This is a genomic window from Stutzerimonas marianensis (genome assembly GCF_022810315.1).
In the GTDB taxonomy this organism is placed as follows: Bacteria; Pseudomonadota; Gammaproteobacteria; order Pseudomonadales; family Pseudomonadaceae; genus Stutzerimonas; species Stutzerimonas marianensis.
This window is the reverse complement of the sequence record NZ_JALGRD010000013.1, coordinates 1-87,797: the sequence shown is the minus strand read 5'-3', so window position 1 is coordinate 87,797 and position 87,797 is coordinate 1. Positions and strand designations below refer to the sequence as shown.

The window sequence follows — 87,797 nt, the reverse complement described above, 5'->3', positions numbered from 1 at the left end:
CCAATCAACCAAAAAATCCGGATACCCATTTAAAGGAGCTATATGACACCGCTGTCTGCCTTGCTCCGGCAGATCAAGAGTGACCAGGCATGGTAAGGATGAAACTTTATTTTCACTATTTTCGGCGTTTCCAAAGGCTGGCCGAAAATTGGGATGATACTTTAGCGTCTTTGGTCTCTCTCCCTGCAAAGGTTGGCTGATGCAACTGGTCACGGATTTTTTCACGCAATCCATTGAATTATAAGGTTTTTTTGAGGCTTTGATGGCTCAGCCGCCTCCTCACTAATGTTTGCATTAGGATGAAGCTTTATTTTCATCCCACAGCGGCTGGCGCGCCGAACGCCTGGCCCGTCTTGATACGGCCCAGGCGATTCTTGGAGGTCTGATGGCGGCGCTCTCTCAAGGGCAAGGCCAACGCGCGCATGCATGATCGATTCCGCGATGCTCACGCTTCGCTCTGTGTCATGCGCCAACGAACCGGTCGGGCGAGACGGCACCGGGCAGGGGACGCTGCGCAGTGCCGAAAGCGGCGAATAAGGTGTCAGCCGAGCTTCGCGGCGGTGACGAACAGGTCGAAGCAATCCCTTGCGCCGGCCAGCAATTGGTCCCATGGCTGTTGCTTGGCGCCCTGCTCGAACTGTTCGAGGAACCCGGGCCACGAGGGCGTGGTGTCGCTGTGAGCGAGATAATGCAGGGGCGCCCCGGGATTGGCGGCGGCGACGCGTCGGGCAAGCAGGCGGCCACCCAGACGCGACCCTTCCAGCACATAACAGGCGCCCAGGCACCAGCCCGGCGTAGGCTGGATGGCCAGCGGCTCGGTCACGGGCCCGGCGGTGCCGAGCGCTTCGAGATCGGCCAGCAGAGCGTGCCTGCGTTGGCGTGCCGGCCAGTCGGTGATCAGCGCAGCGATGCCGGACTTTTCCAGCGCAACCTCCACTGGCTGGACGACGCGCAGGTGCGCCAGCAGAAAGGCCCGATAACCCGCCTGGTCTTCCAGGTTGTACGAGGAAAAGGCGGCGTCCACGCGCTCGTGCTGCGCGGCGGTGGCGGCCCTTAATCGGAGGCGGATGGAGTCTTGCATCAGGCCGGCGCGTGTTCCTTGAGGACGATGCTGAGCTTGCGCGCCAGCTGCTCTTCGCGGAAGGGTTTCTGGATGATGGTCGTGCTGCCCATGCCCAACTCGCCCAGTTCGGCATAGCCGGTGATGAAGACCACGGGCAGCTTCGGAAAGCGCGACAACACGGCACGGGCCAGCTCGCCGCCATTCATGCCCGGCATGGCGAAGTCGGCGAGCAGCAGGTCCGGGTTGGTCCCCTGTTCCAGCAGTTCCAGAACCTTGCGGCCGCTGTCTGCCTCGATCACCGCATAGCCCAGGTTGCGCAGCATCTGTGCGGTCACCTCGCGCACGCTGTGATCGTCATCGACCAGCAGGACGGTGGTGGACGCATCGGCCAGCAGCAACCCCTGATCATCCTCCGGCGGACGGTTCGCCTGGGCCGGCTTCGTGACTCGCGGCAGGTAGACCTTGACCGTGGTACCTACGCCCAGCTCGGTCTCGATGCGTGCACCGCCACCGGACTGCTTGGCGAAGCCGAAGACCTGGGCCAACCCCAGGCCCGATCCCTTGCCCACCTCCTTGGTGGTGAAGAAGGGCTCGAAGGCTTTCTGCAGCACCTCGTCACTCATTCCGGTGCCGGTATCGCGCACCGCCAGCTCGACATATTCGCCAGGGCCCGGCTCTTCGGCCCGCTCGGGCGCGCAGGTGATGACCGCGTTGTTTGTACTCAACGTGAGGCAGCCGCCCGAGCCCATGGCGTCACGTGCATTGATCGCCAGATTGAGGATGATCATTTCGATCTGGGTCGGATCGACCAGGGCGTGCCAGAGGCCGGCGCAGGTATCCGTCTCGATGGTCACCGAGCCCCCCAGCGTGCTGTGCAGCAGGCTGAGCAGGCCGACCAGGGTGTCGTTGAGGTCCACGGCCTTGGGTGCGAGCTGCTGGCGCCGGGCGAAAGCCAGCAACTGACCGGTGAGCGTGGCGCCGCGTTCGCCCGATTCCTGGATGTATTGCAGGCGGCTCAGCGCCTTTTCCAGTGGCGCGCCTCGTTCCAGGTCATTACGCAGGAAGCTGGCGCTGGTCAGGATGACGGTCAGCAGGTTGTTGAAGTCGTGCGCGACCCCCGCGGTGAGCTGGCCGACGGCTTCCAGACGCTGCATCTGCTGCAGGGTGGCCTCGATCCGCTCGCGCTCCTTGATCTGCTCGACCAATTCGCGGTTGGCCGCGGCCAGGCGGTCGACGGCGGCGATCTCGCTGGTGATGTCGCGCCCGGCAGCATAGATCATTCCGGCGTCGGGCACGGCGGTCCAGGATAGCCAGCGGTAGGAGCCGTCGCGGTGCTGCATGCGATTGACGAAGCGGTCGGTGAACTGGCCTTCGCGGATACGCGCGGTCTCCGCACTCGTGGCGCGTTGGTCGTCCGGGTGGACCAGCGACCAGAGCGTGGTGCCGAGCAGGTCCTCGCGGGGCCAGCCGAGGGTGTCTTCCCAGACCGGGTTCAGGGCGACGACCGAGGTATCGAAACGCGTGACGGCGAGCAGGTCGCGCGACAGTTCCCAGGTCCGATCACGCTCGCGCGTGCGCGCCTCGACGCGCTCGCCAAGCGTCTCGTTCAGCCGCTGGAGGGCCTCGGTGGCCAGCTTTTGCTCGGTGATATCCATCACCACGCCGATGAAGCGCTTGCACGCGCCGTTCTCGAAAAAACCTTGGCCACGTGTTTCGATCCAGCGGATCTGGCCGTCATCGAGCAGGATGCGGCAGTCGACCGTGAATTCCCGGTCGCCCTGCGGATCCGTGGCCTGGCGGACCCGTTTACGCATGGCACCGACGTCGTCCGGATGGCAGATCGCTGCCAGCGTGGCCAGGTCCACCGGTGCATCGAGGGCGATCCCGAGCATGGCGCGACAGCGATGGTCGAGGATCAACCGGCCAGTGCCAGGCTCGTAATCCCACATGCCGAGCCCGGCGGCATCGATCGCCAGCCGCGCGCGTACCTCGACCTCACGCAGCGTCTCCTCGGCACGCAGGCGACCCAGCCGCTCCTGAACCTCGCTGAGGGCTCGCTCGACCGCCTTGGGCAGGAATTTGAGATTTTGCTTGAGGACGTAGTCGATCGCGCCGGACCGCATCATGTCGACCGCGTGTTCCTCGCCGAACACCCCGGACAGAAAGATGAACGGCGTCTGCGGTGCCAGCCGACGTGCTTCCTGAAGGGCCAGGCTGCCGGAATAGCCGGGCAGGATGAAATCCGAAAGGATCAGGTCAAAGCGGCGGCGCTGCAGTGCCTCGACGACCCCGGAATGGTCGAAAACGATTTCGGCATCGATGACGTAGCCGCTGCGCTCGAGGGTCACGAGCGCGAGCTCGGCATCGTGCGGACTGTCTTCCACGAACAGGACGCTGATTTGTTTTGTCGCCGGCATAACCATCCTGTCTTTGGAACCGCACTGCTAGAGAGGAGTCGTGTAGAGCGCCTGGCTGTCAGCTCGGCTCGTCTTCGGACTTGCGTTCGCGCCGATGGCGTCGCAGGCGCAACGAGCCGGGCGGTGGCTCGTTGAGCACGGCCCAAAACACGCCCAGGTCGGAGATGGCGGCGACGAAATCGCGAAATTCGACCGGCTTGACCACGTAAGCGTTCACCCCGAGTTCATAGGCTCTCACCAGATCGGGCTCTTCGCGTGAGGAGGTCAGCATTACCACCGGAATGGAGCGCAGCTCGGTGGTCTCGCGTACCGTCTTGAGCACCTCCAGCCCGTCCACCTTGGGCAGCTTGAGGTCCAGCAGCAATACGGCAGGATTGCCATCGGCGCGGCCGCTGTGGTCGTTGCGGCGCAGCAGGTAGTCGAGCGCTTCGGCCCCGTCGCGCATCACGATCACTTCATTGGCCAGCTGGCTGCGTTCGAGCGCCACAAGGGTCAGCTCGAGGTCATGAGGATTGTCTTCTACCAGCAGAATGGGTTTGAGCATGAGCGGATCCCGTTTTTAAATGGGTGATGCGTAAGTGAGCCTGGGAAGTGAAAAGAAGAAGGTCGCGCCCTGATTCACCTGGCCGTCTGCCCAGACCTGACCATCGTGTCGTTCGATGATCCGGCGCACGCTCGCCAACCCGATTCCGGTGCCCTCGAATTCTTCCATCCGGTGCAGCCGCTGGAAGACGCCGAAGAGCTTGTTGGCGTATTGCATGTTGAAACCGACGCCGTTGTCGCGCACGTAAACGATGACCTCTTCGGCGCGCTCCTCGGCTCCGATTTCGATGACCGCCTGCTCGCGCTTGCGGCTGTATTTGATGGCGTTGGATATGAGATTGCGCAGCGCCATATGGATGAAGGCGGCATCGGCAATCACGACCGGCATCGGATGAACCCGCCATTCTATCTGGCGACCTTCGCAATCGGGGGCCATTTCCTGACGGATGGATTCGACCAGAGCGGTCAGGTTGACGTCCGACAGGCGCAGCGCCGCGCGGCCCATCTGCGAGAAGCTCAGCAGATTGTCGACCAGCGTGCCGGCGAAACGGGCGGCATCGCCGATGTTGTCGAGAAAGCGCAGGCCGCGTTCGGTCAGCTTGTCACCTTCGAGCTCGCCCAGCAGTTCGGCGTAACCGGCGATGTGCCGCAGCGGCGCGCGCAGGTCGTGGGACACGCTGTAGGAGAAGGACTCCAGTTCCTTGTTGCTTTCGCGCAATTCCCCGGCCAGTTGCGCCATCTCCTCGGCCTTGCGCAGGACGATGCCCAGCACGGCGGTGCGCAGCTCCAGCGCGCCTTCCACCACCACCGGCTGCCAGGGCTCGGCGAAACCGCGCAGGGTTTCCTGCCAGACCTCGAAGCTGTTGCGTGGCGACAGGCTACCGCGTTCGAGATCGATGCGTTTTTCCGGCTGGCCTGCCCAGCTAACCGTCTTGACCTGTTCACGACGGAACCAGATGAGGTAGTGGGGATGCAGGCGGGAGATCGGGATCGCCAGAACGCCGGCGCAGTGCTCGGCCAGTTCCGGAATCGCGGGCACGTCGCGCCCGACGTTATGCGTGCTGAACACCGCCATCTCGCTCTGATGTGCCAGCCATTGCGTCAGGCGCGCCAGCAGCGCGGTGGGCGGTGTATCGCCGACGGTTTCGTAGCGCTCGCCGGAAACGATGGCCCCGCCGCAGGCTTCGGCGAATTCGAGCACCACCTGCGGTTGGCTGAGGAACCCTTCCACCACGCTGTCGCGGTCGGCCATGCACGACAGCAGTTCGACGATCTGCCGACGCAGTTCCAGCTTGCGCTGGGCGAGCGCCGCCGCCTCCTTGGCTTCGATCTGCAGCGACAGGATACGGGCGAGTAGTTCGCAAGCCGTGCGCGTCTGGTAGGAGACCGCACGGGGCTGGGCGTCGTGGCAGGAAATCAGACCCCAGAGCTTGCCCTGGATGACGATGGACACCGACATCGACGCGAGGGTGCCCATGTTGCGCATGTACTGCAGGTGCACCGGCGAGACGCTGCGCAGCGAAGCGAAGCTCAGGTCCAGCGGTTGGCCGTCGGGATTGAGGGTCGGCACGATGGCAGACGGCTGGTAATTCGCGTCCTGGATCACCCGGACCAGATTGTTGCAGTACAGCTGACGCGCCTGGGGCGGAATGTCCGAGGCCGGGAAGCACAGGCCCAGATAGCGGGGATAGCCTTCATCCGCCTCTTCGGCCAGCACCAGGCCGTTGCCCTGTTCATCGAATCGGTACGCCTTGACCCGCCCGAAGCCGGTGATGCGCTTGACCTCGCGCACCGCCAGCTCGCAGATGTAGTTCAGCTCCTGGGCTTCCTGAAGCTGCACGACAAAGGTCCGCATCAGCGGGTAGAGCGCGTCGTAGGCGGCACCCGAGCTCCCGGTGTCCTCGAATTCGACGATCAACTGGCCCTTGAAACGATGCGCCATCAGGGCCAGCGGCCGGTGCGCGGCCTGACCCTCGATGCGAAAGCTGATATCGCTCAGGTGAAAGGGGTTGTGGTCGTCGCCGGCCAGTGTCGCCAGCCGTTCGGAAAAGCCGCAGTCGCCGATCAGATCCGGCAGCCGGCGCCCCAGCAGCGCTACGGCCGGTACGCCAATCCAATGCTCTACGTTCTCGCTGGCATGAACGACGGTCAGGTCGGGTTCGCTGAGCGCCAGCAGGAAACCATGGGGCTGGATGCTGCCGGGAATATGGATGGGCTCATCACCGCATTGGGCGATGGCGTCGGCGAGCGGGTCGCGGTCTTCGATGGATGCCACAGTATCTCCTGTCGTGCCCGAGCGGGCAGAATGCGGCGAGCGGGCACCGAGGGCGGTCGCTGTGCCCAGGCATTCCGGCGCGCTGGCCAATAGTTGGCGCGGCGATGTTGCCGTTTTTCGGGCGACGGCCACTTTAGCGCGACTGGGGCTGGCTCGCCAATGCAAGGGCTTGTATAAACGGCGCATTCCTGGCGACTGTCGAAGGGGGACTGTCATGGAAGAAGTGATCGAGCAACTGCGCGAACTCAACGAGCCGGTTCCTGTGCCGTTGGAGCTGCCAGACGATGACCGACTGGTCGAGGTCGAAGAGGAGTTGCTGATCAACCTGCCGTACGGTTTGCGCGAGTTCCTGCTGCTGGTCAGCGACGTCGTCTACGGTCGACTGGAACCGGTGACGGCTGTCGATCCGCAATCGCATACCTACCTGCCGGAGGTGGCGGCCAATGCCTGGGACGCTGGCGTGCCGCGTGATCTGCTGCCGATATGCCAGGACGGCCCGGACTACTATGTGGTCGATCTGGAAGGCGAGGTCATGTTGTTCGACGGCGACGAGCACGAGCTGACCGACCAGAGCTGGGAATCGGTATGGCATTGGGCGCGCGACGTCTGGCTGGAGAGCTGAGGCGCATGCCCATCGCTCCCTGTTCCGTGGGCCCGGCATGATCACCCTGGGCAACCTTTTCCTGTTCCTGCTGCTGATGTCGGCCGCGGCCTGGCTATGGCATTCGCATGGCATACGAGAGCGCGCGCTGGCGGCGGTCCGGCGGCATTGTCAGACGCAGGACATCGAGTTGCTCGATGGCAATGTCGCCTTCCGGCGGATCGGGCTGGTGCGCGACGCGCGCCGACAGCGGCGGCTGGCGCGGATCTACGGTTTCGAGTTCACCGTGACCGGGGAGCAGCGTCATCAAGGCAGTATCGTGATGTTCGGCGCCCGCCCGGGGCCGATCGAACTGGAAGCGCATCCCTTCCACCCACGCGCCGATCAGGGCCAGGTCATCCAGCTCGACGAATGGCGCCGCCGGGGTGATTGATCCCGGCGCTAGCGGCGGCAGGCAGCGAGGGCTGCGCTCAGGGCCGCCTCGTCCTGAGGCTGGCTGAAGATCAGTTCGACGCGCGAGTCCCTGCGCCATGCGCTGCGCTCGAATCGAAGGGGCTGGCCGTCGAGGGCGTTGGCGGAGTAGCCACCGTCGTCGTCCTGGAGGATCAATTTGGCACGCCGCCACGGCAGGGTGGCGAGCCATGCCTCGACCCGTTGCTGACTGAACCGTTGGCCGGGGTGCCAACGCCAGCCGATGCTCCAGCCATCCGCGTTGCCCTGGGCCTGGCAAAGGGGCCGGGACGGATCCAGCCAGAGACTGCCCGGCGCGGTAGGGCCGATAGGCAAGGGTAGGGGGATTCCAGAGGTTCCGGCCTGCTGATCGATACCCGGCAATGCGGCCAGGTCAAGATGACCCTGCACCGTCCAGCGAATCGGGCGGGCTGGCAGGGAGGCCGCCAGCTGCTGGCGTTGCCTGGCGTCCAGGTGCTCGCTCTTGTTCATGATCAGTAGCCCGCAGTGCGGCAGCGCCTGCGTCTGGCTTTCGGGTAGCGGCGAGCCGTTGAGCAGCGCCGGCGCGTCGAGTACGGCCACGGGTGGTTGCAGCCTCAGCACTGTCTGCCACGGGGGCATGGCCAGCTGCTTCAGCAGGTCCGCCGGGTGACCGAGCCCGGACGGCTCGAGCAGCAGGCGATGCGGCCTGGCCTGGCGCAGCAGGCGAGTGAGGCCGACCTGGAAAGGCGCGCCGTTGACGCAACATAGGCAGCCCCCGGCGATCTCGGCCAGACTGATCCCGGCCGTGTCCGTGGTCAACAGCGCGGAATCCAGACCGATCTGGCCGAACTCGTTGATCAGCACCGCCCAGCGCTCGTCTGCCGGTTTCTGCTGGAGCAGCGAGCGAATCAGGCTGGTCTTGCCGGCACCCAGCGGGCCGGTGATCAAATGGGTCGGAATTTGCTGAAGCATGGGCGTTGGTAGCACGATCAGATGTGGTCGAAAGCGGCAGGCGAGTCGCGCATGCTAGAGTCGCACGTCCAGAGAGGGGGATGAAGGTGCTGCGTTCCGTATGTTTGTTCGTGGGGTTGGCCGTGGCGGGGCAGGCGCTGGCCGAAGGCTGCATCGTGCACAGCCAGGACGACCGGATCGAGGTCAAGGTGTGCCAGGAGAACCGTACGATTCCAGCCGAACTCTTCCGTTCCGGTTTTTGCCAGCCGGACCTGAAAGGGCAGGAGGTCGAGGTCCGTTTCGTCGAACAGTGCCCTGAGGGGGCTTTTGGCGTGTGTCGTGACGCCCAGGTGTCGAATATGCCGTATCGACAGGATATTCATTACTACGGTGTTGCCAGCGACGCACGTTTCCTCGCGCCGGCTTGCGAACAGAACAGCGCGGGGAAGTGGGAAGGCGACGTGCCCTGAGTTCCACGTGGAACTCAGGAGCGGGGCTCGAGCTCGCCGCAATCCGTTCCTAGCCAGCGCCCATGGGAAGCCATGCGGCTGGTGCCTTGCTGATCGCCGACGCGGTACTCGGATTCTATGGTGCTGCGAACCTCTCGGTCGCTGACGAGTCGGGTTTCGCCGCTGCCCTTGGCGTCGGGGCACTCGAACCTGAACCGCCAGCGGTCGTCCGTCTGCTCGGTAATCTCCTGCGTACAGCCGGGCTCGTCCTGAAACGGTAGCTCTCGCGCCGCGATCTGGGCCTGACTCAGGCACATGCGGACTCCGGTTTCGCTCATCTGCAAGCCTTGTTCGGCCAGCATTTCCTTCATCATCGCCTGCTGTTCCGGCGGCAGCGCCTGCATTTGCTCGAGCATTTCCGCCATGCCGGGCATCTGCATGCCATCGACCTCCATATCCTCACTGGAAAATTCCCAGAGCCCGGGCAGCATCTCGGCGGCCTGAACGGGCAGAGCCAGGGCGGCCAGGAGGGCGACGGTCAGCGCGGTTCTCATGTTTGGCTCCTTTGTGATGGACCTCCCCAGCCTAGTCGATAAATCGGCTTCGTCACCCAAGTGTCCGCGCCGCAGCGTTATGTTGAGGGTCGTTGGCGTCGCTGCGCGGACGGGGCCTTTCATGGAACACCTGCGCGTCCATCCTCCACGCGGTTCGACATCATGCTCGGCTATGACTGTCGCGTGTCGGCCTGGGCGGCGTCGGCGGGCGTCTGAATCTGAACAAGCTGGCCGACGATGGCTGTCGCCATCGCTATCAGTGCTACTGCAGGGACCTAATGTACGACTGCTGAACCTGCGCCAGGCCTGGCGGGTGACGGTCGTGACGAGGAAAGGTGATGCGGGCGCATGTGCCCCGTGGGGCCATGCGTCGCATCAGGTAGAGCCAGCGGAGCAGCTCCAGAGTTCCAGCGCGGGCCGGTCCGCTTGTGGCGGGCCGAGCCATTCGCTCAGGGCGTGGCAACGCTGGTCGAAACACAGTTGGTAATCCCCTGCCTCGGGGGTTCGCCCCACACGCAGGGGTTGCAACGGCGGCATCTGGCGCTGGTAGTGCCAGGCCCCGTTACGCAGTTCGGCGTCATCCGGGATTTCCATCCCGGCACCAGAACCCCGGACCCGCGCCTCGCCGAGCAGTAGCCCGTCCGGCGTGACACGGTAATCCTCTTCCCAGCGGATCTTCTCGATCGTGTGGTTCCAGGCCAGGGTGAAGTCATCGGTGGGCACCTGCGCCCACACCACCCCGGCCAGTCCCAGACAGAGTCCGATCACGCCGTCGCTGGCTCAGCCCGGCGGGCCCGCCAGTAGTGCTGGATCAGGAAGATCGCGCCCAGACCGAAGCCAATTTCATCGCTGATGGGCACCGAGGCGATCATTGCGGCACCGGCAGCAAACGCCAGGATGCGCTCCCACCAGCTCATCGAGCGCTGCAGGTAGCCGGTGAAGACAGCGCCCCACAGACCGATCGCGAACGCCGCCTTGAACACCATGTAGAGCGTCGTCAGATAACTGTCGCCCTGCATCATCAATGCCGGCTCATAGACCGCCATGAATGGCATCACGAAGCCGGCAACTGCGATCCGCACCGCCCAGAAGCTGATCTTCAAGCCGCTCTCCTTGGCGATTGGCGCAGCTGCAAAACAGGCCAGCGCCACTGGCGGGGTAAGGTCAGCCATGATGCCGAAGTAGAAGACGAACATGTGCGAGACGATCAGCGGCACGCCCAGATCCAGCAAGGCCGGCGCGGCAATCGAACTGGTGATGATGTAGTTGGGGATGGTGGGAATACCCATGCCCAATACCAGACAGGTCAGCATCGTCAGGACCAGTGACAGGAACAGATTGTTCTCGCCAACGGCCAGGATGTAGCCGGCAAAGGTCGACGCCACGCCGGTCAGCGACACCACGCCGATGATCACACCCACCAGGGCGCAGGCGATACCGACCGGTACGGCGTGCCGAGCACCTTCGACCAGCGCGTGCAGGCAGATCACCAGCGTGTCGCGGCCCCCCTTGATGAACCAGCAAACGGCCACCAGTGCGGCGATGACACCGAAGATCACGCCGATGCCGAGCTGGAAGAAGCCAGCGCACAACAGCCCCAGTGCGATCCAGAATGCGATCCGCAGGCCGAAGGATGAGACCTTGAGGATGATCGCCGAGCCGAGGATCACGATTGCCGTGAGGGCCAGGCCAATGGTTCCGGCAAACATCGGCGTGCGGCCCGAAAACAGCAGGTAGACCAGCACAGCCAGCGGAATCAGCAGGTACCAGCGTTCTTTCACCGCCGCCATGGCGCTCGGGCATTGGTCTTTCGGCAGGCCGCGCAGGTTGGCGCGCTTGGCTTCAAGGTGGACCATCCAGAAGGTCGAGCCGAAATACAGCAATGCCGGGATCAGCGCCGCCTTGGCGATTTCGACGAAGGGTACGTTGATGGTTTCGGCCATGATGAAGGCCACGGCGCCCATCACCGGCGGCATGATCTGGCTACCCATCGACGAGGTGGCTTCTACGCCACCGGCGAAGGCCGGGCGATAGCCGAAGCGCTTCATCAGCGGGATGGTGAACTGGCCCGTGGTGACCACGTTGGCCACACCGGAGCCGGTGATGGTGCCCATCAGTGCAGAAGAGACCACCGATACCTTGGCCGGACCGCCGAGCTTGTGGCCGAACAGGCCCATGGCGAAATCGGTGAACAGTTTGATCATGCCCGCCTGTTCGAGAAACGCGCCAAACAGAATGAACAGGAAGATGTAGGTCGCCGAAACGTAGGTTGGCGTGCCGTAGAGGCCTTCGGTGCCGAACGCCAGTTGGTTCACCAGCTGATCCAGGCCGTAGCCGCGGTGAGCAAGATCCCCCGGCAGATATTGGCCAAGCAGGCCATAGGCCAGGAACAACCCGCAGATGATCGGCAGGGCGATGCCCATGACCCGGCGGGCGGCCTCGAACACCAGCGCGATCAGCACGACGCCGACAACGAAGTCGAAGGTGGTCAGGTCGCCCGAGCGTTGAATCAGGTCGCCTTCGAAGTACCACTGGTAGAGAGCGGTCCCCATGCCGACCAGCGCCAGTACCCAGGCCAGCGGTTGCCAGGGGCGCCCGTTGCCTTTGGCAGGGAAGCTGAGAAAGACCAGCATCAGCAAAAAGCCGACGTGCCCGGCGCGCAGTACCTGACTCGATACCGGATGGAACGCCGCCATGATGATCTGGTAGACGGAAAACAGCAGGGCGACGTAGAACAGTGTCTTCGGCCAGTCGGCTGCGCTACCTGCCAGGCCTTCCTCTTGTTGTAGTTCGCTCATGAAATGCCTCGAGCTGATAAAGCGTGGTCGCGTAGAGCCGCTAACAAAACCTGCCGTGTGTTCACGCTGGTTTTGCTAGCGTCTCTTTGGGTTCGGATCTGTGAAACCATGGACGCTGAGCGTCCATGGCCCTAAAAAGGGGGCAGCAGGCATGCTGCCCCTGGCGTGCTCAGAGCGCGCCGACTTCCTTGTAGTAACGCTCGGCGCCCGGATGCAGCGGGATCGGCAGCGCCTTGGTGGCATTTTCCAGCTTGATGTCCTTGGCCGCCGAATGCGCATTGCCCAGCTGGTCAAGGTTTTCGAACAGCAGCTTGGCCATCTGGTAGGCGACGTCATCCGACACGCCCTCGTGTGTCACCAGGATGTTGGTGATGGCCACGGTCGGAACGTCCGCTTCCTGGCCGTCATAGGTGCCGGCCGGGATCTTCGCGGCCTGATAGGCAGCGTTGTTGATCTTGGTGACCACGTCTTCAGGAATCTCGACGTAGTTCAGCGGCATGGTGGCCGCCAGGTCGCGAATAGCGGCCATGCCCAGGCCGGCCGACTGCAGGGTGGCGTCCAGCTGGCGGTTCTTGATCAGCTCGACCGACTCGGCGAACGGCAGGTACTCGACCTTGCCCATGTCCTCGTAGCTCAGGCCTGCGGCCTTGAGGATGGCGCGGGCGTTGAGCTCGGTGCCGGACTTCGGCGCGCCGACGGAGATCGACTTGCCCTTGAGGTCGGCCAGCGTCTTGATGCCCGATTCCTGACTGGCAACGATCTGGATGTAGTTCGGGTAGGCGCCGCCGATGGCGCGCAGCTTCTTCAGCGGTGCCTTGAAGCCGGCTTCTTCCACGCCGTTCCAGCCGTCAGCGACCGAGTCACCCAGGGCAAAACCCAGCTCGCCGCGGCCGGCTTGCAGGAGATTGAGGTTCTCGACCGAGGCTTTGGTGGCCTGCACGGAGGTCTTCGAGCCTTCGATGCCCTTGCTGTACAGCTGGGAGATCGCCACGCCGATCGGGTAGTACACGCCGCTGGTGCCGCCGGTGAGGATGTTGATGAAAGTCGGTGCGGCCACGGCGGCAGTGCTGGCGGTGAAGGCCGCTGCGGCAGCGAACAGGCTGAAGCGTTTGCTCAATCTCATGGTGTCTCTCCATTCGTTTTTATTGGTTTGCAGAACTGACGATAGATGACCTGCACAGTCATGCTGCAGGCGGACAAGAAAAGAGAGACGGCGGCGGGAACGCTTTCCAGGGGAAAGCAAAAGGGCGCTGTGCGGCTTTTCTTGTCGTAGTCATCGCATCGGGCAGATTAGCAGTAGCACGAGCCGTGCCATCATGGCTGACGGCTCTGCGTCGGGCAGTTTAACGGTATGCGAGGCCATTAGTGGCAAGAACTCGCTTATGCCTTTCGTCGCATAGGCGGTTTCTTGCCGATGACCGGTTGGCGCCGATGCGAACCCGAGTCACGTCGAGGCGTCGCAACTGGGAAGCAAGCCCTTCCGGAGCACGTATGACTCGTGAGATCAGCGCGAACGAACTCGGTATCGATGTCAGCCGGGGTGAAGGTGAGTTGTTCAAGTGGTTTCTCGCCAGCTTCCTGTTCGGCAAGCGAATCCAGCAGGACATTGCCGCCGAGGCCTATCGTGTCATCGTCGACAAGCACAAGCGCGATACCCCCAGGAAGCTCTGCAATTGCAGCTGGCAGGAGCTGGTGGACATGCTCGGCGAGGGGCATTACGTCCGGTATGACGAATCCACCGCCGACCGGCTGCTCAAGCTGTGTGCCAAGCTCAACGAGGAATATGGCGGGAAACTCGGCACCCTTCGCGAGCAGAGCCAGGACCGCAAGGAGCTGGAGAGGCGGCTGGGCGAGTTCGACGGTGTTGGCCCCAAGACCGTCGAGATCTTCATGCGCGAGGCAGAGAAGGTCTGGTACTGATCTGGGCTTGAACGGTCTCCCACCCGGGGCCAGCTTCGCTTGTTGAGCCGCCGCGCATGCAGGAGCCAGCGAGTTGGCATCTGGCGCACCAAGCCATCCCGACCAGTCACGCTTGCGTGATGAAAGGATGCGGCTAGAGTGGTGCGACTTTTATCTGAAGCCCGAACCATGCGTGCCGCCTTCCTCGCGATCAGCCTGTCCTTGCCCCTGTTAGCCTCCGCCGCCCCGGCGCCGTATTACCAATGGCAGAGCAAGGCCGATGGCACGGTTATCTGCCGGCAGACCCCGCCGGGTCATGGCTGGGAGTTGCTCAGCGGCCAGCCCTTCCGCGACCTGAATTGCACTCAGCCAGCCGGGCGGGTCGACCGCCCCAGTGGCGTGCCGGGATTTCGTCCGCAGCCGGGGCGTTAACCTTCGATGATGTCCAGCAGCGCCTGGACCGTGGTCCGGAGCTCGCCGGAATTGTCCAGTGAAACGACCCCGTCCAGCGTGTCGTCGAAGCGGGCATTGCGCGCCAGGCGCCCTTCGATCTGCTCCGGTGATTCGCGGTTGCGCGTGAGCAGACGCTGGCGCAGCACCTCCGGCTGCACATGCAGCAGCACCGCGAGCAGCCCTGGATAGCGCTGGCGGGCCTGTTCGAGATAGCCGCGCGAGCCGTTGACCAGCACATCGTCACCGGCCGCCAGCCATTGGTCGATCTGTGCCGGGATGCCATAGGCCAGCTCGTTGGCGCGCCAGCTCAGCGCAAAGGCGCCATTGGCTTCCAGGCGATCGAATTCGTCGTGGCTGACGGCTTCGGCGGATTCTCCCACGGCCTCGGCCGAACGCGTGATGACGCGCCGTGCAATGCGTACCCCGCGCGCCTGCAGCGCTTCGCGTGCGGCCTCGAGAACGCTGTCCTTGCCCGAACCGGAGGGGCCGATGAGGTAGATCAACCTGCCTTTCATCCCAATCCTCTGCTACCGTCGTGACGCCGTATCCGGCGCCGCGCCATTCTCGTCGCCTGCGGCGCAGATGCCAAACCTCCGCGACCTGACCATCCCGATTCCATGTTCGAGTTTTCCGCCTACCTGGGCCTGTTCGGCGCCGCCTTTGCCGCGGCCACGCTACTGCCGGCGCAATCCGAGGCGGTGCTGGTCGGGCTGCTGTTGCACGGAGCGCAGCCGGCCGCAGCGCTGCTGCTGGTCGCCACCCTGGGTAACGTGCTCGGATCGCTGGTGAACTGGCTGCTGGGGCGCTCGATCGAGCGGTTGCGCCACAAACGCTGGTTCCCGGTCAGCGACGGGCAGCTCGAACGGGCGCAGCGAAGGTACCACCGTTACGGGCGCTGGTCGCTGCTGCTGAGCTGGGTGCCGATCATCGGCGACCCGATCACCGTCATTGCCGGAACCCTGCGCGAACCGCTGTGGAGTTTCCTCCTGCTGGTGACTCTGGCCAAAGGCGGGCGCTATCTGCTGCTCGCGGCGATCACGCTCGGCTGGTTGTAGGGCCCGTTCTTGCCGCATCGTTAACCTCAGCGTAACGAAGCGCGGCGCAGCTTGATTGATGACCCCTCGGTCACCTCCCTACTGTGCGCTCCACAAAGCGGAAAACCTGTGGAGTCGCCATGACAACAACAATCTCCCCACCGCCGCAGTGGTCGCGTCGTCGCGCTGAAAAAGCCCGTCGTCTCGATCAGGTGCAGAGCCTCGCCGATGGCGTGGTACTGCCCAGCGAGCGGATCGTCGAGGCCCTGGAACTGCTGATCGCCCCTGGCGACCGGGTGGTGCTCGAGGGCAACAACCAGAAGCAGGCGGACTTCCTCTCCCGCTCCCTGGCCAAGGCCGACCCCGGCAAGCTGCACGACCTGCACATGATCATGCCGAGCGTCAGCCGCGCCGAGCATCTGGATCTGTTCGAGCGGCAGATCGCGCGCAAGCTCGACTTCTCCTTCGCCGGCCCGCAGAGCCTGCGCATCAGCCAGCTGCTCGAGGACGGCCTGCTGGAAGTCGGCGCCATCCACACCTACATCGAACTCTACTCGCGCCTCTTGGTGGACCTGATCCCCAACGTCGCGCTGGTGGCCGGCTTCCAGGCCGACCGCCACGGCAACATCTACACCGGCCCCAGCACCGAAGACACCCCGGCGCTGGTCGAGCCGACCGCCTTCAGCGACGGCATCGTCATCGTCCAGGTCAACGAGATCGTCGACGAGCTGCCGCGCGTGGACATCCCGGCGAGCTGGGTCGATTTCGTCGTGGTGGCGGACAAGCCCTTCTACATCGAGCCGCTGTTTACCCGCGACCCGCGCCACATCAAGCCGGTGCACGTGCTGATGGCGATGATGGCGATCCGCGGCATCTACGAAAAACACAACGTGCAGTCGCTCAACCACGGCATCGGCTTCAACACCGCCGCCATCGAGCTGATCCTGCCCACCTACGGCGAATCCCTCGGCCTGAAAGGCAAGATCTGCCGCAACTGGACGCTCAACCCGCACCCGACGCTGATCCCGGCGATCGAGACTGGCTGGGTCGAAAGCGTGCATTGCTTCGGCACAGAGCTGGGCATGGAGAACTACATCGCCCAGCGCCCGGACGTGTTCTTCACCGGCCGCGACGGCTCGATGCGCTCCAACCGCATGATGTGCCAGCTGGCCGGGCAATACGCCGTGGACCTGTTCATCGGCGCCACCCTGCAGGTCGATGGTGATGGGCATTCCTCCACCGTCACCCGCGGCCGCCTGGCCGGTTTCGGCGGTGCGCCGAACATGGGCCACGACCCGCGCGGTCGCCGCCATCCGACTCCGGCCTGGCTGGACATGGCCATGCCCGGCGGCGAGGCCCCGGTGACCATGCTCGAGCGCGGCAAGAAGCTCGTGGTGCAGATGGTCGAGACCTTCCAGGAAGGCGGCAAACCCACCTTCGTCGAGCAGCTCGACGCGGTGGAGGTGGCGAAGAAGAGCGGCATGCCGCTGGCGCCGATCATGATCTACGGCGACGACGTCACCCATTTGCTCACCGAGGAAGGCATCGCCTACCTGTACAAGGCCCGCTCGCTGGAAGAACGCCAGGCGATGATCGCCGCGGTGGCCGGTGTTACCAGCATCGGTTTGCGGCACAACCCGAAGGACACCGAGCGCATGCGCCGCGAGGGGCTGATCGCCCTGCCGGAAGACCTCGGCATCCGCCGTAACGACGCCACCCGCGAACTGCTCGCCGCCAAGAGCATTGCCGAGCTGGTGGAGTGGTCCGGCGGCCTCTACAACCCGCCTGCCAAGTTCAGGAGCTGGTGATGAGCGCACTCATTGCACGACAGGCGCCGTCCGCGGCCGAGCGCCTGGCCGATCTGGCGGTGCAGGCGCTGGTCGACGAGGCCGATCTGTCGCCCAAGCCGGGGCTGGTCGACCGACGCGGCAGTGGCGCGCACAGCGATCTGCACCTGGGGCTGATGCACGCCTCGGCGCAGTCGCTGTGGCCGGCGTTCGCCGCCATGGCCGATGCCGCGCGGAGCGAAGGTCGGGTCAGCCAGGCGCTGCGTGAAACCCTCGGCCAGCTGGGCCGCGACGGCGAAGCGGAGATGCTGCGCGTCACCGCCGGGGTCAACACCCATCGCGGCGCGATCTGGGCGCTGGGGCTGCTCAGCGCGGCGGCCATGCTGGAAAGCGGCGCTTCGGCCGGCGGGATCGCCGCCAGCGCGGCCGCCCTGGCGCGGCTGGACGACCCGGCCGCGCCGCACAACCCGGACAGCCATGGCGCGCGGGTCTGCCGTCGCTACGGCGTGCTCGGCGCCCGCGAACAGGCGCAGCACGGCTTTCCCGCGGTCATCGAGCACGGCTTGCCGCAGCTCCTGGCCAGTCGCCGCGCCGGCGCCGGCGAGCAGAACGCCAGGCTCGATGCACTGCTGGCGATCATGAGCAGCCTGACCGACACCTGCGTGCTGCATCGCGCCGGTCTGGAAGGGCTGACCCGCATGCAGGCCGGTGCCCGCGCCGTGCTCGAGGCCGGTGGTGCCGCCAGCCTCGCCGGTCGTCGCCAGCTGCGCCTGCTCGATCGCGACATGCTCGCCCTCAACGCCTCGCCGGGGGGCGCCGCCGACCTCCTGGCCGCCACCCTTTTCCTCGACCGTCTGGCGCCGCATGCGCCGGCGCCGACTGGGAGCAACTGAACATGGAAACCCTGTCTTTCGAATTCGCCGCCGGGCAACCCGCCCGCGGCAAGGCCCTGGTCGGCGTGGTCGGCTCGGGCGATCTGGAAGTGCTGCTGGAACCCGGCCAGGCCGGCAAGCTGGCGATCCAGGTAGTCACCTCGGTCAATGGTGCCGAGCAACGCTGGAAGAGCCTGTTCGAGCGGATGTTCCGCGAGCAGACGCCACCGGCATTGAACATCGATATTCACGATTTTGGGGCCACGCCCGGCGTAGTGCGTCTGCGCCTGGAGCAGGGACTTGAGGAGGTCGGCCATGACTGATGTGTCCGCTAACACCGTGGCCCGTTTACTCGAGTCGCGCAGCTTCGTCGAACTCGGTGCCCGCCAGCGTGCCCGCGCACTGCTGGACGAGGGCAGCTTCCGCGAACTGCTCGATCCGTTCGATCGCGTCACCTCGCCCTGGCTGCCGAAGCAGGGCATCGTCACCCAGGCCGACGACGGCGTGGTGGTCGCCAAGGGCACCATTGACGGCCAGCCGGCGGTGATCGCCGCCATCGAAGGCGCCTTCCAGGGCGGCAGCATGGGGGAAGTCGGCGGCGCGAAGATCGCCGGCTTGCTGGAACTGGCTGCCGAAGACAACCGCAACGGCATCCCGACCCGCGCCGTGCTCCTGCTGGAAACTGGCGGCGTACGTCTGCAGGAGGCCAACCTGGGCCTGGCTGCCATCGCCGAAATCCAGGCGGCCATCGTCGAGCTGCGCGACTACCAGCCGGTGATCGGCGTGGTCGCCGGTTCCGTCGGCTGCTTCGGTGGCATGTCCATTGCCGCCGGGCTGTGCAGCTACCTGGTCGTCACCCGCGAAGCCCGCGTCGGCCTCAATGGCCCGCAGGTGATCGAGCAGGAAGCCGGGCTCGACGAGTACGACTCGCGCGACCGCCCCTTCATCTGGAGCCTGACCGGCGGTGAGCAACGCTACGCCTCGGGTCTGGTGGATGCCTACATGGCCGACGACACCGACGCCATCCGCGCGCAGCTGCACGAGCTGTTCGCCCTCGGCAAACCCGTTCAACCGCGCAGCCGACGCCACGCCTGGTTCCTCCAGCGCCTGGCCGACGTCGACACCCGCACGCAGCTCGATGCCGCCGCCGTGCGTGCCCTCTACGAAGGAGATGCCCAATGAGCCGTGGACTGAACTGGTTGCAAGCCCTGGCCGGCGGCCAGGCACTAGCGGGCTATCCGGCCTCGGTGAAGGTGGTCGACGGCACCCTCGGTGAGCGCACCGCCCGCTATATCGCTGTGGTGCCGGACGCCGAGAATCCCTTCCCGCGCGCGCGCAATGGCGAGGTCGGTCTACTCGAAGGCTGGGCCCTGGGCCAGGCGCTGGACGAGGTGATCGCCGCCGATCGCGACAAGGCGGACAAGCGTGTGGTGGTCGCCGTGGTCGACGTGCCGAGCCAGGCCTATGGCCGCCGCGAGGAGGCGCTGGGCATTCACCAGGCGCTGGCCGGTGCGGTGGACGGCTATGCCCGCGCACGGCTGGCCGGGCACCCGGTGATCGCGCTGCTGGTGGGCAAGGCCATGTCCGGTGCCTTTCTCGCTCATGGCTATCAGGCCCAGCGGATCATCGCCCTGCGCGATCCGGGCGTGATGGTGCATGCCATGGGCAAGGCCGCCGCGGCGCGCATCACCCTGCGCAGCGTCGAGGAGCTGGAAGCCCTGGCCGAATCGGTGCCGCCGATGGCCTACGACATCGACAACTACGCGACCCTCGGCCTGCTCTGGGAAACCCTCGCCGTGGACAGCATCGAGCAGCCTTCGGCGGACGACCTGGCGCGGGTGCGTGATTGCCTGAACAAGGCTGTGGCGGACACCGGTGGCAGCAGCGATCTGCGTGGTCGTCTCGGCGCGCCGAATCGCGAGGCGTCGTCGCGGGTGCGCGAGCTGCTGCGCGCGCAGTGGTAGCGAACACCTGAGCGGCCGTATCGCCGAACCCGTCAGCGACTCGACAACAACAATCACGAGGAGGCTGTAGATGCACGACACACCGCGTCCCCACGACCTGCTCTGGGGCATGACCCCGGCGCAGCTGCCGGCCGACGCGCCGGATTGGGCGCGTCGGGTGCTCGCTGCCGGCCAGCCGGTGGTGGTGCGTCGGGCGCGGGTGGCGCTCGGCGAGGTCGCGGTGGGAGTGCGTGGTGCCAGCCGGGAGCAGCGCTACGCCACCTCGATGGCGCTCGGCCGCATGCTGCGTTGCGTCAGCCCTGAACAGCTGGTGCAGCGGCTGCCAACCGCCGGGCTTCCGGCCCTGCATGCGCTGGAGCTGGTCAAGCCGATGCTCGACGCCCTGGGCTACGGCTGGGGCGTGACCGGCTCGGTGGGCTACCAGCTCGCCACGGGGCTGCCGACGGTGACCACCGACAGTGACCTGGACCTGCTGTTGCGTGTGCCTGAGCCGCTGTCACGCGACGCGGCCGTCGAACTGCTGGCGCTGTTCGACGGCGCACCCAGCCGCATCGACATGCAGCTCGAAACTCCCAACGGCGCCATCGCCCTGCGTGAGTGGGCCGGCCAGACGGCTCGCGTGCTGCTCAAGTGCGCCACGGGTGCACGCCTGGTGGCCGACCCTTGGCGGCTGGCATCGGACGGCACGGAGCGGGTCGCATGAGCAGCCTGTTCGCCTTTCCCGGCCAGGGCGCGCAGAAGCCCGGCATGCTGCAGCGCCTGCCCGAGGCGTCGGAAGTCGCCGCAACCCTGGCCGAGGCCAGTGCTGTGCTCGGCGAGGATGCGCGGCTGCTCGATTCGGCCGAGGCGCTGCGATCGACCCGCGCGGTGCAGCTCTGCCTGCTGATCGCCGGGGTCGCCGGGGCGCGGCTGCTGATGCGCGATGGCCAGCGGCCGGACTACGTGGCCGGGCTGTCCATCGGTGCCTATGCCGCGGCGGTTGTCGCCGAGTCGCTAGCGTTCGCCGACGCCCTGCGCCTGGTCGCCCTGCGCGGCGAGCTGATGCAGCAGGCCTACCCCGAGGGCTACGGCATGACCGCCATCCTCGGCCTGTCGCTGGGCACGGTCGAGACGTTGCTGGCCGAAGCCGAGGGCCCGGTTCACCTGGGCAACATCAACGCCGACAACCAGATCGTCATCGCCGGCAGCGATGCCGCCATGGCCACGGTCGCCGCGCGGGCCAAGGCGCTGGGCGCTTCCAGTGCGCGACGCCTGGCGATGAGCGTGCCGTCGCATTGCGCGCTGCTCGAGCAGCCGGCACAGCGACTGGCGGATGCCTTCGCCAAGGTCGAGGTGCGCGCACCGCAGATTCGCTACCTCAGCGGCTCCTCGGCGCGCCCGTTGTTCGACGCCGAGCGCCTGCGCGACGACCTGACCTTCAACATGTGCCGCGTCGTCGACTGGCACGGCACCCTGCGCACCGCCTACGAGCGCGGCGTGCGGCTGCACATCGAACTGCCGCCAGGCCAGGTGCTGACCGGGCTGGCGCGGCGGGTTTTTGAACAGGGTACGCTGGCCGCCTTCGACGGCGCCCGGCTGGACACACTGGACGCCTTGCTGCGTCAGGAGGGCAGCCAGAGCCGATAGACCGCGAGCAGCACCCGGGCGAGCCTTCGCCCAGATCGATGGATAACAACAACGACCTCGACAACACGCGCCAAGCCCTCTGCAGGCGGCGCAACCAAAAAGGACAAGAACAATGATCATCTTTGGTGTGGCCTTCCTGGCCTTGTGTACCCTCACCGGCATCTTCGTCGGCGAGTTGCTCGGCAAGCTCCTCGGCGTTCCGGCCAACGTCGGCGGCGTGGGTATCGCCATGGTGCTGCTGATCCTGCTCGGCAGCTATTTGAAGAAGCGCGGCCTGTTCAACATGGAAACCGAGCAGGGCGTGAAATTCTGGAGCGCCGTCTACATCCCCATCGTGGTCGCCATGGCCGCCCAGCAGAACGTCTACGGCGCCCTTTCCGGCGGCCCGATGGCGATCCTTGCCGGTATCGCCGCAGTGGTCGTGGCGTTCGCCCTGGTACCGGTGCTCGATCGGATCGGCCGCAAGCCTGAAACCGATGTCACCAAACCGCTGACCACCGAGGGCTGAAGCCATGTACGAATCTCTGATGAAAGTGATCACCGGCTACGGTCTGATCAGCGGCTTCGCCATCATCGGCGCGACCATGTGGTTCTCCTACTGGCTGTCCGACAAGCTCACCAAGGGCCGTCTGCATGGCTCGGCGGTGGCCATCCTCATCGGCCTCTTGCTGTCGTACATCGGCGGCGTGGTCACCGGCGGGCAGAAGGGCCTGGTCGACATCGCCATGTTCTCCGGCATCGGCCTGCTCGGTGGCGCCATGCTGCGCGACTTCGCCATCGTCGCCACCGGCTTCGGCGTCAGCGTCGAGGAGCTCAAGCGGGCCGGGTTGGTGGGTGTGCTGGCGCTGTTCGTCGGCGTGTTCTCCTCATTTATCGCCGGTGTGGCGGTGGCCATGGCCTTCGGCTACACCGATGCGGTCAGCCTGACCACCATCGGCACGGGCGCGGTGACCTACATCGTCGGTCCGATCACCGGCGCGGCGATCGGCGCCAGCTCCGACGTCATGGCGCTGTCCATTGCCGCGGGCCTGGTCAAGGCGATTCTGGTAATGGTCGCGACGCCCTTCGTGGCGCCGATGATCGGCCTGAACAACCCGCGTTCGGCGGTGATCTTCGGCGGCCTGATCGGCACCTCCAGCGGCGTCGCCGGCGGCCTGGCAGCCACCGATCCGAAGCTGGTGCCCTACGGTTGCCTGACCGCGGCGTTCTATACCGCGCTGGGCTGTCTGCTCGGCCCGTCGCTGCTGTACTTCATCATGCGCGGCCTGCTGGGCTGATCGTCCCAATGCGCAAGGGCGCGCCCGGCGCGACGGAGGGGGTCGCACTGGGTGAGCCGCGCCCGGTTTGTGGGACGAATGCATTTGCCCAGGCGGTGCGGCGAGGTCTGATGGGCGAACAAGTTCGCCCCTACAGGTTGCTTTAGCGCGGCTTGTAGGGGCGAATTCATTCGCCCAGGTGGCGCGGCGAGGCTTATGGGCGAACAAGTTCGCCCCTACAGGTTGCTTTAGCGCGGCTTGTAGGGGCGAATTCATTCGCCCAGGTGGCGCGGCGAGGCTTATGGGCGAACAAGTTCGCCCCTACAGGTTGCTTTAGCGCGGCTTGTAGGGGCGAATTCATTCGCCCAGGTGGCGCGGCGAGGCTTATGGGCGAACAAGTTCGCCCCTACAGGTTGCTTTAGCGCGGCTTGTAGGGGCGAATTCATTCGCCCGGACAACCTCACCGATCGCACGATCAGCTCGGGTGCTTGAGGCTGTACATCCGGCATTCGGCCAGGAAGGCGAGCAGGTTGGGATCGCGCTCCTTGGCCTTGAGGAACACCACGCCGATATGCTGCTGCAGGTGGTAGCGCGCCTGCAGCGGCACCAGCCTGACCCGCGATTCGTACACCATCCCCACGCGACCAGGCAGCAGTGCATACCCCACGCCTGAGTTGACCATGCTCAGCAAGGTGAAGATGTCGTTCACCTGCATCGCCACCTTCGGTTCGAACCCCGCCTGCTGGAACACCCGGTTGCCGTCCTGATGCGTGGCGAAACCCTGCGTGAGGGTGATGAAGGTGGCGTCGCGCAGCTCGCTCAGGTCCACCTCGGTTTGTTGGGCGAAGGGCGAGTCCGCCGGTGCCGCGAGAAAGATGTCATCGGCAAACAGCGGTAGCTGCGCGCAGTCCGGGTCGTGGCTGACGCTTTCGTTGAGCGACACCAGGATGGCGTCCAGCTCCATGTTCTTGAGCTTGTAGAACAGGTCGACGTTCGAACCCAGGATCAGGTCGATATTGAGCTCGCTGCGGCGCAGCTTCAGTCCCATGATCAACTGCGGCACCGTCTTGACGGTCAGCGAGTAGAGCGCCCCGAGCTTGAAGCGCTCGGCCGAGAAGCCCGCGGCTTCGCGCGTCTGCCGTACGGTCTCCAGCACGTCCTGGATCAGCCGTTGCGCGCGCTCCTCAAGCACATAGGCACTTTCCAGCGGAATCAGGTTGCGCCCTTCGTGCTTGAACAGGGGGCAGCGCAGCGCGTTTTCCAATGAATGGATGGCGCGGTGAACGCTGACGTTGCTCGTGTTCAGCTCCGTGGCCGCCTTGCCAAGATTGCCGCTGCGCATGAAGGCCAGAAAGACCTCCAGCTTTTTCAGGGTGAGTTCTTCATCGATCTGCATCTGCGTTCGCCTGCCCTCTCTCGCGGCCGCTGCCGTTCGCCGATTGTGCGCGATCGCCGTCGGTTCTGCTTGGCGAATGGCGGACGTCTCGGCCGCATGCATGCAGATTGCAACGTAACCCGATGGTGACAATGCAATGTGCAAGGCGCAGGTCGGCTTAATTCTCTCGTAAGTCATTGATATATAAGCGTAAAGAAAACGAAGCCGGCTGGCATGGTCGATGCTCCGGTTGTGCCTGCTTAGCCTGAAACAACTAAAAATGATTCGACGTATCGCTGGAACGCGCTCCGGCTTCGAGAGGTCTGCAAGATGGACAACAAGCTGAACGGGACCCAGATCTGGGCTGACGGATATTCCTTCATGGAAGTCAGCGAGACATTCATTACCGCCTTGGGATTGCACAAGGGCGAAGCGGCAACGCCCAAACCCGAGGCGGAGCTTCACGACGTGGCGACCGAGCCGAATTTCGTTGCGCACGGCGAGCCCGCCGGCAGCTGGTGATCCCAGCTTTGCGCGCCCACTGTCTGGTCGGCGCGCCGCGCACCAACGGCGGCCCGGTGCATTGATCTAGCCGCAAGCGCGCCCTCGGTGCGGCGCGCGCCGTTGCACTCAATCCTCGATAAAAAGCTCTCCCGGGTTCGGTCAGGAACCATGCGCTTCTGCGCTGTCGCCAATCAGGTAGCCCAGGCCGGGCACCAGGGGAGGGAAGCGACGGTCGGCGGCGAGCTCGGTGCTGTTCGCCGTCCAGGCACAGCAGAATGCGGCCCTTGATGCACCTGTCATCGGCCAGGTCGCCAGATGTGTACGTGACCATGCGCAGGCGGACCGGTCTCGCCTCTGTTTCGGTTGGCTCCATCTCAACGCATCGGTGGTGCCGAAAGGAACGTCACTGCCGGTCATGAGAGCCTTTGGCGGGCTGGCTCGACGTCATGCGCGAGCGGCAAAGCCCGGTTATTTCGAGAACACAAAAAAGCTGCTGGCCGGCGTGACCGGGCAGCAGCTCGCTGTGCTGACGTGTTTTTACTGCCGTGCGGCGCGCACGCCGGCGCTCAGCTTGTTGCACAGGCCGAGCACGCCGTCGACGGCCTCGGCGCCGGACTTGGCCGCCGCGATCTGGTCGATCAGTGCCGAGCCCACCACGACCCCATCGGCCAGGCGTGCAACGGAAGCGGCCTGCTCGGGCGTACGGATGCCAAAACCGATGGCGACGGGCAGGTCGGTGTGGCGCTTGAGGCGCGCCACGGCTTCCTCGACATGCTCGAGCGTCGCCGAACCGGCACCGGTCACGCCGGCCACCGAGACGTAATAGACGAAGCCGGAGCTGCCGTTCAGTACCACGGGCAGGCGCTTGTCGTCGGTGGTCGGAGTGGTCAGGCGGATGAAGTCGATGCCCGCGGCCTGGGCCGGGTCGCAGAGGTCTTCGTTGTGCTCCGGCGGCAGGTCGACCACGATCAGGCCGTCGACGCCGGCTTCCACCGCCTCGGCGATAAAGCGCTCCACGCCCATCTTGTGGATGGGGTTGAAGTAGCCCATCAGCACGATCGGGGTGGTCTGGTCGTCCTGGCGGAATTCACGAACCATCTGCAGCGTCTTGGCCAGGTCCTGCTTGGCGGCCAGGGCGCGGATGTTGGCCAGCTGGATCGCCGGGCCGTCGGCCATCGGGTCGGTGAAGGGCATGCCCAGTTCGATGATGTCGGCACCCGCGGCCGGCAGGCCCTTGAGGATCTGCAGCGAGGTGGCGTAGTCCGGATCGCCAGCGGTGATGAAGGTCACCAGCGCGGCGCGGTTCTGTTGTTTCAGCTCGTCGAAGCGCGTCTGCAGGCGGCTCATATGTGTTCTTCCTGTTCGTCGTAGTGGTGCATGACGGTCTGCATGTCCTTGTCGCCGCGGCCGGAGAGGTTGACCACCATCAGGTGATCCTTCGGCAGGCCAGGCGCGCGCTTGAAGACTTCAGCCAGCGCGTGGGAGGACTCCAGCGCCGGGATGATGCCTTCCAGGCGGCAGCAGGTGTGGAAAGCCTTGAGCGCTTCCTTGTCGGTGATCGAGGTGTACTCGACGCGGCCGATGTCGTGCAGCCAGGCGTGTTCCGGGCCGATGCCGGGGTAGTCCAGGCCGGCGGAGATCGAGTGGGCATCGATGATCTGGCCGTCCTCGTTCTGCAAGAGGAAGGTGCGGTTGCCGTGCAGGACGCCGGGTACGCCGCCGTTGAGGCTCGCCGCGTGCTGGCCGGTCTCGATGCCGTGACCGGCCGCCTCGACGCCGATGATCTTCACGCTCTGGTCATCGAGGAAGGGGTGGAACAGGCCCATGGCATTGGAGCCGCCGCCGATGCAGGCGACCAGCGAGTCGGGCAGGCGGCCTTCCTGGGCCTGGAGCTGGTCGCGGGTTTCCTTGCCGATCACGGCCTGGAAGTCGCGGACCATGGCCGGGTAGGGGTGCGGCCCGGCAACGGTGCCGATCAGGTAGAAGGTGTTGTGGACGTTGGTCACCCAGTCGCGCAGGGCTTCGTTCATCGCGTCCTTCAGGGTGCCGGTGCCGGCGGTGACCGGAATCACCTCGGCGCCGAGCAGCTTCATGCGGAAGACGTTGGCCTGCTGACGATCGATGTCGGTGGTGCCCATGTAGATCACGCATTGCATGCCGAAGCGCGCGGCCACGGTGGCGGTGGCCACGCCGTGCATGCCGGCGCCGGTCTCGGCGATGATGCGCTGCTTGCCCATGCGCTTGGCCAGCAGGATCTGGCCGATGCAGTTGTTGATCTTGTGCGCGCCGGTGTGGTTGAGCTCTTCGCGCTTGAGGTAGATCTTCGCGCCGCCGCAGTGCTCAGTCAGGCGCTCGGCGAAGTACAGCGGCGAGGGGCGGCCGACGTAGTCGCGCTGAAAGTAAGCGAGCTCCTTGGCGAATTCGGGATCGGCCTTGGCTTTCTCGTATTCGGCGGCCAGCTCGTGGATCAGTGGCATCAGGGTTTCGGCGACGTACTGGCCGCCGAAGTGGCCGAACAGGCCCTTGGCGTCAGGGCCGTTGCGGAATGAGGTCATGGGTCATCTCCTCCAGGAAATCGGTGATCCGCCGCGCGGATGCGATGGGGTGGAAAGTAAACGAGTCTGCCCCGGATAAAAAGCGATAAGATCGCCGCAACCTGTCAGGAAATCTCACCGATGACCCACACCTTACCGCCCCTCAATGCGCTGCGGGCCTTCGAAGCGGCAGCACGCCTGCAGAGCGTAAGCCAGGCCGCAGCGGAGCTAAGCGTGACGCACGGCGCTGTCAGTCGGCAGATACGCCTGCTTGAAGACGACCTTGGGCTGGCCCTGTTCGTCAAGGAGGGGCGCGGCGTAAAACTCACCGATGCCGGCCTGCGCCTGCGCGATGCAGCGGGCGAGGCCTTCGAGCGGCTGCGTGAGGTCTGTGCCGAGTTACGCCAGCAGACCGCCGATGCGCCCTTCGTGCTCGGCTGCCCGGGCAGCCTGCTGGCGCGCTGGTTCATCCCGCGTCTGGACAGGCTCAACCGCGACCTGCCCGAACTGCGCCTGCAGTTATCGGCCAGCGAAGGCGAGCTGGACCCGCGCCGGCCAGGCCTCGATGCCACGCTCTGGTATGCCGAGCCGCCCTGGCCGGCGGACATGCAGGTGTTCGAGCTGGCGACCGAGTGCATCGGCCCGGTGCTCAGCCCGCACCACCCGCGTGCCGAGGCGATGCGTCGGGCCCCGGCGGCGGCGCTGCTCGAAGAAAGCCTCCTGCACACCGCGTCGCGCCCGCAGGCTTGGCCAGCCTGGGCCCGCGCAAATGGCATCGAGCCTGGCCGGTTGCAGATGGGGCAGGGCTTCGAGCATCTCTATTACCTGCTGGAGGCGGCGCTGGCCGGCCTGGGCGTGGCCATCGCCCCCCAGCAGCTGGTTGCCGACGACTTGCGCCAGGGCCGGCTGCTGGCGCCCTGGGGGTTCGTCGAGGCCCGCGCGCGGCTCGCGCTCTGGGTGCCGGCGCGACGCCTGGACCGACGCGCCGAGCGATTGGCCGACTGGTTGCGGCACGAACTGGCGGAGAGTTAGGCCACCAGGGCGTAATCGGACCGACCAACGGTATCGCCATTCATCTGGCGCCACTAAAGCGACACCATAGGCGCCGATACAGTTCGAACAGTCGTGACAGCCGCTCGCCGCTTAGCTGGTGGCTATCTGTAGTCGTTCGGGAGAACTGAGATGGTCATCAAGAAACGTGTCGGGCTCTGCCTGTTTGCCCTGCTTGCGACTGGCGCCGAGCAGGTGGCGGCGAAGCCCAATCCAGCGGTAGAGGCCTCGCTCAAGGCAGGCAGGCCCTTCGTTCAAGGTGAGCTGCTGGTGCAGTTCAAAGCCGGTGCTTCCGAGTCCGCGAAGGCGGCTGCCTTGAGCAGGCGAGGGGCCAAGTCCGCCCAGAAACTGCTGGATCGGGCCGCGCGCGGCGACACGAAAGGGGATCTGGTGCGGGCCGCTCTAGGCAAGGGCAAGAGGGTGAATGCCACGCTCATCGCGCAACTGGCCGCTGACCCGGCGGTCGAGTACGTCGAGCCCAACTGGATCTACAAACCGCAGCTGGCCAACCCGAGGGACTCCGGCCTCAACCTGCTGTGGGGGATGCAAGGCGCGTCCACATCGCCTACCGCACCGTACGGCAGCGGCGCGCTGGCCGCCTGGAACGCCGGCAAGGCCTGCTCGAACAAGATCCACGTCGGCATCATCGACGAGGGCGTCATGGTGAGCCACGGTGACCTGCGGGCCAACGTATGGGTCAACCCGGGCGAGGGCTCCCGTGCTGACCGCAAGGACAACGACCGCAACGGGTTCATCGATGACATCAATGGCTGGGACTTTGCGGCCCACAACGCCAGCGTCTACGACGGCCCGGCCGATGACCACGGCACCCATGTTGCCGGCACCGTGGCTGCCGTGGCGAACAATGGCGTGGGTGTATTTGGCGTATGCCCCAGCGCGAGGCTCATCACCGCCAAGTTTCTCGGCGTCAATGGCGGCACCACGGCAAGCGCAGTGAAGGCGATCAACTACCTGACGCAGCTGAAGCGGGCAAAGAAGATCAACCTGGTCGCAACCAACAATTCATGGGGTGGCGGCGGGTATTCCCAGGCGCTTCATGACGCGATAAAGGCCGCCGGCAACGCCAACATCCTCTTCGTCGCTGCGGCCGGCAACAGCGCCACCAACATCGACAAGGTCCCCAGCTACCCGGCGAGCTACAAGCTGCCCAACGTCATTTCGGTGGCTGCGATCGACAAGAATGGGCGCCGTGCGAGTTTCTCGAATTATGGCGTCACCAGCGTCCACATCGCGGCACCTGGCGTGGGGATCCTGTCCACCGTGCCGACGAAGTCGAACGGCTCCGGCTACGCCTACATGAGCGGTACCTCGATGGCCGCGCCGCACGTGGCGGGTGCCGCGGCGCTCTACGCGTCGCTCAACCCCTGCGCATCAGCTGCCCAGATCCGAGATGCGCTGTTGCGTCTTGCCGTGCGCGACCCGCAGCTGACGGGAGCGGTGCAGCTCAATCGCCGGCTGGACGTATCGAAAATTCGCCGCGAGCTGGCCTGTTCATCCTGAGTCCCTCTCAGGCCATTGCACCGCACTGGCCGAGGGGACGAGCGAGGAGACGCTGGAAGCCTTGTTTGGCACGCAACACGCATCTCGTGTAGCCCATGCCATGGAGGCTTCGACCATGAACAAGCTGGATAACGCACTGCTTAACATCCTGATCAAGGATTCCCGTACGTCCTTTGCCGACATTGCCCGTCAGTTGAACATCTCCCGCGCGCATGCCCGTACGCGGGTGCAGGCGCTTGTCGACAGCGGGGTGATCGAGAAATTTACCGCTGTGGTCAATCCGGAAAAGCTCGGCAAGGGCATATCCACCTTCATCGACCTGACCGTGGCGCCAGTAGCCATCGAGTCCGTGGCCGAGCGCCTGGCATCGACCGTAGAAGTGGTCAGCCTGTACATCATGAGCGATCTGCGGAGCCTGCATATTCACACGCTGACCGACAGTTACGAGACCTTCGACGCGTTCGTCCGCGAACACATCTTCAATCATCCCGACATTATTGCGGTGGACTGCAAGGCACTGCTGACGCGGGTCAAGCATCGCCGGGGCGGCGCACGACTGTAAGGTCGCTGGCGCTTTGTAACGGGGCGCGCCGCTTCGTCATGGGGCGCATCTGACATTCGTCACCGACAGGGGCACGGGGGCTACCGTTCGGTTTCAGATGGCTTGGCCGAGCTTACAAATGTATCGATTTCGCCGGTAACGCTGTCGTTTCGTCCGGGCCAATCCAATCGATATGCTTGTTTTTTGTGCAGGCGCCAGGTTGGCGGCTTGTTCCGATTGCGGAATAACGTCCGATTAATCAATGGCTTAGAGCAAATATTCACTGGCACGGCTGTTGCTCAGGCCTTTTGCGCGACTTTACATCCGATCGGCAATCCGCCGATTGGATTCCGGACTGTGCAAAAGGAGATCTGCCATGAGCCTTGACCGTCGTAAGTTCCTCAGTGCCGGAGCCATTGCTGCAGGTGCCAGCCTGGCGATGGGTGCCCCCGCCATCGCGACCGCCGCCAGCGACAAGACCTTCAATTGGAAGATGACGAACGCCTATCCGCCGGGCTCGCCTTTCTACGTCCAGGGGCCGGGCAGCCCGACGGACTTCTGCAAGCGGGTCGAGGCCATGTCGAATGGCCGTCTGAAAATCCAGCACTTCGCCGCTGGGGAATTGATCCCGGCTTTGGAAGGCTTCGACGCTGTCTCCAGTGGCCTGGTCGAGATGAACGCCGCGAACGCTTATTTCTGGGCTGGCAAGATTCCTGCCGCTCAGTATTTCACTACCGTGCCCTTCGGCATGAATACGCAGGGTATGAACGCCTGGCTGTACAACGGCGGTGCACTAAAGCTGTGGGAGGAGCTTTACGAGCCCCATGGCCTGGTGCCGATGCCGATGGGCAATACCGGCACCCAGATGACCGGCTGGTTCCGCGAGCCGCTGGATGGGATCAAGAGCCTTGACGGCTTGAAGATGCGCATCCCAGGCCTGGCCGGCAAGGTTTATAGCGAACTGGGCGTAGCCGTGCGACTGCTGCCCGGCGGCGAGATATTCCCGGCGCTGGAGCGCGGAGTGATCGATGCCGCCGAGTTCGTCGGGCCCTACCAGGACCGACGCATGGGGCTGCACAAGGCGGCCAAGAACTACTACACCACGGGCTGGCACGAGCCGACAAACGTCACTGAGCTGATCATCAACAAGAAGGCCTGGGACAGCCTGCCGGCCGACCTTCAGGCAATCGTGCGGCTCTGTGCGCAGGCTTGCAATGCCGAGAGCCTGGCCTGGTCGGACGCGGTCAATGCCGAGGCGCTGGAAGATCTGGTGAAGAACGAAGGCGTCAATGCGCAGCCGTTGCCGGATGACATCATCGCGCGGCTGCGCGAGGTCACCGCGGACACCCTGGCGAGCATGGCCGCCGCCGACGCGCCGACGCGCAAGGTGCATGACCATTTCATGGCGTTCCGCGAGAAGTACCGATACTGGTCGGGGATTGGCGAGAAGGGTTTCATGAACCTGGAGAGCTGATCGATGTGGGCCGTGATCAACCGCCTTGAACAGCTGATCGAGACCCTCGGCAGTCTGGCTCGCGCATGCCTGTTGCTGCTGGTGCTGCTGGTGTCGGCCAACGTGCTGATCCGCTATGGCTTCGATATAAGCCCGGTGGCCTTGCAGGAGCTGGAATGGTTCCTGATCTCGCCGATCGCCATGCTGGGCATTTCGTACGTCCTCAAGCACCGGGCCGACGTACGCGTGGATTTTATCTACGAGCGCTTCCAGGCGCGTACCCGCGCCGCCGTGGATCTGTTCAGCGCGTTGGCCACCTGCCTCATCGGGGCTTTCCTGGCCTGGGCCTGTTGGCACTACATGATGCAGTCCTACCGGATCGGTGAAGGCTCGCCTGATCCGGGCGGGTTGCCCCATCGTTACCTGATCAAGGCTTTTCTGCCGCTGGGTTTCGCGCTTTTCGGACTGCAAGGCATCGCCGATAGCCTGCGTGCGCTGCGTGCACTGGTTATGACTTCGCCGAACCCTGTGGAGACGCAATCTTGAGCCTCAATGAATGGCTGGCAATCATTATGGTTCTGGCCTTCTTCTTCATGATGATGGTCGGCGTACCGGTCGCCATTTCCCTGGCGATCTCGGGCTTCGCCGCAGGCCTGATCGGCTTCGGTCCGATGCTGTTCAGCCTGTTGCCTGCACGGATGTTCGGCGTGGTCAGCAACTACACGCTGCTGGCGATCCCGTTGTTTACCTTCATGGGCGTGATGCTCGAGAAATCGAGAGTCGCCGAAGACATGCTGGAAACCGTGGGCCAGGCCATGGGCGGCCTGAACGGCGGGATGGGGCTGGCCATCGTGCTGGTTGGCGTGCTGCTCGGCGCTTCCACCGGTATCGTCGGCGCCACGGTGGTGACCATCGGCCTGCTTACGCTGCCGGTGCTGCTGCGCCGGGGCTACAAGCCCAGCGTGGCCTGCGGCACCATCTGCGCGTCCGGCACCCTGGGGCAGATCATTCCGCCCAGTCTGGTATTGATCCTGCTGGCCGACATTCTCGGTGAATCGGTGGGCTCGATATTTGCCGCCGCGTTCTTGCCCAGCCTGATGCTGGCGGGCGTCTACGTCGTCTACCTGCTGCTGCTTGGTCGCTTGCGCCCGGACTGGGTGCCGGCGATTCCTGCCCAGGAGCGCGCCCTGCTCAGCCGTCGGCAACTATGGAAGAACATCGCCCGATCGGTATTGCCACCGCTGCTACTAGTGGTCTGCGTGCTGGGTTCGATCATTGGCGGGCTGGCCGCCCCCACCGAGGCGGCATCCATCGGTGCGCTGGGCGCGCTGGTGATTGCGGCCTGCGCCCGCCGCCTGAACCGCGACACGCTGAAGCAGACCCTGCACGGGACGCTGAGCATCAGCGCCATGATCTTCCTCATCCTGCTCTGCTCGCAGCCGTTTTCCCTGGCGTTTCGCGGCCTGGGGGGCGAGGCACTGGTGCATGACCTGTTCAGTCTGCTGCCAGGTGGCGAGCTGGGCGCCATTCTGTTCCTCATGGCGTTGCTGTTCGTGCTTGGTTTCTTCCTGGAGTGGATCGAGATCTCCTATATCGCCCTGCCAATGTTCCTGCCGGTATTCATGGGCTATGGCACGGACATGGTCTGGCTGGCGATTCTGGTTGCGATGAACCTGCAGATGTCCTTCCTCACGCCACCCTTTGGCTGGGCGCTGTTCTTCCTGAAAGGGGTCGCGCCACCGGGCGTCAGCACCCGGGACATCTATGTCGGCGCCTTGCCCTTCGTCGGGTTGCAGATGCTCGCCGTCGCCCTGGTGTTCTTCTTCCCAACGCTCGCCACCTGGCTGCCCAAGGCCATCGGCTGGTAACAGGATGAACATGATCATGGATTTCTTCGCGGCCTATAGCCCCCTGTGGCTGGCCGGCCTGGTCGGCGCTCTGCTGCTGACCGGTGCGGTAGCCGGGGTGCTCGCCGGCCTGCTTGGCGTCGGGGGCGGTATCGTCATCGTGCCGGTGCTGTATCACCTGTTCTCCCTGCTCGGCGTTGACCCCGAGGTGCGCATGCATGTCGCGGTCGGCACCTCGCTGGCGGCCATCGTGCCAACCTCCATCATTTCGGCCCGGGCTCACTACCGACGTGGCGGCCTCAAGCCGGAGCTGCTCAAGCCATTGATCCCGGGGACGCTGATCGGCGTGCTGATCGGTGCGCTGCTCAGCGGCTACCTGAGCGGAGAAATGCTGGCCGCGCTGTTCGCGCTGATCGCGTTGCTGGTGGCGCTGAACATGGCGTTGGATCACAGCGTGAGCCTGCGCGACGGATTGCCCGGAACGTTCGGGACCGGAGTCCTGGGTCTGTTCATCGGCAGCCTGTCGACCCTGATGGGTATTGGTGGCGGCACCTTGAGCGTGCCGATTCTCAACGCCTGCCGCACACCCATGCACGTCGCCGTCGGCACGGGTGCGGCGCTCGGCGTGGTGATCAGTCTGCCGGGTGCTCTGGCCTATCTGATCAACGGCTTGGGCTCGGCAGACTTGCCACCGGCCACCCTGGGCTACGTCAATCTGCTCGGCCTGGCCTTGATCGTTCCCGTGACGATGCTGACTGCGCCCTGGGGCGCCCGCATCGCCCATGCCGTCAATGCACGTCTGCTACGGCGTCTGTTTGCTCTTTTTCTAGCGCTGACAGCGGCTCGCATGCTGCTTGGTGCCTTTGCCATCTGAGGATCGACCATGCTGAAAAGCACCCACGCCACCCGCGGAATCTTCGTTGCCCCCCACCACCTGGCCGCCCAGGCCGGACGCGACGTCCTCAAGGCCGGCGGAAATGCCGTCGAAGCCATGGTCGCCGCAGCGGCCAGCATCGCCGTTGTCTACCCTCACATGAATGCGATCGGCGGTGACGGCTTCTGGCTGATCCACGAGCCGGGCAAGGCACCCGTCGCCATCGACGCTTGCGGCAGCAGCGCAGCGCTGGCCAGCCGCGAGTTCTATGCCGGCTTCGAGCAGATTCCCAGTCGCGGCCCAAAGGCCGCTTTAACCGTTGCCGGTACGGTTGGCGGCTGGGCCAAGGCGCTGGAGGTCGCTGCCGGCTGGGGTGCGGCAATGCCTTTGCGCGACCTGCTCGGCGAAGCCATCGGCCAGGCCCGTAACGGCATCGTGGTCAGCCGCAGCCAGGCACACCTGACGCGGACCAAGTTCGACGAACTCAACGGCGTGCCCGGCTTCGCCGACGTCTATCTGGTCGACGGCCAGGCGCCGACCGAGGGCAGCCTGATGAAGCAGAGCGCCCTGGCCGGCACTCTGCAGCGCCTGGCCGACGCTGGCCTGGACGACTTTTATCGCGGCGAGCTGGCCGCAAGCATGGCGGGCGAACTGGAGCAGCTGGGCAGCCCGCTGCGGCTGGACGATCTACAGGCCTACCAGGCGCAGGAAGTCACCCCGCTGCAGGTGCGCCTGGGCGATGCCACCCTGTACAACATGCCGCCGCCGACGCAGGGGCTGGCCTCGTTGCTGATCCTCGGCATATTCGAGCGACTGAAAGTTAGCGAGGCCGAAGGTTTCGATCATATCCACGGCCTGGTCGAGTCGACCAAGCAGGCGTTCATGATTCGCGACCGGGTGGTTACCGACCCGCGCCGGTTGCCGGCCGATCCGCAGCGTTTCCTGACAGCCGAGCAGCTGGATGCGCTCGCCAGCGCTGTCGATACCGACACCGCACTGCCGTGGCCGCGCCCCGCTGCGCCGGGCGATACCATCTGGATGGGTTGCATCGACGGCGAAGGGCGAGCGGTAAGCTTCATTCAGAGCGTGTACTGGGAGTTCGGCTCCGGTGTGGTGCTGCCATCGACCGGGGTCGCTTGGCAAAATCGCGGCATCAGCTTTTCGCTCGACGCCAACGCGCTGCAAGCGCTGGAGCCGGGCCGCAAACCCTTCCATACGCTGAATCCGGCACTGGCGCTGTTCGATGATGGGCGGGTGCTGAGTTACGGCACCATGGGTGGTGAAGGGCAGCCACAAACACAGGCTGCCGTGTTCAGCCGTTACCGGCTGGGCAGTGATCTACAGGCCGCGATCACAGCGCCACGTTGGCTGCTCGGTCGCACCTGGGGCGATGTGAGCACCAGTCTCAAACTGGAGAGCCGCTTTGCGCCGGAACTGGTGACCCGGTTGCAAGCGGCCGGGCATGTTGTCGAGGTGCTCGACGAGCCCTTCAGCGACACCATGGGACATGCCGGTGCGTTGTTGCGGCACCCCGACGGCGTGCTGGAAGGGGCCGCCGACCCGCGCAGCGACGGCAGCGTCTGCGGCCTCTAGCCGCATTCGCGCGCCGGCTGACGATCGGCTGGCCTCAGCTGGCCAGCGCGGTTGCGGCGTTGGCGGTCTGGCTGGCTGCGACCTTGTCGGCGGCGTAGCCCTTGGGGTTGCGGCTCTGCCAGCGCCAGGCATCGGCCAGCATGGTCAGCAGGTCCTTTTCCGCTGCCCAGCCGAGCTCCTCGCGCGCCTTGGTCGGGTCGGACCAGCACTGCGCGATGTCGCCGGGACGGCGCGCCTTGTACACATGCGGCAAGGGCCGGCCGATCACCTCCTCGAAGGCGGTGATCATCTGGCGCACCGAGTAACCGCGCCCGGTGCCCAGGTTCCATACCGAAACGCCCCGAACCTGTTCCAGGCGCTCTAGTGCCTTGAGATGCCCCTTGGCGAGATCGACGACGTGGATGTAGTCGCGCACACCGGTGCCGTCCGGCGTCGGGTAGTCGGCGCCGTAGACGCTGAGCTGTTTGCGTCGGCCGACGGCAACCTGAAGCATGTAGGGCAGCAGGTTGTTGGGGATGCCGTTGGGATCTTCGCCGATCAGGCCGGATTCGTGCGCACCGATGGGGTTGAAGTAACGCAGCAGGCCGATCGACCAGCGCGGGTCGGACTCGGCCAGGCCCTTGAGCACGTTTTCGGCCATCAGCTTGGATTGGCCGTAGGGGTTGGTCGGGATGCCGGTCGGGCTGTCTTCGGTGATCGGCATGCGTGGCGATTCGCCATAGACCGTTGCCGAGGAGCTGAACACCAGCCGGAAAATGCCCGCCTCGGCCATCGCCTGGCACAGCGCAATGCTGCCGCTGACGTTGGTCTCGTAGTAGCGCAGCGGCTCGCGCACGCTTTCGCCGACCGCCTTGAGGCCGGCGAAGTGCAGCACGGCGGTGATCGGATATGACGCGAACAGCGCGTTGAGCAGCGAACGGTTGCGCACGTCACCCTTGACGAACTGAACCTTGCGGCCCGCCAGGGATTCGACCCGCTCCAGCGCCATCGGTGAGCTGTTGCAAAGGTTGTCGAGCACCAGCACCTCGTGACCTGCCAAGAGCAGCTCCAGTACTGCGTGGGACCCGATGTAGCCAGCGCCTCCCGTTACCAGAATCATGTGTGTACCTCGCAAGAACAATTTTTTCGACGCGCAAGGAGACTGCGGCTGGCCGTTAAAGCGCGGTCGCTAGCTCAAATCTCCAGGGTTTCGGTCGGCGAGCCGGAGGGTGTCTCGAGCGCAACGCGCGCAAGACACATGGCACCGAGGCCGGGTATTTCAGGCGTCCTGCGATAGGGACGGATGAATATGTGACCAAGTTCCGCGCCGCTATCGGTTACCCGATGACCGACCTGTTCGCAGGGCAAAAGGGAACCCGCCTTCAACTTTGCCGTCCATAGCCGGCGGATGACGCTTGCGTAACGGCAATTTTTCTGCTTGTTGCAGGTGCCAAAAATTCATGACGCCACGCGCAGGAGCGCGGGTTTTGCGATGCGGCGGAAGGGATTCTGGGTACGACTTCGCCACTCGATGAGGTTTTCATGAGCTGGGCCGGTCCCTACCAATATGAAATTGGAAAATCCCCCGACAAGCCGGAGACGCCGCCCGAGGTGATCTTCGACGAGCAGATTCCGACCCTGCTATGCCTGTCCCACCTGCGCTGGAGCTTCGTCTACCAGCGCCCACAGCACCTGATGTCGCGCTTTGCCCGCGACTTCAACGTGCTCTTCTTCGAAGAACCCATCCCTACCGAGGATGCGCAGCCCTGGCTGGAAGTACGCCCCGAGGAGAACGGCGTGCAGGTTCTGGTGCCGCGCCTGCCCCAGGACTGCGAAGGCGAGACGGCGCTGCGCGTGCAGCGCGATCTGCTCGACGGCTACCTGAAGAAACTGGGCGTCGGCGAGCTGATGCTCTGGTTCTACACCCCGATGGCGCTCGGATATGCCGGCCACCTCGAGCCCAGCCTGACGGTCTATGACTGCATGGACGAGCTCTCCGCCTTCCGCGGCGCACCGCCGGAGCTTGTCGAGCGTGAGCGCGAGCTGCTCAAGCGCGCCGACCTGGTGTTCACCGGTGGTTACAGCATCTGGGAAGCCAAACGCGAGCTGCACGACAATGCCTACCCCTTCCCGAGCAGCGTGGATGTCGCGCACTTCGCCGAAGCGCGGCGGACGCAGGCCGACCCTGACGACCAGGCCGAGATCCCACATCCTCGGCTGGGCTTCTACGGGGTGATCGACGAGCGCTTCGACATCGCGCTGGTCGCCGAGGTGGCGAAGCAGCGCCCCGACTGGCAGTTCGTGCTGGTCGGCCCGGTGGTCAAGATCGATCCGGCCGACCTGCCGCGCCGCGACAACATCCACTACCTCGGCGGCAAGACGTACGACGAGCTGCCGCGTTACCTGTCCGGCTGGGACGTGGCGATCATGCCCTTCGCGATGAACGAATCGACGCGCTTCATCAGCCCGACCAAGACACCCGAATACCTGGCCGGAGGTTGCCCGGTGGTCTCCACGCCGATCAAGGACGTGGTGCGCACCTATGGCGACACCGAAATCGTCCACATCGCCGAAACGCCCGAGGCGTTCATCCAGGCGGTGGACAAGGCGCTGGCGGATGCCGAAGACCGCGACCGCCTGCTGAAGACTGCCGACGACATCCTCGGCGACATGTCCTGGGACCACACCTGGGCCCTGATGAAGGAGAAGATGCAATGCGCGAAGTGAGCCTGCGAGACAGCAACCCCGAGCATGCAGGCGGTGGCGCCAGCGAGGGCTCGTCCGGCCGCCGGCGCGGCTTCGACTACCTGATCGTCGGCGCCGGCTTCGCCGGCAGCGTGCTCGCCGAGCGCCTTGCCGCGGGGCTGAACAAGCGCGTGCTGGTGGTCGACCGGCGCCCGCACATTGCCGGCAACGCCTACGACTACCACGACGAATCCGGCGTATTGATCCACCGCTACGGCCCGCACATCTTCCATACCAACGCCCAGCGCATCGTCGACTACCTCTCGCGCTTCACCGAGTGGCGGCCCTACGAGCACCGCGTGCTGGCCCAAGTGGACGGCCAACAGGTGCCGATCCCGATCAACATGACCACGCTGAACAAGCTCTACGGTCTGAACATGACCACCGAACAGGAGACGGCGGATTTTCTTGCCAGCCGCGCCGAGCCGGTGGAGAACATCCAGACCAGCGAGGACGTGGTGATCAACGGCATCGGCCGCGAGCTGTACCAGAAGTTCTTCCGTGGTTACACCCGCAAGCAGTGGGGGCTGGACCCGTCGCAGCTGGACAAGTCGGTGGCCTCGCGCATCCCCACGCGCACCAACACCGACGACCGCTACTTCACCGACACCTTCCAGCAGATGCCCAAGCATGGCTACACGAAGATGTTCGAGAAGATGCTGGCGCACCCCAACATCAAGGTCATGCTCAACACCGACTACCGCGAGATCCGCGACGAGGTGCAGCATGATCATTTGATCTTCTGTGGACCGATCGACGAGTACTTCGATTACCGCTTCGGCAAGCTGCCGTACCGCTCGCTGAAGTTCGAGCACAAGCAGCTCGAGCAGGAGCAGTTCCAGGCGGTCGGCACGGTCAACTACCCGAGCGAAGACGTGCCCTACACGCGCATCAGCGAGTACAAGCACCTCACCGGGCAGGTCCACCCGAAGACCAGCATCACCTACGAATACCCCTCGGCCGAGGGCGATCCCTACTACCCGATCCCGCGGCCGGAGAACGCCGAGCTGTACAAGCGCTACCAGCAGCTTGCCGACCAGACGCCCGGTGTGACCTTCGTCGGTCGCCTCGGCACCTACAAGTACTACAACATGGACCAGGTGGTGGGGCAGGCGTTGGCGTTGTACAAGCGCATCGAGGAAGCCGAGCAGGGCCCGGATGCCGGCGAGAGCGCAGAGCATGCGCGCAGCCTGGCCGACCAGGCCCCGTGACGGAGTGACCGCCTGATGTATCAGCCCTCGCTGTTCAACAGCTTTTTTCTCGGTGGTTTCGAATGTTCCACGCACAGGCGCAGCGACGGCCGGCGCCTGGACCTGCTGGCCGCCACCGGCCACGACCGCTGGGCCGCGCATGACTACGGCGTGCTGCAACGGCACGGCATCCGTAGCGCACGCGACGGCCTGCGCTGGCATCTGATCGAGCAGGTGCCCGGCCATTACGACTGGTCGAGCTTCCTGCCGATGCTGCAGGCCGCGCACCGCCAGGGAACCCAGGTGATCTGGGATCTGTGCCATTACGGCTGGCCGGACGACATCGACATCTGGCGACCCCAGTTCGTCGAGCGCTTCGCCCGTTTCGCCGCGGCGGCTGCGCAGGTGGTCAAGGATGAAACCGACAGTGTGCCCTTCTACGCGCCGGTGAACGAAATCTCCTTCTGGTCATGGGCGGGCGGCGACGAGGCCTACTTCAACCCCATGGCCCGCGGCCGCGGCTTCGAGCTCAAGCACCAGCTCATCCGCGCGTCGATCGCGGCGATCGAGGCCATTCGCGATGTGGACCCGCGAGCCCGCTTCGTCCAGGTCGACCCGGCCATCCATGTCACCTCGCGCAATGATCGACCCGGGCCGCAGCGCGCCGCCGAGGACTTCCGGCTGTCGCAGTTCCAGGGTTGGGACATGTTGGCCGGGGAGCTCTGGCCGGGCCTTGGCGGTGCACCGCAATACCTCGACATCATCGGGGTGAACTACTACTCCGATAACCAGTGGTACCACGAGGACGGCAGCACCATTCCCAGGGACTGTGCCGACTACCGGCCCTTCAAGGGCATCCTTCGTGAGATCTGGCAACGCTACAAGCGGCCCCTGGTGATCGCTGAAACCGGGGCCGAAGGCGACGTGCGTGGCGACTGGCTGCGTTATGTCAGCGAGCAGGCCGGACTGGCGATGCAGGCCGGCGTTCCGGTGGAAGGCATTTGCCTGTATCCGGTGCTGGACTATCCGGGCTGGACCGACGAGCGACACTGCCCGGTGGGGCTGCTCGGCTTCCCGGACGAGAACGGCCATCGCGGTGTGCACGAAGGCCTGGCCGACGAGCTTCGCCTGCAACAGATGCGTTTCAACCAGGCCAACGCCGTTCCGCACCTCGCCGAAGCCTTGTCATGAATGCACCGGCCGCGGCGCCCAAGCCCAAGGACGTACCGCTACCCAGCCGGCCGGTGGCTTTTCTCTGGCACTACATCTGCGCGCGGCCCTGGCATTTCGGCGGGCTGCTGGCGCTGATCATCGGTGCCGCCAGCTGTGCCGTGGCGGTGCAGTACGGCATGAAGCTGCTGGTCGATGCGATGGCGCAGGGCACGTCGGATCGCGGTTCGGCCAACGTCTGGTGGCCGTTGGGGTTGTTCATCGGCCTGATCGTCACCGAGAACGTGTTCTGGCGCCTGGGCGGCTGGCTCGGTTGCCGCACCGTGGTGGCCAGCGTGGTGGACATCCGCGTCGATCTGTTCAAGCACCTGACCGGCCACCCGATGCGCTATTTCACCGAGCATTTCGCCGGTTCGCTGGGCAACCGCATCTCCGCCCTGGGGGCCGCGGCCGGTTCGATCTATGGCGGGCTGGCCTGGAAGATCGTGCCGCCGATCGTCGATTTCCTCGGCGCCGTGGTGGTGCTGTTCACTGTCGACTGGCGCATGGCGCTGGCGCTGATCCTGTTCGTCGCCATCGTCGCGGCGCTGATCACCGGCTTCGGCATCCGCGGGCGCTCCAAGCACCAGCGCTTCGCGGCCCAGTCGGCGCGGGTCGGCGGCGAGCTGGTGGATGCGGTATCCAACGTCTGGACGATCAAGGCCTTTTCCGCACGCGATCGCGAGGCCGAGCGCCTGGCGCATGAGATCGGCTACGAGGCCCGTGCCCAGCGGCGCAGCTGGATGTACCTGGAAAAAGCGCGGGTGATGCATGACATCTGCCTGTCCGTCATGGCCGGCGGCATGCTCGTCTGGGCGATCAGCCTGTGGGTGGCGGGCTCGGTCACGGCCGGTGACGTGGTGCTGGTCAGCGCGCTGACCTTCCGGATCCTGCACGGCTCACGCGACCTCGCCCTGGCGCTGGTGGACGCCACGCAGCAGCTCGGTGCGATCGACGACACCCTGCGCATCATCGTCCAGCCGCATGGCCTGGAAGACACCGATACCCAGCTGATGCTGGCCGAGGGCGACATCACCTTCGAAGGCGTCAGCTTCAGCTACCCCGATCGAGGCGCCGTGTTCGAGCGGCTCGACCTGCATATCCCGGCCGGGCAGAAGGTCGGCGTGGTGGGGTCGTCCGGGGCCGGCAAATCGACGCTGATCAACCTGATCCAGCGCCTCGATGACGTGCAGGGCGGGCGCATCCTGATCGACGGGCAGGATGTGCGCAGCGTCAGCCAGGACAGCCTGCGCGAGAAGATCGCCGTGGTGCCGCAGGAGACCGCGCTGTTCAACCGCAGCATCCGCGAGAACATCCGCTACGGCCGCCCCGGTGCCAGCGACGAAGAGGTGATGCAGGCCGCGCGCAATGCCTTCTGCGACGCCTTCATCCGGGAGCTGCCGCAGGGCTACGACACGCTGGTCGGCGAGCGCGGGGTGATGCTCTCGGGGGGCCAGCGCCAGCGGCTGGGCATCGCCCGGGCGTTCCTCAAGGACGCGCCGATCCTGATCCTCGACGAGGCCACCTCGGCGCTCGATACCCAGTCCGAGGCGGAGATCCAGGCAGCCCTGAACAACCTGGTCCATAACCGCACCGTGGTGGCCGTCGCGCACCGGCTGTCCACGCTGTCGAGCTTCGACCGCATCATCGTGCTGCGCGACGGCCGGATCGTCGAAGACGGTCCGCCGCAGGAGCTGCGCAGCCGTGGCGGCGAATTCGATGCGCTGTGGCGCATGCAGGCCGAAGGCTTCACGAAGCAGCTCGACCCGGCACCATGAAGCATGTCGCGGTGGAGTCCAGCAGTCTGCGTGCGCTGGGTTACGACCCGGACGAGCAGGTGCTGGAGGTCGAGTTTCACAATGGCTCGCAGTATCGCTACGAGCAGGTCCCGGCAGAGGTCGTTCAGGCGCTGCTGGAGGCCGATTCCATGGGGCGCTATTTCAATCAGGTCTTCAAACCCCGGCACTACGCGTATCGACGCATTCGCTGATGGGCGCGCCGGCTGATGGGACACCCATCGGCGGCCTGATCGAGCCGCTGCGCTGAACTTCCGGCCCTTTGTACGGGCCTCAATCAGGCAGGACGCGTCATTCCCGAGCGGAGGCTCGTCAGACCAGAAGGAGACAGTTCATGTCCGATCATCACACGTACAAGAAGATCGAGATCGTCGGTTCCTCGCGCAACAGCGTCGACGAGGCGATTCAGAACGGTATCGCCGAGGCGACCAAATCGCTGCAGAACGTCGAGTGGTTCGAGGTCGGCGAAATCCGCGGCCATGTCGAGAACGGCAAGGTCGGGCATTTCCAGGTCACCATGAAGGTGGGCTTCCGCCTCGCCAACAGCTGACCGGTGCGGGCGGTCCTGGCCGCCGACCACTCAGGCGTGATCGGTGGGCGTCTGGCCGCGGCTGCGCTCGTAGCGGCGCAGCAGGGGCTGGGTGCTCAGCCCGTGAATCAGGATGCTCAGCGACACCACCGAAATCACCAGGGAAATGATCACCTCCGTCTCGTCCGGCAGCAGGCCGTGGGTGACCGCATAGCTCAGGTAGTAGAGGCTGCCGATGCCGCGAATGCCGAACCAGCCGACGGTCAGGCGCTGCGTGCGGTCCAGGTAGCGGCGTGGCATCAACAGCCAGACGCTGAGCGGGCGGATCACCAGGAACAGCGCCAGCGCCAGGGGTATCGCCCGCCAGTCCCAGTGCACCGAGACCAACACGCCGAGCATCGTGACCAGCAGCACTTCCAGGCTGCGCTCCATCTGCCCGCCGAAGGTGAGGATGTCGCCCATCATGACCCCCGCGGCCACCTTGGGCTCGGCGATCTTCGTTCCTTCGAGCGGCAGTTCCCGGGGCGTCAGGCCGCCTTCGGCCATGTGCGGCACGGCGTGGGCGATGAGCTCTTCGGAGGGTGTTTCCGATTCGTGGGCGGCGTCCTTTTCCGCATGCCGCAAACCGAGGCCGGCGGCGAACACCGCGAGAAAACCCCAGGCGCCGATCAGCTCGGCCCCGACATAGGCGAGTGCGATCAACGCCAGGGCCAGCGAATCGTTGGGCGACATGGAGGTGTCGGCGTGCCGCGCGCGCAGGTAGATCGCCAGCTTGCCGATCAGTCGGCCGAGCAGGTAACCGAACGTCAGGCCCGCCGGCACCGCCCACAGCAACCGATGCAAGGCCCAGTCGCTGACCCAGCCGGATGACAGGCTGCCCTGTTCGATCAGCAGCAGGCCAAAGACTACGAAGGGAAAGGCGGTGCCGTCGTTGAAGCCGGCCTCGCCGGACAGCCCGTAGCGCACATGGTCGCTGTCACGCGAGTTGTTGACTTGCACCAGGCTGGCCAGCACCGGATCGGTGGGGGCCAGAATCGCGCCGATCAGCACCGCGATACCCCAGTGCAGCCCGAAGAGGTAGTGACAGAACGCGGCGACGCCGGCGATGCAGGCCAGCATCACCGGGCCGGCCAGCACGTAGGCGCTCTTCCAGGCCGGGTGACGCAGCGGCATGCGCAGTTTCAGCCCGCTGACGAACAGCGACACCAGCACGGCGATTTCGGTGAGGTGTTCCATCCAGCTGGCGATGTGCAGGAATTCCATCTCCCACAGGCCGACACCGAGCTGGCCGATCAGCAGGCCGAAGCCCAGGTAGATCAGCGAGGTGGTGACCGGCAGCCAGCGCAGGTAGGCCGAGGCCAGCGCAAGGATCAACAGCAGGACGCCGAGTACGGCCATCCATTCGAGAAAACTCATTCAAGGTTCCGATAACGCAGATGGGGCGCCATGTCGGCGCGATGATGTGCGTTCGAACCCACCTCGAGCAGCGAGGTTCAGCGCAATGGCCGGATGGCACGCGGCGCTCGTCGGGCGGAATTGCCTGGGCGCTGTCCGGTCACTAGAGAAACGCCAGGCGCGCCCGTGCGCGTCGAGGCGATCCGGTTTTCCGCGTTCAGCCAGAGGAGTTTTCGATGAAAGCCATGACCTATGCGCACTACGGTGAGCCCGATGTCCTGCAGCTCACCGACCAGCCCATGCCCAAGGTGGCGCCCGGCGAGGTGTTGATCCGTGTGCGTCGTGCCGCCGTCAATCCGGTGGACTGGAAGCTGATGGCCGGCAAGCTCGATGCCCTGATGACGACCTTCTTTCCGGTCACCCCCGGCTGGGACGTGGCCGGCACGGTGGAGGCGGTGGGTTTTGACGTGCCGGAATTCGCGCCGGGCGACGAGGTCCTGTCCTATGCGCGCAAGGATTTCGTCCAGGGCGGCACCTATGCCGAGTACGTCAGCGTTCCGGCCCGCTCGGTGGCGCGCAAGCCGCAGGCGCTGGGCTGGGACGAGGCGGGTGGGTTGCCGCTGGCCGGGCTGACGGCCTATCAGTTGCTCACGCGTCTGGAGATTGGCCGTGGCGATACGGTGCTGATTCATGCGGCGTCCGGCGGCGTGGGGGTTCTGGGTGCGCAGATCGCTCGCAACCTGGGCGGCCGCGTGATCGGCACCGCCTCGCAACAGAATCACGCCTTCCTCGGCTCGCTGGGCATCGAGCCGGTCGAATATGGTGAGGGGCTGGCCGAACGCGTGCGTTCGCTGGTGCCGGAAGGTGTCGACGTGGTCGCCGATTTCGTGGGCGGCGTTCTGCAGAGCACGCTCGCAGTGCTGCGCGAAGGCGGGCGCCATGCCTCGATCGTCGACGATTCGGTGCAGGACGCCGGCGGGCATTACATCTGGGTTCGGCCCAGCGGGGAGGACCTGCAGGTGCTGGCGAACATGGCCGCGGAGGGGCGGTTGGACGTGCCCGTCGCTGAGCGCTTCCCGCTCGAACGCGCGGCCGAGGCCATGCGCCTCAGCCAGACCGGCCACGTGCGTGGCAAGGTCATCATTCAGGTCGCCGATTGACCGCTGCGCTTTAGCCGGGCTTCAACGCAGCCCGGCGACGATCTCGAACGCGCGATGGCGGTCGGCGGTTTCGTAGAAGTCGCACGTGAAGATCAGCTCCTCGGCCTGCGTCTGTTCCAGCAGCACGTCCAGGCGCGCACGGATCTTCTCGGGGCCGCCAATCAGCGCCATGCCGAGGAAGCTGCCAACTGCATCCTGTTCGTGCGGCAGCCACTTGCCCTGCATGCTCCTGACCGGTGGCACCAGCACCAGGCTTTGCCCGCGCACCAGCGCCAGAATGCGCTGGTACGCGGTGGTCGCCAGGTACTCGGCCTGCTCGTCGGTATCGGCGGCCATCAACGGCACGCCGAGCATCACATAGGGTTTGTCGAGCACCTCGGACGGCTTGAAGTTGTCGCGATACAGGCGAATCGCCTCGTGCATGTAGCGTGGCGCGAAGTGCGAGGCAAAGGCATAGGGCAGGCCCTTGGCGGCGGCCAGCTGCGCACTGAACAGGCTGGAGCCGAGCAGCCAGATCGGCACGTTGCTGCCCATACCCGGCATGGCGATCACGCGCTGGTTGCGCTGGCGCGGGCCCAGCAGCAGTTGCAGCTCCTCGACGTCTGCCGGAAAGTCGTCGGCGCTGCCCATGCGGTCGCGGCGAAGCGCATGCGCGGTGAACTGGTCGGCCCCCGGCGCGCGGCCAAGGCCCAGTTCGATACGACCGGGGTAGAGGGCTTCAAGGGTGCCGAATTGTTCGGCGATCACCAAGGGGGCGTGGTTGGGCAGCATGACGCCACCGGCACCCAGGCGAATCCGCGAGGTGCCGGAAGCCAGGTAGCCGATGAGCACCGAGGTGGCGGCGCTGGCAATGCCGTCCATGTTGTGGTGCTCGGCAACCCAGAAGCGCTCGAAGCCGAGCCGCTCCACATGCTGGGCCAGGGCCAGCGAGTTGCGCAGGGCGAGCCCGGCGTCGCCGTCATCACGGATCGGCGCGAGGTCAAGGGTGGAAAAGCGTGTGTGTTCGATACGGGACATCGTCTACCTCTCTGCTGACGTGCCGCCTCGCGGCGCGTCGCTCAATAACAGTGCTCGGCCTCGGCGTCGGCCAGCACCTTGCGGTCTTCGTCGCGCAGCCAGCCCTGCGGGGTGAAGCCCAGGGATCGGGCTTCGAACAGATAACGCCGCCCGGGCTGGAAATCGTCGTAACGGATGACCAGGGTGCAGCGCAGGTACTGGGTCTCGCCGAACTGGCCGAGCCCACCACTGGTGATTTCGAATTCGTAGCGCGCCTCGAGTTCATGCGCGCCGGGGCTGACCTGGAAATAGCGGCCGTCGGCGGTGCGCTCGTCGTCGAGGCGGTCGGACATGAAGATGTCGCTCGGTTGCGCGCGCAGGTCGACCCAGGCCATTTCGGGGTCAGGCTTGGGCAACGGCCCGGCGCAGCCGGCCAGGCCAAGCAGGAGCAGTAACGAAAAGGGCAGGCGCATGATGAATCCTCTGGATGACCACCGGTTCAGCGCAGGCTGCCGCGGCCAGTCATCGAGCCTGCGCCAGATGCGGCGCTTTTTCAACGGCCGCACCGTTGCGCATCGGTTCGTCGTGGCAGGACGTCAGCGCGTGGCGACACCGCCGCAGCCGCGCTCGGTGGCCTTGGCCAGCAGCTGGTCGTGCTGATCGTAGAGCCTCGCCCAGGGGCGGAAGCCGTAACCGCCGGCGACCAGTCGGTAGCGCGCGCCGGCATTGAAGCGATCATAGTCCAGGGTCAGCCGGCAGTCGCGCTCGAGCGCTTCGCTGTCGCGGCCCACATCGGCCGGGGCCACTTCGAAGCGGTAGCGCATGCCGAGCTGGTGGCTGCCGGGCGTGACCTGGAAATAGCGGTGGTCATCGAGCGGCTTCTGGTCGACGGCGACCGCCTTGAGTTCGGTTTCGCCATGGGGGGCCAGTTCGATCCAGGCCTGGTTGGGGTCTGGCCTTGGCATCCACAGGGCACAACCGCCCAGGCTGGTGAGCGCAAGCGCAACAAGCAGGATTCGCATGGCTGTTTCTCCGATCGCTCGGCGATCTGGCTGGATGAGGACGCGTTGTCGTGGTTGGGCGGGCTTCGCTGTCGTTGTAGGCTCGGTGCATCGCCCGTCCGGGCTCCGTCACCAGGCTCGTTTCATGTGCAAGCCCCAAAGCGCCCCTGTCGACAACCACCGCCTGCGTTGGGTTCCCCTGCTGTTGGCCTTGGCGCTAAGCGGTTGCAGCACCTATTACGGTCAGCTCGCCGTCGGCCAGTTCGAGTTGCTGCGCCAGCGCGAGCCGGTCGACGCGATCATTGCCAGCGAGCAGACCGATCGAAACCTGCGCCAGCGATTGAGCCAGGCGCTGCGAGCCAGACGGTTCGCCAGCGAGTCGCTGGGGTTGCCGGACAACGGCAGCTACCGTGTCTATGCCGATATCGGGCGGCCCTATGTCGTGTGGAATGTCTTCGCCACCGAGGAGTTTTCCGTCGCGCCGCTGACGCACTGTTTCCCGATCGCCGGTTGCGTCGCGTATCGGGGCTACTACCAGCAGGGCCGGGCACGGGGCGCCGCCGCGCGCCTGTCGGTGAAGGGCTATGACACCCAGGTCGCCGGTGTGCAGGCCTATTCGACGCTGGGCTGGTTCGACGATCCGTTGCTCAGCTCCATGCTGCGCTGGAACGATGAGCGCCTGGCCGGGCTGATCTTTCACGAACTGGCGCATCAGCGGCTTTACGTCGCCGATGACACGGCCTTCAACGAATCTTTTGCCAGCTTCGTCGAGCAAGAGGGGCTGCGCCAATGGCGCGCCCATCGAGGGCTCGTGCCCGCTGAGCCTGGCGCACCCGATCCGTATGCCGACCTCAGCCGGCTGGTGCTGGCAACGCGCGAACGCCTCGCCGCGCTCTACGGGTCAGGCCTGGACGCCGAGCGGATGCGCGCCGCCAAGGTGGCCGAATTCAGCCGCTTGCGCCAGGCCTATCGGCAGATGCGAGACACGCGGTGGCGGGGCGACACCCGCTTCGATCGCTGGATGGCGCAGCCGTTGAACAATGCCAGCCTCGTGCCCTTCGGGCTGTATGACCGCTGGGTGCCGGCGTTCGCAGCCTTGTTCGTACAACAGGGGCGTGACTGGCTGCGCTTCTACGAGGCGGCCGAAGCGCTCGGACGCCTGCCTGCCGACGAGCGGAACATCCAGCTCGAATCGCTTCGCTGAACACGACGCGCCGCTGCGCTTGGGGCCAGTCGCCGTGAGCCTTACCGGCCGATTCCGCTTCGCTCGATGTCAGCCTGTTCGACGCGGTTTGGGCCTGCCGCTCGTCGTAATCCCTTCTTTTAGCGCCGTTTGTCGTGGAATTGTTTGGCGCTCGGTCTCGTCCATTTTCTAGGCCGTCAGCCTCGCTGACCCGTGATTACAGCCGTACGCCTTGTACGCCGACCCCTTAGAAAAAGCCGTTCCAACGGAGGCTCCATGGACAACTTGACCGGTATCCTCGACAACAAGGGCACGCCCCTCGACAAGCAGAAATTCACCTGGAAGGAGATGGCGGGCAAGCCGATCAGCAAGCTCGACGACGATGCCTTCACCCGGGTGCGCATCATCCTGATGAACGGCGTTGAGACCGATGCGCTGCGCCTCAAGCATGGCATTGCCCGTATCACCGGCCAGCTGCGCGGCCCGCTTGCCGAGATCCGTCGCGTTGAGCAGCACCAGGCGACGATGATCAACTGGCTGATCTCCGCCGACCACTCGCCGCTGGAAACGACCGTGGCCTATGAGCAGGTGGCCATCGAGGTCACCGCCGCCGTTGCCCAGACCGAGCCTGACCCCTATCAGGCCCAGACCTATCGCTTCGGCCTGTTGGAGGACTTCGACCACCTGTATCGCTACTCGGCGATGCTCGACCGTCTGGAAGGCAAGGATGCGAACAACATCCTGCAGGGCTACACCGACATCGTCCCGGGTCGGCAGACCTCCGAACACCATCGCCATCCGGATAACGACCTGCGCGAGAGCTACGAGAAAGAAGAGGCTGCGCTGATCACCAAGATTCACTGCGCGATGATCACGGCAGCCGAATTCCAGACCCATGATTACTATCAGAACATCGGTCCGCTGTTCGCCGATCCGTTGGCCCGTCAGCTGTACGCCGAGATCGCGTCGGTCGAGGAGCAGCACGTGACGCAGTACGGCTCGCTCGCCGACCCGCAGGAATCCTTCATGGAGAAATGGTTGGTGCATGAGGCGATGGAGGTCTACGCCTATGCCAGCTGTGCCGAGCAGGAGACCAATCCGCGGATCAAGGCGATGTGGGAGCGCTTCCTGGACTACGAGCTGGGCCATCTGAACCTTGCCTGCGAGCACTTCAAGAACATCGAGCGCCGTGACCCGGCGGAGATTCTGGGCGGTCCGCTGCCCAAGATGATCGAGTTCAAGAGCCAGCGCGACTTCGTCCGCCAGGTGCTGGCCGCCGAGGTCAACCTGCGTTCGAACGGTACCCAGTACGTCGACAAGAGCCAGGAGCCACAAAACTCGCTGGATTATCGGGCTCAGCTCAATTCCGAAGGCATTGCGTCGAACATCGTGTCGGCGGGTTACCAATGGGCGCCGGGCGGCGAACTGATGGGCATGCGTAAGGTTTCTTGAGGAGAATTGACATGGCGACTTCCGCAAAACTCGGCACCAACTTCACCGGCGTGCAGATGTCCCCGAAGGACACCAAGCGCCTGCTCGATGCGGTCAACGAAATCCATCCGGATGTACCGGGTGACTCGAAGGGCATGATGCTGGAGCGCACGACCCGGGCCGAAGAGGCCGATCGCATCGGCTCCGTGCCGGTCCCGGGCTCGGCCAAAGGCATGCTCAAATCCACCTTCGACATGGCGCTGGGCAAGAGCCCGGAGCTGCTGGTCGACAAACTCGGCGAGCGCCTGGCGTTCGAGCGCAGTGGCGTGCGGCTGTATGACGCCATGATCGCCAAGGCCAAGGCACTCGAGACGGCCGAGTCCGACCTGGTGCAGATGCTCCAGCACATCCGTGACGAGGAGTTCGAGCACATGAACCTGGTCGCCGAAGCGATCGAGACGTTGGGCGCTGACCCGACCGCACAGACGCCGTGCGCCGACATCGTGGGGGTCAAGTCGCTGGGGGTGATGCAGGTGCTGACCGATCCGCGCACCAATATCGCCCAGGGCCTCAACGCGCTGCTGACCATCGAGCTCGAAGACAACGCTGCCTGGGAAATGCTCATCGAGCTGGCCGAAGCGGGCGGTCACCCCCGCATCGCCAAGGGCTTCCAGAAAGCCAAGGATCAGGAAGAAGACCATCTGGTGAAGGTCAAGACGCTGCTGCGCCGGGATCTGCTCACTCAGGTCAAGTGATAACGCGTGCGCTTCATCCTTCAGCGTGCCTTCGGGCACGCTTTTTTTTGCCTGGTGGAAGGTGAGGGCCGGTCGGCGCTCGCGACCCTGCGGCGGCGATCTGGTTATTGAGCAAACGCGCCGTTGCGCTCCAGGCGGTAGGTGCTGATCGCTTCGTACACCGCTTTGCGCAGGCGGTTGATGCCACCGATGGGGCGGTGTGCCGGCAACGCATGCCAAGGGTTGAACGAGAGGTTGTCACACGCGAGGTTCTGCTCGCGGCTATCGAAGTCCTGAGCTGGCAGGCGGATGTCGGCGACCGTCTCGAATGGAGCGATGGCTTCGTCCCATTCGATGCTGGTGTCCTCGATCGGCATGTAATACGCCGGGTTCTGGCGTTGCACCTGCAATTCGAAGCACGCCGGCACCCGGTCCAGCGACAGCTGCTGGTAAAGCGCGCTGCGCAGGAAGTTCGGCAGGTCGCGGTTCTGCTCGGGCAGCTGGTAGGTCGGGCAGTTTTCCGGTGCCGGAATGACCCGGTACTTGATGTTGTGCGGGCCGAGCTTGTACGGCGCCACGGAGCTGTAAATGGTGGATACCGGGCTCTCCGGCGCGGGTGCCAGGGTCTGCAGCGCGATGAACAGATGGCGCAGCTCCCAGCTGCGCGGATCGATGCTCGGGAAGAACGCCAGCGCTTTCTTGCCCTGCGCCTGGGCAGCGAAGTTGCTGCGGTATTCGGCGACATCACGGACGAAAAACACCGGGTGGTTGAACATCACGAAATCCTGCTCGCCGGCATGACGTGGATCGCGCGTGAGCTTTTCTCCCGGTACGTCGACGAGCTTGATCGCCATGCCGCGGGCATCCTTGATGCGGTCGAACTGCGGGTAGGCGTTGCCGTTGGACAGCCTCACCCAGGCCTGCCAGGTCTTGCCCGGCTCGCTGAACACACCCTGGCGCAGTGTGGGTTCCAGATCAGCACGCACACTGACCTCGGCGCGCACGCAGCCGTGCGCCTTGGCATGGGCGTCGCGCAGCACGCGAGTGTTCTCGCTGTGCTGCTCGACCACGGCGATGGCGTTCTCGATGATGGCCTGGGTATCGGCCGCCTCGGTCGGGGCGATCACCTCGTCGGTCGAGACCGACCCGCTGTGCTTCACGTGGAACATCACGGCACCGATCGTCCCGCCGACCAGGCCGAGCGCGAGCCCGACGAGTAAAAGTCTGCCGAGCAGCCGTCCGAGCCAGAGCCAGATTGTCTTGAACATGGCAATTTCCTTTTGCAGATCAGAGGCAGGCTGGGCCGGGGTTGTAGGGGCGAGGCGGCAAGTCCTTCAGGCGCGATTCGAAGGACGGATTGCCGAGAACCTTGAGGTATTCCACCAGCGCCCAGCGTTCTGCGGGGGCCAGCGCGCGGCCAATCACGCCGTTGCCACGGCAGCCTGCCCGAAACTCGTGGCCCCGGTTGCTGTTGCCGGTGATCGAGGTGTCCAACAGAAAACCACCCTCGAAACCTTCGGTGCGGATGCCGACATGCCGGGGGTCGTATTCACGGCTACCGGTCCAGAAACGCGTCTGCCGCTCGGCGACCGGCGAGAGGAGCTGAAAGAGCGAGGGGACCGAGCCGTTATGCAGGAAAGGCGGTGTCGCCCAGATGCCATCCAGCGGGCGCGCCTTGTAGCCGCGCAGTTCCTGCACGCCGATGGGCAGGCCGAAGCCGTCGAACTCGGCACGTTCGTCTGTTCTGATGCCCGCGTCGCGATAGGCGCGCGCTTCGACATAGGCGGTGATATAGGCGAGCCCTTTGGCGCTGGACACCTGGGTCAGATCCAGCGGGTCCGATGTCTTGCCGAACAGGCGCACGTCCAGCCTGTCCAGCTCGGCCTGGGTCCAGCCAAGGCGGGACAGGTCGAAACGATGGTCCGCGATGTTGTCGGCCGTGGTCGGGTCGGTGCCGACCACAGTCGTGGAAATCACCGGCATGTGCCACTCCGGGTCGCGGTCGGGCGCGAAGCGCTTGGTCACCGGTTTGGGCTTGGCGTCGTGGCAATGAGCGCAATTCTCCCGGTACAGCGCACGCCCACGGCTGGCCTGTTCCACGTGGATGTTGCCTAGAATCGCTTCGGGCCATCGCGGGGGTGCCAATCGCATGAGCGTGGTTTCCAGCGTGTGCAGATCACGCACGCGGACCCCAGAGGCGTAGCGCTCGGCTTCCGTTATCGGCGCGCCGTTCTCGTGCATCAGTTGCAGCCGCGCGCCCACGCCCAATGCCTCACCGATGTTGCGCGCCATCGGTTGCATGGCCGAACCGTTCCACTGCACCCAGTCGAACTTCCAGATGTCCCACACTTGCGGATAGCTGACCGGCGCATTGGCAACGCGGTAATTCGCTGGATCGAGGGCATCGCCGAACACCGTATTTGCGATGCGACCGAACGCATCGGTACGGCCGAAGCCTTCTTCGGTGGGGTAGAGCCCGCGATGCCAATCGTTGTAGGCCGTGCCGAGCAGGCGGTCGAGCACCCGTTTGAAATCCTGACGCAACTGAGCGCGGTCGCGTTCGTAGCGTTCCCCAAGCACCCTTTGGGCGAAACGGCGGAACTTGAGTGGGTTGTAGTAGGTGAAGGCCATGCTCATGCCGAGTGCTTGGCCGAATGAGCCGCCGCGCAGCGTCGGTACAGTCGAAGCCAACGAGTGCATCGCGGCGCCACCGTCGATGCGAACGGCCTGCCCGTTGTAGCGCAGCTCGCCGGTGTGACAGGCCGCGCAGGTCACGTCCAGATAGGCGCGACCGGTCTCGTCGTCCTCGTGGCGGGCAAAACCGACCGGCAGGTTGCCGGGGTTCAGCGCGGTGGGTTGTTGTGCAGGATCGACCAGAAAGCCGAAGCGGGCAAGGTAATCGGGCGTGGCGAACCTGTCCTGACTGAAGGGCCGCTCCAGCGCACCAAACCAGTCGTACTCCAGCCCCTTAACCTGGGTGCCTTGCGGCGTGTAGTAATAGGTTTGCCGATCAGCCTCGCCCCATTGGTCAAGATAATGCAGCGCCTCGGGTGCTTCGTACTCTGGAAGGTTCGGGTAGACCACAAAATACAGCCCGATCCCAGCCGCTAGCACGGCCAATCCCACCAGCCCAAGCAGGGCGCATCGTAGCAATCGCATCGGTACATCCTTGTAGCGTCATGGCGAAAGCGCGTTTATGGCAGGGTTGCGGGGTGATGGCAATATGCCCCGAGCGCTAATGCTTACGATTGTGGATTCGTTGGATGCAAAGAGAATTTGCGCTTCAAATTACTATGGATCCTTCGGCGTCAAAGTAATCTAATGGATCAATAGACTGCTGTATCAAGCGAAGAGGCTGCCGTGATCCCGAACTAGGGAAAATAAAATGTTGGTGGTTTGTAAAAGCTAAGGCATTGAGAGCAGTGCGGCGACAAACCATAACTTTCTACTATGAATAAAAGCCCTGAGTCAGGATCTTCCAGCACATCGAACCAGCAGTCTGATTGACGCCTTGCCAAAGGCGAAAGTCTTAACATTGAGCGCTAATGGATTCCTTAAGTTTCGCTGTACGAATTTTTAAGCCTTCAATTAAGCTTGCAGCTGCTAAGCTTAACTTACGTCAATTAGCACTTTGAGGATCCGTGCATTTCATTTCTGACAACGCTTTGCCCTTGGCGTCGACAGTACACCTTTGGACATGCTCCCCTGGCTCTTCATTCAGAAGATAGTTAAAATCAAAACTGACGGCGCTGCCATGAAACTCTATTCTTGAAAAGCCTGCATATGAAAAATCATTTGCCAGAGACAGGCCGTTCATTTCACAAATATCCTTTCGTTCGACAACAGCCCAGTCGTCCTTAGGGTTTATCAGTTCAAGTCTAAGGCATGGATATGGCGACTCCGAATTGAATCGCGTATATTTGAATAACAGACCTTCAGCTCTCTTAGCATTAACTTCCACTGCATACCGATATACATCCGTATCGGCAACGGTATAAGCCGGCGCAACGCCTAATGCCAATGCAGCAAGCAACATATTCCAGCGCATACTATTCATCTATGTACCTTGATCTTCTTAAGAAACGATCACTGGGTAGGTTTTGTGGCCAATTTGATCGGTTTTTTATCACACTGCTAAATCGTGCAAGATCGTTGCTCGCCACATATTCTTGGAGCAGGGCGCGAATATCCGGCGTGTAATCTCCTCGGTAACGCAAGTCCACCAACATGTCCTTTATTTTTGGATGAAGCGCATCCCAATCTGTAGCTCCGTACGCTTCAATAACATCTCTCTTTTCACATATCCTTCTGACATCCTTCTCCATAAACTCATATACAAAGACAAACAAGTCATGCTGTTGCTTTCTTGTGATATGTGTAGATCTAATTCTTGCGGCTGCGGAGTTTAAATAATCACTCGCCTTGCTTTTAGTAAGCCCCTTGCCACCAGACAGCCAAGATAGCAGCGGTTCTGAAATACCAACGCACTCTAAATCATGTTTCACATTTGGCTGATGACCGACATCATAACCCCGACCTATGGTTACCCCGGAAGCGCCAACCGGAGGCCAGTGGGGCACCCTACTGAAAAAAAGAGAGTCTTCAATATCGTTCCCTTCAGCATCAAATGTTAGCTGCCCACGCGGAACTTTTAGCCACTTAAGGTCATTTTCATCGTCTATGAGCCTAAAGTTGTTCATTAATCCGATGGTCTGAATATGCCACGCTTCCCTGTCCTCACTAAAACCATGCTGCCCAACCAGTTCGCCCCACCAGCTCAACTTTTCGATCCGCTGCTTTTCCACCTCCCAAACAAGGTTCGGCTTTCCGGGCTCTTCCGCTAACAATGGATCGAGCTCATCCCACTTGTCCTTTTTCCAGAACCACTCACTTTCGTACTTGGTGATCAATTGCCCGAGCACTTGAGCGTGCCAAGGCTTGGCCAGGGCTGCTTGGATTTCAGTGCTGGTCAATACGCCATCCTTATCGGTATCGGCGATATCGTAGAGTCGAGCGAGCGTTACGATTGGGCCGCCATCGGCCTTGCTGATCTGGGCCCGGTAGTTGTGCTGTTCGTCTGCGCTCAGCAGGCCTTTGGCATTGAAGGCGTAGGCGAGCTTTTCGACGGGCGTTCCGGTTTCCTCGACGCACTGGAAGCCTTCCCACTCCCACGGACTGTGACGAGTAGTGATCAGCTCCTGCTCGGCGAGCCAGCCGTTGATGGGGTTACCGTTAGCGTCGGCGAACAGGCCGTCCAGCCGCCACCAGTGCATGGTGTTGTCAGCGCCGTCCTTGATCTGAATCTTTCTCGAAGCGGGGAGCCCATCCAACAGGGACTGCGGAATGATCAGGTCGACACCGATCTGCGTGCCGTCGTCATCCAGCTTGGGTGGATTATCGGCATTGATGTCGTCCCGGTGCGGAACCAGTTTGCTCGCACCTTTGTAGATCTTGAGCAGGGTTTTCTGGTCGTCCGGCAAGCGGCTGGCCCAGGCGCGGCTCTGCGCGATGAAAGCGGGCACATCGTCGCAGCTGAACAGTTCGACATGGACCATGTGCTGAGCGGCGCTGTCGTGGTTCTGGTACAGACCGGGATGGCCAATAAGTTCACCCGCCTTGATCGGCACTCCGCTGTTAAGAACGACTACCTTGTCGTATTCCGCTGGCTCGCTGTGCGGTTTGAGCAGGCTGGTGGACACATAGCCCGGCAGGTGCCCCTCGTCGTCAGCTGATAGGGCGGGTTGTGCCGTCCCGCTGACCAGACTGACCAGCTTGCTGAATTCGCCTTCCGCTCTGCCGATGGTGATCTCGGCACCTTTGGACAGCTCCGACAGCTTAGTGGTGCTCTTGCTCGGACCGGCGCGAACGCTCAAACCCTGGTTTTGCGTGTTGACGGTGTAGCGCCTGGTTTCCCAGAAGGCGGGGCGCGGCAGGTCCGGTTGCGCCTGGTAGCCCGCCCAGTCCAGCAAATGCATGTACAGGCTATACAGGGAAAGGCTTGGAGAGGTTTGCCCCTCAACGATGCTGCCGTCAGCGTTCTTCAATGGTGGCGGTTGCAGGCTGTGCTTGACCAGAACGAACCCCGTGGAAAAGGGTGCACGTTTGACCAAGGGAATGTCGTCGGTGAATTCGCTGACCGGGTAGCGCTCGTCGATGCGGTAGGCGATCACCTCTCCGTCGGCGATACAGCGCACGCTCGACTGGTCGAATGCAACGGCTGTGCCTTCGTCGAAATGCACGCCCCCATGCCATAAGCCGTTCTCGCCGGTGGGGTAGAACCCACCCTTGGCTTGCGCCATATGAGTAAGCAGCTGCAGCGCGTTGCAGTTGGTGTCCTTGCTGGGGAATGGGTATGCCCAGTTGATCGGCTTGTGTTCGGCCATTGACGTTTCCTTACTGTTCGAGCTGGCCCGATGGCCATCCTTGCCTAGCCTGAGAAGTTGAGCGAGCGCTTGTGTTTGCTGGCTACCTTGGCTCCCTCGCTTGGTGGTGCCTGTTCCAACAGGTGCCCCGCCTTATCGCTATCGGCCATTCCCGGCAACATCGGTGACTTGATCTTGATCCCCGAGCCCTTACCCGGCGCGCCGCCAGCGTTGATTCGCACCAGCGGGCCGGAGACGGTGATGCCGCCCGGGTCGAGCTTGATGAAGCTGCCGCCGGCTTTGAGGGTCAGTTCGACGCCGGCTTCGATGACCATCTTCTGCCCGGCCTTGAGGTGGATCTCGCGACCGGCCTTGGTCAGCTGGGCGGTGCCGAGCTTGATGTGCTGGGTCTGGCCGACGGTGAAATGGTCGTCGGGTTTGACTTCCACCTTGCGGTCGCCGGCAACGGTCAGGTGTTCTTCCGCGCGGAATTCGCTGTAGCTGTTGGCTTCCACCGTATCGTGGCGTTCATGACCGACGCGGATCTTCTGGTCGTGCTCGATGTTCTCGTCCCAGTCGCGCTGGGCGTGTAGGTAGATCTGCTCGGCGCCCTTGCGGTCTTCGATGCGCAGCTCGTTGTAGCCGCCACCGCCCGGTGAACTCAGGGTTTTGAACACCGTGCGGGTCTTGTTTGCCGGCAGGTCGTAGGGGACCTGGTGCTCCTTGTGGTCCAGGCAGCCGGTCACCAAGGGTTGGTCGGGATCGCCTTCAAGGAAGGTGACCAGCACTTCCATGCCGACACGCGGGATGGCGATGCCACCGTAGCGGTCGCCGGCCCAGCTCGAGCTGACGCGCAGCCAGCAGCTGGTCTTGTCGTCGGCCTGGCCGTGGCGATCCCAGAAAAACTGAACCTTGACCCGACCGTATTGGTCGCAGTGGATTTCTTCGCCAGCCGGTCCCGTGACCACGGCGCTCTGGCTGCCCAAAACGCGCGGTTTGGGGTGAGCGAGTTGCGGGCGGTAGGGCACGGCCCATGGTGTGGCGAGGAAGCGGTTGCGGTAGCCTTGGGTGAAGTTCGAGTCGCCTGGGGCACCCTCTCCCAGAGGGAGAGGGTGCTGTCCGCGGTGGGCAGGGGATGAGGTGATTGATTCCTCCAATACCTGCGGCTGCTTGCCTTCATGCAGTACGTCGGTCAGCAGCCACAGGTCATTCCATTCGCGGCGCGGGTGGTCCGAGATTTCCAGCAAATGACCGCTGACGAGCCTGGGCTGATCGCTGCGGCCTTTGGCCTGGCGGAAGTCGGCGCGGTGGCGTTCGAGGGTACGCTGGGCAAGGTGTTTGCCGAGCGAGCGGTCGGTGAAACGGCCCGGATAATCGTAATCCTCCAGCGCGAGCGGCTCTGTACTTAGGCGCTGCTCGTTATGGCTGGCTTCCATCACCAGGCGTGGTTGTTCGAAGTCGTAATCGCGCCGGCTTACCCGATTGGGTCGGGTTTCCAGGCGAACGGCGAAGCGTTTGATGACCGGCTCGTCAGCGACCAGACCGCTGTCTTGCAGATACGCGGTGGGCTGGCCAAGGCGGGGAAAGCTGGTCTGGTCATCACCGAATACCAGCACATGACCCTGGGCGCTGTGCTCGAAGTGGTAGTGGATGCCTTCTTCCTCGCACAGGCGTTGGATGAAGTGCAGATCGGTTTCGTCATATTGGGTGCAGTAATCGCGCTGCGGATAGACGAAGGGACCGAGCTGGAAACGATAGGCGTCTGCCTGAATGCCGTGGCCCTCGAGCACTTGCGCGACGATCTGCGGCACGGTCAGGTGCTGGAAGATGCGTTGGTCTGTGCGATGGGCGAGGTAGGCGAGCTGCGGCACCAGTGTCAGCCTGTAGCGGGTCAGGCGTTTGCCGGATTCACCCTGCGCGACGCGATGAACCAGGCCATGAATGCCATCGCCGGCGGGCGAAAGCGCGAGGAAGGCGGGGCGGTGGAGTAAGTCTTTGAGGTCGAGGTCGGCACGCTCGCTGACCAGCTCCAGATCGAAGCGATAAGGCTGGCTGATAGCCTCATGGCCGGTAAAGGCGAGCACCTGTAGATCGTGCTCAAGGTCCGTGAGGGTCAGGCTGAAATGGGTTTGATTGGCCGCGTTGAACATGGCGCTTCCTTGTGTCGTGTCATCGGGCCCGCCCAAGCCAGCGCTGCAGGCGGCTCGGTGCGGGGCGCAGAAATGCGTCCAGTAATGGGTGCAGGCTGGCGGCCCGCTCGCTGATGTCGAACGCCAGTGCGGCGCGCAGGGCAGGCCAGCCGTGTGCGGGGAAGGTCGGTGGGCATCGCAGCGCCTTGTCCAACGCCATCGCGCGAGCCTGCTTGGCACTGAGGCGGCGGAACGGATGCTGCCCGGACGCCAGTTCGAACAGCAGGCAGCCGAGTGCGTAGATATCGCTGGCGGCCGACGGCTCGGCCCCCTCGAGCAGTTCCGGCGCAGCGTAGCGGGTGGTCCAGGCCTTGAAACGCGTGCGCGACAGACGTGGCAGGTTTGCCAGCAGGCCGTCGATGGGCTGCCCGAGACCGTAGTCGAACAGGCGCAGGCCGTCATCGGCGAGGATCACGTTGCTTGGCTTGATGTCGCCGTGGATCACGCCACGGCTGTGCGAATACTCCATCGCCTGGAGCAGGGGCACGGCGATGTCCCGCAACGCTTGCCCCGCGAGGCCCTGCGGGTGTTCAGCAAGTAGATGGTCGAGTGTCGGCCCTTTGAGTAGCTCGAGGGTGATGAAAGCCCGTTGGCTGGCGGTGTCCACGTCGAAGCCGAACAGGCGCACCACATGGCGGTGGCTGAGCCGGGCCGTCAGGGCGAATTCGCTGTAGAGCAGTGCGTGCGCATCGGGGTATTCGGCGAACTCGTCACTCAGGGTCTTCAGCGCCACAAAGGGTTCCGGATCGCCGAACTGTTCGCGCAGCAGATCGCGTGCCCGGTAGACCGCGCCCATGCCGCCGACGCCGAGCAGCCGCTCGATCAGGTAGCGACCGGCAAGGATGTCTGGCAGCTCTCCAGGCGCGATCGACGGGGTCGGCGCCGCCGGTGCGCTGGACGTTGCCGCGCTGGCAGCGAACGCGAAGTAGGTCAGGTCCGAATCCAACTCGGCGCGTAACGGATCGGTCATCGGCGGATCACCACGGCGCTGAGGTTGTCCCGGGCCGGGCCTTCCAGCACGGCATCGAAGAGCCGCTGCAGGGCCAGGCTCGGCGACGGCGCATCAAGCGCCGCACCAAGGCTGTCCGGCGTCAGGCTCTGGTACAGCCCGTCGCTGCACAGCAGCAGGGTATCGCCCGGATGGACGTCGAACTCAAGGATGTCCAGCACCAGCTGCTCGCCGGCGCCGATGGCGCGGGTAAGGGCATGGGCGGCGGGATGACGTGCGGCCTGCTGTGGGCTCAGTGCCTGCTCGTCGATCAGCTGCTGCATCAGCGAATGATCGCGCGAGAGCTGATATAGCCGCCCACCGCGCCAGAGATAGCAACGGCTGTCACCCGCCCAGACGCAGGCCGCGCGCGCGTCGTCGATCAACAGCGCAACCACGGTGCTGCCGATCACCGGATCGGGTTGGTCGGCTGTTACCGTGAGGTCGTGTCCAAGGCGCCGGTTGAGCGCGTGCAGGCAGTGACGCAGGGCGATCAACCGCTCCGGCAGGCTGCCTTCAGGCAGCTCGGCCAGGTGCTCGACGATCAGGCGGCTGGCCAGCGCGCCGTTGTGATGCCCGCCCATGCCGTCGGCGACGACCCAGAGACCCTTCTCGGGCACGTTGAGGAAGGCATCCTCGTTACGGGCGCGGACCTTGCCGGTATCGGTCCGCGCCGCGCTGCGCCAGGTACAGGCCGGGCGTGTCATGGTCATCACAGGGTCGCCGGCAACTTGAAGTCACGCAGCAGCGCGATGTCGAACGGGTTCGGCGAGCGCTGGCTATGCAGCAGGAAGTTGGCCTGGCGACCATCAAGGTTGGCCTTGAGCATCAGGACGTCACGGCCACTGTGGTAGTCGACCTGCATCAGGTCCAACAGGCGGAACAGCGACCAGGGTCCGGTATTTTTCTCGATGCCCACGCGTCGCCCGCCCAGCTCTTCCACGACCAGGTTGGTGCGGCCTTGCTCGGCATCGGCCGGCCAGGTGAAGGCGGTCTGCAGGATGGGACCGTGACGGTATTCGAGATGCTGGTCGCCGAAGCGGAAGTCGGCACGGCCCAGGCTCGAGTCCAGCGAGTAGGGCTCAAGCTTGAAGCGAATCTGCGGCTCGTTGGGGTTTTCCGCGAAGAAACTGCGGCGGATCGTCTGCGCATGACGCATCTGCGCCAGGAATTCACGCGACAGTGGCAGCCCGCGACCATCGACACGGCGTACCTGATAGCCACCCGCGGTGCCGCTGACAAACGGCTTCAGGTAGCGCTCGAAAAACCCGTCGGCAACCCCCTGTGCCTTGAAGAATTCCCGGAAATCGGCAATAGCCACATCGCTCTGGCTGTTGGCGCTGAAGGGGTAACGCTGGCGCAGCGAGCCCTTGTAGAAGGCATAAAGCTCGCCCTGGTAGCGCTGGTTCAGGTAGTGATAGGCATCGTTGAGCACCAGCGACCAGCTGTCCTCGGCGAGCAGGCCAAGCCAGTTGCCGATCGGCTGGGGCAGGCGCGCCGCGCTGGCGCGCAGCTGGTTGATCGCGTCGCGCTGGCCACCCATGCGGGCCTTGGCCAGCTCGAAAGCCGCCTGATCGGGCGCGCTGGCGTGAGCCAGCCCGGCCAGCTGCAGTTGCAGGGCGTCGAGCGCCTGCAGGGTCGGAATCAGCTCGGCGCTGGGGCCCGCGTTCTCGTCCAGCAGCCGGTGCAAGGGTTCGAAGCGCCGTTCCAGGGTTTTGCGCGCGGTATCCGGCAGGTTTTTCGCCAGTGCCGCCTGCGTCTGCTCGGCGGCAGCCGAGGCAAGCCGGGCCGCTTTGCCGAGCTTGCCATTGGCGCCGTTGAGCGCCTCGGCCGCTTCCGCCGCGTCACCCGCAGCTTCTGCGGCCCCGGCGAAGCGCGTGTTGTCGCGAACTTCGACCAGCAGTTGCAGCAGCGGGGAGTTGGCGGCGGTCAGCCCACCGAGCAGCGTCGCGCCCTGCGCGGTGCCGGCGATGGGTTCCAGGTTAAGCTGCGCCACGGCTTCGGCCCAGTAATTGGCGTAGTCGCGGAAATACAGCTGCTCCATATCGACCATCAACCGGCCAAGGTCCTTCAGGCTGAGGCTGTCGCCTTCGCCCAATACCCAGTTGTCGCGCAGAATGTCCCGTACCAGGTCGCTGCCCTGGGCAACATAGAAGCTGTCATAGCCGTTGCGGGTGTAGAAGCCGGGAATCGCATAGTCGCTGCCGCCGAACAACGCGCCCTGCGGCCCGAGGCGCTGGCTGAAGCGATAGTCCGGCAGGCTGTGCGCTTGATCTCGCAACATGCGGTAGACGACATTGGCCAGCGATTCGCTGCGCAGCACCTGGCGTGCCTCGGCAACCAGCGGGTCGTTGAGCGTGTGCGGGGTGAAGCCTTCCTCGAGCAGGCGCTTGAAGTGCGTGTTAAGGCCATTCTGCGCGACGGCATTGCCGGCGTAGCGCAGCGACCAGTCGGCGGCCAGCCAGTCCTCGAGGAATCCGTTGTCACGTCGTTCAGCCAAATTGAGCATCAGGTAGGCGCGCAGGCTGCCCAACAGCCGCTCGCGATCGCCAAGGTTGGCCCGAATCTGAGCCTCGAGCTGGCGGGCGACACGTGGCAGGAGCAGGCGTTCGAGTTCGCGCCGGTAAGCCTGGTGCAGCGTCGGGTCGACATGTTCGCCCTGGTAGAGACCGCCGCGTTGCAGATAGGACACCTCGTTCTTGTCCGGGAACACCAGGGTTGCGGCGTAGCTGGTATCCAGTGCCTTGAGGATACGCAACGCATCGTCCTGTTCGGCGATACCGTCATGCTCCCCGTCCAACTGCTCGGCCAGGCTGCGCAGCTGCTCAAGACGCTCGTGATTGCCGGAGAAATTGTGTGCCCAGATCGCCCCGAATAGCGCCAGGCAGGCGAAACTCGCGGCATACAGGGCACGCTGGCCCCAGTCGATGCGTCGTACTTCCTTCTGGTCCAGTCCGGCCAGGTCGGCTTCGGGAAAGATGACCCGACTGAGCAGGTGGTTGATGAAGCGCGCCCGGCCGCTGCGGAAGGTCGGCAGTGCACTGCTCGACAGGCCGAGGTTGCGTCCGATACCGCTGGTCAGGGGATCGAGCGACCCTTCCAGCTGCGGCGCGCTGGTCAGATAGAAGCCGCGTAGCTGGCTGGCGCGCTGGTAACGATTGCCGGAAAAGGCGAGCTCGATGAACAGACACAGGCGCTCGCCGATCTGGCCGAGCTGGTGCGGAAAATCGAGGATGCGGCCACGCCGTTGGGTGTCGCGCTCCTGGTGCATGCGCAGGATGACCTGGCTGTTGAGCCGGCGCAGCAGCTCTTCGAATTCACTGCGGATCACGCCGACATCGGTACCGTCCTGTTCCTTGCGGAAACTGGCGCCAAGCACCTGGTCGCTTTCCTCGCGTGATAACTGATCGAAGAACTCGTCGAAGCCCAGGATGCTGTCCGCCTTGCTCAGCACCAGATAGACGGGAACATCGGCACCCAACCGTTGATGAATGTCATGCAGGCGCTGGCGACTTTGGCGCGCCAGGGTTTCGAGCTCGTGTTCGCTTGCATGCAGCAGCGATTCGACCGGGATGTTGACCAGCACGCCGTTGAGCGGGCGGGCGCGGCGACGGCGCAGCAGCTGCAGCAGTGTGTCCCAGGCTTTGGCATCGACCGTGGCGTCGGGCTGGGTCAGGTAGCGTCCGGCGGTGTCGATCAGCACGGCGTGGTCGGCGAAATACCAATCGGCATAACGGGTGCCGGAGACGTCCTTGGTAAGACGCTGGTTCTCGCCACGGTTGAGCGGAAAGTCCAGCCCGGAGAAGTCCAACAGTGAGGTCTTGCCGCTACCCTGGGGACCGAGCAGGAGATACCAGGGCAGCTCGTTGCGCCATCTTTCGCTGCGGCCACGGTACAGGCTGGAACTCTTCAGCGTGCGCAGTGCATCGCGATGACGCTGACGCAGGATCGCCTGCTCCTCGCTGATCAGGCCGTCGCGGCGCAGCCGCTCCTGAGCGTCGTCGTCACTGGCTTCGGCCTGCTTCTGCCGAGTGCTGCGCCAGCTGGCGAAGACCATGAACAGACCCCAGGCCAGGCAAAGACCGGCGATGGTCAGCAGGCGACTGGTCGCCGACTCCCAGAACTTGTAGTCGTCAACGGCCAGCAGCGGGCCGACGAACCATACCAGCAGGATGAGGATCAGCAGCAGGCATAGGCTCCATACCCAGGTCCTGCGGAAAAACGCGGCAAGCTTGCCGAAAAAATCCTTCATGGCGTCACGTCCTTGTTACGGCTTGGGCTCGACCTGCAGGGTCGGATCGGTGGATTGGTAAGGTTGCAGAACGGCGTTGCGCTGTTCGCCCAGTACCCAGGCAAAACCGGCATACAGCATGCCCAGGCAGGTCAGGGTGAAGAGCGCAACCATCCACCACGGGACGATGCGAACCAGGCGCCGGCGGGTGTCCTTGAGCCCTTGCCAGTGCGGCGACACTTCGCGGGGCACGTCGCCGCGAAGCTGGCGGATCTGCCGGTACAGGCTGTCGCGTACCGCTTCGAGCTCGAGCATGCCGCGTGGCATCACCCGATACTTGCCTTCGAATCCCAGCGACAGGCAGAGGTACATCAACTCCAGCATCGGCAGGTGTTTGACGGGATTGCGGGACAGCCGCTCGAGCAATTGGAAGAACTTCTCCCCGCCGAAGGTCTCGTTGTGGAACGAAGACAGCAGGCTCATCTGCGACCACTCGCTCTCATTGCCCCAGGGCGTGGTGACGACCGCCTCGTCGACGGCGGTGCAGAGCACGTAGCGTGCGGCCATGACCTGGCTGCTTTCGGCGCCATCGTGCAGGGCGCGATGCTCGAACAGTTTCAGCTCGCTCGACAGCCGCTGGTTGAGCGCCTGCAGGTCCTCGCCCTCGTAGCTGTGCTTGAGCCGCACGACTTCGGAGAGCAGCGAGGAGGCGGCCGCGACCAGGGGGTTGAGGCTGATATTGAAGGTCTCTGCCGGGCGCAGGCGCGCCGCGTAGATCATGCGTTCTTCGAGCTGCTCGAATTTGGGCGCCGCGCTGAAATCCGTCAGCGGGCTTTGCGCCGGGGCGTCGCCGTGGCGATTGAGGATGACGGTCTTGTCATCTTGTGCGTAGTCCATTTCTCTGATCATGTCGGTCAGTTCCTGATCGCCCAGAATTTCAGCTCAAGCCCGGAGAACTCCCCGGACACGTGGAAGGCGAAGCCGCCGGAACGCTCGAGTTGCGCCAGCTCCTCGGAACTGAGCTCGAGCGCAAAGTACGTCTTGCCGGCGTGGAAAGGGATCTGCCGTGGTGCCACCGGCAGCGGCTTGACCTTGATGCCGGGCAGGTGCAGGTTCACCAGCTGGCGGATCCGCTCCACCGGGCCGACCTTGAGGTGCGCCGGCAGGCGCGTACGCAGCTCCTCCGAGTCGCATTGGGCGCTGGCGGCGAGCACGAACGAGGCGCTGCCCAGCAGCTTGTGGTCATGCAGCGGCGAGACCTGGATGCCGTACTGACGCTGTTGCAACAGGAGTTCGATGGCGTGCTGCTCCAAGACCATCGACAACACCTGGCGGATCGCATCCATCAGCTTGCGGAACGACACGCCCTGGTCGTTGTGCAGGTAGCGACCCTCCAGGCGCGGACGCTTGGTCTCGCTCGAGAAGGTCGCCAATTCGCCAAGCAGACCCAGCAGTTCCCGATAGATCTGTTCAGGGTGGACTCGGTCGATGCCAAGGTAGTGACGCAGCACGGGTTCGTAGCGGTTGATCAGCTGCAGCATCATGAAGTCGCCCACCTCGGCACCGCCCACCTTGCCGGTGGCACGGATGCGCTCGGCGAGGATGTCGCCGCGGTGTCCTAGCATGCTGATCACTTCCTTGAGGCAAGACAGCAGGTAGCTCGACGCCTGGAAGTCGACAAAGGTCGGAATGTATTCCGGATCCAGGCTGATCACGCCGTCCGGTGTGGTGTCGAGGATGTCGCACAGCTTGAGCTTCACGTAGGCCTGATCGCTCTGCTGCTCGCCGAGCAGCAGGCGGAAGTCCGGCCTTGCAGTGCTGACCTGGCTGCTGCTCGTGTCCCCGGCGTTGGAGTCGGTGACCTCTTCATCGAAGGCGGTGTAGCGCGCCAGTACGTCCTTCTGCTCGGGGCGCCGGCACTCGATGTGATTGCCGGTGACCAAGGGCAGCGCCAGGTAGACCGGTGTATTGCTCGTATTGGGCGGTACATCGAGGGCGAGCGGTTCGCGCTCGGCACCGATCTCGAACAGGCTGCCGTCGGGCAGCAGGCCATTGGCCTGGCTCACCACCAGCTTGCCCATGTTCAGAAACTGACGGTCGATCTCCAGCTCGAAGAAACCCCACGCGTAATGACCCAGCTTCTGGGTGCGTTGCTTGAGCTGCGCATCGTAGTAACGGTCGTTCTGCTGGAAGTGCTGTGGGCGCAGCAGCATGCCTTCCTGCCAGACCACCTTGTTCATGCTCATCGCCCGGACTCCTTGGCGAGCGGGTCGACCGGCTGGATGCCGCGCTCGTCGAGGTGCAGCTCGACGCGGTTCTGGGCCCTGTGCCGGATGGGAATCACGAAGCGCCAATCCGACTCGGGGAGGTCGCGATACGCGGCCAGTACACCCACGTAGCGGCTGCCGTCCTGCACGTAGACCTTCAGGTCACGCTGCTCACCCGGGCGCAGTTCCAGCTCTTCCTGAATCACCAGGTCGGGTGCGAGGACTTCCTTGGGGCGTTGGTATAGCGAGAAGAAATCGGCGTTCTCGAAGGCCACCGGATGCTTGAGTTCGAGCAGACGCACCACGATTGGCGAGGGCCGGTCGTTGAGGTCGGGGTTGAGCCGATCACTACCGTGCAATGTCAGGTCCAGCTTTGTCAGGCTGGAATTGGGCGAGAGCGCCGAACAGCCGCCGACAAGAGTCAGCGCCGCTAGCAACGCAGCGGAAAAAAAGCGAGACATGGGCATCATCCTTGAAGATCGGTATTGAGGGTGGCGATAAGGCGGACCTGCTCCTCGTAGGCCTGTGCGAAGTCGCGGGTGAACAGGCGCTCGCTCCAGTCGTCGTCCTGCTGCAAGTGCTGGTGCAAGCGCCGGTAGGCACGCCACCGGCTTCCCGCCGTGGCGATCATGGGTTTTCGGTCGCGCTCGAAGCGCATGACCAGTTGCTCGGGCGCGAGCTGCTCGAGCATCGCCTTGGCCGCGGCGCGGCTGCCGGCGACTAGCGCAACCTGGTGTGCCTGCAGGTCGCGGAAGGCGCGTCCGACAGCCTGTTCCGCCGGCAATTGCCCGCTTTTGCCGCCGCGTAACAATTGGTTGAGCGCCTCGCAGCTGTCGACGCCATGCTTGAGCGGGTTGTTGCCGGCACTTTGTACGGTGGTCAGCGACAGGCGCATTTCGTTTTTCAGCTCGCTGCGGGTGCGGAGCGCTTGTTGCAGCCCGCCGACTGACTGCCGGAGCAGGGCGGCTGCCTTGAGCGCCAGCGCCTGGCGGGCCTCCTCGTCAAGATCATCGAGCGGGACGCCCAACGCTTGGCCGAAGCGCGTCCAAAAGTCGGCGTTCAGCTGCTCAGGTTCAGGCATGGGTTTGGCCTGCGTTGCCGGCGGGGCGGCGACCAGTTGCGGGACCTGCAGATTCTCCTCGTCGATCTGGGCGTAGTCGCGCTGCTGGGCATGCGCCCGTGGCGGTGCCAATACCGCGGCCAGGTCATCGACCTGGGCGTATACCCGTTCCTGCTGATCCATGGCGGTCAGCGGATCGAGATCAAGAAAGGCATCGTCTGGAATGATGCTACCGGCCGGTTGCGGTCGGCCCAGCTCGCCATCGAACGCGGCTGGGTCCTGGATCAATCGCGCGCGTATTTCGAAATCGCCAAGGCAATACACGCTACCGTGCTCGATACGCTGAGCCTGGCCCTTCATCAGGCTGGCGCCGGTGTCCTTGAGCAGGATGCCGTTGCTGCTGGTGTCGGTAAGGAAGAAGGCGCCGTTGCGGTAGCTCACCTCGGCGTGACGCCCGGACAGTACGCGCTTGCGGTCCGGGATGACCCAGTCGCAATCCTGGTTCCGCCCGATGATTCCGCCGGCCTGTTTGAATGTCTTGCTGCTGATCAGCCCCGGCACGAACTGCTGGGCGCTGACCATATCGAAAACCAATTCCATGGTTCTGTGCTCCTGGTGGATCAGTTGCGGCGGGTGGAGGCCTGCGGATCGCCCAACGGACGATAATCATCGTCGTTGAACTTGTAGTTGCCGGAGCAGCCGGCAAGGGCGAGGGATGCGGCGAGTAAGACGTGGGCGCAATAGCGGGCTAGCACGCGATTTCCTCCTTGAAAGCGTGTGGGCAGGCGGCCCGCGCGGCGGCGGGCGCGGCGCGAGACTCAGGCTGAGCATTGAAGTTCACCCAGGTGTCCCTGTGGGTGAACGAGATCACGAAAAACGGCCGGCTCAGGTCTGAAACGAGAGCTGGGGCTATAAATACACGGCGCGAGCCAGATGCAACGCTATGGCTTAACAAGCGAGTACGGCGGACTTCAGGCTGACGGCATGAAATGCTAACTATCTTTCGCGATAGGCTAGCGTGCACCGCTAAAGCAGCAGAACGCTTCCCGAGTCTGTTTCCAAGGCGACGAATCGTTGTATCTCTAAGCGAGAGCAGGCTTTGGCGTACTCTGGATTTGCGCTAGCTGTGCTGCCTTGCGATTTGAAGCCAAGGCAAGCCACTGCTCTATCAGACTGGGGATATCGTCTCGCTGCCAGAGATCGCCAAAAATATCTTGAGCGATGAGCCTACGATCCGCTTCGTTCAGCAGCCGTTGTCGGGCACGGTTCAGCGCATCGCGTTGCTGGGTACTTAACTGGCGAACGGCAGTAATTCCGTCGCTATAGAGCTGCATCAGCTCCGAGTCTGTTTTGTCGTAGAAGCGGCTATCGTGGCGCAATCTGATCTCGTGTCGGAATTCGACAAAACTGCGTGGCCGCCAGCCTGCCAGCTCCTCTTCGGCTTTTTGTATAAGCCCATCGATGTCCGTAATTTCCGCACGCGTGAACAGCGCACCGCCACGCTCCGTAACGCTGCTATACCAGCGCAACATCGTGGTAAGCATGGCCCGACTATAGCCGCTGTCGCTTGAGTGCTCGGAAAACGAGGCTAGCTGACTAATGAACGCGGTGCGCTCAGGCATATCGTCTTTCAGGTTCAAAGCACCGGCGTAACGGGCGCAGGCTTGTTCGTCGATTAGCGCGCAGTTGGGTTGCCACATAACGGCACTTGCACTGCCATTGCCCGGTTTTCGTGTCGCGAAATGGCGTTGTTCGCCATGATGTTGATAAGGGTCGCCTTGCAGGTTGAGCAAGCCTCCCAGAAGTAAAGAAATGCCTATTGCCGGGGAGCTAAATAACGCGACGACTCCTGCCGCGGCGAGCTTCCATTCTGCGTCCATCCATATGAACGGAACTCCTGGAATTGGATCGTTGTGATTTACCAGGCGATGATGTGTTAGTTCGTTGGCGTTCTGGACGAACGCTTGATCGGCAGCGCGGGGGGCGCCATACGTATAGAGCTGCGTATCTTTAGACCAGTTCGAGTTTATCCATGCAGACAGAAGTAGCGCGACCGCACCGCCTAGACTGTGTCCACAGACGATAATGGTCTGCCCTATATAAAAGGCTTCCATATAGCGCTCGACGAACTTTTTGGCTGCGCTGAAAGCGTTGTAGAAGCCTCGATGCGCTTGGCCAGTACCTTCTTTGAACGGAACCTGTCGTGCGTCGGCGTCTAGCAGAAAATCCTTTAGCTCAAGTGTGCCACGCACGGAAATCAGCATGATCTTATCGTTATGGGTGATGAAAGCCTGAGTGTCGGATTGCTCGTGATGCAGAAAGTGCACATCTTCCGGATTGCGCCACCCCTTAGAGGCTTCTTTTTGATAACGCTCCGGATCGTACGGCATAACTTCCAAACGCTTGGAATAAGGTACTTCCTCGTACAGAAGGTGATAGCTCGCTTCACCAAAGAGCTGGGACTTTTCTAGGCGGGCCAGCTGTTCGCGCAAGACATGCCCTATCGAGCCCGGATTGGAGTAAGGAGGTGGGTTAGAAGCGTAACGTAATCCTGATTCCTGACGGGTACTGAACGGGGCGTAAGCGAACGCACCCATCACCGCCAGATGATAGGCGTTCAAGGCACAAAACTTTTTGTCTCTCGAGAGCAGCGGGCTGTATGCGCGAAGCGCTTTGACTTCCAGCAAGTGGTAGGTATCCGGTGCCAGAGCGATCCCCGGGTGACATTGTGCAATGCCCGCGTTGCACTTGAGCTGGGCGGTTGGACGAGGTTCCCAGGCGAGATCGCGCTCCGGCAGGTGGCCCGTGGCTTCGGCGAAATCGCTGACCTCCACGCGAAGGAACTGCGCGCCCTCTTGTTGCGCACGAGCTTCCGCCATATAGGTTTTGCCATCTGCACGACGGGGCCCAGTGGGGGATTGTTCAACAGCGATCTGCAAAGCTGTAAGTGGAAGGCTGAAGTTTTTCCGGATGGAAAGTTCTTCGTACCAGGGGTCGATGTACTGCGACGTAATCTCTGAAAGGTCGAGGACTTGAGGACCGCAATGCAGGTTTACAATCTGCGCAAACCCGTCACTATCCAGGTTGCCAGTAAGCGTCTGTCCTCGACTGTCGTGCAGCCTGTAAGGCAAGCCTGCGAAAGGGCGGCCGCTACCATGCTCGTCTACCAGACGAAAACTAACCTTGTGGTTTCCCAGTGGGCAGGCAAGCGCCTCCATGGCTGATTTGATCATCCTTGATCACTCCTTGCATTTTGGGTAAACGGTGCACTCTCTGCCATCCATTCTAAACGTGCCGAATACAGGCGGCTCTTGGCACTGCTGCCATCCCTCCTTCGGTACACATGGTTTCCAGCCTTGAGCCGTACTGAGCCATGTATTCCGTCTAGCAGGTCGCTCTTCCTGTTGGACTTGAAACGAGAGGTTGACGAATTTTCCGGGCAGCGTTTGATTTGCCAGGTACGCCCCTGCACCGCTGCAACTAAGGAGTTTGCTGATCTCGCCCTTCCGAGAGTGGGCTCGGCTGAGTTGAAAAAACCAAGTACATTCAGCCGTCTTGCTCAATCTTCCGTTGCCATCGAATCGCGGCGCACCTTCCGGCAGCGTGTCGACCAGCTCCAGCCCTCCATTGTCGTAGGTGCGTTGCCAATCCTTGTCGCCGTAGCGGCCGTTAATAAACAGGCCTACGCGAGCCAGGCGCATCTCGCAAAGACCGTCGCGGTAGTTGACCGGTATTCTGAATCGATACGCGTGAGGGCTGTCTTCGAAGTCACTCTCAAACGAACGCGTGCGGGCGCGGCCGTTGCAGCCGTTGGCGACACCATAGTGCGCCTGAGCCTCTAACGCGAAATCGGCCGGTAGTTCGCCCTCCAAAGTAAAAGTATCGGCGCCGACCGAGCCGAGCGTGCTGCAACCGCTGAGCAGGAGACCGAACAGTGCAGGCCATGCGTGAGCAAGCAGGAAGCGGCTTCGGAAAAAAGAAGATGTCATCTGATCAATCTCGTGCAGACTGGCTTGAAGTCAGCACTGAGCTGACTCGCGAAAAATGCGCTTCTGGCGTTTCCCGGTCGGCTGGCAGCCAGGCAGGATGCTCGGTCAGTTCGGGGTCGAGCCCGTAGCGGAGCAGAAAGTGCAGTTGCGGCTCGCTGTGCCATTGCCATTCCTTCGCTTTGTCGAGTTGATGGTCCAGCCAGTCGCTCACCACCCGGGTTTCGGCGAGCCGAGTGGTCGCCTGCGTATGGTTCTGCCATAGCCACAACTCGAGGTTGTGGTGCGCCACAGCACGTTGTACCTGCTCGGGCTCTCGGATGGACAGCCAAGGTTTTTCGAAGGGCTCGCGGTATTCCCCTGGCTGCTCGTTATCGAACCATTGCCAGTCCTGACCATCCCAGCAGAGCGCGCTGGCCAGTGGACCAAGCAGCAGAGGACGTTGGGACGCGTCCAGTTCGCCGAGGTGACGCGCGACGATGCGGTTGTCCTGCAATCGATAAAGCGAGCGCCGTCCTTGGTCGTCGGCAAACATGCGGTCTTGCCAGTGCTGGGCAAGGGCAGCCATGTCGGCATTATCGGTGCTGGCGAGCCATCCCCAGTTTTGCTCGGGTGCATCGACAAGCGGTTGTAGCCGCGTGTGATCCATTTCGTTCAGCCGTATCAGCCAGGGACCGACGCCGGCCATCTCGTCGACGTCAGTGCCTTGGTAGAGGTTGGCGTAGCTTTGCACCAGGTCCGATGAAAACAGGTGAGCGAGAGGCGCAGGCTCTGCCAGGCTATCGATAACCAGCAGCAGGTCCCGGCGCTCGGCCTGTTGTTTGTCAAGCCAGTCTTCAACCGTGCTGTTCATTGGCTGGCTCCTATTCCACACACGCCTTCCTTGCATGCTTCGCAGATCGGGCAGCGGCTGGCACCGATCTGCCGGGCTTTGCGTGCCAGTTGTAGTTGGGTATTGGCCAGTGCAAGCCTGGGTTTGGCGCCGGCCTTGTCTTGGTCAGCGGCCCAGGGAATCTGGGCGGCGAGGATGTTCACGCCAGAGCCTTTGCCCGGACTACCTCCCGAATTCATCTTGATGGTGGCGCCACTCAGCGTCACGCCGCTGGGGTCGAGCTTGAGGAAGCTTCCCCCCCCTTTGGCGGTGAGTTCCATACCTGCGTCGATGACGACCTTGCTGCCGGCGAAATAATGGATTTCGTTGCCTGCCTCGACGAATTGCCCAGTGCCGATCTTCAGGTGCTGAGTGTTCCCTACGGTGAGGTGGTCATTGGCGCGGACTTCGGTCTTGCGGTCGGCGTGGGTGGTGCGGTGTTCTTCGGCCTTGAACTCGCTGTAGCTGTTGGCTTCCACGGTGTCATGGCGTTCGTGGCCGACGCGGATTTTCTGGTCGTGCTCGATGTTTTCATCCCAGTCCCGCTGGGCGTGGACATAAATCTGCTCGACCCCCTTGCGATCTTCGATACGCAGTTCGTTGTAGCCGCCACCACCCGGGGAGCTGAGTGTCTTGAAGACGCTGCGAGTCTTGTTGGCCGGGAGGTCATACGGTACGACGTGCTCCTTGTGGTACAGGCAGCCGGTGACGAGGGGCTGATCCGGGTCGCCTTCGAGGAAGGTGACCAGTACTTCCATCCCAACGCGCGGGATGGCAATGCCGCCGTAGCGGTCGCCGGCCCAGCTCGAGCTGACGCGCAGCCAGCAGCTGGTCTTGTCGTCGGCCTGACCTTCACGGTCCCAGTGGAACTGGACCTTTACCCGGCCGTATTCGTCGCAATGGATTTCCTCGCCGGCCGGGCCGGTGACCACGGCGCTCTGGCTGCCCAGCACCTTTGGTTTGGGGTGACGCAGGGCGGGGCGGTAGGGCACGTCCCAAGGCGTCGCGGTGAAGCGGTTGCGGTAGCCTTGGCGGAAATTGTGGTCATCCCTCAGCCGGGCGCCCCCGTTTGAGAAGTCGGTGACCGATTCCTCCAATACCTGCGGTTGTTTGCCTTCGTGGAAAACTTCGGTGAGCAGCCAGAGCTGGTTCCAGTCGCTACGCGGGTGTCCGGTCATTGGAAGGAAGTGACCAGTGACGAGTCGCGGTTGGTCACTTAGTCCTTCGGCCAGTTCGTAGTCGCTGCGGTGGCGCTCAAGCGCCCGCTGCGACAAATGCTTGCCTCGTTCACGCTCGACGAACCGACCGGGGTAATCGTAATCCTCCAGGTCTGGCTGGAAGTCGCTCTGGAAAGCGGCTTCCATCCGCAAGCGTGGCTTTTCGAAATCGTAGTCGCGGCGGGTAACGCGGCTGGTGCGGGTCTCCAGGCGTAGGCCGAAGCGCTTGACGACCGGCCTGTCGGCTACCAGTCCCGAATCTTGCTGGTAGTCGACCGGCATCAGTTTCGGAAATCCTGTCTGGTTGTCGCCGAACACCAGTACATGGCCCGACGGACTGTGCTGGAAGTGGTAGTGAATGCCTTCTTCCTCGCACAGGCGCTGGATGAAATGCAGGTCGGTCTCGTCGTATTGCACGCAGTAAGTACGGGTTGGGTAGGCCGCACCCAGCTGGAAGCGGTAGGCGTCGCCCTGGATCCCATGTTCCTCCAGCACCTGGGCGATGATCGCGTCCACGGTCATGTGCCGGAAGATGCGCTGGCCGGTGCGATGGCCCAGGTAGGCCATGCGGGGCCGCAGGCTGATCCGATAGCGCGTCATGCGCCTGCCGGAGTCGCCCTGTGCAACGCGGTAGATCTGGCCGTGAATACCGCTGCCGGCGGGGCAGAGGGCCAGAAAAGCCGGGCGATGCAGCAGGTCATCAAGATTCAGGTCGGGGCGCTCGCTGATCAGCTCCAGCTCGAAGCTGTAGGGCTGGCTGACGGCTTCTCGGCCAGTGAATTCGAGCACCTGCAGATCGTGCTCGATACCCTCGATGGCGAGGCTGAAATGGGTGTCGTTGGCCGGGTTGAACATTGGCAATCCTTGTCCGGGTGGTCTTCCATGGGCCTCAAGAAGGCCGGTGTAAGGCTATCGCTTACCGATCCACGGTTCCGTGGTACTGATCAAATCGATAGGTAGCAGTACGGTGTCTATCGCCGCATCAACCGGTACTGAGAGAAGCGTCAACGGCACACAGGCAATGGTCGTGTAGCAGATGAAGGTCGCTGCAGCCGAAGGGTCATAGGGCTCCTTCGCGCCGGTGACGCCAAGAAACGCGCCGTCCTGTTGCAAGCCCGGATAGGCGTCTGGATAACCATTGGCGCGCCGGACCACCGAGCCGCAACCTCCCAGCAGCCCTGTTAGTCCGGCAATGACAGTTGCAACCGGGCAGCGTCGGAGCATCCGGTTTCTCCAGTTGAATTCAAAGATCACCGGCGTTCACCCCCAGCCGATCCATGCGGTACAGCAGGGTGCGACGCGGCAGGCCGAGTTCACGTGCGGCCTGGCTCTGATTGCCACGGTTCTTGCGCAGGCAGTCAACGAGAAGGTTGCGCTCGACGCGCTCGAGGCGTTCGCGCAGATTCAACGTACTGTCCAGTTCATCGTTCACGGGGCGCAGGCTGAAATGCGCCGGTAGCAACTCGCCGCCGTCACACAGCAGCACGGCGCGTTCGACCAGCCCCTTGAGTTCACGAACGTTACCGGGGAAGCCATAGCCTGACAGTTGTTCCAGCGCCGCGTCCGACCAGCGCACGGCGTTGCGCTGCAGGAAGCCGCACGCCTTTTCGGCGAAGTGCCGAGCCAGGCGCAGAATGTCCTGGCCGCGGTCGCGCAGCGGTGGAAGCTCGATGGGGAAGATGGAGAGCCGGTAGTAAAGGTCTTCGCGGAAGCGGCCCTGTTCGACGCGTTTGTGCAGGTCCTGATGGGTCGCGGCGACAATGCGCACGTCGACCTTATGGGTGCGTGTGCTGCCCAGCGGTCGCACCTCGCCTTCCTGTAGCACGCGCAACAGCTTGGCCTGTAGCGTCAGCGGCATGTCGCCGATCTCGTCTAGAAACAGCGTGCCGCCGTTGGCGGCGTCGAACAGGCCTTCATGGTCGCGATCGGCACCGGTAAATGCCCCCTTGCGGTAGCCGAACAGTTCGCTTTCGAGCAGATGCTCAGGCAAGGCGGCGCAGTTCTGCACGACAAATGCCTGGCTGCGACGGGACCCGCAATCATGAATGGCGCGAGCGACGAGCTCCTTGCCCGTGCCGGTTTCACCGGTCAGCAGCACGCTTACCGGGTTATGCAGCACCTTCCCGATCAGCCCATAGACGGTGCGCATCCGGGGACTGTCCCCTATCAGGCCATAGCCACTGGCGCAGGGTCGCAACGGCGGCGTCGGTGCGCTCGCGGGTTGCGCTGTGTCGCGCAGGCGATTGAGCAGCTGCGCCTGGCCAAGGGCGAACCGGCCGAGGCGGGACAGCGGCACGGCGGCGCCCGCGAGGTCCTGCTTGGCAATACTCGCCGCCACGAGGAGGCCGACGGCGTGTCCGTCGGGATCCAGTAACGGCAGGCAAAGCAGGCTGTGCCAGGGGCGCGACGTTTCCGGCAGAAAACTGGTCTGGTGCAGACTGGCATCGAGCGGCGCGATGCTCAGCTGCCGGTTCTGGCTGAGGCAATACTGCAGCAATTGTTCGTCGTGATAGTCGCTGGGTACGCTGGTCACCTCGTGGCGCTGCACGCCCTCGAACCATTCGGCCGACAGCGTCAGACGCGTATGGGTGGCGTCGAGCAGGTAGAGCTGAGCGAGCGGGCAGCGCGCGATCTGCGCCGCCAGCTCGATGAGCCCGCCGAGCCAAGCGTCGGTATCGCTGCACCATGCCAGCTTGGCCAGGCGCTCGAGCAACGTCTCCATGTCGCACGGCGGGTCCGCTTCGGCGAACACGGGCGGGACCTTAAGCGAACTCACAGACCACCGCTCCCTCGCCGTCGAGCGTGGCATGCACCTGACGCAGGGCTTCTCCACCCGCCATGGCATCAAGCAAACGGTCGACGACCAGTGGCTGCAAATGCTGGTCAATCAAGTGGTCGATCAGTCGTGCACCGCTTTCGCCATGCGTGCAGCGTTCGGCCAGATGCCGCACCAAGGCCTCGCAATGGCTGAATTGCAGTTGGCGACGCGCGAGCCGCTCGCCGAAGCGCGACAGCTTGAGTGCGACCAGTTCATCGAGCACCTCGCCCTGCACAGGGTAGTAGGGCACTACGCGCATGCGGGCGAGCAGTGCCGGCTTGAAGTGCTGGGTCAGTGCCGGGCGGATCGCCAGCTCCAGGTCTTCGGTAGCGGGTCGCTGACCACCGGCGCAAAGGCCGGCGATGCGGTCGCTGGCCAGGTTGCTGGTCATCAGGATCAAGGTGTTGCGGAAATTGATCTCGCGGCCTTCGCCGTCGTTGGCGACGCCTTTGTCGAAGATCTGGTAGAACACGTTCATCACGTCCGGATCGGCCTTTTCGACCTCATCAAGCAGGACGACCGAATAAGGCTTTTGCCGCACCGCTTCGGTGAGCATGCCGCCCTCGCCATAGCCCACGTAGCCTGGCGGAGCGCCGATCAATCGGGACACGCTGTGCTTTTCCTGGAACTCGGACATGTTGATGGTGGTGAGGAAGCGCTCGCCGCCATAGAGCAGATCGGCCAGTGCCAGCGCGGTTTCGGTCTTGCCGACGCCGCTGGGGCCGACCAGCAGGAAAACGCCCACCGGCGCGTCGGGTCTGTTCAGCCCGGCCGCAGTGGCGCGCATCGAGCGGTCCAGCGCCTCGATGGCCTGCTCTTGGCCACGGACCCGCTGACGCAAGTCCGCGGCGAAGCTCAGCACTTTGCTGTTGTGCTCGCGGGCGAGCTGAGAAAGCGGCACACCGGTCCAGTGGCTGATCACTTCGGCCACGAGGCGTGGGCAGACTTCGAAGCTGACCAGGCGCTCGGCGGCCTGGGCGCTGGCGAGTTCGGCCTGTAGGTCGCGCATCTCGGCTTCGAGCTGTTCCAGATCCGGGGCGCGTTTCTCTCCGGCTTCTTCGGTACTGCCTGCCAGGCGGAGCGCGGCGCACTGCTTTCGCAGCTCCAGAAGGCGCTCGGCCAGGGTCCGCTGTGCCGACCAGCGGGTTTCCAGTTGCTCGAGCTCGGCGCGGGCTGCCGTCAGGCGGGCCTCCAGGGCATCGAGCGTCTCGGTCTCGATGCGCAGACCGACTTCGAGATCCCGGCGCAAGGCCAGGCGCTGGCGCTCGCCTTCGGCGATCTCGCCACGCAGTCGCTCTAGTGTTTCAGGCGCCGCCGCCAGGCTGATGCGCACCCGGGCGCAGGCGGTGTCGAGCACGTCGACTGCCTTGTCCGGTAGCTGTCGGCCGGCGAGGTAGCGGGCCGAGAGCTCGGCAGCGGCGACCACCGCATCGTCGCGCAGGTAGATTCCGTGACTTTTCTCGTAGACCGGGGCGAGGCCGCGCAGGATGGTCAGGGCTTCGTCGACGGTGGGTTCGTGCAATTGGACAGGTTGGAAGCGACGCGCCAGTGCCGGGTCCTTCTCGAAGTACTTCTTGTACTCGCTCCATGTGGTGGCGGCGATGGTGCGCAATTCGCCCCGTGCCAGCGCCGGCTTGAGCAGGTTGGCGGCGTCGCCGCTGCCGGCCTGCCCCCCGGCTCCAATGAGGGTGTGCGCTTCGTCGATGAACAGTATGGTCGGCTTCGGGGCGCCCTTGACCTCATCGATGACGCCTTGAAGGCGGCGCTCGAATTCGCCTTTCACGCTGGCGCCCGCCTGGAGCAGGCCGAGGTCCAGGCACAGCAGCTCCACGTCCTTGAGCGTTTCAGGCACCTCGCCGTGCGCGATGCGAAGTGCCAGCCCTTCGACAATCGCAGTCTTGCCGACACCGGCTTCGCCTACCACGATCGGGTTGCTCTTGCGCCGCCGGGCAAGGATGTCGATCAGCTGGCGGATGGCGCTGTCACGGCACAGAACAGGGTCAAGCTTGCCGTCGCGGGCCTGCTGAGTGAAGTTGTGGGTGAAGCGTGCCAGATTCGATTCACCTGCCGCGGCCGGCTTGCCAGGAACCGTCTGGGGCTGTTGGGACAGCGCAAATTCACGTAACCGCTCGGTGTTCAATCGCGCCAGCAAGGGCTGGTAATGACTGCCGGCGTAGCGCATCGGATTACGCAGCAAAGCCAGGATCAGCGCTGCCTGATCGATCTGGCTTTGACCAAGTTCCAGATTGCCGACCAACAGCGCGTCCTGCAGCCACTGCACCAGCTCGGCAGAGAAAACCGGGTTTCGCGATTCGCTGTGCTCGCCTCGTGGTTGCAGTGCTTGTGTCAGCTCACCCGCCTCGACGCCGGCATCCTGCAGGGCACGCCTGAGCATTCCATCGGGCCGTTCCAGCAGTCCCAGCAGCAGGTCTTCGACGAGGATCTTGCTGCCACCGCGCATGACGCAGCGCTCGGCCGCGTTTTCAAGGTCGCGTTTGGTCTCGGCATCCAGTGCCTGGACGAGTTGCTGTAGATCTACGTTGATCATGGTTCATCTTCCTTAATGAATCTGGCTGCCCAGGGTGACCATGCCATCGGCGCGCTCGCTGCCGAGCCAACTGGTCCAGCCGAGGCGGCAGGGGTTTTCGGCGCCGATGCGCAGGTCTCGGATGTCGTCACGCCGCAGTTGAAGGCGAATGTCATAGTCGAGCGGGTCGCGAAGGGTGAAGCGCACCAGCGCGCACAGGGGTTGATAGCCGGTACCGACCGGCAGGAATTCATGGAAGCGGTGCCAGCTCAGCTGACGGACGTGGATGCGAAACTTGCCGCCGCGGTCCCGTACACGTTCGCCCAGCACCAAGCTTTCGCCGAGCTGGCTGTTGGCGCGACCCAGCCGGTTCTGCTGCTCGGCGAGAATGTCCACCTGCCGCTCCAGGCACTGCTCGATGCGCACGTCGGCGTGCTTGAAGTAATAGCGCAGTACCGATTCGATCAAGGCGGCGGAGTGCGCACGGAGGCTGAGCAGGCCGAGGTAGGGCAACAGCCTTTTCCAGTTGAGCTCGGACGCGGCACGAATCTGCTCGCCGCCCAGCCCGATCAGTGCAAACAGTTGCTCGGATAGGGGGTCACGTGCGCCGCTGGTAAAACGGGCGCGGTAGCGATACTTCTGCCAGATCGGCACCATCAGGCGCTGCAGGCGATTGTTGAACAGATCGAGAAACTCGCGCGTCGGATTTCCCTCGGCCCCGTCGCCCAATGCCTGGTCGGCGTAGAAGGCAGGCAGCGGCGAGCCAGCACCGAAGAGGCTGACCAGATTGATGCGCAGGCGTGCGCGCAGCTCACCCTCCTCTTCGAAGAACTCGACCCGGTCGATGTCGCTCCCCGGGAAACCCAGACTCGGGTTGGCCTGGAACTCCAGATGCTCGTAGAGCCGTTCTTCATCCAGATCAGGATGGGCGGCCTTCAAGCGGTCCATTATCAGCAGTACACCCTGGAACAAGCTGTACTCGCGGATACCACGGCTGAGCCGAGTCAGAGCAGGGGCTGCTGTCCCATGCGCGGCGTCCATTGATACACCTCTCCTTGTGTGCTCCTGACGCGCAACTCGTGATACGAATTGAGGCTGGCGTACAGCGCGAAAAATTCATTGAGTATCGAGGCGAAGAGGAACAGGTCGCCTTCACCCAGATAGCCCTCGGGGTCCATGACCAGCTCGGTACGCACGCCGCGCACCGGCAGGCCGCGATGCAGTCGGTCGACGTGCTGGTGTCCGATCTGCTTGAGCCCACCGAGCAGACGCTTGCTGACCTTTTCAGCGTGCTGGTCGTAGTAGCGCGGCAGGTCGTATGTCTCAAGGATCACCTTGAGCGCCTCGACGTTGGCGAGTGACAGGTAGTTGAGCGACATGTTGCTGATCAGCTTCCACAGGAAGTCCCGATGCAGCGGCGGCGCGTAGCTGGGCGTGACCGGACTGATGTTGCGAAAGGTCAGGAATTCGGGAGTGCCTTCGCTCGGCAGGCAAATGTCGCCCAGGCGCAGCTGGCGCGGAAGGTTCTGGTTGGTGCATGTCAGCTCGATGGAGAGCGTCTCGTGTTGGTCGAGATTGCGCAGACCGAAGCTGAGGTAGGTATCCAGGCCATCGCCGAGCATCGAAGGCTGTTGGCGTACGCTGTAATGTGGGCGCGCCACCGGGACGTCGAAGCTGGGATCGTGCTCGAAGGACTCGAAGGCGACATATTCCTCGTAGCCCATGCCGCCAGGCTTCCAGCCGGTCACGCGGTCGACCGAGAAGACACCACAGTGGCTGCTATCGAGCTCCGACGGCATCAGCAGATACTGATCCTGCTTGCCGTCGAGGCGAATCGGAATGGCGTCGTGCTCGAAGAGATTCACTACCGGCGTGCAATACAGCCGCACGTTGTCTCGAGTCGGGCGGATGCGCTGTGCGCCGGCCTTCTGGATATCGAAGCGCAGCTCGAAGCCTCGGGCGTGCTCGAGCACATCCTGCGGCAGCCGTTTGAGCACATCGAGACCGAGCAGGTCGACGAAGAGGAATTTCTCCTGGAAGGCGAAATATTCCTGCAGGTAGCGGTAGCCCCGGAATGTGTTGAGCGGGTAGGGGATCAGGGCCTGGTCTTCGGCAAAGCCCACCGGTTCCAGACTCGAGGACGGCAGCCTCAACGCCGGCAGATCCATCCCGAATCCGTCCCGGAAGGGTTTACCGTCAGCGTCCAGCACAACCAGCTCGACACTACCGAGATGGCGCAGCAGGCTCAGGTAGAGCATCTGACTGATGTACCGTTCGCCGGCCAGATGCAGGCGCAACTGCTTGAGGTTCAGCTCGCCCAGATGTCCGTCGGCCGTCATCTGCAGACGCAGGTTCAGCAGGGCGCCGCCGCCCTTGACCGAATAGTCCAGTCCTTCGAGTGCCAACGGCAGCACCTCGGTGGTGTAGGCGGTACGGAAGCGGCAGGTCACGCCCTGGATGGGCTTGGATTCGACCGGCGTGTTGCGCGGCACCGTCAGCGCCGGGCCGGGTCGCTTCAGCGGATCGAACTGCAGCATGCTGAAGGCCGGCAGCGGGCGCATGTAATTCGGCCACAACAGGTGCATCAGGGAATGGGTCAGTTCCGGCAGCTCATCATCGAGTTTCTGCCGCAGGCGCCCAGTAAGGAAGGCGAAGCCTTCGAGCAGTCGCTCGACATCCGGGTCGCGCCCGGCCTGACCGAGAAAGGGTGCCAGCGCCGGACTGCGCTCGGCGAAGCGCTTGCCCAGCTGGCGCAGGGCGGTGAGCTCGCTTTGGTAGTAGTGGTTGAAAGACATCAGTCGGCCATCCCTGTAGAAAGCATGATCAACCGCCGATCAGGATGGTGCCGGACCCGGCGATCACAGGACTGCCGTGGTCGCCTGCGGTACCCACCGTGGTGGCCGGTTTGCCGTTGATCAGCACCGTTGGGATGACCGCATTGGCCAAGGCACTGCCGCAGGACGTCGCGTCGCCCATGCGTGCGGCCGGCAGGCTGTCGAACAGCACATCTGGCGAGCCGGCGGCAATAGGGTTGGTGCCGTGGCCCTTCTTGGGACAAGCGGTCGGGTCGCCCAGGCGGGCTGCGGGTTTGCCGGACATCCGTTGTCTCCTTACTGGACCTTGACCTGTCCGCTGCCATCCAGGCTGGCGGAGAAGCTGACCTGGCGCTTGAGGCCATCCACTTCCAGCAGGCCTTCTATGGTGAAGGCGAGGGTAAGCGGGTCGTGGGTTCGCGGCAGCGACAGCACGCGCACCTGGGTCAGCCTGGGTTCGTACGCTTCGATGAAGCGCTCGATGGCGATACGCGCCTGCTGCAGTGAGTCGTGCAGCGACAGGCGCATATCGTTGAGATCGGGCAGCCCGTAGTCGGGCAGCGTTTGCACGCTGCCCGCCCGGGTGCTGAGCATTTTGGCCAGATGGGCAGCCACCGAGGCCATCGCCGCAACTTCGCGGCTCCAGCCGGTGCGCCGATCGGCGTCGCCACCGAGGCGCTCGAAGAGGCTGCCGTATCCGTTCAAATGCTTATTCCTTGTCCAGCTTGCCAACCAGCGACAGGGTGAAGTCGGCGCCCATGTACTTGAAGTGGGGGCGCACGTTCAGGCTGACGCGATACCAGCCCGGCTCGCCTTCCACATCGCTGACGATGACCTGTGCGGCCCGCAGCGGACGGCGGCTGCGTACTTCGGCGCTGGGGTTTTCCTGGTCGGCGACGAACTGGCGGATCCACTTGTTCAGTTCCAGCTCGAGGTCGGTGCGCTCCTTCCAGGCGCCGATCTGCTCGCGCTGCAGCACCTTCAAGTAGTGCGCCAGGCGGTTGACGATGAACAGATAGGGCAATTGGGTGCCGAGCTTGTAGTTCAGCTCAGCGTTCTTGCCTTCCTCACTGTTGCCGAAGAGCTTCGGCTTTTGCGCAGAGTTGGCGGAGAAGAAGGCGGCATTGTCGCTGCCCTTGCGCATGGTCAGTGCGATGAAGCCTTCTTCGGCCAGCTCGTATTCGCGACGGTCGGAGACAAGGACTTCGGTCGGGATCTTGGTTTCGATCTCGCCCATGCTTTCGAAGTGGTGCAGCGGCAGATCTTCGACCGCGCCACCACTCTGCGGGCCGATAATGTTCGGGCACCAGCGGAACTTGGCGAAGCTGTCGGTCAGGCGGCTGGCGAAGGTGTAGGCGGTGTTGCCCCACAGGTAATGCTCGTGGCTGTTGGCGACGTTTTCCTTGTACACAAAGGATTTGACCGGGTTGTCTTCCGGGTCGTAGGGGTTGCGCAGGAGGAAGCGCGGCACGGTCAGGCCGACGTAGCGGGCGTCTTCCTGCTCGCGGAAGCTTTGCCATTTGGCGAACTGCGGGCCTTCGAAGTGATCCTTCAGGTCCTTGAGGTCCGGCAGACCGGTGAAGCTCTCCAGCCCAAAGAATTTCGGGCCGGCGGCCGCGATGAAGGGGGCGTGGGACATGCTGGCGACACTGGAAACGTACTGCAGGGTCTTGATGTCCGGGGCGCTCGGGTCGAAGAAATAGTTGGCGATCAGCGCGCCGACCGGCTGGCCGCCGAATTGGCCGTACTCGGCGGTATAGATGTGCTTGTACAGGCCGGACTGGACGACTTCAGGGCTGTCCTCGAAGTCATCAAGCAGGTCCTGCTTGGACGCGTTGAGGATTTCGAGCTTGATGTTTTCGCGGAAGTTGGTGCGGTCGACCAGCAGCTTCAGGCCGCGCCAGGAGGATTCCAGCGCCTGGAACTGCGGGTGGTGGAGTATCTCGTCCATCTGCCGGCTGAGCTTGGCGTCGATCTCCGCGATCATGCGGTCGACCAGCGCCTTCTTTACCGGCTCGTGCTCGTTCTGCGGCTTGAGCAGTTCTTCGATGAAGGCCGATACGCCGCGTTTGGCGATGTCGTAGGCCTCGTCGTCAGGGGTCAGTTTGGTCTCGGCGATGATCCGGTCGAGAATGCCGAGATCGGCGAGGTTGTTGCCGCTTTCGACGGCTGCAGCGCTAGTGCTCATGGTATTGGCGTTCCTTGTCCAGGTGATCAGGCGTCCAGGTGTTGTTTCGCGGCCAGGCCCAGCTCGCCGAGCACGCGCTCGCGCGAGTCGCCGTCGGCCAGCACGCTTTCGATGGCCTTGCGGAAGGCTGGGGCGTTGCCCAGCGGCCCCTTCAATGCAACCAAGGCGTCGCGCAGCTCCATCAGCTTTTTCAGCTCGGGTACTTGCTCGACGAGGTTGGCGGGATTGAAGTCCTTCATCGAACCGACGTTCAGTTGCACCGCCAGTTCTTCGTCCGTGGCCTCGTCCTGCAGGCGGTTCGGCACGGCGAAGGTCAGGCTTAGCTCCTGCTTGGCCAGCACTTCGTCGAAACTGTTCTTATCGATGGCGATCGGTTTACGGTCTTCGATCTTGCGATCGTCGGCGCGCTGGGTGAAATCGCCGAGCACCATGAGCTTCAGCGGCAGTTCGATTTCTTCCTGGGCACCGCCGGTGGCGGGCTTGAAGGTGACGTTAATGCGTTCCTTGGGGGCTACCGAGCCTTCTTTGGCCATGGGTGTTCTCCTTGAATGGGTGGCCCGGGGGCCTAATCGAGCACCACCTCGAGATCGAGGTGGCACAGCCTGCGGTAAATCTCGTCCTTGCTTTCACGCACCGCATGGTTTTGCGGCAACACTTCGCAGCAGTGATGCAAGAGGCGCAGCACTTCGAGGGCGAGATCGGGTTCCCAGTCGCCGAGCCCGGTGGCGGTCAGCGTCTGGTCCAGTGATTCGAGTTGAGTCTTGGCGAGATCGTATTTCTTGGCGTGCAAGCACAGCCGAGCCAGCGTCAGTTGCCAATGGAAGCGTTCGCGCCCGCCTTTCGCATGATTGAGCCCTTGCTTGAGTTGTTGCACAGCGCGCTTGAGGCCATCTTTGCGCAGCTCTGGAAGCACGTCCGCCAATGCCTGTTCCCAAGTCGGTGTTGACCCATGCGCGCTGATCATCGGCTCGTTCGCCGCTTTTTCTGGCTGAACATGCGGCATGACGCGGGCGGCAATCCATGCGCGCGTTTCGGCATCGGCGAAGGGGGTACCGTCATGAAAGCGCAACTCGTCGAGCCCAGGCAGGCGCAGCAAGAACAACGCGAGCTGGATCTCTACTTCACGCATCGCCTGTTCGGCGTCGAGTTGTTGCAGGCACTCCCAGGCGATGCGTTGGCCATCGAGCCAGAAAGGCGCGCGCGCAATGCTTGTCTCCAGGTCAGCTATCAGGTCCGCATACACACCCTGAGCGAAACGCTCTCTATAAGTAGCCAGCTTGTCAGCGGGCAATCCTCGTAGTGCAGTGACGTTTTCGGCATTGCGCTCGGGCAGGCTCTCAATGGGCAGCCACAGCAAGGTCCGTGCAAGCCGAAGGGCTTTGAGGTCGGTAGCGTTCTGCTTCAGCCACCAGCTGCAAAGCGGGCGAGCTTGGTCCTGAAGGTTGCGCAGACTCTTATGGGCATCCTTTTCATGCTCGACCGGTGTGGTGGAAGTAAAGACATGCGCGGCGGCTTGCTTGACTTGCGCAATTGCGGCGCCGACAGGACCTGGCTGGGGGTGGGACGCGCCTGCCCGCTTGACCATCTCATCGAGGCGCCGGCAAAGCGGCAGAATCAGCGGAGCCTGGTGACCGAGGTGTGTCGCCAGGCACGCTTCCAGATTGCGCAGCTCTTTGGCGATCTGTTCGAAAAGAGGGAGTTGCTCGGCCATCGGGACGTGCTCGGCGAGCACCTGTTCCATGCGCGGCACCAGCCAGCTCAAGGCTGCCGCTCGGGTTCGGTCCTTGCGTGGGTGCACATCTTGCCAATGGTCCCGGCAGAGGATCCCAATCATCACCAAGCCTGCATGCAAGCCGGCAAAAGATTCCCTTTGATACTGGCTCCAGGTGAGCCATACCGCAACGCGCAGATCTTTGGACTGTTCCGCTAGAAGGGTTTCGGCATCTTCGCTCACGGCTTCCCAATCAAGGGATCCCGTTATATGTAGCGAAGCCGCTTTGCCGATCTCCTGCTCCAACGCTTCATATGCAGGCGTGTAGCGGGCGTCGTCGCCTGCAAAGCTGGTGGCCGATATTGGCGTATTGGCTACCGCTGACAAGCGAGCGGATAGCTTGGTAGAAAACGTCATTCCATGACCTGACTTCGTTTTGTGCCTACAGGCGGCACGGGCGCTTCAATGCGCAGAGTTCGTTGCATGCAGCGGGCTGCATGCTTTCGAGGTGGGCATCCTAGGCGGCCACGGTTGCGATGAATGTGAAGTGGTTTCCATCTAAGGCTTCGGCGGGACCAGGCGAATGGGGTTAGGCGCCAATAATGTGGATTGGTTAACTTCTTCGCTTGGCGTTTGGCTGAACTTCCCGCGGCGCTCTAGGTCCCGACACCCAGAAGGTGCTGTATCTTTAATAAGGGTATTCCAGCCCTCACTGCAGCGCGGAGAAATGTGTTGACCTGCCTGTGTGGCGCCCTATAATGCGCACCTTCTCCGGCGCGGGCCCTTCGAAAAACCATTTGTATATCAATAGGTTATCGAGATAAAGGGCTTGCACGGAGGGCGGATTGGAGTAGAATGCGCCAAGCTGGCAGGGCGGAGGTTGAGCGTTGCTGGCGGCTCTGGTCGGATGATCAGGGTGGTGGAAGGGGGTGGTTGACAGCGGTTTTGGACGCTG

At 63.7% G+C, this 87,797-nt stretch carries 80 protein-coding genes and 1 pseudogene; 34 read left to right on the top strand and 47 right to left on the bottom strand.

Annotated features, from left to right (window positions below; translation table 11 throughout):
* The 5 genes from MST27_RS20420 to MST27_RS20400 all read right to left on the bottom strand — a co-directional run.
* The coding region (locus MST27_RS20420; protein WP_243607761.1) for a hypothetical protein at positions 1–225 on the bottom strand (225 nt) is incomplete at its 3' end.
* Between the two features lie 316 nt (positions 226–541).
* Positions 542–1,081 (bottom strand): biliverdin-producing heme oxygenase, encoded by a 540-nt coding sequence (locus tag MST27_RS20415; RefSeq protein ID WP_243607760.1) that lies wholly within the window; start codon positions 1,079–1,081, stop codon positions 542–544.
* Positions 1,081–3,480 (bottom strand): response regulator, encoded by a 2,400-nt coding sequence (locus MST27_RS20410; RefSeq protein ID WP_243607759.1) that lies wholly within the window; start codon positions 3,478–3,480, stop codon positions 1,081–1,083. The genes MST27_RS20415 and MST27_RS20410 overlap by 1 nt, the downstream gene beginning before the upstream one ends.
* A gap of 58 nt (positions 3,481–3,538) precedes the next feature.
* The gene (locus MST27_RS20405) at positions 3,539–4,024 is read right to left on the bottom strand and encodes a response regulator (protein WP_243607758.1); all 486 of its coding nucleotides are present in this window, start codon (positions 4,022–4,024) and stop codon (positions 3,539–3,541) included.
* 15 nt (positions 4,025–4,039) lie between these two features.
* The gene (locus MST27_RS20400; RefSeq protein WP_243607757.1) at positions 4,040–6,298 is read right to left on the bottom strand and encodes an ATP-binding protein; all 2,259 of its coding nucleotides are present in this window, start codon (positions 6,296–6,298) and stop codon (positions 4,040–4,042) included.
* Positions 6,299–6,512: 214 nt separating this feature from the next.
* On the opposite strand from MST27_RS20400, the gene MST27_RS20395 reads away from it, so the two are divergent.
* Together MST27_RS20395 and MST27_RS20390 are read left to right on the top strand one after the other, a co-directional pair.
* Positions 6,513–6,920: an SMI1/KNR4 family protein gene (locus MST27_RS20395; protein WP_243607756.1), complete on the top strand. Its 408-nt coding sequence runs from the start codon at positions 6,513–6,515 to the stop codon at positions 6,918–6,920.
* A 37-nt stretch (positions 6,921–6,957) separates the two neighbouring features.
* On the top strand, positions 6,958–7,332 hold the full coding sequence (locus MST27_RS20390) for a DUF3301 domain-containing protein (RefSeq protein WP_243607755.1): 375 nt from the start codon (positions 6,958–6,960) through the stop codon (positions 7,330–7,332).
* An 8-nt stretch (positions 7,333–7,340) separates the two neighbouring features.
* Here MST27_RS20390 and MST27_RS20385 read toward each other — a convergent pair whose 3' ends face one another.
* The gene (locus MST27_RS20385; protein WP_243607754.1) at positions 7,341–8,303 is read right to left on the bottom strand and encodes a CobW family GTP-binding protein; all 963 of its coding nucleotides are present in this window, start codon (positions 8,301–8,303) and stop codon (positions 7,341–7,343) included.
* A gap of 80 nt (positions 8,304–8,383) precedes the next feature.
* Here MST27_RS20385 and MST27_RS20380 point away from each other — a divergent pair, with 80 nt between their 5' ends.
* Positions 8,384–8,752 (top strand): NADH:ubiquinone oxidoreductase, encoded by a 369-nt coding sequence (locus MST27_RS20380; protein ID WP_243607753.1) that lies wholly within the window; start codon positions 8,384–8,386, stop codon positions 8,750–8,752.
* 14 nt (positions 8,753–8,766) lie between these two features.
* On the opposite strand, the gene MST27_RS20375 is transcribed toward MST27_RS20380, so the two are convergent.
* The 4 genes from MST27_RS20375 to MST27_RS20360 form a co-directional block, all read right to left on the bottom strand.
* A complete protein-coding gene (locus MST27_RS20375) occupies positions 8,767–9,285 on the bottom strand; it encodes a DUF3617 domain-containing protein (protein WP_243607752.1) in 519 nt (172 codons plus the stop codon).
* 375 nt (positions 9,286–9,660) lie between these two features.
* Positions 9,661–10,053 (bottom strand): DUF1850 domain-containing protein, encoded by a 393-nt coding sequence (locus MST27_RS20370; protein WP_243607751.1) that lies wholly within the window; start codon positions 10,051–10,053, stop codon positions 9,661–9,663.
* Positions 10,050–12,083: a TRAP transporter permease gene (locus MST27_RS20365; RefSeq protein ID WP_243607750.1), complete on the bottom strand. Its 2,034-nt coding sequence runs from the start codon at positions 12,081–12,083 to the stop codon at positions 10,050–10,052. Before MST27_RS20365 ends, MST27_RS20370 begins: the two co-directional genes overlap by 4 nt.
* Before the next feature lie 169 nt (positions 12,084–12,252).
* Positions 12,253–13,206 carry a TAXI family TRAP transporter solute-binding subunit gene (locus MST27_RS20360; RefSeq protein WP_243607749.1) on the bottom strand — a complete coding sequence of 318 codons (954 nt, stop codon included), beginning with the start codon at positions 13,204–13,206 and terminating at the stop codon, positions 12,253–12,255.
* A 368-nt stretch (positions 13,207–13,574) separates the two neighbouring features.
* Here MST27_RS20360 and MST27_RS20355 point away from each other — a divergent pair, with 368 nt between their 5' ends.
* Positions 13,575–14,003, top strand: coding sequence for a DNA methylase (locus MST27_RS20355; RefSeq protein WP_243607748.1), 429 nt, complete (start codon positions 13,575–13,577; stop codon positions 14,001–14,003).
* Between the two features lie 168 nt (positions 14,004–14,171).
* A complete protein-coding gene (locus MST27_RS20350; protein WP_243607747.1) occupies positions 14,172–14,414 on the top strand; it encodes a hypothetical protein in 243 nt (80 codons plus the stop codon).
* On the opposite strand, the gene phnN is transcribed toward MST27_RS20350, so the two are convergent.
* Positions 14,411–14,950, bottom strand: coding sequence for a phosphonate metabolism protein/1,5-bisphosphokinase (PRPP-forming) PhnN (gene phnN / locus MST27_RS20345; RefSeq protein WP_243607746.1), 540 nt, complete (start codon positions 14,948–14,950; stop codon positions 14,411–14,413). The two genes, MST27_RS20350 and phnN, sit on opposite strands and share 4 nt — an antisense overlap.
* Positions 14,951–15,052: 102 nt before the next feature.
* Between phnN and MST27_RS20340 the strand changes: the two genes are divergently transcribed.
* The 10 genes from MST27_RS20340 to madM all read left to right on the top strand — a co-directional run bounded on the left by MST27_RS20340 (position 15,053) and on the right by madM (position 22,995).
* The gene (locus MST27_RS20340) at positions 15,053–15,490 is read left to right on the top strand and encodes a YqaA family protein (RefSeq protein ID WP_243607745.1); all 438 of its coding nucleotides are present in this window, start codon (positions 15,053–15,055) and stop codon (positions 15,488–15,490) included.
* A gap of 119 nt (positions 15,491–15,609) precedes the next feature.
* Positions 15,610–17,277, top strand: coding sequence for a malonate decarboxylase subunit alpha (gene mdcA, locus MST27_RS20335; protein ID WP_011915121.1), 1,668 nt, complete (start codon positions 15,610–15,612; stop codon positions 17,275–17,277).
* Positions 17,277–18,149 (top strand): triphosphoribosyl-dephospho-CoA synthase, encoded by an 873-nt coding sequence (locus MST27_RS20330; protein WP_125912589.1) that lies wholly within the window; start codon positions 17,277–17,279, stop codon positions 18,147–18,149. Before mdcA ends, MST27_RS20330 begins: the two co-directional genes overlap by 1 nt.
* Before the next feature lie 2 nt (positions 18,150–18,151).
* Positions 18,152–18,451 (top strand): malonate decarboxylase subunit delta, encoded by a 300-nt coding sequence (locus tag MST27_RS20325; RefSeq protein ID WP_003281886.1) that lies wholly within the window; start codon positions 18,152–18,154, stop codon positions 18,449–18,451.
* Positions 18,444–19,310, top strand: a complete 867-nt coding sequence (locus tag MST27_RS20320) for a biotin-independent malonate decarboxylase subunit beta (RefSeq protein WP_243607744.1) — start codon at positions 18,444–18,446, stop codon at positions 19,308–19,310. The genes MST27_RS20325 and MST27_RS20320 overlap by 8 nt, the downstream gene beginning before the upstream one ends.
* Complete coding sequence (gene mdcE, locus MST27_RS20315) at positions 19,307–20,092, top strand: biotin-independent malonate decarboxylase subunit gamma (protein WP_243607743.1); 786 nt, start codon at positions 19,307–19,309, stop codon at positions 20,090–20,092. Before MST27_RS20320 ends, mdcE begins: the two co-directional genes overlap by 4 nt.
* A gap of 70 nt (positions 20,093–20,162) precedes the next feature.
* Complete coding sequence (locus MST27_RS20310) at positions 20,163–20,795, top strand: malonate decarboxylase holo-ACP synthase (RefSeq protein WP_243607742.1); 633 nt, start codon at positions 20,163–20,165, stop codon at positions 20,793–20,795.
* Complete coding sequence (mdcH, locus tag MST27_RS20305) at positions 20,792–21,718, top strand: malonate decarboxylase subunit epsilon (RefSeq protein WP_243607741.1); 927 nt, start codon at positions 20,792–20,794, stop codon at positions 21,716–21,718. The genes MST27_RS20310 and mdcH overlap by 4 nt, the downstream gene beginning before the upstream one ends.
* A 112-nt stretch (positions 21,719–21,830) precedes the next feature.
* Positions 21,831–22,226 (top strand): malonate transporter subunit MadL, encoded by a 396-nt coding sequence (gene madL, locus MST27_RS20300; protein ID WP_243607740.1) that lies wholly within the window; start codon positions 21,831–21,833, stop codon positions 22,224–22,226.
* Between the two features lie 4 nt (positions 22,227–22,230).
* The gene (gene madM / locus MST27_RS20295; protein ID WP_208217039.1) at positions 22,231–22,995 is read left to right on the top strand and encodes a malonate transporter subunit MadM; all 765 of its coding nucleotides are present in this window, start codon (positions 22,231–22,233) and stop codon (positions 22,993–22,995) included.
* A gap of 454 nt (positions 22,996–23,449) precedes the next feature.
* Here madM and MST27_RS20290 read toward each other — a convergent pair whose 3' ends face one another.
* A complete protein-coding gene (locus MST27_RS20290; protein ID WP_243607739.1) occupies positions 23,450–24,370 on the bottom strand; it encodes a LysR family transcriptional regulator in 921 nt (306 codons plus the stop codon).
* 309 nt (positions 24,371–24,679) lie between these two features.
* Between MST27_RS20290 and MST27_RS20285 the strand changes: the two genes are divergently transcribed.
* Complete coding sequence (locus MST27_RS20285; RefSeq protein ID WP_243607738.1) at positions 24,680–24,871, top strand: hypothetical protein; 192 nt, start codon at positions 24,680–24,682, stop codon at positions 24,869–24,871.
* A gap of 519 nt (positions 24,872–25,390) precedes the next feature.
* Here the strand turns inward: MST27_RS20285 and trpA are convergent.
* Positions 25,391–26,200, bottom strand: coding sequence for a tryptophan synthase subunit alpha (trpA, locus tag MST27_RS20275; RefSeq protein WP_243607737.1), 810 nt, complete (start codon positions 26,198–26,200; stop codon positions 25,391–25,393).
* Entirely contained in the window at positions 26,197–27,408 is a 1,212-nt protein-coding gene (trpB, locus tag MST27_RS20270; RefSeq protein WP_243607736.1) for a tryptophan synthase subunit beta, read from the bottom strand. Before trpB ends, trpA begins: the two co-directional genes overlap by 4 nt.
* A gap of 120 nt (positions 27,409–27,528) precedes the next feature.
* On the opposite strand from trpB, the gene MST27_RS20265 reads away from it, so the two are divergent.
* The 8 genes from MST27_RS20265 (at position 27,529) to MST27_RS20230 (ending at position 36,266) form a co-directional block, all read left to right on the top strand.
* The gene (locus MST27_RS20265; protein WP_243607735.1) at positions 27,529–28,419 is read left to right on the top strand and encodes a LysR family transcriptional regulator; all 891 of its coding nucleotides are present in this window, start codon (positions 27,529–27,531) and stop codon (positions 28,417–28,419) included.
* 150 nt (positions 28,420–28,569) lie between these two features.
* On the top strand, positions 28,570–29,958 hold the full coding sequence (locus MST27_RS20260) for a S8 family peptidase (protein ID WP_275973337.1): 1,389 nt from the start codon (positions 28,570–28,572) through the stop codon (positions 29,956–29,958).
* A gap of 115 nt (positions 29,959–30,073) precedes the next feature.
* On the top strand, positions 30,074–30,520 hold the full coding sequence (locus MST27_RS20255; protein ID WP_243607733.1) for an Lrp/AsnC family transcriptional regulator: 447 nt from the start codon (positions 30,074–30,076) through the stop codon (positions 30,518–30,520).
* Between the two features lie 355 nt (positions 30,521–30,875).
* Entirely contained in the window at positions 30,876–31,973 is a 1,098-nt protein-coding gene (locus MST27_RS20250; RefSeq protein WP_243607732.1) for a TRAP transporter substrate-binding protein, read from the top strand.
* A 3-nt stretch (positions 31,974–31,976) separates the two neighbouring features.
* A complete protein-coding gene (locus tag MST27_RS20245; RefSeq protein WP_243607731.1) occupies positions 31,977–32,498 on the top strand; it encodes a TRAP transporter small permease subunit in 522 nt (173 codons plus the stop codon).
* The gene (locus tag MST27_RS20240) at positions 32,495–33,820 is read left to right on the top strand and encodes a TRAP transporter large permease (RefSeq protein ID WP_243607730.1); all 1,326 of its coding nucleotides are present in this window, start codon (positions 32,495–32,497) and stop codon (positions 33,818–33,820) included. Before MST27_RS20245 ends, MST27_RS20240 begins: the two co-directional genes overlap by 4 nt.
* A gap of 4 nt (positions 33,821–33,824) precedes the next feature.
* Positions 33,825–34,673, top strand: coding sequence for a sulfite exporter TauE/SafE family protein (locus MST27_RS20235; RefSeq protein ID WP_243607729.1), 849 nt, complete (start codon positions 33,825–33,827; stop codon positions 34,671–34,673).
* A 9-nt stretch (positions 34,674–34,682) separates the two neighbouring features.
* Positions 34,683–36,266, top strand: a complete 1,584-nt coding sequence (locus MST27_RS20230) for a gamma-glutamyltransferase family protein (RefSeq protein WP_243607728.1) — start codon at positions 34,683–34,685, stop codon at positions 36,264–36,266.
* A 34-nt stretch (positions 36,267–36,300) separates the two neighbouring features.
* Here the strand turns inward: MST27_RS20230 and galE are convergent, their stop codons facing one another.
* Positions 36,301–37,365, bottom strand: a complete 1,065-nt coding sequence (gene galE, locus MST27_RS20225; protein ID WP_243607727.1) for a UDP-glucose 4-epimerase GalE — start codon at positions 37,363–37,365, stop codon at positions 36,301–36,303.
* A 422-nt stretch (positions 37,366–37,787) separates the two neighbouring features.
* Between galE and MST27_RS20220 the strand changes: the two genes are divergently transcribed.
* From MST27_RS20220 to MST27_RS20195, 6 genes are all read left to right on the top strand, one after another.
* On the top strand, positions 37,788–38,972 hold the full coding sequence (locus MST27_RS20220; RefSeq protein ID WP_243607726.1) for a glycosyltransferase family 1 protein: 1,185 nt from the start codon (positions 37,788–37,790) through the stop codon (positions 38,970–38,972).
* Entirely contained in the window at positions 38,960–40,201 is a 1,242-nt protein-coding gene (gene glf / locus MST27_RS20215) for a UDP-galactopyranose mutase (protein WP_243607725.1), read from the top strand. Before MST27_RS20220 ends, glf begins: the two co-directional genes overlap by 13 nt.
* A 15-nt stretch (positions 40,202–40,216) precedes the next feature.
* Positions 40,217–41,371, top strand: a complete 1,155-nt coding sequence (locus tag MST27_RS20210; RefSeq protein ID WP_243607724.1) for an arabinogalactan endo-1,4-beta-galactosidase — start codon at positions 40,217–40,219, stop codon at positions 41,369–41,371.
* The gene (locus tag MST27_RS20205; RefSeq protein ID WP_243607723.1) at positions 41,368–43,167 is read left to right on the top strand and encodes an ABC transporter ATP-binding protein; all 1,800 of its coding nucleotides are present in this window, start codon (positions 41,368–41,370) and stop codon (positions 43,165–43,167) included. Before MST27_RS20210 ends, MST27_RS20205 begins: the two co-directional genes overlap by 4 nt.
* On the top strand, positions 43,164–43,379 hold the full coding sequence (locus MST27_RS20200) for a KTSC domain-containing protein (RefSeq protein WP_243607722.1): 216 nt from the start codon (positions 43,164–43,166) through the stop codon (positions 43,377–43,379). The genes MST27_RS20205 and MST27_RS20200 overlap by 4 nt, the downstream gene beginning before the upstream one ends.
* 140 nt (positions 43,380–43,519) lie before the next feature.
* Positions 43,520–43,735: a dodecin gene (locus MST27_RS20195; protein ID WP_243607721.1), complete on the top strand. Its 216-nt coding sequence runs from the start codon at positions 43,520–43,522 to the stop codon at positions 43,733–43,735.
* Between the two features lie 30 nt (positions 43,736–43,765).
* Here MST27_RS20195 and MST27_RS20190 read toward each other — a convergent pair whose 3' ends face one another.
* Positions 43,766–45,130, bottom strand: a complete 1,365-nt coding sequence (locus MST27_RS20190; protein WP_243607720.1) for a cation:proton antiporter — start codon at positions 45,128–45,130, stop codon at positions 43,766–43,768.
* 215 nt (positions 45,131–45,345) lie between these two features.
* Here MST27_RS20190 and MST27_RS20185 point away from each other — a divergent pair, with 215 nt between their 5' ends.
* Positions 45,346–46,269, top strand: coding sequence for an NADP-dependent oxidoreductase (locus tag MST27_RS20185; RefSeq protein WP_243607719.1), 924 nt, complete (start codon positions 45,346–45,348; stop codon positions 46,267–46,269).
* Between the two features lie 21 nt (positions 46,270–46,290).
* Here the strand turns inward: MST27_RS20185 and MST27_RS20180 are convergent, their stop codons facing one another.
* From MST27_RS20180 to MST27_RS20170, 3 genes are all read right to left on the bottom strand, one after another.
* On the bottom strand, positions 46,291–47,286 hold the full coding sequence (locus MST27_RS20180) for an LLM class flavin-dependent oxidoreductase (RefSeq protein WP_243607718.1): 996 nt from the start codon (positions 47,284–47,286) through the stop codon (positions 46,291–46,293).
* A gap of 41 nt (positions 47,287–47,327) precedes the next feature.
* Positions 47,328–47,738 (bottom strand): PA0061/PA0062 family lipoprotein, encoded by a 411-nt coding sequence (locus MST27_RS20175; RefSeq protein ID WP_243607717.1) that lies wholly within the window; start codon positions 47,736–47,738, stop codon positions 47,328–47,330.
* A gap of 123 nt (positions 47,739–47,861) precedes the next feature.
* Entirely contained in the window at positions 47,862–48,287 is a 426-nt protein-coding gene (locus tag MST27_RS20170) for a PA0061/PA0062 family lipoprotein (RefSeq protein ID WP_243607716.1), read from the bottom strand.
* A 124-nt stretch (positions 48,288–48,411) separates the two neighbouring features.
* Between MST27_RS20170 and MST27_RS20165 the strand changes: the two genes are divergently transcribed.
* The 3 genes from MST27_RS20165 (at position 48,412) to MST27_RS20155 (ending at position 51,635) form a co-directional block, all read left to right on the top strand.
* Positions 48,412–49,470: an aminopeptidase gene (locus tag MST27_RS20165; RefSeq protein ID WP_243607715.1), complete on the top strand. Its 1,059-nt coding sequence runs from the start codon at positions 48,412–48,414 to the stop codon at positions 49,468–49,470.
* 255 nt (positions 49,471–49,725) lie between these two features.
* Positions 49,726–50,901: a hypothetical protein gene (locus tag MST27_RS20160; RefSeq protein ID WP_243607714.1), complete on the top strand. Its 1,176-nt coding sequence runs from the start codon at positions 49,726–49,728 to the stop codon at positions 50,899–50,901.
* Between the two features lie 11 nt (positions 50,902–50,912).
* Positions 50,913–51,635: a ferritin-like domain-containing protein gene (locus MST27_RS20155; RefSeq protein ID WP_243607713.1), complete on the top strand. Its 723-nt coding sequence runs from the start codon at positions 50,913–50,915 to the stop codon at positions 51,633–51,635.
* 104 nt (positions 51,636–51,739) lie between these two features.
* Here the strand turns inward: MST27_RS20155 and MST27_RS20150 are convergent, their stop codons facing one another.
* The 28 genes and pseudogenes from MST27_RS20150 to MST27_RS20015 form a co-directional block, all read right to left on the bottom strand.
* Positions 51,740–52,882: a catalase family protein gene (locus MST27_RS20150; protein WP_243607712.1), complete on the bottom strand. Its 1,143-nt coding sequence runs from the start codon at positions 52,880–52,882 to the stop codon at positions 51,740–51,742.
* A 19-nt stretch (positions 52,883–52,901) separates the two neighbouring features.
* Complete coding sequence (locus tag MST27_RS20145; protein ID WP_243607711.1) at positions 52,902–54,773, bottom strand: di-heme-cytochrome C peroxidase; 1,872 nt, start codon at positions 54,771–54,773, stop codon at positions 52,902–52,904.
* A 460-nt stretch (positions 54,774–55,233) separates the two neighbouring features.
* Positions 55,234–55,671, bottom strand: a complete 438-nt coding sequence (locus MST27_RS20140; RefSeq protein WP_243607710.1) for a hypothetical protein — start codon at positions 55,669–55,671, stop codon at positions 55,234–55,236.
* Entirely contained in the window at positions 55,664–57,997 is a 2,334-nt protein-coding gene (locus MST27_RS20135) for a pesticin C-terminus-like muramidase (protein WP_243607709.1), read from the bottom strand. The genes MST27_RS20140 and MST27_RS20135 overlap by 8 nt, the downstream gene beginning before the upstream one ends.
* 44 nt (positions 57,998–58,041) lie before the next feature.
* On the bottom strand, positions 58,042–60,126 hold the full coding sequence (locus MST27_RS20130; RefSeq protein ID WP_243607708.1) for a type VI secretion system Vgr family protein: 2,085 nt from the start codon (positions 60,124–60,126) through the stop codon (positions 58,042–58,044).
* 19 nt (positions 60,127–60,145) lie between these two features.
* Positions 60,146–61,135, bottom strand: coding sequence for a serine/threonine-protein kinase (locus tag MST27_RS20125; protein WP_243607707.1), 990 nt, complete (start codon positions 61,133–61,135; stop codon positions 60,146–60,148).
* Positions 61,132–61,860, bottom strand: coding sequence for a PP2C family protein-serine/threonine phosphatase (locus MST27_RS20120; RefSeq protein ID WP_243607763.1), 729 nt, complete (start codon positions 61,858–61,860; stop codon positions 61,132–61,134). Before MST27_RS20120 ends, MST27_RS20125 begins: the two co-directional genes overlap by 4 nt.
* 5 nt (positions 61,861–61,865) lie before the next feature.
* A complete protein-coding gene (gene tssM, locus MST27_RS20115) occupies positions 61,866–65,405 on the bottom strand; it encodes a type VI secretion system membrane subunit TssM (RefSeq protein WP_243607706.1) in 3,540 nt (1,179 codons plus the stop codon).
* Between the two features lie 15 nt (positions 65,406–65,420).
* A complete protein-coding gene (icmH, locus tag MST27_RS20110) occupies positions 65,421–66,293 on the bottom strand; it encodes a type IVB secretion system protein IcmH/DotU (RefSeq protein WP_243607705.1) in 873 nt (290 codons plus the stop codon).
* A 5-nt stretch (positions 66,294–66,298) separates the two neighbouring features.
* A complete protein-coding gene (gene tssK / locus MST27_RS20105; protein WP_243607704.1) occupies positions 66,299–67,630 on the bottom strand; it encodes a type VI secretion system baseplate subunit TssK in 1,332 nt (443 codons plus the stop codon).
* Complete coding sequence (gene tssJ, locus MST27_RS20100) at positions 67,627–68,112, bottom strand: type VI secretion system lipoprotein TssJ (protein WP_243607703.1); 486 nt, start codon at positions 68,110–68,112, stop codon at positions 67,627–67,629. Before tssJ ends, tssK begins: the two co-directional genes overlap by 4 nt.
* Positions 68,113–68,117: 5 nt before the next feature.
* Positions 68,118–69,311 (bottom strand): type VI secretion system-associated FHA domain protein TagH, encoded by a 1,194-nt coding sequence (tagH, locus tag MST27_RS20095; protein WP_243607702.1) that lies wholly within the window; start codon positions 69,309–69,311, stop codon positions 68,118–68,120.
* Positions 69,312–69,331: 20 nt separating this feature from the next.
* Positions 69,332–69,466 (bottom strand): type VI secretion protein, encoded by a 135-nt coding sequence (locus tag MST27_RS20090; protein WP_243607701.1) that lies wholly within the window; start codon positions 69,464–69,466, stop codon positions 69,332–69,334.
* A 327-nt stretch (positions 69,467–69,793) separates the two neighbouring features.
* Positions 69,794–71,944, bottom strand: a complete 2,151-nt coding sequence (locus tag MST27_RS20085) for a lipase family protein (RefSeq protein WP_243607700.1) — start codon at positions 71,942–71,944, stop codon at positions 69,794–69,796.
* Positions 71,945–71,950: 6 nt separating this feature from the next.
* Positions 71,951–72,700, bottom strand: coding sequence for a hypothetical protein (locus tag MST27_RS20080; protein WP_243607699.1), 750 nt, complete (start codon positions 72,698–72,700; stop codon positions 71,951–71,953).
* Positions 72,701–72,704: 4 nt separating this feature from the next.
* A complete protein-coding gene (locus MST27_RS20075) occupies positions 72,705–73,550 on the bottom strand; it encodes a DUF4123 domain-containing protein (RefSeq protein ID WP_243607698.1) in 846 nt (281 codons plus the stop codon).
* Positions 73,547–75,640, bottom strand: coding sequence for a type VI secretion system Vgr family protein (locus MST27_RS20070; RefSeq protein WP_243607697.1), 2,094 nt, complete (start codon positions 75,638–75,640; stop codon positions 73,547–73,549). Before MST27_RS20070 ends, MST27_RS20075 begins: the two co-directional genes overlap by 4 nt.
* Before the next feature lie 54 nt (positions 75,641–75,694).
* Complete coding sequence (locus MST27_RS20065; RefSeq protein ID WP_243607696.1) at positions 75,695–76,039, bottom strand: YceK/YidQ family lipoprotein; 345 nt, start codon at positions 76,037–76,039, stop codon at positions 75,695–75,697.
* Complete coding sequence (locus MST27_RS20060) at positions 76,029–77,507, bottom strand: sigma-54 interaction domain-containing protein (RefSeq protein WP_243607762.1); 1,479 nt, start codon at positions 77,505–77,507, stop codon at positions 76,029–76,031. The genes MST27_RS20065 and MST27_RS20060 overlap by 11 nt, the downstream gene beginning before the upstream one ends.
* A 40-nt stretch (positions 77,508–77,547) precedes the next feature.
* Complete coding sequence (gene tssH, locus MST27_RS20055; RefSeq protein WP_243607695.1) at positions 77,548–80,151, bottom strand: type VI secretion system ATPase TssH; 2,604 nt, start codon at positions 80,149–80,151, stop codon at positions 77,548–77,550.
* A 12-nt stretch (positions 80,152–80,163) separates the two neighbouring features.
* The gene (tssG, locus tag MST27_RS20050) at positions 80,164–81,171 is read right to left on the bottom strand and encodes a type VI secretion system baseplate subunit TssG (RefSeq protein ID WP_243607694.1); all 1,008 of its coding nucleotides are present in this window, start codon (positions 81,169–81,171) and stop codon (positions 80,164–80,166) included.
* Entirely contained in the window at positions 81,135–82,925 is a 1,791-nt protein-coding gene (gene tssF, locus MST27_RS20045) for a type VI secretion system baseplate subunit TssF (RefSeq protein ID WP_243607693.1), read from the bottom strand. Before tssF ends, tssG begins: the two co-directional genes overlap by 37 nt.
* A 28-nt stretch (positions 82,926–82,953) precedes the next feature.
* A complete protein-coding gene (locus tag MST27_RS20040; RefSeq protein ID WP_243607692.1) occupies positions 82,954–83,229 on the bottom strand; it encodes a PAAR domain-containing protein in 276 nt (91 codons plus the stop codon).
* Positions 83,230–83,240: 11 nt separating this feature from the next.
* Positions 83,241–83,648 carry a type VI secretion system baseplate subunit TssE gene (tssE, locus tag MST27_RS20035; RefSeq protein ID WP_243607691.1) on the bottom strand — a complete coding sequence of 136 codons (408 nt, stop codon included), beginning with the start codon at positions 83,646–83,648 and terminating at the stop codon, positions 83,241–83,243.
* Positions 83,649–83,652: 4 nt separating this feature from the next.
* Entirely contained in the window at positions 83,653–85,131 is a 1,479-nt protein-coding gene (gene tssC, locus MST27_RS20030; protein ID WP_243607690.1) for a type VI secretion system contractile sheath large subunit, read from the bottom strand.
* A gap of 26 nt (positions 85,132–85,157) precedes the next feature.
* A complete protein-coding gene (gene tssB / locus MST27_RS20025; protein WP_243607689.1) occupies positions 85,158–85,664 on the bottom strand; it encodes a type VI secretion system contractile sheath small subunit in 507 nt (168 codons plus the stop codon).
* Between the two features lie 32 nt (positions 85,665–85,696).
* Positions 85,697–87,259 (bottom strand): type VI secretion system protein TssA, encoded by a 1,563-nt coding sequence (gene tssA / locus MST27_RS20020; RefSeq protein ID WP_243607688.1) that lies wholly within the window; start codon positions 87,257–87,259, stop codon positions 85,697–85,699.
* 292 nt (positions 87,260–87,551) lie between these two features.
* Positions 87,552–87,797, bottom strand: a pseudogene (locus MST27_RS20015) (hypothetical protein); the annotation flags it as partial.

Excerpts from the sequence above, each read along its gene's own strand:
- MST27_RS20410 (WP_243607759.1), bottom strand. The coding sequence starts at position 3,480 with ATGCCGGCGACAAAACAAATCAGCGTCCTGTTCGTGGAAGACAGTCCG.
- MST27_RS20210 (WP_243607724.1), top strand. The coding sequence starts at position 40,217 with ATGTATCAGCCCTCGCTGTTCAACAGCTTTTTTCTCGGTGGTTTCGAA.
- tssB (WP_243607689.1), bottom strand. The coding sequence starts at position 85,664 with ATGGCCAAAGAAGGCTCGGTAGCCCCCAAGGAACGCATTAACGTCACC.
- MST27_RS20325 (WP_003281886.1), top strand. The coding sequence starts at position 18,152 with ATGGAAACCCTGTCTTTCGAATTCGCCGCCGGGCAACCCGCCCGCGGC.
- phnN (WP_243607746.1), bottom strand. The coding sequence starts at position 14,950 with ATGAAAGGCAGGTTGATCTACCTCATCGGCCCCTCCGGTTCGGGCAAG.
- MST27_RS20395 (WP_243607756.1), top strand. The coding sequence starts at position 6,513 with ATGGAAGAAGTGATCGAGCAACTGCGCGAACTCAACGAGCCGGTTCCT.
- madL (WP_243607740.1), top strand. The coding sequence starts at position 21,831 with ATGATCATCTTTGGTGTGGCCTTCCTGGCCTTGTGTACCCTCACCGGC.
- MST27_RS20060 (WP_243607762.1), bottom strand. The coding sequence starts at position 77,507 with ATGGAGACGTTGCTCGAGCGCCTGGCCAAGCTGGCATGGTGCAGCGAT.
- MST27_RS20245 (WP_243607731.1), top strand. The coding sequence starts at position 31,977 with ATGTGGGCCGTGATCAACCGCCTTGAACAGCTGATCGAGACCCTCGGC.
- MST27_RS20175 (WP_243607717.1), bottom strand. The coding sequence starts at position 47,738 with ATGCGCCTGCCCTTTTCGTTACTGCTCCTGCTTGGCCTGGCCGGCTGC.
- MST27_RS20150 (WP_243607712.1), bottom strand. The coding sequence starts at position 52,882 with ATGTTCAAGACAATCTGGCTCTGGCTCGGACGGCTGCTCGGCAGACTT.
- MST27_RS20365 (WP_243607750.1), bottom strand. The coding sequence starts at position 12,083 with ATGAGCGAACTACAACAAGAGGAAGGCCTGGCAGGTAGCGCAGCCGAC.
- MST27_RS20375 (WP_243607752.1), bottom strand. The coding sequence starts at position 9,285 with ATGAGAACCGCGCTGACCGTCGCCCTCCTGGCCGCCCTGGCTCTGCCC.
- MST27_RS20140 (WP_243607710.1), bottom strand. The coding sequence starts at position 55,671 with ATGAATAGTATGCGCTGGAATATGTTGCTTGCTGCATTGGCATTAGGC.
- MST27_RS20415 (WP_243607760.1), bottom strand. The coding sequence starts at position 1,081 with ATGCAAGACTCCATCCGCCTCCGATTAAGGGCCGCCACCGCCGCGCAG.
- MST27_RS20320 (WP_243607744.1), top strand. The coding sequence starts at position 18,444 with ATGACTGATGTGTCCGCTAACACCGTGGCCCGTTTACTCGAGTCGCGC.
- MST27_RS20120 (WP_243607763.1), bottom strand. The coding sequence starts at position 61,860 with ATGACACGCCCGGCCTGTACCTGGCGCAGCGCGGCGCGGACCGATACC.
- MST27_RS20255 (WP_243607733.1), top strand. The coding sequence starts at position 30,074 with ATGAACAAGCTGGATAACGCACTGCTTAACATCCTGATCAAGGATTCC.
- MST27_RS20080 (WP_243607699.1), bottom strand. The coding sequence starts at position 72,700 with ATGACATCTTCTTTTTTCCGAAGCCGCTTCCTGCTTGCTCACGCATGG.
- mdcH (WP_243607741.1), top strand. The coding sequence starts at position 20,792 with ATGAGCAGCCTGTTCGCCTTTCCCGGCCAGGGCGCGCAGAAGCCCGGC.
- tssH (WP_243607695.1), bottom strand. The coding sequence starts at position 80,151 with ATGATCAACGTAGATCTACAGCAACTCGTCCAGGCACTGGATGCCGAG.
- MST27_RS20200 (WP_243607722.1), top strand. The coding sequence starts at position 43,164 with ATGAAGCATGTCGCGGTGGAGTCCAGCAGTCTGCGTGCGCTGGGTTAC.
- MST27_RS20385 (WP_243607754.1), bottom strand. The coding sequence starts at position 8,303 with ATGCTTCAGCAAATTCCGACCCATTTGATCACCGGCCCGCTGGGTGCC.
- tssM (WP_243607706.1), bottom strand. The coding sequence starts at position 65,405 with ATGAAGGATTTTTTCGGCAAGCTTGCCGCGTTTTTCCGCAGGACCTGG.
- tssA (WP_243607688.1), bottom strand. The coding sequence starts at position 87,259 with ATGACGTTTTCTACCAAGCTATCCGCTCGCTTGTCAGCGGTAGCCAAT.
- tssJ (WP_243607703.1), bottom strand. The coding sequence starts at position 68,112 with ATGTCTCGCTTTTTTTCCGCTGCGTTGCTAGCGGCGCTGACTCTTGTC.
- tssF (WP_243607693.1), bottom strand. The coding sequence starts at position 82,925 with ATGTCTTTCAACCACTACTACCAAAGCGAGCTCACCGCCCTGCGCCAG.
- MST27_RS20380 (WP_243607753.1), top strand. The coding sequence starts at position 8,384 with ATGAAGGTGCTGCGTTCCGTATGTTTGTTCGTGGGGTTGGCCGTGGCG.
- MST27_RS20195 (WP_243607721.1), top strand. The coding sequence starts at position 43,520 with ATGTCCGATCATCACACGTACAAGAAGATCGAGATCGTCGGTTCCTCG.
- MST27_RS20330 (WP_125912589.1), top strand. The coding sequence starts at position 17,277 with ATGAGCGCACTCATTGCACGACAGGCGCCGTCCGCGGCCGAGCGCCTG.
- MST27_RS20205 (WP_243607723.1), top strand. The coding sequence starts at position 41,368 with ATGAATGCACCGGCCGCGGCGCCCAAGCCCAAGGACGTACCGCTACCC.
- MST27_RS20155 (WP_243607713.1), top strand. The coding sequence starts at position 50,913 with ATGGCGACTTCCGCAAAACTCGGCACCAACTTCACCGGCGTGCAGATG.
- MST27_RS20285 (WP_243607738.1), top strand. The coding sequence starts at position 24,680 with ATGGACAACAAGCTGAACGGGACCCAGATCTGGGCTGACGGATATTCC.
- MST27_RS20040 (WP_243607692.1), bottom strand. The coding sequence starts at position 83,229 with ATGTCCGGCAAACCCGCAGCCCGCCTGGGCGACCCGACCGCTTGTCCC.
- MST27_RS20145 (WP_243607711.1), bottom strand. The coding sequence starts at position 54,773 with ATGCGATTGCTACGATGCGCCCTGCTTGGGCTGGTGGGATTGGCCGTG.
- icmH (WP_243607705.1), bottom strand. The coding sequence starts at position 66,293 with ATGATCAGAGAAATGGACTACGCACAAGATGACAAGACCGTCATCCTC.
- MST27_RS20235 (WP_243607729.1), top strand. The coding sequence starts at position 33,825 with ATGAACATGATCATGGATTTCTTCGCGGCCTATAGCCCCCTGTGGCTG.
- tssC (WP_243607690.1), bottom strand. The coding sequence starts at position 85,131 with ATGAGCACTAGCGCTGCAGCCGTCGAAAGCGGCAACAACCTCGCCGAT.
- MST27_RS20190 (WP_243607720.1), bottom strand. The coding sequence starts at position 45,130 with ATGAGTTTTCTCGAATGGATGGCCGTACTCGGCGTCCTGCTGTTGATC.
- MST27_RS20170 (WP_243607716.1), bottom strand. The coding sequence starts at position 48,287 with ATGCGAATCCTGCTTGTTGCGCTTGCGCTCACCAGCCTGGGCGGTTGT.
- MST27_RS20350 (WP_243607747.1), top strand. The coding sequence starts at position 14,172 with ATGCGTGCCGCCTTCCTCGCGATCAGCCTGTCCTTGCCCCTGTTAGCC.
- MST27_RS20230 (WP_243607728.1), top strand. The coding sequence starts at position 34,683 with ATGCTGAAAAGCACCCACGCCACCCGCGGAATCTTCGTTGCCCCCCAC.
- MST27_RS20085 (WP_243607700.1), bottom strand. The coding sequence starts at position 71,944 with ATGATCAAATCAGCCATGGAGGCGCTTGCCTGCCCACTGGGAAACCAC.
- MST27_RS20070 (WP_243607697.1), bottom strand. The coding sequence starts at position 75,640 with ATGTTCAACCCGGCCAACGACACCCATTTCAGCCTCGCCATCGAGGGT.
- MST27_RS20360 (WP_243607749.1), bottom strand. The coding sequence starts at position 13,206 with ATGAGATTGAGCAAACGCTTCAGCCTGTTCGCTGCCGCAGCGGCCTTC.
- MST27_RS20185 (WP_243607719.1), top strand. The coding sequence starts at position 45,346 with ATGAAAGCCATGACCTATGCGCACTACGGTGAGCCCGATGTCCTGCAG.
- MST27_RS20125 (WP_243607707.1), bottom strand. The coding sequence starts at position 61,135 with ATGACCGATCCGTTACGCGCCGAGTTGGATTCGGACCTGACCTACTTC.
- mdcE (WP_243607743.1), top strand. The coding sequence starts at position 19,307 with ATGAGCCGTGGACTGAACTGGTTGCAAGCCCTGGCCGGCGGCCAGGCA.
- MST27_RS20310 (WP_243607742.1), top strand. The coding sequence starts at position 20,163 with ATGCACGACACACCGCGTCCCCACGACCTGCTCTGGGGCATGACCCCG.
- tssG (WP_243607694.1), bottom strand. The coding sequence starts at position 81,171 with ATGGACGCCGCGCATGGGACAGCAGCCCCTGCTCTGACTCGGCTCAGC.
- MST27_RS20405 (WP_243607758.1), bottom strand. The coding sequence starts at position 4,024 with ATGCTCAAACCCATTCTGCTGGTAGAAGACAATCCTCATGACCTCGAG.
- MST27_RS20160 (WP_243607714.1), top strand. The coding sequence starts at position 49,726 with ATGGACAACTTGACCGGTATCCTCGACAACAAGGGCACGCCCCTCGAC.
- tssK (WP_243607704.1), bottom strand. The coding sequence starts at position 67,630 with ATGAGCATGAACAAGGTGGTCTGGCAGGAAGGCATGCTGCTGCGCCCA.
- MST27_RS20340 (WP_243607745.1), top strand. The coding sequence starts at position 15,053 with ATGTTCGAGTTTTCCGCCTACCTGGGCCTGTTCGGCGCCGCCTTTGCC.
- trpA (WP_243607737.1), bottom strand. The coding sequence starts at position 26,200 with ATGAGCCGCCTGCAGACGCGCTTCGACGAGCTGAAACAACAGAACCGC.
- mdcA (WP_011915121.1), top strand. The coding sequence starts at position 15,610 with ATGACAACAACAATCTCCCCACCGCCGCAGTGGTCGCGTCGTCGCGCT.
- MST27_RS20180 (WP_243607718.1), bottom strand. The coding sequence starts at position 47,286 with ATGTCCCGTATCGAACACACACGCTTTTCCACCCTTGACCTCGCGCCG.
- madM (WP_208217039.1), top strand. The coding sequence starts at position 22,231 with ATGTACGAATCTCTGATGAAAGTGATCACCGGCTACGGTCTGATCAGC.
- trpB (WP_243607736.1), bottom strand. The coding sequence starts at position 27,408 with ATGACCTCATTCCGCAACGGCCCTGACGCCAAGGGCCTGTTCGGCCAC.
- MST27_RS20130 (WP_243607708.1), bottom strand. The coding sequence starts at position 60,126 with ATGTTCAACGCGGCCAATCAAACCCATTTCAGCCTGACCCTCACGGAC.
- MST27_RS20075 (WP_243607698.1), bottom strand. The coding sequence starts at position 73,550 with ATGAACAGCACGGTTGAAGACTGGCTTGACAAACAACAGGCCGAGCGC.
- MST27_RS20355 (WP_243607748.1), top strand. The coding sequence starts at position 13,575 with ATGACTCGTGAGATCAGCGCGAACGAACTCGGTATCGATGTCAGCCGG.
- MST27_RS20265 (WP_243607735.1), top strand. The coding sequence starts at position 27,529 with ATGACCCACACCTTACCGCCCCTCAATGCGCTGCGGGCCTTCGAAGCG.
- MST27_RS20390 (WP_243607755.1), top strand. The coding sequence starts at position 6,958 with ATGATCACCCTGGGCAACCTTTTCCTGTTCCTGCTGCTGATGTCGGCC.
- MST27_RS20290 (WP_243607739.1), bottom strand. The coding sequence starts at position 24,370 with ATGCAGATCGATGAAGAACTCACCCTGAAAAAGCTGGAGGTCTTTCTG.
- MST27_RS20250 (WP_243607732.1), top strand. The coding sequence starts at position 30,876 with ATGAGCCTTGACCGTCGTAAGTTCCTCAGTGCCGGAGCCATTGCTGCA.
- MST27_RS20135 (WP_243607709.1), bottom strand. The coding sequence starts at position 57,997 with ATGGCCGAACACAAGCCGATCAACTGGGCATACCCATTCCCCAGCAAG.
- glf (WP_243607725.1), top strand. The coding sequence starts at position 38,960 with ATGCGCGAAGTGAGCCTGCGAGACAGCAACCCCGAGCATGCAGGCGGT.
- MST27_RS20165 (WP_243607715.1), top strand. The coding sequence starts at position 48,412 with ATGTGCAAGCCCCAAAGCGCCCCTGTCGACAACCACCGCCTGCGTTGG.
- galE (WP_243607727.1), bottom strand. The coding sequence starts at position 37,365 with ATGATTCTGGTAACGGGAGGCGCTGGCTACATCGGGTCCCACGCAGTA.
- MST27_RS20220 (WP_243607726.1), top strand. The coding sequence starts at position 37,788 with ATGAGCTGGGCCGGTCCCTACCAATATGAAATTGGAAAATCCCCCGAC.
- tagH (WP_243607702.1), bottom strand. The coding sequence starts at position 69,311 with ATGGAATTGGTTTTCGATATGGTCAGCGCCCAGCAGTTCGTGCCGGGG.
- MST27_RS20260 (WP_275973337.1), top strand. The coding sequence starts at position 28,570 with ATGGTCATCAAGAAACGTGTCGGGCTCTGCCTGTTTGCCCTGCTTGCG.